104 protein-coding genes and 10 pseudogenes (2 of these 114 running past the window's edge) are annotated in these 113,094 nt (G+C 56.7%); 58 read left to right on the forward strand and 56 right to left on the reverse strand.

Annotated features, from left to right (window positions below):
- The 3 genes in view from ACVBAU_RS18145 to ACVBAU_RS18155 are tightly spaced (at most 34 nt apart) and all read right to left on the reverse strand, a layout consistent with a single transcriptional unit that may run on beyond the window.
- A protein-coding gene (locus ACVBAU_RS18145; RefSeq protein WP_448329756.1) for a phosphocholine cytidylyltransferase family protein crosses the window boundary here: on the reverse strand, nt 1-393 show its 5' end (the start). It extends 429 nt beyond the left edge of the window; the window shows 393 of its 822 coding nt (coding positions 1-393); it begins with the start codon at nt 391-393; its stop codon lies beyond the left edge, outside the window.
- A 34-nt stretch (nt 394-427) separates the two neighbouring features.
- Entirely contained in the window at nt 428-1,195 is a 768-nt protein-coding gene (locus ACVBAU_RS18150) for a CDP-alcohol phosphatidyltransferase family protein (protein WP_448329757.1), read from the reverse strand.
- The gene (locus ACVBAU_RS18155) at nt 1,192-2,382 is read right to left on the reverse strand and encodes a pyridoxal-phosphate-dependent aminotransferase family protein (RefSeq protein ID WP_448329758.1); all 1,191 of its coding nucleotides are present in this window, start codon (nt 2,380-2,382) and stop codon (nt 1,192-1,194) included. Before ACVBAU_RS18155 ends, ACVBAU_RS18150 begins: the two co-directional genes overlap by 4 nt.
- 626 nt (nt 2,383-3,008) lie before the next feature.
- On the opposite strand from ACVBAU_RS18155, the gene ACVBAU_RS18160 reads away from it, so the two are divergent.
- A complete protein-coding gene (locus tag ACVBAU_RS18160) occupies nt 3,009-3,845 on the forward strand; it encodes a TIGR01459 family HAD-type hydrolase (RefSeq protein WP_448329759.1) in 837 nt (278 codons plus the stop codon).
- 631 nt (nt 3,846-4,476) lie between these two features.
- The gene (locus tag ACVBAU_RS18165; protein ID WP_448329760.1) at nt 4,477-5,811 is read left to right on the forward strand and encodes a hypothetical protein; all 1,335 of its coding nucleotides are present in this window, start codon (nt 4,477-4,479) and stop codon (nt 5,809-5,811) included.
- Nucleotides 5,812-5,913: 102 nt separating this feature from the next.
- Here the strand turns inward: ACVBAU_RS18165 and tnpC (ACVBAU_RS18170) are convergent, their stop codons facing one another.
- Genes tnpC (ACVBAU_RS18170) through tnpA form a run of 3 tightly spaced genes read right to left on the reverse strand, consistent with a single transcriptional unit; the run spans nt 5,914 to nt 8,309 of the window.
- A complete protein-coding gene (gene tnpC, locus ACVBAU_RS18170; protein ID WP_237271760.1) occupies nt 5,914-7,473 on the reverse strand; it encodes an IS66 family transposase in 1,560 nt (519 codons plus the stop codon).
- A gap of 54 nt (nt 7,474-7,527) precedes the next feature.
- Nucleotides 7,528-7,881 (reverse strand): IS66 family insertion sequence element accessory protein TnpB, encoded by a 354-nt coding sequence (gene tnpB, locus ACVBAU_RS18175; protein ID WP_067629907.1) that lies wholly within the window; start codon nt 7,879-7,881, stop codon nt 7,528-7,530.
- Nucleotides 7,878-8,309 carry an IS66-like element accessory protein TnpA gene (gene tnpA / locus ACVBAU_RS18180; protein WP_067629910.1) on the reverse strand — a complete coding sequence of 144 codons (432 nt, stop codon included), beginning with the start codon at nt 8,307-8,309 and terminating at the stop codon, nt 7,878-7,880. The genes tnpB and tnpA overlap by 4 nt, the downstream gene beginning before the upstream one ends.
- A gap of 153 nt (nt 8,310-8,462) precedes the next feature.
- Between tnpA and ACVBAU_RS18185 the strand changes: the two genes are divergently transcribed.
- A protein-coding gene (locus tag ACVBAU_RS18185) for an IS3 family transposase (protein WP_448329761.1) occupies nt 8,463-9,814 on the forward strand; the annotation gives its coding sequence in 2 pieces (ribosomal slippage) (nt 8,463-8,799 and nt 8,799-9,814; 1,353 coding nt in all).
- Nucleotides 9,815-10,110: 296 nt separating this feature from the next.
- Here ACVBAU_RS18185 and tnpC (ACVBAU_RS18190) read toward each other — a convergent pair.
- A pseudogene (gene tnpC / locus ACVBAU_RS18190) lies at nt 10,111-10,907 on the reverse strand (IS66 family transposase); the annotation flags it as partial.
- Nucleotides 10,908-12,199: 1,292 nt separating this feature from the next.
- Between tnpC (ACVBAU_RS18190) and ACVBAU_RS18195 the strand changes: the two are divergent.
- Complete coding sequence (locus ACVBAU_RS18195; protein ID WP_448329762.1) at nt 12,200-12,808, forward strand: hypothetical protein; 609 nt, start codon at nt 12,200-12,202, stop codon at nt 12,806-12,808.
- Nucleotides 12,809-12,969: 161 nt separating this feature from the next.
- Here ACVBAU_RS18195 and ACVBAU_RS18200 read toward each other — a convergent pair whose 3' ends face one another.
- From ACVBAU_RS18200 to ACVBAU_RS18220, 5 genes are all read right to left on the reverse strand, one after another.
- Nucleotides 12,970-15,246, reverse strand: a complete 2,277-nt coding sequence (locus tag ACVBAU_RS18200) for an AAA family ATPase (RefSeq protein WP_448329763.1) — start codon at nt 15,244-15,246, stop codon at nt 12,970-12,972.
- Between the two features lie 14 nt (nt 15,247-15,260).
- A complete protein-coding gene (locus ACVBAU_RS18205) occupies nt 15,261-15,818 on the reverse strand; it encodes a group I intron-associated PD-(D/E)XK endonuclease (protein WP_448329764.1) in 558 nt (185 codons plus the stop codon).
- Nucleotides 15,819-15,905: 87 nt separating this feature from the next.
- Complete coding sequence (locus ACVBAU_RS18210; protein ID WP_448329765.1) at nt 15,906-16,379, reverse strand: hypothetical protein; 474 nt, start codon at nt 16,377-16,379, stop codon at nt 15,906-15,908.
- A gap of 425 nt (nt 16,380-16,804) precedes the next feature.
- The gene (locus tag ACVBAU_RS18215; protein WP_448329766.1) at nt 16,805-17,686 is read right to left on the reverse strand and encodes a relaxase/mobilization nuclease domain-containing protein; all 882 of its coding nucleotides are present in this window, start codon (nt 17,684-17,686) and stop codon (nt 16,805-16,807) included.
- 138 nt (nt 17,687-17,824) lie between these two features.
- Nucleotides 17,825-18,151 (reverse strand): plasmid mobilization protein, encoded by a 327-nt coding sequence (locus ACVBAU_RS18220; RefSeq protein WP_273055241.1) that lies wholly within the window; start codon nt 18,149-18,151, stop codon nt 17,825-17,827.
- Nucleotides 18,152-18,518: 367 nt separating this feature from the next.
- On the opposite strand from ACVBAU_RS18220, the pseudogene ACVBAU_RS18225 reads away from it, so the two are divergent.
- Nucleotides 18,519-19,742 (forward strand): annotated as a pseudogene (locus ACVBAU_RS18225) (IS256 family transposase).
- A 51-nt stretch (nt 19,743-19,793) separates the two neighbouring features.
- Nucleotides 19,794-20,600 (forward strand): annotated as a pseudogene (locus ACVBAU_RS18230) (IS3 family transposase); the annotation flags it as partial.
- 24 nt (nt 20,601-20,624) lie between these two features.
- Here the strand turns inward: ACVBAU_RS18230 and ACVBAU_RS18235 are convergent.
- Nucleotides 20,625-20,957 (reverse strand): annotated as a pseudogene (locus ACVBAU_RS18235) (transposase); the annotation flags it as partial.
- Between the two features lie 212 nt (nt 20,958-21,169).
- Between ACVBAU_RS18235 and ACVBAU_RS18240 the strand changes: the two are divergent.
- The 13 genes and pseudogenes from ACVBAU_RS18240 to ACVBAU_RS18300 form a co-directional block, all read left to right on the forward strand.
- A pseudogene (locus ACVBAU_RS18240) lies at nt 21,170-21,391 on the forward strand (transposase); the annotation flags it as partial.
- 124 nt (nt 21,392-21,515) lie between these two features.
- A complete protein-coding gene (locus ACVBAU_RS18245) occupies nt 21,516-22,196 on the forward strand; it encodes a gluconate 2-dehydrogenase subunit 3 family protein (RefSeq protein ID WP_448329767.1) in 681 nt (226 codons plus the stop codon).
- Nucleotides 22,197-22,199: 3 nt separating this feature from the next.
- Entirely contained in the window at nt 22,200-23,981 is a 1,782-nt protein-coding gene (locus ACVBAU_RS18250) for a GMC family oxidoreductase (RefSeq protein ID WP_448329768.1), read from the forward strand.
- Nucleotides 23,982-23,998: 17 nt separating this feature from the next.
- Nucleotides 23,999-24,745 carry a c-type cytochrome gene (locus ACVBAU_RS18255; RefSeq protein WP_448329769.1) on the forward strand — a complete coding sequence of 249 codons (747 nt, stop codon included), beginning with the start codon at nt 23,999-24,001 and terminating at the stop codon, nt 24,743-24,745.
- A 42-nt stretch (nt 24,746-24,787) separates the two neighbouring features.
- A complete protein-coding gene (locus ACVBAU_RS18260; protein ID WP_448329770.1) occupies nt 24,788-25,405 on the forward strand; it encodes a DedA family protein in 618 nt (205 codons plus the stop codon).
- A gap of 77 nt (nt 25,406-25,482) precedes the next feature.
- Nucleotides 25,483-26,886, forward strand: coding sequence for an APC family permease (locus ACVBAU_RS18265; protein WP_448329771.1), 1,404 nt, complete (start codon nt 25,483-25,485; stop codon nt 26,884-26,886).
- The gene (gene coxB / locus ACVBAU_RS18270; protein WP_448329772.1) at nt 26,883-27,884 is read left to right on the forward strand and encodes a cytochrome c oxidase subunit II; all 1,002 of its coding nucleotides are present in this window, start codon (nt 26,883-26,885) and stop codon (nt 27,882-27,884) included. The genes ACVBAU_RS18265 and coxB overlap by 4 nt, the downstream gene beginning before the upstream one ends.
- A complete protein-coding gene (gene ctaD, locus ACVBAU_RS18275) occupies nt 27,881-30,448 on the forward strand; it encodes a cytochrome c oxidase subunit I (RefSeq protein WP_448329773.1) in 2,568 nt (855 codons plus the stop codon). Before coxB ends, ctaD begins: the two co-directional genes overlap by 4 nt.
- The gene (locus tag ACVBAU_RS18280; RefSeq protein WP_448329774.1) at nt 30,445-30,852 is read left to right on the forward strand and encodes a hypothetical protein; all 408 of its coding nucleotides are present in this window, start codon (nt 30,445-30,447) and stop codon (nt 30,850-30,852) included. The genes ctaD and ACVBAU_RS18280 overlap by 4 nt, the downstream gene beginning before the upstream one ends.
- Entirely contained in the window at nt 30,849-31,427 is a 579-nt protein-coding gene (locus ACVBAU_RS18285; RefSeq protein ID WP_448329775.1) for a cytochrome c oxidase assembly protein, read from the forward strand. Before ACVBAU_RS18280 ends, ACVBAU_RS18285 begins: the two co-directional genes overlap by 4 nt.
- A gap of 19 nt (nt 31,428-31,446) precedes the next feature.
- Nucleotides 31,447-32,511, forward strand: coding sequence for a c-type cytochrome (locus ACVBAU_RS18290; protein ID WP_448329776.1), 1,065 nt, complete (start codon nt 31,447-31,449; stop codon nt 32,509-32,511).
- 148 nt (nt 32,512-32,659) lie between these two features.
- Nucleotides 32,660-33,965 (forward strand): annotated as a pseudogene (locus ACVBAU_RS18295) (IS3 family transposase); the annotation flags it as partial.
- Nucleotides 33,966-34,106: 141 nt separating this feature from the next.
- Nucleotides 34,107-35,129: an IS1595 family transposase gene (locus tag ACVBAU_RS18300; protein WP_448329777.1), complete on the forward strand. Its 1,023-nt coding sequence runs from the start codon at nt 34,107-34,109 to the stop codon at nt 35,127-35,129.
- Nucleotides 35,130-35,241: 112 nt separating this feature from the next.
- Here the strand turns inward: ACVBAU_RS18300 and ACVBAU_RS18305 are convergent, their stop codons facing one another.
- Nucleotides 35,242-35,364 (reverse strand): hypothetical protein, encoded by a 123-nt coding sequence (locus ACVBAU_RS18305; RefSeq protein WP_272903349.1) that lies wholly within the window; start codon nt 35,362-35,364, stop codon nt 35,242-35,244.
- Nucleotides 35,365-35,551: 187 nt separating this feature from the next.
- Between ACVBAU_RS18305 and ACVBAU_RS18310 the strand changes: the two are divergent.
- Nucleotides 35,552-35,710: pseudogene (locus tag ACVBAU_RS18310) on the forward strand (IS3 family transposase); the annotation flags it as partial.
- Nucleotides 35,711-35,841: 131 nt separating this feature from the next.
- On the opposite strand, the gene ACVBAU_RS18315 reads toward ACVBAU_RS18310, so the two are convergent.
- The 3 genes from ACVBAU_RS18315 to ACVBAU_RS18325 all read right to left on the reverse strand — a co-directional run bounded on the left by ACVBAU_RS18315 (nt 35,842) and on the right by ACVBAU_RS18325 (nt 37,780).
- Nucleotides 35,842-36,543 (reverse strand): haloacid dehalogenase type II, encoded by a 702-nt coding sequence (locus ACVBAU_RS18315; protein ID WP_448329778.1) that lies wholly within the window; start codon nt 36,541-36,543, stop codon nt 35,842-35,844.
- A gap of 21 nt (nt 36,544-36,564) precedes the next feature.
- A complete protein-coding gene (locus ACVBAU_RS18320) occupies nt 36,565-36,927 on the reverse strand; it encodes a tautomerase family protein (RefSeq protein ID WP_448329779.1) in 363 nt (120 codons plus the stop codon).
- Nucleotides 36,928-37,207: 280 nt separating this feature from the next.
- A complete protein-coding gene (locus ACVBAU_RS18325; RefSeq protein ID WP_448329780.1) occupies nt 37,208-37,780 on the reverse strand; it encodes a TetR/AcrR family transcriptional regulator in 573 nt (190 codons plus the stop codon).
- A 102-nt stretch (nt 37,781-37,882) separates the two neighbouring features.
- On the opposite strand from ACVBAU_RS18325, the gene ACVBAU_RS18330 reads away from it, so the two are divergent.
- The 3 genes from ACVBAU_RS18330 to ACVBAU_RS18340 all read left to right on the forward strand — a co-directional run bounded on the left by ACVBAU_RS18330 (nt 37,883) and on the right by ACVBAU_RS18340 (nt 40,478).
- Entirely contained in the window at nt 37,883-38,449 is a 567-nt protein-coding gene (locus ACVBAU_RS18330) for a carboxymuconolactone decarboxylase family protein (RefSeq protein ID WP_448329781.1), read from the forward strand.
- 176 nt (nt 38,450-38,625) lie between these two features.
- Nucleotides 38,626-39,084 carry a hypothetical protein gene (locus tag ACVBAU_RS18335; protein ID WP_448329782.1) on the forward strand — a complete coding sequence of 153 codons (459 nt, stop codon included), beginning with the start codon at nt 38,626-38,628 and terminating at the stop codon, nt 39,082-39,084.
- A gap of 566 nt (nt 39,085-39,650) precedes the next feature.
- A complete protein-coding gene (locus ACVBAU_RS18340; protein ID WP_448329783.1) occupies nt 39,651-40,478 on the forward strand; it encodes an alpha/beta fold hydrolase in 828 nt (275 codons plus the stop codon).
- A gap of 319 nt (nt 40,479-40,797) precedes the next feature.
- Here the strand turns inward: ACVBAU_RS18340 and ACVBAU_RS18345 are convergent.
- Nucleotides 40,798-40,941, reverse strand: a pseudogene (locus ACVBAU_RS18345) (IS5/IS1182 family transposase); the annotation flags it as partial.
- A 62-nt stretch (nt 40,942-41,003) separates the two neighbouring features.
- On the opposite strand from ACVBAU_RS18345, the pseudogene ACVBAU_RS18350 reads away from it, so the two are divergent.
- The 3 genes and pseudogenes from ACVBAU_RS18350 to ACVBAU_RS18360 form a co-directional block, all read left to right on the forward strand.
- Nucleotides 41,004-41,156 (forward strand): annotated as a pseudogene (locus ACVBAU_RS18350) (ISNCY family transposase); the annotation flags it as partial.
- Nucleotides 41,132-41,326, forward strand: a pseudogene (locus ACVBAU_RS18355) (IS30 family transposase); the annotation flags it as partial. The pseudogenes ACVBAU_RS18350 and ACVBAU_RS18355, both read left to right, overlap by 25 nt.
- Nucleotides 41,327-41,500: 174 nt before the next feature.
- Nucleotides 41,501-42,145, forward strand: a complete 645-nt coding sequence (locus tag ACVBAU_RS18360) for a hypothetical protein (protein ID WP_448329784.1) — start codon at nt 41,501-41,503, stop codon at nt 42,143-42,145.
- Nucleotides 42,146-42,616: 471 nt separating this feature from the next.
- On the opposite strand, the gene ACVBAU_RS18365 is transcribed toward ACVBAU_RS18360, so the two are convergent.
- The 3 genes from ACVBAU_RS18365 to ACVBAU_RS18375 form a co-directional block, all read right to left on the reverse strand.
- Nucleotides 42,617-44,335, reverse strand: a complete 1,719-nt coding sequence (locus ACVBAU_RS18365; protein WP_448329785.1) for a hypothetical protein — start codon at nt 44,333-44,335, stop codon at nt 42,617-42,619.
- The gene (locus ACVBAU_RS18370) at nt 44,328-45,659 is read right to left on the reverse strand and encodes a hypothetical protein (protein ID WP_448329786.1); all 1,332 of its coding nucleotides are present in this window, start codon (nt 45,657-45,659) and stop codon (nt 44,328-44,330) included. The genes ACVBAU_RS18365 and ACVBAU_RS18370 overlap by 8 nt, the downstream gene beginning before the upstream one ends.
- A 694-nt stretch (nt 45,660-46,353) precedes the next feature.
- Nucleotides 46,354-46,824: a helix-turn-helix transcriptional regulator gene (locus ACVBAU_RS18375; protein ID WP_448329787.1), complete on the reverse strand. Its 471-nt coding sequence runs from the start codon at nt 46,822-46,824 to the stop codon at nt 46,354-46,356.
- Between the two features lie 65 nt (nt 46,825-46,889).
- Here ACVBAU_RS18375 and ACVBAU_RS18380 point away from each other — a divergent pair, with 65 nt between their 5' ends.
- Entirely contained in the window at nt 46,890-47,102 is a 213-nt protein-coding gene (locus tag ACVBAU_RS18380; RefSeq protein ID WP_448329788.1) for a hypothetical protein, read from the forward strand.
- A 170-nt stretch (nt 47,103-47,272) separates the two neighbouring features.
- On the opposite strand, the gene ACVBAU_RS18385 is transcribed toward ACVBAU_RS18380, so the two are convergent.
- The 4 genes from ACVBAU_RS18385 to ACVBAU_RS18400 all read right to left on the reverse strand — a co-directional run bounded on the left by ACVBAU_RS18385 (nt 47,273) and on the right by ACVBAU_RS18400 (nt 52,026).
- Entirely contained in the window at nt 47,273-47,653 is a 381-nt protein-coding gene (locus tag ACVBAU_RS18385) for a hypothetical protein (RefSeq protein ID WP_448329789.1), read from the reverse strand.
- A gap of 458 nt (nt 47,654-48,111) precedes the next feature.
- Nucleotides 48,112-48,621: a 3'-5' exonuclease gene (locus ACVBAU_RS18390; protein WP_448329790.1), complete on the reverse strand. Its 510-nt coding sequence runs from the start codon at nt 48,619-48,621 to the stop codon at nt 48,112-48,114.
- A gap of 142 nt (nt 48,622-48,763) precedes the next feature.
- Nucleotides 48,764-49,252: a hypothetical protein gene (locus tag ACVBAU_RS18395; RefSeq protein ID WP_448329791.1), complete on the reverse strand. Its 489-nt coding sequence runs from the start codon at nt 49,250-49,252 to the stop codon at nt 48,764-48,766.
- A 473-nt stretch (nt 49,253-49,725) separates the two neighbouring features.
- Nucleotides 49,726-52,026, reverse strand: a complete 2,301-nt coding sequence (locus tag ACVBAU_RS18400; protein WP_448329792.1) for a hypothetical protein — start codon at nt 52,024-52,026, stop codon at nt 49,726-49,728.
- A gap of 431 nt (nt 52,027-52,457) precedes the next feature.
- On the opposite strand from ACVBAU_RS18400, the gene ACVBAU_RS18405 reads away from it, so the two are divergent.
- Nucleotides 52,458-54,686, forward strand: coding sequence for a hypothetical protein (locus tag ACVBAU_RS18405; protein WP_448329793.1), 2,229 nt, complete (start codon nt 52,458-52,460; stop codon nt 54,684-54,686).
- A 60-nt stretch (nt 54,687-54,746) separates the two neighbouring features.
- Here ACVBAU_RS18405 and ACVBAU_RS18410 read toward each other — a convergent pair whose 3' ends face one another.
- Nucleotides 54,747-55,133, reverse strand: coding sequence for a hypothetical protein (locus ACVBAU_RS18410; RefSeq protein ID WP_448329794.1), 387 nt, complete (start codon nt 55,131-55,133; stop codon nt 54,747-54,749).
- Between the two features lie 799 nt (nt 55,134-55,932).
- On the opposite strand from ACVBAU_RS18410, the gene ACVBAU_RS18415 reads away from it, so the two are divergent.
- A complete protein-coding gene (locus ACVBAU_RS18415) occupies nt 55,933-56,307 on the forward strand; it encodes a hypothetical protein (RefSeq protein ID WP_448329795.1) in 375 nt (124 codons plus the stop codon).
- A gap of 244 nt (nt 56,308-56,551) precedes the next feature.
- Here the strand turns inward: ACVBAU_RS18415 and ACVBAU_RS18420 are convergent, their stop codons facing one another.
- Nucleotides 56,552-56,845, reverse strand: a complete 294-nt coding sequence (locus ACVBAU_RS18420; RefSeq protein WP_448329796.1) for a transposase — start codon at nt 56,843-56,845, stop codon at nt 56,552-56,554.
- A 138-nt stretch (nt 56,846-56,983) separates the two neighbouring features.
- Here ACVBAU_RS18420 and ACVBAU_RS18425 point away from each other — a divergent pair, with 138 nt between their 5' ends.
- On the forward strand, nt 56,984-57,364 hold the full coding sequence (locus ACVBAU_RS18425) for a hypothetical protein (RefSeq protein ID WP_448329797.1): 381 nt from the start codon (nt 56,984-56,986) through the stop codon (nt 57,362-57,364).
- On the opposite strand, the gene ACVBAU_RS18430 is transcribed toward ACVBAU_RS18425, so the two are convergent.
- The 11 genes from ACVBAU_RS18430 to ACVBAU_RS18480 all read right to left on the reverse strand — a co-directional run bounded on the left by ACVBAU_RS18430 (nt 57,361) and on the right by ACVBAU_RS18480 (nt 72,229).
- Nucleotides 57,361-58,029, reverse strand: a complete 669-nt coding sequence (locus ACVBAU_RS18430; RefSeq protein WP_448329798.1) for a hypothetical protein — start codon at nt 58,027-58,029, stop codon at nt 57,361-57,363. The genes ACVBAU_RS18425 and ACVBAU_RS18430 overlap by 4 nt on opposite strands.
- A 214-nt stretch (nt 58,030-58,243) precedes the next feature.
- Nucleotides 58,244-59,743 carry a siroheme synthase CysG gene (gene cysG, locus ACVBAU_RS18435; protein ID WP_448329799.1) on the reverse strand — a complete coding sequence of 500 codons (1,500 nt, stop codon included), beginning with the start codon at nt 59,741-59,743 and terminating at the stop codon, nt 58,244-58,246.
- The gene (locus ACVBAU_RS18440; protein ID WP_448329800.1) at nt 59,740-60,675 is read right to left on the reverse strand and encodes a glycosyl transferase family protein; all 936 of its coding nucleotides are present in this window, start codon (nt 60,673-60,675) and stop codon (nt 59,740-59,742) included. The genes cysG and ACVBAU_RS18440 overlap by 4 nt, the downstream gene beginning before the upstream one ends.
- On the reverse strand, nt 60,672-63,248 hold the full coding sequence (locus tag ACVBAU_RS18445; protein WP_448329801.1) for a nitrate reductase: 2,577 nt from the start codon (nt 63,246-63,248) through the stop codon (nt 60,672-60,674). The genes ACVBAU_RS18440 and ACVBAU_RS18445 overlap by 4 nt, the downstream gene beginning before the upstream one ends.
- Complete coding sequence (gene nirD, locus ACVBAU_RS18450) at nt 63,245-63,580, reverse strand: nitrite reductase small subunit NirD (protein WP_273054484.1); 336 nt, start codon at nt 63,578-63,580, stop codon at nt 63,245-63,247. Before nirD ends, ACVBAU_RS18445 begins: the two co-directional genes overlap by 4 nt.
- A complete protein-coding gene (gene nirB, locus ACVBAU_RS18455) occupies nt 63,577-66,003 on the reverse strand; it encodes a nitrite reductase large subunit NirB (protein WP_448329802.1) in 2,427 nt (808 codons plus the stop codon). The genes nirD and nirB overlap by 4 nt, the downstream gene beginning before the upstream one ends.
- Nucleotides 66,004-66,007: 4 nt before the next feature.
- Entirely contained in the window at nt 66,008-67,693 is a 1,686-nt protein-coding gene (locus ACVBAU_RS18460) for an ABC transporter ATP-binding protein (RefSeq protein WP_448329803.1), read from the reverse strand.
- A 43-nt stretch (nt 67,694-67,736) separates the two neighbouring features.
- Nucleotides 67,737-68,810: an ABC transporter permease gene (locus tag ACVBAU_RS18465; protein ID WP_448329804.1), complete on the reverse strand. Its 1,074-nt coding sequence runs from the start codon at nt 68,808-68,810 to the stop codon at nt 67,737-67,739.
- 70 nt (nt 68,811-68,880) lie between these two features.
- A complete protein-coding gene (locus ACVBAU_RS18470) occupies nt 68,881-70,251 on the reverse strand; it encodes a CmpA/NrtA family ABC transporter substrate-binding protein (RefSeq protein ID WP_448329805.1) in 1,371 nt (456 codons plus the stop codon).
- 251 nt (nt 70,252-70,502) lie between these two features.
- Entirely contained in the window at nt 70,503-71,648 is a 1,146-nt protein-coding gene (locus ACVBAU_RS18475) for a CmpA/NrtA family ABC transporter substrate-binding protein (protein WP_448329806.1), read from the reverse strand.
- Nucleotides 71,645-72,229 (reverse strand): ANTAR domain-containing response regulator, encoded by a 585-nt coding sequence (locus ACVBAU_RS18480; protein ID WP_237272869.1) that lies wholly within the window; start codon nt 72,227-72,229, stop codon nt 71,645-71,647. Before ACVBAU_RS18480 ends, ACVBAU_RS18475 begins: the two co-directional genes overlap by 4 nt.
- Nucleotides 72,230-72,748: 519 nt before the next feature.
- Here ACVBAU_RS18480 and ACVBAU_RS18485 point away from each other — a divergent pair.
- Nucleotides 72,749-73,339 (forward strand): helix-turn-helix domain-containing protein, encoded by a 591-nt coding sequence (locus tag ACVBAU_RS18485; protein ID WP_448329807.1) that lies wholly within the window; start codon nt 72,749-72,751, stop codon nt 73,337-73,339.
- Complete coding sequence (locus ACVBAU_RS18490) at nt 73,332-74,564, forward strand: type II toxin-antitoxin system HipA family toxin (RefSeq protein ID WP_448329808.1); 1,233 nt, start codon at nt 73,332-73,334, stop codon at nt 74,562-74,564. Before ACVBAU_RS18485 ends, ACVBAU_RS18490 begins: the two co-directional genes overlap by 8 nt.
- 17 nt (nt 74,565-74,581) lie before the next feature.
- On the opposite strand, the gene ACVBAU_RS18495 is transcribed toward ACVBAU_RS18490, so the two are convergent.
- Both ACVBAU_RS18495 and ACVBAU_RS18500 read right to left on the reverse strand, forming a co-directional pair.
- On the reverse strand, nt 74,582-75,877 hold the full coding sequence (locus tag ACVBAU_RS18495; RefSeq protein ID WP_448329809.1) for a TrkH family potassium uptake protein: 1,296 nt from the start codon (nt 75,875-75,877) through the stop codon (nt 74,582-74,584).
- 50 nt (nt 75,878-75,927) lie between these two features.
- A complete protein-coding gene (locus ACVBAU_RS18500; RefSeq protein ID WP_448329810.1) occupies nt 75,928-76,605 on the reverse strand; it encodes a potassium channel family protein in 678 nt (225 codons plus the stop codon).
- 359 nt (nt 76,606-76,964) lie between these two features.
- Here ACVBAU_RS18500 and ACVBAU_RS18505 point away from each other — a divergent pair, with 359 nt between their 5' ends.
- From ACVBAU_RS18505 to ACVBAU_RS18545, 9 genes are all read left to right on the forward strand, one after another.
- Nucleotides 76,965-77,696, forward strand: a complete 732-nt coding sequence (locus ACVBAU_RS18505) for a universal stress protein (RefSeq protein ID WP_448329611.1) — start codon at nt 76,965-76,967, stop codon at nt 77,694-77,696.
- A gap of 126 nt (nt 77,697-77,822) precedes the next feature.
- Nucleotides 77,823-78,005 (forward strand): hypothetical protein, encoded by a 183-nt coding sequence (locus ACVBAU_RS18510; RefSeq protein WP_448329613.1) that lies wholly within the window; start codon nt 77,823-77,825, stop codon nt 78,003-78,005.
- A gap of 328 nt (nt 78,006-78,333) precedes the next feature.
- Complete coding sequence (locus tag ACVBAU_RS18515) at nt 78,334-79,170, forward strand: LysR family transcriptional regulator (protein WP_237272876.1); 837 nt, start codon at nt 78,334-78,336, stop codon at nt 79,168-79,170.
- Between the two features lie 185 nt (nt 79,171-79,355).
- Nucleotides 79,356-80,024 carry a DUF4286 family protein gene (locus ACVBAU_RS18520; protein WP_237272877.1) on the forward strand — a complete coding sequence of 223 codons (669 nt, stop codon included), beginning with the start codon at nt 79,356-79,358 and terminating at the stop codon, nt 80,022-80,024.
- 69 nt (nt 80,025-80,093) lie between these two features.
- Nucleotides 80,094-81,053, forward strand: a complete 960-nt coding sequence (locus tag ACVBAU_RS18525; RefSeq protein WP_448329615.1) for a TRAP transporter substrate-binding protein — start codon at nt 80,094-80,096, stop codon at nt 81,051-81,053.
- A 97-nt stretch (nt 81,054-81,150) separates the two neighbouring features.
- Nucleotides 81,151-81,660, forward strand: a complete 510-nt coding sequence (locus tag ACVBAU_RS18530) for a TRAP transporter small permease (RefSeq protein ID WP_237272879.1) — start codon at nt 81,151-81,153, stop codon at nt 81,658-81,660.
- 2 nt (nt 81,661-81,662) lie between these two features.
- Nucleotides 81,663-82,961, forward strand: coding sequence for a TRAP transporter large permease (locus ACVBAU_RS18535; RefSeq protein WP_448329617.1), 1,299 nt, complete (start codon nt 81,663-81,665; stop codon nt 82,959-82,961).
- Between the two features lie 11 nt (nt 82,962-82,972).
- Nucleotides 82,973-84,178 (forward strand): amidase family protein, encoded by a 1,206-nt coding sequence (locus tag ACVBAU_RS18540; RefSeq protein ID WP_448329619.1) that lies wholly within the window; start codon nt 82,973-82,975, stop codon nt 84,176-84,178.
- Complete coding sequence (locus ACVBAU_RS18545) at nt 84,175-85,029, forward strand: hypothetical protein (protein WP_448329621.1); 855 nt, start codon at nt 84,175-84,177, stop codon at nt 85,027-85,029. Before ACVBAU_RS18540 ends, ACVBAU_RS18545 begins: the two co-directional genes overlap by 4 nt.
- Nucleotides 85,030-85,067: 38 nt before the next feature.
- Here the strand turns inward: ACVBAU_RS18545 and ACVBAU_RS18550 are convergent, their stop codons facing one another.
- Nucleotides 85,068-85,274, reverse strand: a complete 207-nt coding sequence (locus tag ACVBAU_RS18550; protein ID WP_335755029.1) for a hypothetical protein — start codon at nt 85,272-85,274, stop codon at nt 85,068-85,070.
- A gap of 203 nt (nt 85,275-85,477) precedes the next feature.
- On the opposite strand from ACVBAU_RS18550, the gene ACVBAU_RS18555 reads away from it, so the two are divergent.
- Nucleotides 85,478-85,657 carry a hypothetical protein gene (locus ACVBAU_RS18555; RefSeq protein ID WP_448329623.1) on the forward strand — a complete coding sequence of 60 codons (180 nt, stop codon included), beginning with the start codon at nt 85,478-85,480 and terminating at the stop codon, nt 85,655-85,657.
- A gap of 23 nt (nt 85,658-85,680) precedes the next feature.
- On the opposite strand, the gene ACVBAU_RS18560 is transcribed toward ACVBAU_RS18555, so the two are convergent.
- From ACVBAU_RS18560 to ACVBAU_RS18575, 4 genes are all read right to left on the reverse strand, one after another.
- Nucleotides 85,681-86,091, reverse strand: a complete 411-nt coding sequence (locus ACVBAU_RS18560; protein WP_448329625.1) for an ACT domain-containing protein — start codon at nt 86,089-86,091, stop codon at nt 85,681-85,683.
- Nucleotides 86,092-86,319: 228 nt separating this feature from the next.
- Entirely contained in the window at nt 86,320-86,976 is a 657-nt protein-coding gene (locus ACVBAU_RS18565; protein ID WP_448329627.1) for a transmembrane anchor protein, read from the reverse strand.
- A gap of 17 nt (nt 86,977-86,993) precedes the next feature.
- Nucleotides 86,994-87,722, reverse strand: a complete 729-nt coding sequence (locus ACVBAU_RS18570; protein ID WP_237273824.1) for a HupE/UreJ family protein — start codon at nt 87,720-87,722, stop codon at nt 86,994-86,996.
- Nucleotides 87,723-87,782: 60 nt separating this feature from the next.
- Nucleotides 87,783-88,139 (reverse strand): hypothetical protein, encoded by a 357-nt coding sequence (locus tag ACVBAU_RS18575; RefSeq protein WP_448329629.1) that lies wholly within the window; start codon nt 88,137-88,139, stop codon nt 87,783-87,785.
- Nucleotides 88,140-88,220: 81 nt separating this feature from the next.
- Here ACVBAU_RS18575 and ACVBAU_RS18580 point away from each other — a divergent pair, with 81 nt between their 5' ends.
- The gene (locus ACVBAU_RS18580; RefSeq protein WP_237272889.1) at nt 88,221-88,481 is read left to right on the forward strand and encodes a metal-sensing transcriptional repressor; all 261 of its coding nucleotides are present in this window, start codon (nt 88,221-88,223) and stop codon (nt 88,479-88,481) included.
- Nucleotides 88,482-88,488: 7 nt separating this feature from the next.
- The gene (locus ACVBAU_RS18585) at nt 88,489-89,811 is read left to right on the forward strand and encodes an MFS transporter (RefSeq protein ID WP_448329631.1); all 1,323 of its coding nucleotides are present in this window, start codon (nt 88,489-88,491) and stop codon (nt 89,809-89,811) included.
- Nucleotides 89,812-90,039: 228 nt separating this feature from the next.
- Here the strand turns inward: ACVBAU_RS18585 and ACVBAU_RS18590 are convergent, their stop codons facing one another.
- Together ACVBAU_RS18590 and ACVBAU_RS18595 are read right to left on the reverse strand one after the other, a co-directional pair.
- The gene (locus ACVBAU_RS18590; RefSeq protein ID WP_448329633.1) at nt 90,040-90,759 is read right to left on the reverse strand and encodes a class II aldolase/adducin family protein; all 720 of its coding nucleotides are present in this window, start codon (nt 90,757-90,759) and stop codon (nt 90,040-90,042) included.
- The gene (locus ACVBAU_RS18595; protein WP_448329635.1) at nt 90,756-91,895 is read right to left on the reverse strand and encodes a TauD/TfdA family dioxygenase; all 1,140 of its coding nucleotides are present in this window, start codon (nt 91,893-91,895) and stop codon (nt 90,756-90,758) included. The genes ACVBAU_RS18590 and ACVBAU_RS18595 overlap by 4 nt, the downstream gene beginning before the upstream one ends.
- Before the next feature lie 105 nt (nt 91,896-92,000).
- Here ACVBAU_RS18595 and ACVBAU_RS18600 point away from each other — a divergent pair, with 105 nt between their 5' ends.
- Nucleotides 92,001-92,888, forward strand: a complete 888-nt coding sequence (locus ACVBAU_RS18600; protein ID WP_237272893.1) for a LysR family transcriptional regulator — start codon at nt 92,001-92,003, stop codon at nt 92,886-92,888.
- A gap of 100 nt (nt 92,889-92,988) precedes the next feature.
- On the opposite strand, the gene ACVBAU_RS18605 is transcribed toward ACVBAU_RS18600, so the two are convergent.
- From ACVBAU_RS18605 to ACVBAU_RS18625, 5 genes are read right to left on the reverse strand one after another with little or no spacing between them, the layout of a single operon-like run.
- Nucleotides 92,989-93,771: a carnitinyl-CoA dehydratase gene (locus ACVBAU_RS18605; RefSeq protein ID WP_448329637.1), complete on the reverse strand. Its 783-nt coding sequence runs from the start codon at nt 93,769-93,771 to the stop codon at nt 92,989-92,991.
- On the reverse strand, nt 93,768-95,792 hold the full coding sequence (locus tag ACVBAU_RS18610) for an acetate--CoA ligase family protein (protein ID WP_448329639.1): 2,025 nt from the start codon (nt 95,790-95,792) through the stop codon (nt 93,768-93,770). The genes ACVBAU_RS18605 and ACVBAU_RS18610 overlap by 4 nt, the downstream gene beginning before the upstream one ends.
- 10 nt (nt 95,793-95,802) lie before the next feature.
- Complete coding sequence (locus ACVBAU_RS18615) at nt 95,803-96,963, reverse strand: acyl-CoA dehydrogenase family protein (protein WP_448329641.1); 1,161 nt, start codon at nt 96,961-96,963, stop codon at nt 95,803-95,805.
- On the reverse strand, nt 96,963-98,381 hold the full coding sequence (locus tag ACVBAU_RS18620) for a carnitine 3-dehydrogenase (protein ID WP_448329643.1): 1,419 nt from the start codon (nt 98,379-98,381) through the stop codon (nt 96,963-96,965). The genes ACVBAU_RS18615 and ACVBAU_RS18620 overlap by 1 nt, the downstream gene beginning before the upstream one ends.
- Nucleotides 98,378-99,286, reverse strand: a complete 909-nt coding sequence (locus ACVBAU_RS18625; RefSeq protein ID WP_448329644.1) for a 3-keto-5-aminohexanoate cleavage protein — start codon at nt 99,284-99,286, stop codon at nt 98,378-98,380. The genes ACVBAU_RS18620 and ACVBAU_RS18625 overlap by 4 nt, the downstream gene beginning before the upstream one ends.
- A gap of 73 nt (nt 99,287-99,359) precedes the next feature.
- Here ACVBAU_RS18625 and ACVBAU_RS18630 point away from each other — a divergent pair, with 73 nt between their 5' ends.
- Entirely contained in the window at nt 99,360-100,307 is a 948-nt protein-coding gene (locus tag ACVBAU_RS18630; protein WP_448329646.1) for a GlxA family transcriptional regulator, read from the forward strand.
- 114 nt (nt 100,308-100,421) lie between these two features.
- On the opposite strand, the gene ACVBAU_RS18635 is transcribed toward ACVBAU_RS18630, so the two are convergent.
- The 4 genes from ACVBAU_RS18635 to ACVBAU_RS18650 form a co-directional block, all read right to left on the reverse strand.
- Nucleotides 100,422-103,577: an efflux RND transporter permease subunit gene (locus tag ACVBAU_RS18635; RefSeq protein WP_237273836.1), complete on the reverse strand. Its 3,156-nt coding sequence runs from the start codon at nt 103,575-103,577 to the stop codon at nt 100,422-100,424.
- Entirely contained in the window at nt 103,574-105,004 is a 1,431-nt protein-coding gene (locus ACVBAU_RS18640; RefSeq protein ID WP_448329648.1) for an efflux RND transporter periplasmic adaptor subunit, read from the reverse strand. Before ACVBAU_RS18640 ends, ACVBAU_RS18635 begins: the two co-directional genes overlap by 4 nt.
- Nucleotides 105,001-105,399, reverse strand: coding sequence for a FixH family protein (locus tag ACVBAU_RS18645; protein ID WP_448329650.1), 399 nt, complete (start codon nt 105,397-105,399; stop codon nt 105,001-105,003). The genes ACVBAU_RS18640 and ACVBAU_RS18645 overlap by 4 nt, the downstream gene beginning before the upstream one ends.
- 105 nt (nt 105,400-105,504) lie before the next feature.
- Complete coding sequence (locus tag ACVBAU_RS18650; RefSeq protein WP_323804320.1) at nt 105,505-105,846, reverse strand: hypothetical protein; 342 nt, start codon at nt 105,844-105,846, stop codon at nt 105,505-105,507.
- Nucleotides 105,847-106,240: 394 nt separating this feature from the next.
- Between ACVBAU_RS18650 and ACVBAU_RS18655 the strand changes: the two genes are divergently transcribed.
- The 12 genes from ACVBAU_RS18655 to ACVBAU_RS18710 form a co-directional block, all read left to right on the forward strand.
- A complete protein-coding gene (locus tag ACVBAU_RS18655; protein ID WP_448329652.1) occupies nt 106,241-106,588 on the forward strand; it encodes a hypothetical protein in 348 nt (115 codons plus the stop codon).
- 97 nt (nt 106,589-106,685) lie between these two features.
- A complete protein-coding gene (locus tag ACVBAU_RS18660) occupies nt 106,686-107,618 on the forward strand; it encodes an exo-alpha-sialidase (RefSeq protein ID WP_448329654.1) in 933 nt (310 codons plus the stop codon).
- Between the two features lie 11 nt (nt 107,619-107,629).
- Complete coding sequence (locus ACVBAU_RS18665) at nt 107,630-108,127, forward strand: DUF411 domain-containing protein (protein WP_448329656.1); 498 nt, start codon at nt 107,630-107,632, stop codon at nt 108,125-108,127.
- 7 nt (nt 108,128-108,134) lie between these two features.
- Entirely contained in the window at nt 108,135-108,281 is a 147-nt protein-coding gene (locus tag ACVBAU_RS18670) for a hypothetical protein (protein ID WP_237272907.1), read from the forward strand.
- On the forward strand, nt 108,278-108,754 hold the full coding sequence (locus ACVBAU_RS18675) for a c-type cytochrome (protein WP_448329658.1): 477 nt from the start codon (nt 108,278-108,280) through the stop codon (nt 108,752-108,754). Before ACVBAU_RS18670 ends, ACVBAU_RS18675 begins: the two co-directional genes overlap by 4 nt.
- Nucleotides 108,751-109,026 (forward strand): hypothetical protein, encoded by a 276-nt coding sequence (locus ACVBAU_RS18680; protein WP_323804314.1) that lies wholly within the window; start codon nt 108,751-108,753, stop codon nt 109,024-109,026. Before ACVBAU_RS18675 ends, ACVBAU_RS18680 begins: the two co-directional genes overlap by 4 nt.
- Nucleotides 109,023-109,550 carry a TlpA family protein disulfide reductase gene (locus ACVBAU_RS18685; RefSeq protein ID WP_448329659.1) on the forward strand — a complete coding sequence of 176 codons (528 nt, stop codon included), beginning with the start codon at nt 109,023-109,025 and terminating at the stop codon, nt 109,548-109,550. Before ACVBAU_RS18680 ends, ACVBAU_RS18685 begins: the two co-directional genes overlap by 4 nt.
- Nucleotides 109,547-109,831, forward strand: a complete 285-nt coding sequence (locus ACVBAU_RS18690) for a hypothetical protein (protein WP_448329660.1) — start codon at nt 109,547-109,549, stop codon at nt 109,829-109,831. Before ACVBAU_RS18685 ends, ACVBAU_RS18690 begins: the two co-directional genes overlap by 4 nt.
- Nucleotides 109,832-109,860: 29 nt before the next feature.
- Nucleotides 109,861-110,544 carry an SCO family protein gene (locus tag ACVBAU_RS18695; protein ID WP_448329661.1) on the forward strand — a complete coding sequence of 228 codons (684 nt, stop codon included), beginning with the start codon at nt 109,861-109,863 and terminating at the stop codon, nt 110,542-110,544.
- A complete protein-coding gene (locus tag ACVBAU_RS18700) occupies nt 110,541-111,179 on the forward strand; it encodes a hypothetical protein (protein WP_448329662.1) in 639 nt (212 codons plus the stop codon). Before ACVBAU_RS18695 ends, ACVBAU_RS18700 begins: the two co-directional genes overlap by 4 nt.
- Nucleotides 111,167-111,667 (forward strand): hypothetical protein, encoded by a 501-nt coding sequence (locus ACVBAU_RS18705; RefSeq protein ID WP_443069497.1) that lies wholly within the window; start codon nt 111,167-111,169, stop codon nt 111,665-111,667. The genes ACVBAU_RS18700 and ACVBAU_RS18705 overlap by 13 nt, the downstream gene beginning before the upstream one ends.
- Nucleotides 111,668-111,860: 193 nt before the next feature.
- A protein-coding gene (locus tag ACVBAU_RS18710) for a GMC family oxidoreductase (RefSeq protein ID WP_448329663.1) crosses the window boundary here: on the forward strand, nt 111,861-113,094 show its 5' portion. Its footprint extends 494 nt past the window's final position; only the first 1,234 of its 1,728 coding nucleotides appear in the window; the start codon lies at nt 111,861-111,863; the stop codon falls past the right edge of the window.

The raw sequence follows: 113,094 nt of genomic DNA on the forward strand, positions 1-113,094 counted from the left end.
TTCACTATCAATAAGTTGGCGTAAAATTTTCACATCAAACACCACGTCCGCGTCGAACTTGATAAAGTCGGCAGTGCCAATAGCTTTCGAGGCCAACATAAGGGAATAGCCTGTGTTGGTCTCGCGGTAACGCTCGTTGATTACATAGGTGACGCGAATGCCTCGGAATGTCTTGTCGACGAACTGCTTGATCTCGTCCGAGCGATGCCCCAGCACCAATACGAACTGTGATATGCCGCAACTCAGACAATTTCGGAGCATCCGTTCCAGAATAACGGAACCGCCGACGGACAACAGGCTTTTCGGGCAGTTGTCGGTTAAAGGGCTGAGCCGCGAGCCGATGCCTGCGGCCAGAATGACTGCCATAGGCGGGCGATTGATTTCATTTTTCATTTCTGATGTCCTTTATAAGGCGAGATGTGGGGTGCTATTTTTGAAGGGCCAATTTCAGGTTTTCCCCGATGTTCTTGCCTCTTTGCCATGACTTGAAGATGCCCCAGAACAGCTGGCTGGCCGCAAAAACCCAAAGCACTGGGACGATTTGATCAAAAATCAGCGCTGCTGAGAGCATGAAGATGAACACACCTTCATCGAATGCGAGAACTTTGCGTTGTTCGCGCAGAAACCACTCAAAGTTGGCACGTGGGCCAAAGCCCAAACCCGCCAATTTTTCCACCTTTTTCGAACTCGCCATGTTCATCGGATAATCTGAGTCACAGGCCGTTTCGATTTCGAGTGCCACGTATTTGGCATATCCACGCAACCCGTAGAACGCGATGCCGATCATAGCGAGGAATACAGGTACAACGCTCTCGGTCTGAGCATAAGCGGCGTATCCGACGGCCCCGAACCACAACCCAACCTGCACCTGATCGGTCAGGCGATCATAATAACTACCTTGCGGTGAGGACACGCGTCGGTAGCGTGCCATTTGTCCGTCCATGCAATCGAGGATGTGGCTGAGATGGATCAAGAGTGCAGCGGCAATGAAACAAGCAGTACCACCGACAAGAATCCCAACGGTCGCCAACACTGCCACCACAAAAGAGGCCGCCGTGATCCGGTTCGGGGTGATCCAACGCGCTTCCACAGCCCCATAATTGGCGAGAATGGCCAGCGGTGACGTAACAAACGACGACCACCATTCATCATCGCGGGTTTTTGTGGCCCAAAGTTGTGTCAACTTGCCTGTCATGACACCACCTTTTCTTGTAAACGTTTTGGCATCGGCAGCATAACTAAAGTTGCGCCTGTAGGCCTTACAGGTGCGACGAGTTCAGCCGCTTCGGCTTGCAACGCCAGCAATACGTCTTTGAGCGCGGCCAAAAAGAAGCGAATGTCGTAGTCGGACAACTCTCCGATGTTGCCGACCTGAAAGACCTTGCCCGCAAAGCACCCTTTGCCTTCGTAGATGATGATGGATTTCTCACGCAATCTGTCGCGGAGATCGCGCACAGAAATCGACGGCGGCACCCGTACAGTGGTCAGGATCGAACACATGTCCGCCTCCTCGATTAGGAAATCGAGGTTCAGCCTGCGCATGCCGACACGAAGCAGGTTAGCTCGGGCCTTGATGCGTGCATAGCGTTTCATGACGCCTTCGCGCAGGATGTCCGTGAGTGCTTGCTCCAGTGCAAAGAACAGTGGAACAGCGGGGGTATTAGGTGTCTGAGTGTGGTGTTTCAGGAAGGCATAGAATGTAGCCAAGTTCAGGTAGGTCGTCTTTGCCGCATGGCGCTTCAGCCTTTTGAAATGTTTTTTCCGTCCAACGACAAAGGACAGACCGGGATAAGAGCCGATGGCCTTGGAACTGGAGCTGGACACAAAAGCGATATTGCACGCCTCCATATCAATCACTTCAGCGCCGACGGAACTGACACCGTCGACCACGAACAACGCGCCGGCCTCTTTGCAGATGGCACCGACCTCGGCCAACGGGTTCAGCATCCCTGAACAGGTCTCATGATGGACCATCGCAACAACGTCGATCCTGTGCGTCGACAGATAGGCGGCAACTTGGGCTGGATCGAATTCCGTGCCCCAGGGCATCTCAATCAGATGGGTGTGTTTGTTGTGGATCCGCGATGTTTTATGCAGGCGCCCCCCAAATTCACCGTTCGATAGGATCAGAATAGCACCCTTGCCCACGACAGAAGACAAGATTGCCTCGTTGGCCGCCGTGCCGGAACCCGTAATCACCACTGCTCGATACCGGGCTCGGTTTCTGATCTGAAACAGCGAGATTAGTTTATGTTCGATGCTACTCAGAAGGGCATCGAAATCAGGTTCGCGATGGCAGATATCTTCTTTACAGATCGCCGCGCGCAATGTTTCGGCCACATTCACGGGGCCAGGTGTGAACAGTAGATACTTGTCTAACATTAGTCATACTCCAACAGCACCAAGACAGGATCTTGGAGCCGTCACACCCATGATACGTCCGCGCGCGAGGGTCAGGCGGGGACATCGAGAGGGCATAAATCGAGTTCGAAGGCGCAGCCCAAAAGAGAGCTATCGTTGTGTTGTCCAAAAATTGAACGCTTATAGAAAAAATTCCAAAACGCCTGATCCCGGCAATAAGTGCGGATCAAGCATGTCCAACGTGCTGAAAATCAGCGTCAGAACAGTATCGAAGCAATGTCGAAGGTCCCCAACGCGACCCTGATGGGATGGTGTTGGAATTTGACCGGAAACATCCGGTAGCAATTTTCAGGCATCCTGGTCTGCTTAGGTTGACCTTAGAGAAAAAGATCGCGCGCGTTGATGGAGCGCCTGAGGAATAAGCCGTATGGAGAAATCGGAAAGATAGCAAGGAGTAGATGCGACCGTGCGCTTCCGCATATCGCGCCCCCTACCAAAGAACACCTATTTCGGAGACATGCGTTTTGTCAGGTCCCATGAAGGTGGTGCTTGACCCTGGGTGCCATGAAACTTACCCCATCTTACTCATGGTACACAACCGTCACCCTTTGGACTCATCAGTCAGACTTACGCCGCTCAGTGAACTTGTGGATCACTACGACGGCCTTTTGTGTGACATCTGGGGCGTTATTCACAACGGCGGGGCTGCCTTCAATGATGCCGTCGATGCGCTCTGCAGAACACGTGCGGGTGGTCGTTTTGTCATTTTGATCACCAATGCGCCGCGACTATCCAAAGACATCTATCCGCAATTGGCGCGTTTTGGCGTTCCGCGTGAAGCGTTTGATACCATCATTACATCAGGCGACGTCACCGCACATTTGGTTGCAAACCAACCAGACCTTCCGCTGTTTCACTTTGGTCCGGCACGGGATCAGTCCATTTTGGAGGGTTTGGCGAACCCTATTGTAGGCATATCAGACGCCAAACTGTGCCTGCTAACCGGGCCATTAGATGACACGATCGAAACTGTCGATATTTACCACAGTCTTCTTAAAGAGATGCGCGACAACGCTGTCGAGATGATTTGCGCAAATCCCGACTTGGTAGTTCGAAGTGGCAAACGCATGGTCATCTGTGCTGGTTCCATTGCGCAATACTACAGGCAACTGGGCGGCACTGTTGCCTTTGCCGGAAAACCGAAGCCGGCAATCTATCGCGAGTCGCTGAAAAGAGCCGCTACTCTGATGGGGCGAGATGCCCTAAAGGGCAGATTGCTGGCCATAGGTGATGGGTTGCCAACTGATATCAAAGGTGCCGCTGACAACGGCTTTGATGCATATTTCGTTGCGGGTGGCATTCATGCAAAAGAGTTTGGCCCGTTGAACGTCGCGGACAATGCGGTGAAAGCTGTGAGTAACATCAAGAACAGATTTATCGGACTTAACCTTGTCGGGGTTTGCGACCAGTTGGTTTGGAACTGAACAAACTGGATGCTACTCACCAAAACTTCATTCGTATCTTTGGTAACCGTGTTTCGTTTCCGAGCATGAGAAAGATCCTATCGTGACGCAGAAAGTTTAAGCCGCCAAAATGCCGCAGGATCCCCGAATTACATCACTGCAAAAGCTGCAGCACAGCGTTGAAGACGTTGGCGAATGGCCGGTTTGGGCGGCGATCTCAACCGGTCGACACAATGGGCGGAAACCGGACTTTCATTGCGCCCGCAAACAAAAATGATCCACCTGAATAAAGCAGACTCTCGGGGTTGCGACGCGACATTTTTCGGGTGCAGGCGCGGCGAAGGACTGGTTCGAGCCGATGCTCATCAGTGACGATCTGCACAGCGAACTTGCGCCTTGGGTCTACAAAGCCAGTATGCAGCTTGTCAGCAGATTCATGAACTCACTCCGCGAAAGACTAAGCGCTGCCTGCCACCACGCGGAATGCGTCAGAGTGATCGGCGGGGGGTGGTGCGTTTGATGCCAGTCCCCGACGAGGCCCCCCGCGTGTCGGGAACCGACGCACCCCAGGGGTTCGGAACCTCCACCCGCCTGACGCGTTGCAGCCCTATACAGTTTTAAGAAATCGGCTCGGCCGGAGGGGGATTTTCGCGTGGCGGAGAACAAAAGCTCAACTTGGGATGTAAAGACAATCGGGGTCGCCGCGGCGGCTGTCGTGGGGTGGAGCGCCGCCATATACGCATTCACCGACAATGCAGAACTCCAGAAGCAGACCGACCGCACCATCTCGCGCCTGCAAAGCGACATCATCACGCAGCAGGAAGCAGCCGGAAGCGTCGAGGAGTTGCAGGCGGAGCTCGCATCGCTGGAACCGGAGATCCAGTCCCTGCAGGAACAGCACGACGGCATCCAGTCAGACATCGATACATTGCAGCCGAAGCTCGACGAATTGAACGTGCAGCAGACCTCCATCGAGGAAACGGTGGCGGAGAAGCAGCAGCAAAATAATGAGCTGGAGCAGCAGATTTCGTCGACGCGCGAAGAAATGGCCAGCTTTGAATCCCGCAAGGTCGACATCCAAAGTGAAATCGACTCCCAGACGCAGGAGTTGACCGACATAAATGCCCGGGTCGAGGAAGCTCGGGCGCGTGAGGCCGAAGTTCAGGAAAGCCTCGCAACACTTAGCGAGGACAACGCGCGGCTCGCCGAAGAAGTCTCCACCGCCGAAAGCGAGCTCCAGTCTCTGACGGCGCTGGAAACGAATTTGAGAGACGAGGTCGCAACGCTGGAAAGCAGTCTGAACGACATGCAGGCCCGGCAGACGGAGCTTGAGCAGAGTGTCGCCAGCCTAACCGAGCGGAAGACCGCCCTGGAAACCGATGTCGCTGACGCCCAAGAGCAGCGAAACGAAATCCAGAAAATTGTAACGGACCTTACCAGCAATGTAGAAGAACGCTCCAACAAGCTGTTGGAGATTGAAGAGCGAATCTCAGCCGCGGGAAACGATCAGAGTTCTTCTGCGGGCGGCAACGACAGCAAAGGGTCAGAAGATAGTCATTCGGGGGCCGAACCATCCGCCACGCGCGAGATACAAGGCACGCAGGAGAATACTGGCAACGGCGAGGATCTGGACGCTTCCAAAGCGGAATCTTCAAATTCAAACTCCTCCCGGCCGTCCGCCGCGGAGAACGAAGGAGAGGGCACGTCGTCCGACGCCGAAGGTGAGGAAGGTGAGGACGTATCCGAGACCGACAGCGACATTAACGACAGCGCCGACTTGGTAGATTCGTTACAGGAATCCGGCGGCGACCCATCCGACGACCCGTCAGAGGCGGATAGTCAAAATGCAGAATCCTCCGGACCATCATCGAAAGATAGGGCGCAGAGAGCGACATCGAGCAGCGATCAGCAGACTGACGCAGCGACCGATGGCGCGTCGAGTGATACGTCCGTGATCGAGGGCAACGCGTCTGACACGTCATCGTAGACGGAGGCGGAAAACCAGAACGCCGAAGGCGAATCTGCTGGTTCTGATTGTCTGACGTCAGCGCCTATGGGTCGTAAGCGTTCTCAGGAGGGCACTGTCGGGTCAGCTTGACGTCTTGAAGTTCCACGGGAGCAGATCGTCGATGCCGCTTTGTGGGTGACCATTGGCGATCGCTGTGAGGGTTGCCTTGAGATAGGCGAAGGGCTCGATGCCGTTGATCTTGCAGGTCTCGATCAGTGAGGCGATGCGGCCCCAGGCGATACCACCCTCGTCATGCCCAGCGAAGAGGGCGTTTTTCCGATTGAGGGTGATGGGGCGGATCAGGTTTTCGACGCGGTTGTTGTCGATCTCGACGCGCCCATCGGCCAAGAAGGTCTGCAGTCCGTCCCAGTGATTGTGGATGTAAGTCAGCTTTTCACCCAGCCGGGATTTGGTGGAGATCTTGCGGCGCTCAGCCTCCAGCCATTCACCGAATGCTGCGACCAGCGGGGCACTGCGGGCCTGACGGGCAGACAATCGCTGGCCGGAGGAGATGCCACGAATGTCAGCTTCGACGGTATAGATTTCGGCGATGCGGCGCAGGCCTTCGGCGGCGATCTCTGAGCCATCTCGGTCAAAGACTTCCTTCAGCTTGCGGCGCGCATGCGCCCAGCAATGGGCCACCCGAATGGGGGCACCGCCCTTGCGCGTGGGTTTGGTCAGCCGATTATAGCCCTGATAGCCGTCGATCTGCAGGATGCCGTCGAAGCCTGTCAGGAAGGTTTCGGCATTCGCGCCCGCCCGACCGGGGGCATAGAAGTAAACCACACCGGGCGGATCTTCACCGCCCCATGGTCGGTCATCGCGGGCCAGTGCCCAGAGATAGCCAGTTTTGGTTTTACCGCGCCCCGGATCCAGCACCGGGGCCGTGGTTTCGTCCATGAACAGTTTGTCGGATCGTTTCAGGTGTTCGGCCAGCCGGTCGACGACGGGCTTGAGGTGGAAGGCCGCCTTGCCGACCCAGTCCGCCAGCACAGCGCGGTGCAGATCAAGACCCGCACGCGCCAGGATCTGGCTTTGGCGGTATAATGGCAGATGATCCGCATACTTGCTGACCAGCACATGGGCGATGGTGGCCTCGGTCGGCAGGGCACCTATGATCAGATGCGATGGTGCGGGAGCCTGGGTCACGCCGTCGGTGCAGGTCCGGCAGGCGTATTTCGGGCGGACGGTGACAATGACGCGCAACTGCGCCGGCACGATGTCCAGCCGCTCACTGCGGTCTTCCCCGATCTTGTGCATAACGCCGCAGCCGCAAGGGCAGCTCAGGCTGTCAGGTTCGATGACTTCTTGGATGCGCGGCAGTGCGGCCGGTAGATTGCCGATGGTGCGCTTTGGCGCAGATTTGGTTGTCGTCTTGTCACCTGTCTGAGCGGCCAGTTGGTCCTTCTGCACCTCGACCTCAGCCAGGGCGATGGACAGATCCTCGAACGCCAGCTGCCGCTCATCCTCGGTCAGCTTTTCCGACCGTTTGCCATGTAGGGCATGGTTCAGCTCCGCAATCAGGTGCTCTTGCCGTTGGGTGATTTCCGTAAGCGCCGCTACCTTTTCCATCAACGCCAAAACCGCCGCACGCTGCGCAGCAGGGATGGTGGATAGGTCAATGGCGGGTGTCGTGATCATGCCATCAGGATACGATAAAACCCCATTAAAAACACACAAAAGACAGCGGTTGATTCACTCTGCCGCAGCAGGTGGGCGCATCTCCAGAGCCTTGACCTTGCGCCAGTCCAGACCGGCAAACAGGGCCTCGAACTGGGCGTGGTTCAGCGCCATCATCCCGTCCTTGATCGCCGGCCAGGTGAAGGTCGCTTCTTCCAGCCGCTTATAAGCCATCACCAATCCGGTGCCGTCCCAATACAAAAGCTTCAGCCGATCCGCCCGGCGCGAGCGGAACACAAAAACCGTGCCGGTGAACGGATCCTTGCGCAGCACCGACGACACGATCGACGCCAGACCATCATGACCTTTCCTGAAGTCCACAGGCTGCGTCGAGACCAGAACCCGCACACGGTTTGATGGGAACATCATGGCTGACCCTCGATTGCCCGCACGATCTCGGCAACCCGGGACGAACTGGTCGTGCCATCGAGCCGGACTGTCACACGACCAATCCCAATCTCGATGGAGGTATGGGATGACTCGTCAGGCTTCGCGGACCGCCCCGCAACGGCCGACATATGCGCACCGCCGCCACCATCCGAGACTACGAGTGGCGCAAAACTAAAGGCGTCGTCATCGCCCGCAGGTAAAACCAACCGGCCATCGCGTGCTTGACTCCGCCATTCCGATAAATGGTTCGCCCGAAGCCCATACCGCGCCGCAACTGCATTCACGCTCACGCCCGGCTGCAAACTCTCAGCCACGATCCGTGCTTTGACCTCATTGGGCCACCGCTTCTGGCCATTGGCCCGTATCTCCACCCCGTAGTCCCTGAGAAACTCTACCGTAGTCGCCATCGCGAAACTCCCGCCCAATATCCGTCAGAAACGGAGTCGCAGCTCAGGCGAAAACTGGGAAGGTGCTGTCCAGGCAACGCTTACTATGGGTCCAAATAGCGGTATTTGATAAGAGAGTGCTCTTTGCTCATCGTAACCACTGAGGAGTGGAAGATGAGACAGACAACTGGAACAGGTAAAAGCCCTGGCGAGAAGATCGTCAAAGATATCAAACGGGCCACCCGCAAGCATTATTCATCAGAAGAGAAGATCAGGATTGTGCTGGATGGCTTGCGTGGCGAGGACAGCATAGCTGAACTTTGCCGCCGTGAAGGAATATCTCAAGGCATCTACTACAAATGGTCCAAGGACTTCATGGAAGCTGGCAAACGGCGTCTGGCGGGCGATACGGCACGTGTGGCAAACACTGATGAGGTGAAGGAACTGCGCCGTGAAGCGCGTGATTTGAAAGAGGTCGTGGCGGAGCAAACGCTCGAACTGCGGCTTCTCAAAAAAAGCATCTTCGACGGTGGGGGCGACCCCGAATGAGATACCCTGCATCTGAGAAGTTAGAGATCATCCGTCTGGTCGAAGAAAGCCACCTGTCGGCGCGTCGAACGCTGGCCAAATTGGGCATCCCCCGCACCACATTCTATCACTGGTATGACCGGTATCTACAGCGTGGTGAGGCTGGACTGCAGGATCAATCTCCCAAGCCAAAGCATGTCTGGAACCGCATTCCTGACGAAGTGCGGCGCAAGGTCGTCAAGCTGGCGCTGAAAGAGACGGAGTTGTCGCCACGAGAACTGGCCGTAACGTTCACAGATACAGAAAGCTACTTTGTATCAGAGGCTTCGACGTATCGGATCTTGAAGGCGCACGATCTGATCACCAGTCCCGCCTTCATCGTGATTAACGCGGCCAGCGAGTTCAAAGACAAGACGACGGCCATCAACCAGCTTTGGCAGACCGACTTCACCTATCTGAAGATCATCGGCTGGGGCTGGTTCTATCTCAGCACAATCCTCGATGATTACAGCCGCTATATCATCTCGTGGAAGCTTTGCACGAACATGCGGGCTGAGGATGTCACCGACACGTTGGACTTGGCTTTGGCGGCGTCGGGATGTGACCAGGTTCACGTCCTCCACAAGCCACGACTGCTGAGCGACAACGGATCCAGCTATGTCTCTGGCGAGCTGGCTGAATGGTTGCAGGACAAGGGGATGAAGCACTCGCGCGGTGCGCCGTATCATCCGCAAACCCAAGGTAAGATCGAACGTTGGCATCAAACACTGAAGAACCGCATCTTGTTGGAGAATTACTTCCTGCCAGGTGATCTCGAAGCCCAGATCGAAGCCTTCGTCGATCACTACAACCACCGGCGCTACCATGAGAGCTTGAACAACGTAACGCCGTCCGACGTTTACTTCGGAAGTGACAAAGCCATTCTAAAACAAAGGGAAAGGATCAAACGAAAGACACTCGAAGCACGGCGCTTGCATCACAGACAACGCGCCGCATAATCAAACCAACCAGATGAGCTGAACTCTCTCTTAGGTTAAGTTGCCATTGGTTCCAAAAACCCTGACGACGGACACATGCTTTAACTAGTTGTGTGTATGGTTATCGAGGTAAGGCGGCCGAATAGGCAGCCAAGTTTCCCGCCGAATAGGCGGCTTAACTCACTATGTCGACCGCCGAATAGGCGGAAGAAGCCCGGCCCCTGATGGGGCCGGGTTTTTTGATTTTAGAGATATGATGGGACGCATATAAGCGATCCCTAGAGGCCACTGTCGGGTCAGCTTGACGTCTTGCAGTTTCATGGAAACAGGTCGTCGATGCCGCTTTGTGGGTGATCATTGGTAATCGCTGTGAGGGTTGCCTTGACATAGGCGAAGGGCTCGACGCCGTTGATCTTGCAGGTTTCGATCAGTGAGGCGATGCGGCCCCATGCGATGCCGCCTTCGTCATGACCGGCGAAGATCGCATTTTTCCAATTGAGGGTGATGGGGCGGATCAGGTTTTCGACGCGGTTGTTATCGATCTCGACACGCGCATCGGCCAGGAAGGCCTGCAGCCCGTCCCAGTGATTATGGATGTAGTTCAGCTTTTCACCCAGCCGAGACTTGGCGGAGATCTTGAGGCGTCCAGCCTGGAGCCAATCGCCGAAGGCCGCGACCAGTGGAGCACCGCGGGTCTGGCGGGCCGACAGACGTTGGCCGGGGGAGATGCCACGGATATCGGCTTCGACGGCATAGAGCTCGGCAATGCGGCGCAGGCCTTAGGCGGCGATTCCTGAGCCATGCGGTCAAAGACTTCCTTCAGCTTGCGGCGGGCATGGGCCCAGCAATGGGCCACCCGAATGGGGGCACCGCCCTTGCGCGTGGGTTTGGTCAGCCGGTTATAGCCCTGATAGCCGTCGCCCTGCAGGATGCCGTCGAAGCCTGTCAGGAAGGTTTTGGCATTCGCGCGCGCCCGTCCAGGGGCATAGAAGTAAACCACACCGGGCGGATCTTCACCGCCCCATGGTCGGTCATCGCGGGCCAGCGCCCAGAGATAGCCAGTTTTGGTTTTACCGCGCCCCGGATCCAGCACCGGGGCGGTGGTTTCGTCGAGTACCCGGCAGGCGATTGTGCAGCAGAGATGACAAGATTGCCTCCAGACCATCATGACCTTTCCCGAAGTCCACAAGCTGTGTCGAGGCCAGTACCCGCAAAACGTAATTTTTTATGAAACCTTTTAGTACTATAACAATTTGAGCAATTCGAAAATAAATTCGCATTGCTCAAATTCGTTTTTAATATAAGAGATTTTCATGAACGAAACTATAAACCAATTAATTAATACAACGGCCTTAAGTCTGGCATATTCCTCCCGCGAGATCACCGCCGCGATGGAATTCCATCTCCGTAAAACACGTAGGTCTAACCCCCCTGGCACTTGGGATAGCGCCGGTAGATTTTACGCTGCGGAGCGCACTGATGCGGTCGAAATGTGTCGTGCCCCATCCAGGGCCTATCCGTATTCACAAATGACTGCGGCACGCACGGCAGCCCACTGTGCGGAGCTCCAAGATGCTGATTGCGTAACGTATGTTCGCCGCATTGCACTAGCTATTGGGAGGCTGGAGAAGGGAGAAAGCGAAGAATCTATTCGCAAACTACTTCTACCAGGTGTTAAGAGTCGAAAGGCGAGATGTTGCCTTGAAAGCGAACTTTCTGAGTAAATTTGATAATACCCCAGCATTTATTGCAAGTACTGGGGTATTTACGACCGAATGCACTTTTTCACGTTCGTCTGTCTCAAGCCAAAAATTGTCAGACAAAGCATCTACAAATCTAGGATGCCTCAGATGCCAGTGCATGGCTAAACGTCTGCAGCTGAATACAGCCCGTAACCATGCACTCAGCGGCCGATCCGCTGCCGTCGCCTTACCCCGTTGACGGCTACGCTTATAGGCTATTCGTCAAACACACGCATGGCGGGGGTCAGAGTGAGCGTCAGACGTGTCGCCACAACGAGCCCCTCACAATAGCGCACAGCGGTTTGGTACAATATACGGCCGAAGGCGCACCCAAGACGATCTCGCGCATTAAGAAATCCAGGTCGGCTCATAGCATCATCGATACCAGTCCACCCGTCAGTCTGCACCATCTCTCTTCAAGCTAGCACTTGGTTCGCGCGTTGAAGTTGACCAAACCCATTTATCGATAGCACCCCTTTAGCCGGTGGATATATCTCTCAAGCTGAATTTATGAGAATTAAATATAAATATTAACCGCTGCATCTATTCCAAAATACTTTCATCATGTTTTAAACATCTTCGTGTATATCATTTTTGAGAAAGCCAGAGATATACAATATATTTTCTGGAATTCCAAGTTAATGCTATTATAGGAGAAAAGCATATGAAAAAGTCGACGATTATTACAAGCTCTAAAGTAAATAACCAAAAGATCAAATTAGACTTGCAAATACAATCGATCACAATGGGTATTAAAAGGGCCGAACAATCCAGCCGCTGGCTGGAAAACTGGCAGTCTGAGAAACTAGCGGGTCTTAATGCTGAGTTGAGGACTAAGGAGCTTGAGAAGGCCCAGCTCGAACAATCAATTCTGTCAGGATTGATCTCGGTGCTCGCTTTGGTGAACGGAAGAGCGCAAGCATACACTATATGCGCCGAAATGCTCATTGACCTGGCCCACGAGTTTGAAGGCACAATGGAAGACCGCGGCATTCCCGTCAAAAACAGAGCTGGGGCTGAAGCGCGCTATCGTCCGGCTGGAAAATCGGTAGCGCATTCGCCGATGGGTCGAAGTATCACGACCTATGTCGTCATGCGCCGGGTACACGACGGCTGGCGGCTCATTCGCGCAGAACGCGACTATTGCTATGACAATCAACGTGAGTTCATGCAGGTCGTCGTACGACCTTGTGCGCATGAAAATATGATCCGGCACGCCACACGTAACTTCAGCGTCTGGGATGAAACCCCGACTGATGAGTTGATGGCATGATGCATACACGCATGCCGCTGCAGAACCTCAGCCTGGAAGCGCCCTATTCGGCACGACCAAATAGGCTTTCCGAGAATACTGTCGAAGCAACAGTAATTGCGGCGTCACGTGTTTGGCAGGGGCCGTCTGGGTCCCTGCCAATAGCGAGGTGTCGGAAGCATTCATGAGCTGGCTATGAGGAATTCCGAGGGCATCCCGTTATCATCGGTCGGCGCGTTAAAAGACACGATTTTTGAGAGGCTTAGAAGATCCATCCGGGTCAGCTCTTTCCGTTGCACAAGTTCAGCAGCGATGTTTTTAAGCATATCTATGTTATCTTTGAGCAAGGCCCGTACTGCCGTTTCTGCTTCTTGCAAATGTGCCTCAATCCGCTGCTGCGTCTTGAGTGGTAGCTTTCGAAAATCCATTTGGCTTACATCCTGCCAGGCCAAGCCGGACTCGCCGAACGACCAGTTAAGTTCCATCTGAGCGGCAAGAACCGTTGCTTGCGCGAGGTCGCTTGCGGGGCCCACGCCCGCGCCGTTGCTCACCTCACCCAAGACCAGCCTTTCAGCTGCGCGGCCAGCAAGGCACATTCTGAGTTTTGCCTTTGCTAGCCGAGACGTCATTGTGGCCAGAGGAGCTGGCTCGACCCGCCCTCCCGTTGCCGTCACCCAAACTCCCAAAGGGGTGGGTAAGGGTGACAACAGAGCTGATAGAAGATGCCCTGCTTCGTGGATCGCAACACGGTGCAACAGCGCTGTGTCCAGTGCCGGCGCAATTTGATCGGTCGCCGCGTCTAAATGGCGTTGCGCCAAGAGCAGATGATCCATCCGCGCTCTGCTGAGCGCATCGCGAACAAGTGCTTCTGCGGTGGCACCAGGCTCGCCGAGGATGCGCTCTGCAATTGCGCTCAGGTTCAGAGCCGCATTGTTTGCGGATCCCAATTTGCGCGCAAGAATTGCCTCGAGCCCAGAACGGTCAGGTAACGGAATCTCCACTTTCAGATCAAACCGCCCGCTGCGAAGAACTGCAGGGTCGACAATGTCTAAATGGTTGGTTGCACCTAACAGAATGAGGCCTGCGACCTCCGCGGCATGATTAATCTGTTCAAGCAGACCGTTGACCACCCCCCGCAGATAGCCGTCATTTAGCCTTTTTGAGGAGCGATCGGAAAAGCTGTCGATTTCGTCAATGAACAAAACCGCCGGCGCTTGTTGGGCGGCGCGCTCGAATGCCGCCCCAAGGGCAGCAAGCATGTCACCTTGATGCCCATGCCTTTGGCAATCAGAATACGACGTAGTGATCAAAGGAATCCCGGCGCTTCCGGCGAAGGCGTTCGCTAGCATCGTCTTTCCCGTGCCCGGTGGGCCATAAAAGATTGCACTTCTGGTTACATCCGACCAAGCCGCCCTGCCCTCCCGCCAGGCATCCATATCGCCAAGCATCCGTTTCAGCGGTGGCATTGCGTCGCCAAGTCCTTCCACATCACCCAGAGTAATGCGCGGCCCACTGTTCTGAACCGCCACAATCTGTGAAATACGGTCAGCGACACGGAGTGTCGTCATTTCTTCGAAAGCGGCAGCGATTTGTATTGGCTCAAATCGTCTAAGTGCGTCGGCATCTGGCAGTCGTTTCAGTAACTCGTCTTCGGCAAGCTGACCGGTATTACTATGTGTGAACCGCAATGTCTCAATTATTGCGTTCGCTGAGATGTCAGGACAGCGAAAGCTCTGATACACTAGGCTTTCTTGCTCCGCGTATAGCTGACGTTTCGTATTACACACCGCCACAACAGGCGCTCGGCGCATCAGACTTTTCTCGATCGCCTGTCGGAACTTGGAAAGCGAGCGCTTATGCTCACTCGCTACAATATCGGAGCCGCTATTATAGATATGACAAGCTACCTTCTGCCCTGTCGGACAGGGTTGATCTTCCTGCCAATGTGCCAGCACCTCTGCAGAAACGCTTTCAAGCTGAGCCCGCATCTGAGGGGATGGGCAGAGCATCAGAGTAAGTCCCCCCGGGCGGGAAACCTGCTCAAGCGCATGTTGATCCTTAATCGTGGCGCACACTAGAATGATGGCGAGAACAGCTGCAGGACGTGGCCGGATCTCCCAGAGCGGTGAGATCTCTAAGTCAGTGCATGCAAAAGGGTCATTACCATCAGCAAAACACCGCTCGATTTCACTGGGCGTCATGGTTCCCGCGACAGAAGCCCCTTCATTACCGTCGGGTTTGCGCCGTACGTCATGTTCAAAAACCCGGCGGACCGGCGGTTTTAGCAAATCGATAGATGCTTCGCCGTCGGCTTCACGATCGTCATAATCACAAAAACGCTCGGCATTCGATCTCCACTCAGAAAGTGCGCTCTCGCAGAGCGCTGCGACAGTAGTCCGCGCCAGATCCGCAGAAAATGCGGTCGGAAACAGCGGTGATTTTTGTAGGAATTCGCTCATACTATTCGCCCCCCTCAATAGCAAAACGGCATTAGGCCGGCGGGAGCTGGGGGCATCTGATCAACGCCTAAATCTGAGAGCGCAGTTTCAAAACTCGCGCCCGGACGTTGCCTTAGGGCCGCAACTTCTTCGACACCAATGGACTGTGAACGGCGGCGATCCGCGGTGAATTTAACCACGTTTTCTGACAAGCAAACGAGCGCTAGCAGATCAAAGTCATTCTCGGAATACCGCCGAACACCAGCGGGTGATCGGTGGTACCCACGGGAAACGTTGAAATTGAAGCAACCGCCCCGTGGACGCGTTACTGTTTTGACTTGAACGCGAAGGACGCCTTGTTCAAGAAATACAACGCAATCGAAAGGTGAATGCTCTGCAACTCCAACACTTTGCAGTCCCAGACTTAAGAATACGCTTTCAACAAGCAATTCACCTGCACGCCCGAACTGTTTGCCATGATATCGACGCGTATCGGTATCAACGTCGGGGAACTTCAGTAGGTCTTGATGAGGGGTGGTCAAAGGGCGGTTAAACACCTCTTCGAGCCCGACCAAGGTCGGTTGATGTGTCATTTTTATATCCTTGAATAGCAATAGATAGCCCTGCCAGCCGCCTATGCGGTACTGGCCAAGGGCAAAAATTATGGAAAGGTTCGAGGCTTATGCGTCGGGCGTGAAGCCGAGATTGTTTCCCGGCTCATCGGCCTCTGCGCGCTCGGCCATCTGCTCTAGACAGAGCTCTGCTTCTTCAAGCATGAAATAAATCCGAGCCGAGGCTGCAGATTGCATGATTTGCGCGAGTTTAACCTGCGCCGCTTCCAACTCGATCAGGGATCGGGACCGAATAGCGCGGTGGATCACCCCCGCCGCCCGACACAGTAGTTTATCAGCCGGCTTGCGGGTGCGGAATGTGGCTAGCATAGTCGCGTCTTCCGCCAAACCTTCCCAAACGGTGTGGGACTCGCAGTGCCAGTCGAACCCATCTGGCCAGTCAGTATCGTCAAAGAAAACTTCTTCATCGAGCGTCGATTGCATATTGCTGACGAGGCGTTCGAACATAAGAGATTGTGGCGAGACCGCAAAATTTTGGCCTGTCGCTTGGTCAATTGGATCGTTAAAATAGTCTTTAGGCATAATGATCTCCTGTTTAGATCGTTGTGTTAGAGCGAGGTGAGGGTTGCCGCCCTTGCCTCGCTTGCATTATTATGATACCATTATATCAATATGTCAACCTATTATTAAAGGAACTATTGCAAAATGGTTAAAAAAGGACGCCCTCCTGTCGATTCATCTGGGATTATGCTCAGGCTCCATAACGATATCATAAAAAAAATAGACGGGTTTCGGAAAGAAGAAGACGATCTGCCAACACGGCCTGAAATGATCCGTCGAATGATACGGGATTGGATCGACGATAAGGAAAATATGAAATAATAATATGATTATGGAAAATATGAAATTATATCTCTGCTGGGTTCGACAGCAGGGGCTTGATACGCGATGAATAATTAGGTGGCGGGTTTTTCTGGCAAATAGAGCATAAAGTCAGGCTCCGTGAACTAGGTCACATCCGGTGGTTCATCATCTGGTAGCTGCTCGGCGTTGTAGCGATCAGAACTTGGCGGCGCGTTTTTCGTGCGTTTAGCAATTCGAAAGCGTTTGATGACCTCATGAGCCTCGTGACCGACACCTCTTAAGCGCCGAACCGCCTCTTCATGTTTGCCAGAACGCCGTGGTTGGTCGGCTTCCGCTGTGACGTCGAGCGCCCATGGTGGTACCGGTATTTGAGCGGAAGAGTTCTGGGGGCCGCTGATCTGCAAGCCTTTTTGCACTAAATTGGTCAGACTATACCCCTGCCCTAAACTACGCGGCCCGTGTCGATGGCCATGATAACCAAACAGAACATAGTCAGTACCGTCTGCTGCCAATTCAATCGTCATGTCGATGCCAGCCTCGGCCAGAGCCGCTCTCATACGCGTCTCATCGGGTACACTGGCCAGCGCCTCCTCAATCGCTGCGCGTATGAAATCCTTGTGGGAATGCCCGTCTTTTTCGACAGCGTGCAATTCCTTCAGCGAACGAGCACGCCGATGTGAAGACCGGCGAGACCTATCAACAAGATGGGAAGATGGGGTTCGTTCTAGGTTAAACTCAGCTTCAATTTTACGGAGAAGGAGTTCGCTACGGCGATAGTCGTTTCTGTCAGAGGCTGCCGTACCATCAAATCGGATCCGAGAGCCAAGGATATGGATATGGGCATCGTGAAGGACGATCATATAATTCTCGATACCCATACCCGCGCACCACATTCGACCTATTCCCGCCCAATCTTTTGGCGATAGTTCACGGTCGGTTTGGGGCCCGGAGATAGACACGTGATAGAGATGGCTTTTCAGACGAGGACGCAGTTTGGCAACATGGTTTAGAAACTTGACTGCCATGTCGGGCTCTCTGCCAATCGTGCTTGCAACCACAGAAACGATCTCTCGCGGATTCCCCGCATGGTCAACAGGACCAAGGAGGTAACGAACCGTCGATCCCGCCCGCTGCGGGCGTGATATCATAGCAATTGCCATGGCCTAAGCCGTTTTGAGGATGGAAAACCGGACTGAATGCAGCTCGTTTTCCAGGTGCCCCAGAAAGTCTAAAATGTCTTTTCGCTTGAGTGTTTGATGTGTCTCTACATGTTGCGAATAGTCCGTGACTAAATCGCTGACCTGGCCCAAGCGTCCGATGGTTTCTCTCTCTAAAAGCTGCAACGGTGCACGCGTTTGCTTGCTCAATACCCGCCCCCGAATATAATCAGAAAGCGATCGTCCCGCTGCTCGCTTTGTCAGTTCGTCACGTTCATGTTGTGTAACACGAAGTGTTACATGCCTTAATCTATTACTTTTTGGTCTGCTCATATTTAGCCCCTTATTAAGAGGCGCGATCAGAGCGAACGTGTTACGTTTACATTGCTTGCCCGCCAAAATCGGCCTCAAAAAGCAAGTGGTCGGGAATTCTTAAAATCGCGGAAAAGACCTCAAAAATTAAATGTGTTGAACAGAACGAAATCCGCAATGAGCATTGGGTTGGAAAAGCCCGGTCGCTTTCGCACGAAAGGTGGCTTAAAGCGAGCACTTGGGGCAGCACTAAAGCGTGACAGGTCCAGTTGTGGTCAATTTGGCCTAGGATCGAAAAGGGGATTGTGCAGACGCGATAGTCAGCCTTGGAGAGTGTCCGATCTTCTGTGTATGAGTAATTTGGCCCATGCTTCATTAACGAAGGAGCATGACGACAATAACGATATCCAAGGAAGTTTTAGACGAGCTGCTGAGCGGCGTTGAGAACGCGGACGATTTACTGGGCGATCAGGGCTTGATGAAAGAGCTAAAGGTGCGCCTGATGGAACGGATGCTTGGCGCTGAACTGACCGAGCATTTAGGCTATGAGCCTGACACCCAGCCCACAAACCTACAGAGCAACCGCCGCAATGGCACGTCGCGCAAGACGTTGAAGGGCAATGATGGGGCGCTGCCGATTGATGTCCCGCGCGACCGTGAGGGGAGTTTTGAACCGGAACTGATCAAGAAGGGTCAAACCCGGATCGACGGTATGGATGACAAAATCATCGGCTTATATGCAGCGGGGTTATCGACCCGCGACATCCGCGCCCATCTCGAAGAGGTCTACGGGCTGAAGGTGTCTGCCGATCTTGTCAGCCGCGTCACAGATGCCGTTCTGGAGGAAGTATCAGACTGGCAGAACCGGGCTCTGGAACCGATGTATCCCATTGTGTTCCTTGATGCTCTTCGGGTCAAAATCCGCGATGCGGAAAGCCGTCAAGTCAAGAACAAAGCCGTTTACGTGGCTCTGGGTGTCAACGCCGAGGGCGAACGCGAGGTTCTCGGCCTGTGGATTGCCAACAACGAAGGGGCCAAGTTCTGGCTCTCGGTAATGAACAACCTGCGCAATCGCGGCGTCGAAGACATCCTGATCGCCGTTGTGGACGGCCTCAAGGGCTTTCCAGATGCCATCAATGCCGCCTTCCCTGAGACCACAGTCCAAACCTGCATCGTCCACCTCGTGCGCCATTCCCTGAACTTCTGCGGATGGAAAGATCGCAAGAACGTCGCAAAAGACCTCAAGCGGATTTATCAGGCCACGGATGACATCGAGGCGGAGAAAGCCCTTGCTGATTTTGAGGCCGAATGGGGCCAAAAGTATCCGTCAATCGCTCCAAGCTGACGACGCGCGTGGCAAGAAGTCATCCCGTTCTTCGCCTTCCCACCAGCAGTGCGCAAAATCATCTACACGACAAATGCGATTGAAAGCCTGAACTGCGTCATCCGAAAAACCACCAAAACGCGCGGTAGCTTTCCCACTGATGATGCTGCGACAAAGCTGATCTATCTGGCCATCCGCAGTTTTGAGAAAACAGGCAGGGCCGTCAGAGAATGGGTTGCTGCCCGCAATCAGTTCGCTATCCTATACCCAGAACGGTTCAACAAATGACCTGTCAAACTCGCATGGGCTGAGCCTCATACACAGAGTTTCGGATACTCCCATTTCAGCGGCTTCTATGCATGGGTTAAAGAACCGTTAAGCCAGCGAGCGCTTGAAGATGCGCGCCAAACAGAGCTGATCCATCAAGCTTGGACCGACAGTGGCAAAGTCTATGGATATCGCAAGCTAACAGATGATCTGCGCGATCAAGGCGAGACATGTTCCGAGAACCGCGTGGCGCGTCTGGCCGGCATTGCAGGTATCGCCGCACAGATTGGATATAAACGCCGCCCAGGTCGCTACGGCGGCAAACCAGCCATCGTCGCTAATAATACGTTGGACAGGCAATTTGAGGTCGATGCGCCTGACACAGTTTGGGTGACCGATATTACCTACATAAGGACCCACGAAGGATGGTCATATTTGGCTCTCGTAATCGATCTGTTCTCAAGACGGGTCGTCGGATGGTCAATGCAATCTCGGATGACGACTGATTTAGCTTTGCAAGCACTGTTGAGCGCTGTTTGGCGGCGCAAACCAAGGCGCAGGGTCATGATTCACTCTGATCAAGGCTCACAGTTCACTGGCAAAGAGTGGCAATCTTTCCTCAATAAACACAATCTGGATGCAAGCATGAGCCGCCGTGGAAATTGTCATGACAACGCGGTCGCCGAAAGCTTCTTCCATCTATTGAAACGCGAGCGGATCAGGCGGCAGACCTACCTCACACGCGACGAGGCCAGGCAGGACGTGTTCGACTACATCGAGATGTTCTATAACCCGACACGCAAGCACACCAACAACGGTATGCTGTCACCGGTTGACTATGAAATGAAACAGCAGAAAATGAACAAGGCAGGTGTCTAGGAAACTAGGGGCACCTCAATCACCACGACGCGACAGATACCGCACCGATGACCGATCAACTTGCAGCACATCGCACGCCCGTCGCTGACTGACCTGATGAACTTCCATCAAGTGAACCACAGCTTTCCGCTTCGCTACGGGCGTCACCACTTTTTTGAATTGATGTCTCGCAGCATGGCGTTGTCCAACATCTGTTCGGCCAGTAGCTTCTTCAGCTTACCGTTCTCGTCTTCCAACGCTCGCAGCCGCTTCGCGTCAGACGGCTCCATGCCGCCGACATACATCGGCAGTCTTCTCGCCAGATTCCTGTTCCTTGATCATCGCTATGATCTGTTCGTCCGTAAATCTCGCCTTCATTTGTCCGTCCTTTTGTTGGGCGGAATCTACACAAATTTGTAGGAGCTTTAGGGGCTCAGGTCAAAAGAAACATCAAGTTCAATATACCGACACATGGTTAATCTCCATCCAATGGTTTGACCGAACCATTTCACAAGTTCGATACTCACTCATATCGGCAGGTACCTCATTCCCAAACATCCATGCCTAAGTGCGAAGCGTCCCACGATTACCCCATGTTCTGCGATCCCTCGTCACCTTGCCAAAAAGGAACGGTTGAAAACACGAATAGACGAGCACGCAGATGGCTCCCACGCGAAATCGACCCCAAGACGATCTCACATCATCATTTGGAATTGATCTGTGCCCGCCTCAACGCAACACCGCGCAAATGTCTGGGTTGGAAAACGCCCGCTGAAATCTTCAAAGAAAAGGTCTTGGATCAAGCCGCATAAAAACCCAAACTGAACCCAGCTCAAAAGTCGCAGTTCACGTATCGCTCACACTTTTCACGCGACACGGGAACCAGTTCTCACGTTTGCGTGTTAGGCTAAATAACTCGAAACCTATGAGCACCGTATGAACACTGGGTATTCCAGACGATCCGTACTTTTTGGACTTGGCGCTGTGATGGTCGGGGCAGGCTTGCCGCGTCATGCGTTTGCGGCCCTCGATAGCACCCCGTTCAGCTTTCTCTCAGAAACCGAGGCCCGCAGCCTCGCATTGCTTTGCGACACGTTGATCCCGCAGGATGACTTCCCTTCGGCCAGTCAAGCCGGTGTGGTCGATTTTATCGACCTACAGCTTGCGGGTGGGTATGGTCGAGGCGAACATCTTTATTTGAATGGCCCCCACCCCGAGGGCACACCGGAGCAAGGCTACCAATCGCCAATGCCCCCCGCCAAACTTTGGCGCGAGGGTCTCGCAGCGATGCAGACTGTGATCGGTCCGCTGGAGGGGCAGCCGCAATCCGCGCTCGACCAGCTGATGACCGATCTTTCGGAGGACAAGCCAGAGCTGGCAGGCCGGGTCGGAGGCAAATCATTTTTTACCGAACTGATCGCGCTGACGAACCAAGGCTATTTCGCCGACCCTATCTATGGCGGCAACAAGGGCTATGCAGGTTGGCATATGGTCGGGTTCCCCGGTGCTTACGGCTATTACACCGACACGATCGACGACCACAATCGCCCCTACCGTCAGCCCCCTATGGGCATCGGTCACGAACCGGGCAAAACCGACTTCTCCATAAAAGGATAGATCATGGCACGGCGGCTGGCGAAAACAGATGTGGTCATCATCGGGGCCGGATGGACAGGTTTGACAGCAGCTTATGAACTGTCCCATGCAGGAAAACGCTGTATCGTGCTTGAACGCGGGTCCTACCGCCATGACGCCGATGATTTTGCCGCTCCCAAGGAACATGACGAACTGAAATATGCGGTTCACCACGCCCATATGGTCAACACCCGCAAGGAAACCCTGACCTTCAGAAATAACAGCAACCAGCGTGCCCTGCCGATGCGCAGGCTCGGATCGTTTCTGCCCGGTGTCGGTCTGGGCGGTGCGGGCATCCACTGGAACGGACAGCTTTGGCGGCCTCTACCCTCTGACCTCGAAATGCGTAGCCACTATGAAAGCCGCTATGGCGCGGATTTCATCCCTGATGATCTGAACGTGCAGGATTGGGGCGTCACCTATGACGAGCTTGAGCCCCATTTAGACTTTTACGAGAAAATCTGCGGCACCTCCGGTACGTCAGGTCAAATGGCGGATGGCCCTCGCGAGGGCGGCAACCCTTTTGAAGGGCCGCGCAGCACCGACTACCCCAACCCGCCCATGCGCCAACCCATCGGCCCTACCAAGTTCGGCGAAGCCGCACAAAAGCTGGGCTATCATCCCTTCCCCATGCCCGCCGCGAACGCCACCAAGGAATATACCAATCCTTACGGGGCCAAACTTCATCCCTGCACCTATTGCGGATTTTGCGAACGCTTCGGTTGTGGATATTACGCCAAGGCCGACCCGATCATCTGTGTCTACGACCAGATCAAAAGCCATGAAAACTTCGAGATCCGATTTAAAGCACAGGTGCTGCGGGTCGAGAAATCAGACGATGGCAAGACCGCGACCGGCGTTACCTATCTGACCGACGCGGGAGAGGAGGTGTTCCAGCCCGCCGATATCGTTTGCATGAACGCCTATGGCCTTTGGAATACGCATCTGATGCTGGTGTCCGGACTGGGCAAACCTTATGACCCGAAGACACGTTCAGGGACAGTAGGCCGGAACTATGCCTACCAGACAATGGCGGGTGTGAATGTCTTTTTCGATGATCAGGTGGTGACGAACCCCTTCATGGGTGCCGGCGCGCTTGGCACCGTAATCGACGATTTTAACGGCGATAATTTTGATCACAGCAATCTTGGGTTTCTAGGCGGCGGCTATATTGCCTGCACCCAGACCAATGGCCGCCCGATCAACTACCAGCCCACGCCCGACGGCACACCTGCTTGGGGCGCGGACTGGAAGCGCGCGGTGCGCGAAAACTACCTGCATCATGCCAGCCTGACCGTACACGGATCATCTATGGCGACGCCCGTTAACTACCTTGATCTCGATCCCACGTGGAAAGACGCCTACGGCCGCCCCCTATTGCGGATGACGTTCAATTTCCCCGAAAATGATCGGCGTATGGCCGCTTATGTGATGGGCAAGGCACATGAGATTGCGCGTAATATGGAGAATGTGAAATCTACCTCCGCCAGCAACCGCGCCGCAGAGGGGAGCGATTATTCAATCGTCCCCTATCAGACGACGCATAACACAGGCGGCACGGTGATGGGCACGGACCCGGCCACCAGCGTGGTGAACCGCTTTGGTCAGATGTGGGATCATCACAACGTTTTTGTCTTCGGGGCGGGGCTGTTTCCGCAGAACCTCGGCTATAACCCGACGGGGCCGTTGATGGGCGTCGCCTATTGGACACTGGAGCATATGAAGAACGACTATATCGCCAATCCGCGCCCGCTGATGGACGCCTGAAAAATAGAGGAGCCGCCATGAACACCCGTCACCGCCTCCTAGTCTGCTTTGCGCTCGCAGCGTTTCTTCCCGGGCATGTCACGGGGCAGGCCATCCCCGTAGACCAATCCTATGACACGGCGCGCGATCTGTTCAACATGACGGTCGATAGCCCACCTGACCCTGCAATGCTGGCGCGGGGGCAAGCGATTGCGACCCATGGTGCTGGCGATGTGCAATCTTGCATCACCTGCCACAGTGTTGGCGGCCAAGGAGATGGGTCGGGCAGCTTTCCACGGCTTACTGGCCAGCCGGCGTGGTATCTCGACAAGCAATTGGATGACTACACTTCTGGCGCACGGCCCGATGACCTGATGACTACCGTCGCGCAATCCCTGTCCGAAGATGACCGCGCCGCGGTCAGCGCTTACTACGCCTCTCTCGCGGCACCGCTGCGTGTCGCCCGTGGCCAGCTGCCCGTGGATGAAATTCAGAAAGGAGCCGCAATCGCGCGTGCCGGCTCACCAGAAAAGGGCCTGCCCGCTTGCACCAACTGTCACGGCCCCGACGGTACCGGCAACCCGCCATCGGTGCCCTACCTCGCCGGTCAATACGCCAACTATATGGTTCTGCAGCTGGACCGATGGAGGCGCGGCAAAAGGGGCAACGACTTTGGCGGCATGATGTCGGCCATCGCGCGCAAAATGACTCCCGAAGATATGCGCGCCATCAGTGAATACTATGAACGCGTGGCAAACCCATTGACGACGAAAGATCCCGAATGACCTATTTTCCCAGCCGCGCACCTCGGCAGAACTGGACGCCCCATGTTTGACTGGATCACCAGCCTGCTGGACGCCGCAGGCTACCTGGGCGTCGCGTTCCTGATGTTCGCCGAAAACGTCTTCCCTCCCATCCCGTCCGAGCTGATTATGCCGCTCGCCGGTTTTCTGGCCTATCAAGACCAGATGAACTTCGTCGGAGTGGTGATCGCAGGTAGCATCGGGTCGCTGGCGGGGACATATCTTTATTATATAATTGCCCGAAAGATCGGGCACGACCGTGTGCGGCAATTGCTGGAAAAGCATGGCCGCTGGCTGACCATGTCACCCCAAGACCTTGACCGCGCGTCGGACTGGTTCGACCGCCATGGTAATTTGGCGGTGCTGATGGGCCGGATGGTGCCCGCGATCCGTACGTTGATTTCGGCGCCTGCGGGGCTGACGCCGATGCATCACTTGCCGTTTCTGGCGTTCTCGCTAGCGGGGACCGTGATCTGGAACACGCTGCTGACTTGGCTCGGTTATGCGCTCGGGTCGCAATACGATCTGGTGTCGACCTACGTGAACCCCGTGTCAAACGTCGTCGTCGCTGTTTTGGTACTGACCTACATCTACCGCGTGATCCGCAAGAAAGGCGGCAGCGCACGAGACGCCACGGGCTAGCCGTTGCCACGGGTGTGATCTGGAGACGGCTGTAATGTCGGGGCCAAGACTGCGACAAGTGAGGAAGGGAGTCTCTCATGACCAAGGATGTTTCAACGGCGCCGGATCAAGACGGCGAAAAGACCGAACTTAAACGGGTAATGGGACCCGGCCTACTGCTGCTTTTTGTGGTGGGCGATGTTCTGGGCACGGGGATCTATGCGCTCACGGGCGAGGTCGCGGCAGAAGTCGGCGGCATTGTCTGGCTCCCGTTCCTCGTGGCCTTCATTCTGGCCGCAGTGACCGCGTGTAGCTATCTTGAATTGGTCACGAAATACCCCAAAGCCGCCGGTGCCGCTCTTTATACGCAAAAGGCGTTTGGGGTTCATTTCCTCACCTTCCTTGTCGCTTTTGCAGTGATGTCGAGCGGAATTACGTCTGCCTCAACCGCATCGCAAGCCTTTGCTCAGAATTTCGGGGAAAGTTTTGGATTTGGTGACGGCGCTATCGGGATCACCGCAATCAGTATCGCGTTCATGGTCCTGCTGGGGCTGGTGAACTTGCGCGGCGTCGGCGAAAGCGTGAAGGCTAATGTAGTGCTGACGTGTATCGAGCTCACAGGCCTTCTGATCATCATCATGATTGGCGCAGTGGCATTGATGGGTGGCCAAGGCGACTTTGGCCGTGCCTTTGATTTCAGCAGCGCGGGGGAACAAGGGCTGTTCTGGCCCGTGATCGCCGCGACCACGCTGGCCTTTTTTGCGATGGTGGGCTTCGAAGACTCGGTGAACATGGCCGAAGAGGCCAAAAACCCCTCGAGGATCTTTCCTAAAGTCTTGTTAGGCGGGCTGCTTATTACCGGCGTGATCTATTTGCTGGTGTCGATCACCGCCATCGCACTTGTCGATGCAGAGGCTTTGGGCGAAGGGGCCACCCCCCTGCTCAAGGTCGTCGAAGCGGGTGCGCCGTGGTTCCCGCTTAGCGTTTTTGGCATCATCACTATGTGCGCCGTAGCGAACTCCGCGCTGATCAACATGCTGATGGCCAGTCGTCTGCTCTATGGAATGGCACAGGAAAAAGTGCTGCCCGCCATTCTGGGCAAAGTCCTTCCCAAGCGGCGCACCCCCTATACGGCCATCGTCTTTACCACCGGGCTGGCCATCGTGCTGATCACCTTTGTCGGTGCGGTTCCCGATCTGGGAGGTACAACGGCACTGCTGCTGCTGCTGGCGGTGTTCACGCTGGTCAATATCGCCGTGTTGGTGCTTCGCAGTGACACTGTAGACCACGACCATTTCATCAGCCCCCTTGGCTTGCCCTATATCGGTGCGGTGACTTGTGCGTTTTTCGTGGGACCTTGGACCGGACGAGACAGCGTGCAATACCTGATCGCCGCAGTGCTGATCGGGCTGGGTGTGGTGCTTTGGGGTGCAACCATATTCTACATGAAATCAAAGGGCCAAGACCCGCTTGCCTCCGACATGGATAAATTGTCAGAATGATGGGAGTCGCCTTGCAGCACCTCAGGCGCAACTGTGCTATCGCCCCCGCCGCGCTGCTTCTGGCGGCTTGCGAGGGGCGTCAATCGGTGCTAGCCCCCGCCGGTCAGGACGCATCGGATGTGCTGAACCTCTTTTGGGTGATGTTGATCGGCGCGGTGATCCTGTGGCTGCTCGTCGCGGCGCTGTTTATCTATGTCACGCGCATCAACCCTGGTGCCATGCGCCGCCGCACCGCCGAGATGCTGATCGTGGGGGGCGGCATCCTCTTTCCCGTGGTCTTGCTGGGGGGGCTGCTGATGTATTCGCTGCCGCTGATGGGACCGACCCGCGCCGAAGGGGACGGGCTGGTCGTGCGGGTCACCGCCGAACAATGGTGGTGGCGCGTCGAATACCAACAGCAGGGGGAGACCAGAACAATCGTGTCGGCCAATGAGCTCCGCTTGCCTGCCGGTGCCCGGACCGAGCTTGTGCTGAACGCCCATCGGGTCATCCACTCCTTCTGGGTACCGGCCCTTGGCGGCAAGACCGATATGTTCCCGGGGCGCGAAACCCGCATGACCCTCGCGCCCACTGATCCCGGCAACTACCGTGGCCAATGCGCCGAATTCTGCGGTGCCTCCCATGCGTTGATGGCCTTTGAAACCGTGGTGATGCCGCCCGATGAATTCGACCAATGGCTCGCCGCAGAGGCGCGCGATGCCAAGCCGCCCCAAGGCGCGCTGGCCCAGGCGGGCGCGACCCTGTTCCTAGATGAAGGCTGCGGGGCCTGCCACACCATTCGTGGCACCAAGGCCATCGGCAAGACCGGCCCCGACCTGACCCATCTGGCAAACCGCCACTCGCTGGCCGCAGGCACCCTGCCCCTGAACGCGCAGGCCATCGCCACATGGATCGGCCACACCGACACGATCAAACCCGAGGTCAATATGCCCACCTATGACTTCCTGTCCGACGACGACCTCGCGGCGCTCGCCGCCTATCTGGGGGGGCTGGAATGACCCGCAGATATCCCGATGTGCTGGACCCCGAAGGCACCTACCCCCCAACCGAGGATATGCTTGCCGAACCCGTCCCGCAAGAGGTGCAAGAGGCGCAGAAAAAGCGTCTGCGCGAGGTCTGGAAAACGCCCCAAGGCTGGCGCTACTGGTCGGCGGTCAACAACACCGAGGTCGGCGTCTGGTACACGATGACGGCGTTTTTTTTCATGCTCTGCGCCGGTATTCTGGCGGTGCTGATGCGCACCCAGCTTGCCGTACCCGAGAATGATTTCCTCGACGCCGACCGCTATAACCAGTTCTTCACCATGCACGGCTCGGCGATGATGTTCCTCTTTGCCGTGCCAATGTTCGAGGCGATCTCGATCCTGCTGCTGCCCGGTATGCTGGGGGCGCGCGACATGCCGTTCCCGCGGCTCAGCGCCTATGGCTACTGGTGTTTCCTCATCGGCGGTATCTTTGTCTTCGGGTCCATCCTGTTCGATTCTGGCCCCAAGGCGGGCTGGTTCATGTATCCACCACTGGCCACCAAGGAAGAAGGCATCGGCCCCGATATCTGGCTTTTGGGCCTCTCGTTTATCGAAGTCGCCTCTATCGCTGCAGCAGTCGAGCTTATCGTCGGTGCGCTCAAATGCCGTCCGCCCGGGATGCGCGTGAACATCATGCCGCTTTACGCATGGTATGTGATGGTCGTGGGCGGGATGATCCTCTTTGCCTTCCCGCCGCTGATCGCGGGGGATTTCCTGTTCGAACTCGAACGTTCCTTCGACTGGCCGTTTTTCGATCCCGAACGGGGTGGCGACCCGATGCTCTGGCAGCATCTGTTCTGGATTTTCGGCCATCCGGAGGTCTACATCATCTTCCTGCCTTCTATCGCCATCGCTGCAATGATCGTGCCCACCGTTGCGCGCACGCCCATCGTAGGATATTCGTGGATCGTGCTCAGCGCGGTTGGCACCGGGTTCCTGTCCTTCGGGCTGTGGGTGCATCACATGTTCACCACCGGCCTGCCCCAGATCAGTTTGGGTTTCTTCTCTGCCGCGTCCGAGGCCGTGGTGATCCCCACCGGCATCCAGCTTTTCGCCTTTGTCGCGACGCTGATGGTGGGACGGGTCAAGATGACCCTGCCGATGCTCTGGATCGCGGGGGCTCTGGCGATCTTTGTAGCGGGCGGCCTGACAGGGGTGATGCTCGCCATCGTGCCCTTCAACTGGCAGGCGCATGACAGCTACTTCGTGGTGGCCCACCTGCATTACACGCTGTTCGGTGGCATGGTCTTTCCGGTCATGGCGGGGGTCTATTATTTCTTTCCGTTCTTCCGCAAAAAGCTGCTGTCCGAAACCCTTGGCCGTTGGGCCTTCTGGTTGATCTTTGTGGGCTTCAACGTCACCTTCCTGCCGATGCACCTGACGGGGCTGAAGGGGATGCCGCGCCGGATCTTCACCTACCCGGACAGCGCGGGCTGGGACTGGCTGAATATGATGTCCACCGTCGGGGCCTATATCACTGCCGCAGGCTTTGCCGTCTTCGTCTACGATCTACTGCGGCCCAAAGCGTATCAAGGCCAGATCAAGCGCAACCCTTGGGGCGGCGGCACTCTGGAATGGGCCCATGACTTGCCCGAAGAGGCATGGGGAAACCGCTCCGTGCCCTATATCACCTCGCGCTATCCGTTGTGGGATCAGCCCAAACTCGTCGAACGTATGGACGCGGGACGCTACTATCTGCCCGACGCCCCCGAGGGCAAACGCGAGACGCTGATCACATCGGTCATCGACGCGAAACCGCTGATGGTCCAGCGCGTCACCGGCCCCGCGTGGATCACCATGCTCGCCGCCTTTTTCACCGGCGGGGCGTTCATCTTCCCCACCTTCCACATCTATGAACCCGCGATTGTCTGCGGTGCCTTTGCTATCGTTTGCGTGCTCTACTGGCTCTGGACCAGCACAGCGCAAGTGCCGGATCAGGAACGTAAAGACGTGGGCCTCGGCCTCAGCCTGCCGACCTACGCCTCAGGGCCGACCTCTGTCGGGTGGTGGGCGGTCTGGATCACGATGCTGGGCGACAGCACCGCCTTCGCCAGCCTCGTCTTCGGGTTCTTCTTCTACTGGACCGCGCGCCCGGACTTTATCACCATCGGGGCGGACCACGCGACGGGCACCGCCGTGGCGCTTGGGGTCACGCTGTTTGTCGTCTCATGGGCCGCGACCGTGCTTGCGCGCGAGGTCAATAAACGCAGCCATATCACGCTGGCACGCATCGCATTGGCACTGGCGGCAAGCTGCACTGTCGGCGGGGCGGGGCTGATCATCCTGTCGGTCGTCGAGCTTGAGCCCACAACCCATGTCTACCCCGCGACCATGTGGGCGCTGATGGTCTGGTTGGTTGCCCATTCGGTGCTGGGGGTTATCATGCAGCTTTACGCGCTGGCAGGGTCGATCTTTGGCAAGGTGACCCCGCAATACGATGCTGACCTGTGCAATGTGACGCTGTTCTGGCACTTCATGGTGCTGACCGCACTGGTCACCGGCTTTATTCTGGGCGTGGCCCCAAGGTTGCTGGCATGAACCAGATCTCCACCGAAGAAGAGCAAGAGGAATTCCTCGAGGAACAAGACAGCCTCTGGCGGCTCGCGCTCAGCCCCACGCTTTGGGCGCTGCATTTCGCGATCTCCTACGGTGTGACGACGGTGTTTTGCGCGGATCATATCCTTGGCGTGGACTATATTACCACCCTGCGACTTGGCATTGGGCTGCTGACCGTGGGCGTTATGGCAGCGATCATCTGGCTGGGCTGGGGCGCATGGCGGCAATGGGATGTCGTGCGCGACCGCGAATGGGAAAACGACGCCGGAAATAAAGAAGATCGCCACCAATTCATGGGCCACGCGGCCTTCCTGCTGTCTCTGATATCAGCCATCGGAGTGATCTATGTCTCACTCCCCATTCTGCTGATCGCCAGCTGCTCGTGACACGCAGTGCCACATATCTCGGGTTCGCCCTACTTTGTATCCTCTGGCTGCTGCCGCTGGAACGACTGACCGGCGCTGCGTTCCCCATTCATATGCTGCGCCACATGGGGCTGGTGGCCGTGATCGCCCCGCTGCTGGCATTCGGGCTGGCGGACCGGCTGCGCTGGCTAAGGATATCACCTCTGATTGCAACGGTACTTGAATTCATGGTGGTCTGGGCGTGGCACCTGCCACAACTGCATGGAATGGCTTATCTGCTGCCCGCGGGCTTTGCGTTGGAACAGGGCAGCTTTCTGCTGGTAGGGTTGTTGGTTTGGGTCAGCGCTCTGCGCGCGGATCGCGGACTGGCGGGAGCTGGATCGCTACTGCTGACCTCCATGCATATGACCTTGATGGGCGCGCTACTGATCCTCGCCCCCCGCGATGTCTTTGCCGAAATTTGTGGCCGCGCCGCCGATTTGGGCGGGCAACAACTGGGCGGGCTGCTGATGTTAGGCATCGGCACGCCTGTCTACTTGATCGCCGGCCTATGGCTGGTGGGCCGCGACCTGCGCACCACCGACCCCGCGATCTAAACGCAACGGAGCAAACGCAATGAGAACAGTGATTAAAACCCTGATCGTTCTGGCCCTTCTGGGGGCAATCGGCGCGGTAACTATCGTGGGGCTAGGACTGTTCAATGTCTCTGCCCGCGCGGGCCACCTTCCTGGCGTGTCTTGGGTGCTGCACACCGCCTACCGCCAGTCGGTGAAACTGCGCGCCCCCGCTGCCGACATGGTGCCGGACCTGTCCGACCGCGATCTCGTCGGCTTGGGGGCCGGTCATTTCGACAGCGCTTGCAGCTTTTGTCACGCCGCCCCCGATCGCATCCATTCCGCTACCGCCGGCGCCATGTCGCCCGAACCGCCCCATATCACCGACGCCGTCGCCGACTGGCAGCCGCAACATCTGTTCACCATCGTCAAGGATGGCGTCAAGATGAGCGGCATGCCCTTTTGGCCTGCCGAAAACCGCGACGATGAAATCTGGGCGGTGGTGGCTTTCCTTACCCAAGTTCGCGAGATGGAGGGCGCGGTTTTTGACGCGCAGCTCGCCTCGAACACTTCATCCCAAGATACCGCGCTGACCTATTGCGCGTCCTGTCACGGTGCAAATGGCGACAGCAATGGCAACGACCATATCCCCCGTCTCGATATCCTTGACGAAGGTTATATGCAGAGCGCGCTCGCCGCCTATCGCACGGGTGCGCGTGATAGCGGTTTTATGTCTCACGCCGCCACACAACTACCCCTCAATGAATTGATCCGCGTGATCCGCCACTATGCCTCGGCCAGGCCCGAAGCACCCCGCCCAGCAGATACGCTGACTGCCGACCAGCTTGAGCTGATGGAACGCGGCGCTGGGATCGCTTCGATCGGCACAACCGATGCGCCGTCCTGTGCGTCCTGTCATGGGCCGGGGCTAGAACAGATGAAACCCGGCTTTCCCCGTATAAATGGTCAGCCGAACCCATATATAGCACGACAGTTGCAGCTATGGCGCGACGGCACACGTGGCGGCGGCCCTCGGAAAGAGTTGATGGAGAAAGCGGCGCGCAACCTAACGGACGAAGATATTACCGCATTGGCGCTGTACTATTCGCAGCTGCCTGCTGATTAACCGACTTGATTGTTCAAATTCTGGCATGTGTTCTGACTGCCAGAACACATTAGTCTCGCTAATGATCGTCGTGGGAGTGTTGAGTGCAAATTAGCTTAGTTTCGCTAGGGGGTGCGGACGAAAAGTTGGACTATCCTGGAGATAGTTCATGTACAGCTACGAAGAGCGAATGCGCGCTGTTAAACTTTATATCAAGCTCGGAAAGCGCTTGGGGGCCACGATCCGTGAGTTGGGGTATCCAACGAAGAACGCCCTGATAGGGTGGTTTCGAGAATACGAGCTTATGCAGGACTTGCCGATAAGATCGGCACCGCGCCCGCCTAAATTCTCGGCAGCACAGAAGCAGGTAGCGTTAGAGCATTATGCAAGCCATGGGCGCTGCATTTCATGGACGCTGCGTGCTTTAGGCTATCCAGGCTGAGCCACCCTGACGGCCTGGGTGCGCGTGGCCTTTCCTGGCACGAAGACGGTCTCCACCACAGCATATGGACCAGGCAATCACTCTGACGCCGCGAAGCAGGCTGCTGTGGTCGGGCTCTATAATCGCCAAGAAAGTGCTCAGGCCTTAGCCGAAAAGTTCGGAGTTAGTCGGCCGACACTCTATGCTTGGAAGACTCAGATCCTTGGCCCGGAGGCTCCTGCCATGATGAAGCGCAAGAAGAGCGCCCTTTATCCAGAGCTTGAAGAATTGGAACGTCAGCGTGAAGCCCTGCAGCGCGACATCCGCGAGCTCCAGATTGAGCATGACCTGCTCAAGACTGCGAGTGAAATGATTAAAAAGGAACTTGGCGGCGATCTGCAGGGCCTGAGCAACCGGGAAAAGACCATGCTGATCGTCGCCCTAAAAAAGCGGTATAAGACACCAGCGCTGTTGGCTCGGCTGGGTCTCGCGCGGAGCTCTTACTTTTACCACCGCGCTCGCATGAAACTGGAAGATAAGTATCTTCCTATGCGACACGCCATGGGGGAGGCCTTCGAAAGCAACCATCGCTGCTACGGCTACCGTCGCCTCAAAACCTATATGGCGCGGGAATTCATCTCGATCTCCGAGAAAGTGGTGCGCTGCCTGATGAAACAGAATGCTTTGATCGTCCCAAAGCCTAAGCTGCGGCGTTACAGCTCATATCTGGGAGAAATTAGCCCTGCGCCGGAGAATATCATCAATTGCTTCGACGGCCTCGTCATAAGTTGGACCATAGGGACCAGACCGGATGCCGATCTCGTAAACACCATGCTTGATGCACCGGTAGAAACCATCGCTGACAGCGAACCGCGGCCTGTAGTCCACAGCGATCGCGGAGGCCACTATCGCTGGCCTGGCTGGCTGGCTGGAACGAATAGACGCAGCAAAGCTCATTCGTTCGATGTCGCGAAGGGCGAGTTCGCAAGACAATGCCGCATGTGAAGGCTTCTTCGGACGCCTGAAGACGGAATTCTTTCCCCATTATCCACGAAAAGAAGCGCGGGCAGAGCCATAGCTATGAAAACCATAGAAAAACCTCGAACCTGTCGCCGTTTCGCGCGAAATGAACTGTTCCCTTCGGGAAACAGGTAGTTGGCCAATATTGTCGGCTCCCAGTCATTGGAGTGCCGACATGATCACGGAACTAAAATCCGTCAGGGACATCTGGAAGAAGATGCCGAGCGAAAATCACGGGCGCGTCTTCCTCGAAGAAATGATCTGGCCCACCGGCCGGTTTTGTCCACACTGCGGCAGTGTGCGGTCTGTGGCACTTCGCTGTCAATCTGCGCGTGCCGGACTGTATCAATGTTCCGAGCACGAATGTCGTCGTCAATTCACCGTCACCACAAGAACGCCAATGCACTCGACCAAACTGGATCTTCGAGTGTGGATTGCCGCGATTTTTCTCGTGCTGACATCAAGCAAGGGGATCTCCTCGGTCGTCATGTCACGAATCCTGGGCGTGAATCAGAAAACTGCTTGGAAACTCGGTCATGCAATCCGTGAACTGATGGACGACAGAGAGGTGATCGCCAGTCCGTTGAGCGGAACAGTTGAGGTCGATGAAGCCTTTGTCGGAGGGGCCCCCAAGTTCAAGAAAGGGGTCAAAAACAAGAGAGGGCGTGGCACCAAGAAACCTATCGTGCTTGTTGCCGCTGACCGCAACGGTCAAGCCAAGGCGACCTTGGTTCCGAATGCCCAAGGCGCAACGCTCGGCCCGATCATGACAGAATGGATGGACCCACAGTCTATTCTGATAACTGATGGCAATAGGGCTTATCGCAAAATCGGCAAAACATTTGCTGCACATCATAGGGTCAATCACGGTGCCCGACAGTATTCCCGCCCCAGCCTCGGGGCGCACATCAATACGGTGGAAGCCGTCAATTCTCAAGTCCAGCGCGCCCTTGTCGGGGTCTATCATCGCCTTGGACGAAAGCACCTTCAGCGATATCTCGACGAGATCCTCTGGCGCTGGAACCATCGTCAGCCAGTTGTGAAGGTCCGGCAGAAATCAACGAAATCAGGCACCAGGACCGTCACGGCCACGACCTGGAAGCCGATACCTGTCGTCGAACAGATGCGCGGGCTTCTCTGCTGCGCGATTGGGCGGCAAATGCGCCGCACGCCTGAATGGGGATTGATCTGGCCATGAAATAGGCTGATGCCTTAACGGCAGCAACGAGCCCATTTGGGCTGTCACTGCTTAGTGCGCCAAAGACCCATAAGCCCCTGCCGGCCAGCACATTGTGCTGGATCATGGCTAATCACGATTTCAAATAAATCCAGTAGCAGAACATTGCCACAAGCACCAAAATGACCTGCAATACCATTGCACGGATTAGGAATTTAGAACGCTTTAGGTCGGCATCGACATCGATCTTTTTCATGGGGAATCCTTTTATGAAGAGCTGTCGCTTACTTTGCATTGCACAGGCGGCAACAACTGAAGTAGCGGGTAACACCTATCACAAAACACTGAGGATGGCACTTCCGATTTCGACGATTGGCAACAACGTCCGCTGAGCCGCCATACGAGTAAGGGGCCGGCCCCGGCTTCTTTTTGTGGATAATAGGGAATTCTTTTATCCTCGTGATTGGCGGGCCTTCACCTCGGCCCAGTTTATTGACGAGGTTTACGCCTACATCCGTTGGTACAACGAAACACGCATCAAAATGCCCCTTGGTGGCAGAAGCCCAATCGAATACCGTAAAAGCCTCGGCCTTATGCCGTGAAAACAGTCCAAGTTTTTGTCCGCATCCCCGCTTTGAACATTGAATCGTGAAATCAGCACCTTTGAGGAGCATTGGTTGTGGCAAGAACTAATTACAGAGCGACGACCGCCAAACGAAAGCCGTTTCGTCTATTACTCGGTGATCATTTGCGCTCGGACGATTTGGTCTGCAAGCTCGGCTAGTTCCTGTGAGACGAAGTCAGGTTCCGGCACGCCCGGGACGTGGAGGACGTTGTTGTGGGGCCGCGCGATAAAAGCTCCTTGGCACCCGACAGACTGCGCGCCGATGGTATCCCAGATGTGACATGCGACCATGCAAAGGCTTGAGGTGTCCACGCCCAAACGGTCCGCGACCATTTGATATGTCGACGGATGAGGCTTGAAATTGCCAACCTCGGCCACGCTGAAGTGGTCATCGAAAAGCGCTGCAATCCCGGCCTTTTCAAGGGGCGTCGGCGCACGAGATGGTGCTGAGTTCGTGAGGGTCACAAGCGTGAACCCCGCGTCGCGCAATCTGGTCAATGCGGGCACCACATCGCCGTAGGCGGGCATCGACCCGATAAGTGACTTCAGCTCGGACACGTCGGTTTCCTGCACGGTGATCTGCTTATTCTCCCCCACCATGCGCAGAACGCCGCCCGCAAGATCGCCGAACGGGACATAGAGCCCGGACAAGGTTACCGTTTGCGAATACAAGATCAGCTCTGCAAACCATTCGCGCAAAACGGTCGCGTTCCCGAACACCCGATCGAAGAACGGCTCAAGCGTAGTGATGTCCAGCAGGGTTTCGTTTACGTCGAAAACAATGGTCGAAAGAGGTGTGCGGTCTGACATAGGGGGTGCCTTTTTAGCTTTTCATTGATCGGCCGGAACCCACGCAGGCAGAGGCGACCCACCGGTATAGTGGTTTTCTGCGGGGGTCTCACGAAACAGAACATAAAGATCGACAGGGTCAACGCCAAGCTCGGCAAGAAGGATCGCGGCGATGGCATCGACCAGTGCTTTCTTGCGTTCCGCCTCGCGACCCGGGCGAAGATCGACTGTGACCAGGGGCAGCCCATCGCCAATTTTACCGAAAGCTTCGCGGACCGCAACGTAATCGTATTTGATTTCCTTTGGCGCGAGTGTGTCGATCACCGCCTGTTTTACACCTGTGCGGATGCGGCGTTTGATAGACATGTCAGTTCCTTCGGGCACTTCGACGCGGATTACGGGCATTTCGATCCTTTCGTAATGGTCAGGTTGTAGACTGTATTGTTCTAAGTCCCAGAAACCGATCGCAGGCATGACGCACCCTTGCATCTGCGCCGATGGTTCATCAACCCCGTCTCTCGTCCCGTCGTCATTGCCTTGGGGTTATGCCACAGCCCTATTCAAGCGGACGTCTCTTGGCGGCCCAGAACAAGGGACATCGAGTTAACATCTTTGTTCAATGCACAACGACGTAACGAACCTCCCCGCCTGTTCACCCTCAAGGCGCAATGATCACAGGAAACCGTCAATGACGAACCAAACTGTCTGCGATCTCGCGTGCAATCGCCTGAGCGTCTACGCCGCTGCGTTCTGCCGAAACTCTAAGACCCAAAAGATCGGACTGGTACCGGCGGGCGAGCGCCTTCGGATCATGTCCAATGTCAATGTCGCCAGCGGATTGAGCCTGTCGGAACAATTCCGCAAACTGCGCCTCCATCTTCAGCAGATGAATGTTTGCTTTGCTCGCCAGAGGGTGGTTGTGCGCGTGAAGTTCGAGAAGCGTCTTGGACAACATGCAGGCCTTTGCCGGTGCAGTATCGCTTTTGATTGCCATCTCTGGAAAGCGCTGAAGCGCGTTGATCGGACCGTATTCCTGCGCCAGTTCCTCTAATCTTTTTGCTCCATCTGCCGCGTATTTATCCATCGCAAGTTCAAACAGGGCATCCTTTGATCCGAAGGCTGCATAAAAGCTGCCCGGTTTGATCTGCAAGGCTGCTTCGAGATCCTTCAGGGACGTACCCGCCCAACCGCGCCGCCAGAACAGGTCGCGGGCAAGGTCGATCAGTTCGTCACGGTTGTGGTTCGGCTTGCGGGGCATGAAATCACCAATAGTTGAATGATCACTCAACTATATACTTGAGTGATCGCTCAATAAAGCCTAAAGCGACAGGTAATGACAATTTAGCAAAGGATATCTGACATGACATTCCCCTCCCACGACCTTGATACCGCGCCCGAAGCTTCCAAGCCGCTTCTTGAAAAATCACAAAAGGCCTTTGGTCGCCTGCCCGGTCTGCACAAAGTGCTGGCTGAAAGCCCTCAGGCCTATGAGGCGTATCAAACCCTTCACAAGCTGTTCACCGAAACCGATTTCGACGCCGAAGAGTTGACGGTTGTCTGGCAGTCGATCAATGTTGAGAATAAATGCCACTACTGCGTTCCGGCCCACACGGGCATCGCCAAAATGATGAAAGTGTCCGACGACATTTCTGACGCCCTGCGCAACGAGACGCCGTTGCCCACGGACAAGCTTGAGGCGCTTCGGACCTTTACTGTCCAGATGGTTCGCGAACGTGGAAATCTATCCGAAGAGCAGATGAAAACGTTCTTTGACGCAGGTTATGGCCACCGCGCTGTTCTGGACGTGATCCTCGGTCTCGCGCAGAAAACCATGTCGAATTACGTGAACCACGTCGCGGAAACGCAGGTTGATGAGGTGTTCCGTCCCTTGGCATGGCAGCGCAGCGACACTCCTTTGAAGGTGTGAATAAGAAGGGCGCGCTTTAGATATATAGCGCGCCCCACGCGTCTTGCGGCAGCGGCCTGCGCACTCGTATGGCCGGTTGCCTCTTGATCCGACCTCATATGGTCAAGTCTTCAGAGCATTGAAATTGTATGGAAAGTAGCCAGAGTTTCTCCGCCGAAATTGAAAGATCAACAGATATGTCCCCTTACCTGACAGTAAGAAACCTTCTGCTTGCCGGGCTGGCGGGCGAGGTTTCCTTTGAAATCTATGCCTGGCTTATCTCGCCAATTCTGTTCGACGTTGCCCTGGCACCGGCGAACCTCGTCATCGCTTTGACAAAAATCGCAACGGGTGTCACCCTGCCCTACTGGGCGGCTTTCATCCTTCACTTTGCGGTTGGCGTCGTCGGTTTTTCAGCGTTTGTACTGCTCACGCACCTGGTGGTCCGGACCAAGCTCATCCTCTCCGGTGCAATCGCGGGCGTTCTTTTGTGGTTTGTAGCTCAGGGCCTGCTCGCGCCGGTCGTGGGGCGCACATTCATGATGGGTTTTGGCGCATATACGCAGTCTTCCTTTATCGGGCATGTCGGCATGGCAGTGATTATCGGATACGTTTTGGCTCTACTGCAAAGCAGGCAGACGCGCGCTGCAGTTTGAGTTCGGCTTGTGACTGCGCCTGTGCATATCGCCCTGTAAGGTTCCACGCTGACTGGTTGGTAACTGACGCAAAGCCTGTCCGTCAAAAACTGGTCGGTGCCGGAAGTTGCTCAAGGTGGTATTGGCCTAATGGCTCAGTGATGGGTTTGCAAAGTGTCGTGTGGCAGTTGAAGACGGCGATACGGACATGGCTGTCCGCGACCTGCCTTATGCAGTCCCTCGCCCTCAGCGGTTGGCTGTGCGAAATCTATAGATCTGAACTGCAGTACGCACCTACCACCTCTGCAATTGGCCAGACGGCGTTAAGTCGCGGTGGCTTCGGTGTCAGCCTCAGATGGCCCAGAGCCGACCCTGGCTAAAGTTTACGATGCGGCAGTGCAACCTGCCAGCAGCAAAACCTCTCCAAAGGCGCAGCAATTCGGTCTGATAGATGGCAGCTCTGCGAGTTCTTTATCTTTAGGTCGGATGTTCTCTTTCCCAGTTCTTTGACGAAAAGGTTTGTTCAGGAACGAACTCGGACAGCGCGTGTTGATAAAAGAACCTAGCCTATAAAAAAGGACAATGCCATGCAAAGCCACACAGCAACTGTAGATGGGATCAACATGCGTTGGGAGGAAACGGGATCGGGCGATCCTGTCATCCTCATTCACGGCATCCCGACCTGCCCGGCCCTCTGGCGCGATGTTGCACCGCTCATCATGGGGCACCGCGTTCTCGCATGGGAAATGCCAGGCTACGGCGCATCTATCCCCGAAGGAAAGGATCGCGATATTTCGGTCTCCAAGCAGGCCGATTACCTTGTGGCCTGGATGCGCAGCCAAGGTATCGGCCGCGCGGTTCTGGCCGCACATGACCTCGGTGGTGGCGTAGCACAAATCGCGGCTGTGCGGTATCCGGAAATGGTCAGCGGTCTACTTCTGACCAATGCGATCAGCTATGATTCCTGGCCAATTCCAATGGTGGATATTATCGCGAAAACCGGATCCATCGCGAAGCACGCCCCGGACAGTTCCTTCCATCAGCTTCTCAAACTTATGTTCTCAAAGGGTCATGAGACCGACGCGGCAGCCGATGCGGCATTTGAAGCGCACGCGCCCCACTATGACCGCCACGGTGAAACCGAAGCCTTCGTACGTCAGGCCCAGTCACTGGATGTGGAAGATACCAAGTCTATCGCCGGCCAATTGTCGGCGCTCAACATTCCAGCCCGCATTGTCTGGGGCGACGCCGATGAATTTCAGAAATTTGAGTATGGAGAGCGGCTTGCGAAAGACCTCGGTGCACCGCTCCGGCGCATCGAAGGCGGATTGCATTTCACGCCCGAGGACCATCCGCAGATTATTGCCGAGGAAATCAACGCGTTGCTTCAAGCCGTCAACGTGGATCAAACTTGATAGCCGTACGTTGACGACCAGATCGCGGTATTGGCCGTTGGTGCGCCGTTTGTTTTAGCGTTTTGCGACAGCCTGATGTTTGTGCCGAACTTCAGGCTGTCTGAAGGGGCAGCAATCACCGCCAATTGGATCACGCGAACAGGTTGCGCGCGCCAGCCCGATGCTCAGGCATCCTTAGCTAGGCGTAACCCTATCATCTGCCAACGCTGATGAGGATAAAAGAAGGTGCGGTAGCTTGCCCGCATTTGCTATTGGGCTGTCGCACGACTCTGTTGCGTAATTCAGCTGACGAACGGATCTCCCCTTTCCCCAGACGGATTTATCCCACGGCTGTCGTGACAGGGATGCCCAGGGCGGTGTAACCGTTCAGGATCGCAACGCGCACCTGAACCTCAGCGACTTGACGGTCAAAGTCGCGCGCCATCAGCCGCTGGCCCAGCAGTTTCATGCAATGCATCTTCGTCTACCTGTACGAGAGATAGCGGCGGAGATCAGCAGGTATGTTTCGACGATTTATCTTGACAGAAAGCGCGCGGCCGCAGATCGAACAACCGGATCGCCTCTGCGGTGCTTAAGTTCGCGGTGACGTTGGTCAGAGAGAACTATATCGACTTTGGGCCGACCTTCGCAGCTGAGAAGCTGGCAGAAGATCATGGCAGAAAGGCACAATCAAGAACTCAAACCGCCGCCTTCGAAGGTGGCTGCCCCGCAAACGCGACATCCGGCAATGCACAGATCACGATATGAAGGTGATCTGTGATCGCCTCAACAATACGCCGCGCAAGTGCCTTGGATGGAAGACGCCAGCCGAGGTCTTCCGCGAAAAGATATTGGAGGAAATGCGATGACACCCCTACCCTGAGCTCGAGAAGAGGCACGGTTCAGGTATCGCTCACAGTACTTTCGCCACAATTTATTTTGCGTAAGACGTTGCTGCGCCAGTCCAGACGTTCCTACTTCCTTCTCAGGGTCAGGAATGTTTCCGCGCTTCACAATAACCGAACGATAGAAAGCATGACAACATGAAGGACGATGTCAAAGAAGACCTGAAGGCCGTCTTACGTCCCTATTACGCCAAACAATCAGTGCCAATCGCATTCCCTATCTGGACCGGAGAGCCGACCACATCAACCAGCGCTATCTGTCCGATCTGCAATAACGCCGGTCATGTTGCCTTTGTCATTGAGGACGTGGTTGAAGCTAAATGGGGACTGATTTCCGGTTGCTCTTGCGAATTTGGTTCAGGTGGCCTCATCAGTCTCAGGGGCGTTTCACCACAAGTCCGGCCGGGTTCCCTGCGCCCGTCGTTTCGGCACGCGCAGGGTGCGTTGGACCGACGCTGGGACCGCGGGATGCTTCTCTATAAGACTTTTAGTGAGGGGTTTTCCGCTGTCGAGGATGAACTAATGGCAGAGTTGGAGGGGTCAGATGTTCCCTTCGACGAATGGCTGGGGGGAGGCCTGTCTCATTATTCAGACAATCTGTTTGATCTGCCTGAGTTCGACTGGTGGCAGATCGGGAAATGCTGGGAGACCCTCTGCGTGCTGGATAGAGAGCGCGTCTCCGAATTTCTCGACGCTAACGCAGAGTTTGACACATTACTCGCTGCAGTGGACCGGACGACAGGGACAGGTATCTGGGTGCATGACGGCTTTTGGTTCGGTTGAGTGGGCATCTCAGGTTGCCAGTCTGATATTCCCGGACGTCCGAAAAGGTTCGAGATATCACGCGCAGGCATGTGTGCCGTTTGATAGGGAACGCCAAACGGCTCCTCGCCGAAAAGCACGTGCACCGGTCAACTGTTTCTGAATCACTGCAGAGAGCTTCACGGTGGTCTCCTTTAGCTTTACCAGTCTGTGGGCTTGATTTCGGCTGGCAATTGCGAGCGGCAAGGGCGAGGCGCGCCGTCTGTCTCTGAGGTAGCCGCGGGTACACCTCTGGCCAACAGGTGTTTGCATCGCCCTTTTCACCGCTGCGAGACGGCGACGACGACGCCCGATATCAAATTGTCCATGTCATCGGCAATACATGCGTCCCTCCGTTCTGGGCTAGATCAAAGAGATCGACAGCCAACGTACCAGACAAATTTGGGCCCAATATGTCCGAGCGAGACCCTGCGCCGGAATGTTAAAGTGTTATCAGGCGTTAACTCCTTTGTGGTCAAAAGCCTCGGCAAGCAGCCCGTCCATCATTTCTTGGCCCCTTGCCCTTTGCGCCCTCGCGACCTGTGTCGCTTGATACTCCAGACTGGTCCGTGCGTCCCTCTGCGCGGCAAGTGCCAACGCCATGTCGACGCCTTCAGGCCCAAGCTGTCCGAGCTCGGTGTGGACCCGCGTTCGCGCGATGTGCGCTCCCGTCCCCATATGTTTGCGCCAGACGGTCGAGGGATACTCCCGACTGAGACCTTTGCCGCTTACATTACGCAACACAGTGATCTGGTCCGCAAGTGATTGATCTCGCAGATGCCCGAGGTGATCTGGATCCATGCCGCGCAGAACAATGCCATCGAGGAAGGGTTGTAAACGCATGTGCAGCCGACCCCGGAGAGGTTCGTCTTCCTTTGTCGTTTCTATATCGATCCGGTAGCGATCCCCGTCAAATTCCACGCCCTCGCCCCACACCAGCTGCCCGTCGCCAAGTCGCAGCGGTATCAACGTCCAAAACGCGATGCAGAACGCTTCGTTCAGAAGCCGTATCTTGGTTTGCCGACGCGGGGTCTGAGCACTCTGATCGAGCAAGGCATGAGCCAGCCTCCACGTTTCTTTCAAACCGGGGAGCTCTTCAAAGCGGCCAAATTTCAGCGGCACTACGGATGTTAACGCTGCCCGCAGAACATTCTCGTGTGCGCGGATTGCTTCTAGTGTCAATCGGTCGATCCCGAGCGCTTCGCCAAATTGGCGCAGCCGCATGACGGCCGTGTGCCGCGTCGCGGGGCGGTCCCCTTGCTGAGCGTATGTAGGGTCTTTGCGTGCTTTGGCATGGGCAGTGCGCGAGGCTTCCATCCGCCGGATTCCCTCGATTGTAATCTCGACCTGCGCGCCCGCGTCAATCTGGACCCTGGCATATTCGCGCAGAACCTCTTCCATACTGTCGATCACAGATTCAGCCGGGAGCCGCTCGTGCACCGCCACAATACCTGTCCGCCACTGATCCAATTTGGCGCGCCAACACTTCGGTAGCGCAACGCGCGGCACACGTCGGGCCGCCACGGGCCGCGGCACGGTGCCGGCACGCGAGAGCCGCGGCGGGCTTTTTCGGACAATTGCCTCGGCGAGGATCACATGCGCCGCAGGGTTGCCTGGCATCAGGGTATCTATCGCAATTTTGAGCGCGCGTAGGCGACGGCTCGACGTCACATCAGCACTGAACGCGAGGTAGTCATCGACAGACGGCGCCGAAAGCCCGCGGGCCGCGGCAAACTCCAAGAACCGCGCGAACACCCGCAACTCCTCAAGGTTCAGCTCGCTAAAACCGGCAAGCTCACGGTAGGGGACCATCAATGGATCCGCTGCAAGCACGTCCCTACCCCGCCCATCACAGACTCGGCTGCGGCCCCTTTTTGCGCGGATTGCATCTCGAACTGTGTGCAACACAGGCGTGCCTGCCGGCAACAGGCGGTCGAACGCCGTCCGCAGGTTCTCAAGTTGCCGTGTCGATGTGTCGTCAGCTGCAAAGGCCAGGAAATCCGCGAGGTCGGGCACCGAGATGCGACCTGCGCCAGCATACACGAAAAACCGGTCCAAAGTGCGCAGTTCACGCAGGCCAATCTCATCAAGGCGTGGCGCAGACCGGTAGGGTGCGAAATGCGCCGCGCAGAGGATTTCTGCGCGGCTGCGGGTATCGTATGTTTTAGTCATCCATCAGTCCGATCATCATGTCTTGGCCGCGCTCAACAAGCTTGAGGGAGTTGAGCCAGCCGTAGAACTGGCGCAGGGTACCGACAGTATCGTCGATGCGTTTCGCAATCACTTCGATCTCAGTTGGGTACCGGTCGAGCAGCAGTGAGGTTTGGCCGTGGCGCATCTGATGCGGCGTCATCGGAAAATCGGTAACCGTGCGCATGAGCTGCGCAAATTTTGCTGCAAAGTAATCCGCATTAAGATGCGGCCCTGGTGTGTTAATTGCGGGAAAGAGATACGGACTGGTACCTGCGTGCGCAAACAGCGGCCGGATGGTCTCGACATACCACCGTATCGTATCGTAGGTGCCGTATTTGTTGCATTTGATCGGAAATTCGATCTCGACCTTGTTCTTTGTGACTGCGGCCGGCAGAAAAACTTTGATCGGCTTGCTGCCTTTCGTCGGAATGCGGATCTGGGCGTCTTCACCAACGCATGTGAGCGCCATGACGTTGGTGCGCCGGATCGGCGCGCCGCCAATCTCGATGGCTGCAAAACAGGCGCAGACCCCAAGCATTCTGGCGCGCGAGGTCTCCCGCTTTGTAAGCCTACGACCCTCCACTGTGGCTTGTGCAAGAATATCCTCTGCAGCAGTCCGCAGGGTTACGAAAGAGGTCAAAAAGCGGCGGCGCAGATGTGGCTTTTCCACAAGTCGTTCACAAAATTTGCGATTGACCTTTGTCATCGACTTTTCGGCCGCTCCACCAGCACGCGCGGTTTTATTATTCGTCAGAACCTGACGCATACCGGTACCGTCAATGCCAAGATGCTCTCGCACTTGGTTGATCGCCTTGAGGTATTTGCGCGCGCTGCGGGGCTCGAGATGTCCCTTGGATTTCGGCTCTTGTTGGCGGCGAAACAGCTCGCCGGCGATCGCATACATCTTCTCGTCGCTCGCGAGAAGGGCCGCGAGGTCCTCGTCCTCGACACAAATCACGCCAAGATCAAGCCCCGCCCTCAAAGCCGTACGAAACGCGGACTTCATCACATCGGCATGCCGATCATGCACATCACTGAACGTTTGTGTAACAGGATCCCAAGCGTTGTTCGTGACTTTATCGACCCAAGCGGCACACTGATTTTCCCAAGCTTGAGGGATTTCTGTTCTGACCGGTGCCCGGCAGAGGTCCACGAAGTTGATCGCGCGATCGGGCAGAAGCGGCAGAATTTCGGGGAAGGCGCGCAACTCATCCAAGCGCGCGAGGGACCGGGCATGAGACTCCCTGACATTGCCGCTGAAGTCGCCATCGATCTGTTGCGCCCGCTCCATTGTCAGGTCCAAAGGCTGCCACCCGTAAGACCGCGCTGTCAGTGCAAAACTTGTCAGCATCGCAAGTTTCATCGGATGCCAGTCCGCTGTCCCCACGCGCGCTTCCGTGCGTGGTTTGATTGCCGCCAGCAGTACGGTCCACTCGTCCTGCGCTGCGCGCAAACGCGCTTTTTGGGCATGCACGCCGAGGAATGACTTTTGCGCGGCCAATACACGACGCCGAAACGTCTGATACGCGCTTTCGGTTGGCCAATGGTCGAGATCAAACCCGTTAAGGGGGAACCGTGCAGCGACGCTCGCAAGATCGGCGTCGATAGCCGCAAGGGGGCGATTTTGGATGTCAGCCACGCGGTCTACCGCGTTCACGTATCTGGTTCGGGTACTTGCCGTTAGATCCGTGCGGGCCGCGGTGTAAACACGAAGTTCTGCAAAGCTGGGCTTGCCACCCGATACGGGCGTTCCAACGAATGTCGGGGAGGTGGATTTGACGGATGGCTTACCGAAGAGATCAAGCATGGGGATTATCCTTTTGAAGTTGGTGTTGGTCACTAAAGTGGGGTTTTGTTCACTTAAATGCGGTTGGGACACAGACGCCCTCAAGGTTACCGCCGGTGAAACCTTGAGGGTGTTTGTGTCCCGGTCACTTGCGTGTAGGTTCGGTCGCTTGGAGGAAATCGGCGTGTCCGCAGGGGTGAACTGACATCTATTAAGGGTTCATTTTTTTTGGGATCAGGGAGCCGAAGCCGGGAGCGGTACGCGCATAGACGGGGAGGGTTTCGTGGCTGTGCCAGGCCAAAACCTCGGCACGGCGCCAGCGCAGACCGCGCGCGTTTTCGCGACCATTTGAAAGATCGATGGCCTTTGGGAAAACTGGCATCCGTGCGGGCACGTTGCCTTTCGACCAGCGGTAGATGATCGAAGGTGTCACGCCGATGAGAGCCGCTGCCGCTTTTGCGTCGAGCAGGGGTTCCCTCAGCTCCGCCGCGCGCTGCAGGTCTTGTTCCGTCGCCAGCCCCAGAGCCGACCACACCACCGTCCAGCGTGTCGTGCCGCCGACTAAGCGGATGCCGAGCGTCCTTAGGACGCGCGAAAGCGCCCTGTAATCGCCGTTGTTGACAGGCTTCAGGCAGAAAAACGTGACCAAGTCATCTTTGGAAAGGGGGGTGTCATGCGTCATGGGAGGGACATAGGTCCCGGACATGCGCCCCAAAAAACACGACATGCGTTGAGACACGCAGTGCTTTGAAACCGACCACAGCGACGGCGCGGTCAGTTTGCAGTGTCGATGCGGCCTACGCGGGCCGCCAAGCTACCGGCTTTGGCGTCGGGCGCGATGCCAACGGCAACCTCGCCGAAACGAAGGACAACCCCGCCGCATGCGGCCAAGTCCTGTTCTGTTTTTCGGCCCTGATAGATGCCGTACCAGAAGGGTCATCCCAAAATTTGAAAGGCTAAGCCTAATCTGCCAACAACTTGGCCTTAGAAACAACGTCATCTGAATCCGGTATGTTTCGGATTCAGAATTTCGAGGATCAATACGGGATAGTGCTAAGGTCCTGTGATGTTGAACACCACGATAGCCTCCCTGCCCTATTGAGCGTGCCCGCGCCTATTTTACAGGATCCCTAGAGGTCCCGGTGGGTTTCGGCTTGTGCATAGACGCTATGCTCTGTGTGAAAGATATCAATGCTGTCATTCGCCAGGTCCCATTTCAGTACGCCCTCATTGCCATAGGAATCCTTGCACCCCAAATTAACAGAATAGGTGTACGCCAACCCAAACATCGCAATGCGATGGATCACGTCCGCCGCAAGGTCCATGGATGGGATCGCACTAAAGCTCTCTATCTGCGCAGTGTCATCCTCGCCTTCATAGGTCAGTTCAATTTTTTCAAGTTTCAGTCTCCGCAAATCGGCCAGAAGGAGCCGTCGGATTTCAATGAGGTCGTCCTGTGTTGGATTGTTCGGGTCAAGCAAGTCGAACTCTGGCTGAAGCATCTGTGTCATTCTTTAGTTTCCATTTCTTGGGCGATCCGCATTTTTCTGTTGCAGAGATTGGCGTTAAAACAAGGTTTTGTGACGGCGCGGGAATCCACTGCTTCCCGCGTTAGTGCGCCTTGTCAGCGGACAAGACGTTCGGAGCATCGGCTGATGGGCCGACCTCCTCCGAGCGGACAGTCAAAGAACCTTTCACCGTTTGACCCCTGAGTTCTGTTTGCCGCGATAGGGATTGATCAGATCCCAAGCAACGCGTTGCCATGTTCAGCGACAATACAGTCTCCTTCCGACGTGCGTTTCCTTCCTTTCATGAGACGCCGGTGACGTAGTCAAACGACGAAAACACAATGTCCGTCCGTCGTATCAAGAATATGGGTCGAGCGATTATGCAGCGGAAACGCCACTGCGAAATTTTATGCAAATGCCGGGCGTTCGGTTTGGGGATTCCGAGTAGGCCCGCCTTATCTTCAAAACCTCGACGCCTTGAGCCAGCTTTTTGCAAGTCGTGCGCTATCCGGGCCCGCACGGTGTGGTGCCGCACGCCGCTCGAGCGTTTCGTAAAGCATATCCAAAGCATAACCAGAGTAGAGGGCGAACGATATGTGCTCGAAACTCTCAATTGAGGGTACTTCGTCATATCCACCGGCGTGCAGCAAGCGGGTGAGCCAATGTGTTTCGAACTCGGGAGCATCTGAAACAAGTTGCCGCCCGGCAAGGGTTTTCAGAAAGGCCTGTGACACAACCTGCACCGAAGGTGCGCCCGCCAGACTCGAGAACGCAATCTTATGGACCGCGGCACTAAGATGCGACCAGTCATCGATATCCCATGTTGCGGCGGGGCTGATCAGCGAGCTCCACGTCTGCACGGCACCCTTGTCGATCCACGAAAGACCGATCTCGATCGGCCAGCTTTCGAGCGAAAGGCTTGACGCTTCAAAGTCCAGAATGGCGAAGTTTTCAATTTTATCTCGCGTCATTGCACGCGATCCCTTTGCGAGGGGAGCAGGTCGATCACTATCATATAGGCTCCAGCTATTTGAACCATTTGCATCAAAAATTTGAGAGTCGCAAAAACCTCCCTTCCGACTTTCTCAAAGCCGGAAGGGAGACCTAAGCTGTCTAGAGGCAGTCGGACAATTCTTCGAGGCTAACATCGGCATCCAAGGGGCCCGAATGCGCGATGACGACCGCCGTGATCACCCATGTTCCAAACGCTGTTGCGATCCTTGGGCTCATGTCAGCGGTTTGCTGCAATGTCTCCAGAACCCTGATCATCTGAGATGCGCCTTTTGCCATCTTATATCCTTTGACCTGAGGCGCAGTGCTCGTTTGCATCAAAAACGTCTCCCATTCTGCCTCACTGCGGCACCCCCTCAAGACCTCCAAAGCTTGGGGCCAAGCCAGCGGGAACTCTGTCGCAAGACACAGGCCTTGGTTGCGCGCGAAACTGCGCAGACCGGTGGTTAAAGCAAAGATCAGATCATTGGCATTGACCAGACCTGCGCGGTGCAATTGCTGGGAAACGTCTGCAGCAACAGTTGGTGCGAGACGGCGGAAGAGAACCTCTGCTGAAAGAACTGGGCGAGTGTTGGGGTTGAGTTCGGTCATCGTAGTATCCTTGGAAAAGTCGAAAATGGAAAAGCGCCTGCGAACACAGAGGCTCCGGGATAAAGGACGACGCACCAACGCAGCCTGCGCGTTAAAGCTTGTGCTATGTGTGATTGACAGGTGTCGCTGGGAATGGGCGTCGACCTCCCTATTATTCAGCAAGGGGGATCTTCGTCCTGCGCGTCCGCAAGAAGACGCGCAGGGTCGAAGGAACCCTGCCCCTTAAAATTCCGCTTGTTTGCAACAAACAGGGTATTGCGTTTTTCCAATATCGACATCCTTTAGGCGCCTAATGCGGGGATCAGGCATAATAGTGCTCCAATACTGGCTGTGGCGACGCGCCGATGCGGTGGCATGCGCCAGGCTGCGGCGGACACGGACAGGGCTCACAAGAGGCATTGGACCAGTGAGCGATGTCTGTTTACCCGCATTGAAAAATATTCCCGAGCATCGCAACAAATCGGTCCGAGCCATTACAGAATACTCCGCATATTTTGCCGACTTGGCCCCGGCCCCGTGCCAGTGATGTGGCCTTTCAGACCAGCTTGGATTGGCACCTCTGCACAGGTGCACGTTGAAAGCGGCCCCCAAATTTCCTCTGCACGCTGAAGCGCGTCGAGCGCACTGTCAGCCTTGATCAGCGCCGTGCAAGAACGCGCATAGGGGCGCGCTTGCTGTAGCTCAATTATGTGAAGTTGGTCACGTATTTGCGCAGGCAAGCTGGACAACATATCTGCCGCCTTGATCCCACACCGTTTTCGGTAAGCCTTTACTGCATCAAGTGATGTAAACAAAGCCGGGGCATCTTCGACGAGACCTGAGCCAGAGAGACGAAGCCCTCCTTTGTCGGTCAAACCATCAATCAAAGCCGCCGCGAGCCGCGTCGGCCGAAACTCTTGCCAGCTCACGAGCTCATCAACCGGCAGACCCGGTATCGGAATGTTGCACCCCAAAATAACGCGCTTGCGCGTTTCCGAGCGGGCAAGACGCAGGCGCTCGACAAGCTGGCGCGTGGCAAGCTCTCGCGTCTGAAGTTGCACGCGCCGGATTAACGGATCTGGATGGCAGGGGATTTGCACCGCAACGGCACTGCCATCTGACATCTCATAGGGAACTTCGACCTCCGGCAGCCGCAGTTGGCCGCTTGCATCCGGTCGAATAAACTCCAGATCCGAGTCCTCACGATCCCCCCACAGGGCGCGGCCGTAGTCTTCAAGTGCTTCAACAGGCAACTCTTCGCGACCGATCGCGATCACGGTCGAGCAGTCGCGATATCGATTGGTGCCAAGGGCGCGCCCACCATACCAGAGCCAGTGCGCCCCATGTAGCGGTGTGCGCAGCATCCGTTGGGACACCTCCTCATCCCGAAGTCCTGAAAAATTGTGGCCCGCGTCTTCGAAGAAGCGCGGCGCCACCTTTCTGCTGCATCCGACTAGAACCCCGCCACCTTGTTCCATCTGATCCGCCAATACCTCGCGACGGATCACTCGGCGCCAGTCCTCGCGCAGTTCGGGACCTTTGATCAAACTTCCGAGTGTCATGCGCCGATCATGAATTTGGACAACGTCCGCATGGGGGCGCAACACCATGTTGGTGCTGCGATGTGCTTCAATACCCAGAGCATCAAGTATCTCAAGGTCTGCATCGGCATCGAGAATGAGCATGGGTTGTTTATGACGCTGTGGGCGTACGCGGCAGACACTAAGTGCGTAGCTCGAGGGGCCGTTCACAAGACGCAGCCGTTCTGTCGTTGTTCTCATCCTTTGCTTCGCATCGGCGAGGCCCGTCCAGACTGCGGCGTACCAGGACGCATTTCTTAGGAGATCTTCGCCGCGCGCAAGCAACCTGGATTGCTGCGCGTCGGTCTGATCCGGTTCAGGTGCGGGAACATCTGCTTGAGCCGAATATTCGAGGCGCGCAAACGCGCGATACTCCTCTTCTGTATAGGACAACTCTAAGGGGGATTGGCCCAGCATCATTGTCTCGATCAGATTGTGAGCGGCGGTCAGAAGTTCTGCATGTGCTTCAACGCGCCAGTCCTCTTTTCGGCCACGCTGGGTGTAGTGCCGTAAAAAAGTTCGAGGCAAGCGAAACGCATCGATGCTGATGGTGACGAATGAGAGTTGTTGTGCCCAGAACGTTTCATCAACCACGCGCAAGATACCGCCGTATTTGTCGGTGTCGGGAAAGCCGAGGTAGCTCGTCGCCATATAGCGATGCCCTACAGTATTGGAGTCAGCGAATTGGTTCAGATAAGCACAGCTGTCGGCATGTGGACAGCGCGCGTCGCCCTGCTCGCAAAAGCTTTCGCGGATATTCAATCCCAGCCGGATTGCGCGCTCAACCAGCTGATACTTTCGGCACATCTTTTCGCCCGAAGTAGTTGGGTCAGGTGCGGAGCGTCCGCGAATGATATGGGCTTTCCCGTCAAGTTCTTGGGCGTGCTCGGCTGCTTCCTCGGAAAGCGCCAGTGTGGGTGCATGAAACATAATGCGTTTGTTGCCAGCCAAATGCCCAAGTAGCTCGCGCGCGACGCGACTTTTGCCAGCCCCGGGACTGGCCGCAACAACCATCGCATGAACAGGAGCGCCTTCCGGCGCGTCCCCGATCTCGACAAGATGCTCGATGGCTGACGTGAGTGCCAGCCTGAGATTGGGCTCTGCGCGGGACAATTTTGTAAACATCGTTGTCGGTGCCGGGGTTTTGGCCTGAAACGCGCCAAAGCCTCCAAAGCGGCCGGCAAGATCTCGGGGTAGTAGGGTAGTGTTCGTCATGACCGATCCTCTGATTATCATATCAAGGAAATCGGTCGAACCTTGCTGGCAGAGAAATTCCGCAGATCAAAAAAGTGTCACACCGGTAATGAATACCTATGTCCGGCATGACACCAAATGTTCGACGGTTACATTCGACTCTGGCGGCTTTTGACCGATAGGTCACGTCCGAAACCCACCGCGCTGACGCTTGGCAGATAAAACACAACGCGCCACGAGATGGTCAAATTTTCGACCAATTTCTGCGCCAATCCGCTGGCAACGCTGGTGCAGAAGTTAGTCCGCATTGCGCGCCCCGGTTTCACAGATGACGGGTCTAGGGGCCGACAATATCAAACCCAAATTTCAACGCCTTTTCTAAGCGTTGGTAAATCAAAAATTCTGACAGCCGTGCTCCACGATGTCTGTTGCTATAGCGAAAAGCGCGCAAAATGCTTGATAACACTTCCGACCCTCAACGCGTACCTCCACATGATAATTGGCTCGACCTCCAGACGGCCCGAGAGCAACTCACGGAACATATTTCGCGGTTTTTAACGACCAGTTCTGGTCAGAATGCATGGGATGAGCACAACGCCCCTCCGGTCCTTGGCCTCAAAGTCTCGGCCGGTCTTGGCAAGACGCGTACAGCGCTAGCGTGCATTGCAAAGCATGGGCATGAATTCCTAAAAAGGGGTCATATCCTGTTCTATGTGCCAACGCTTGATTTGGCCGTTGAAGCAGAGAAAACCTTCAGAGAGTTGAATTCCGATCATCCAAGTTTCGTGCTGCGCGGCAGGAGCGCATTAAACCCGGGTACGGCCACCGCTATGTGCGCGCGCTCCGATGTCGCTAAGGAAATCGCGAAAAACGTTTCATCGGTCACGCGGGCCCTATGTCGAGAGGAAACCCGAGCAGGCAAGATCGTCGAAGCGGCCTGCGCCAAGGGATGCCCCTATCTTGCGCAAGAGGCCATCACGAAGCCACACGTCGTGTTTCTGGCTCATTCATATCTGAACTCAAAACCACCTTTGTCGTGCCCTGTTGCGCTGCGGATCATTGACGAAAAATTCTGGAAAGAGATGATCGATATTGAGTCGTTGCCTCATGATGACTGGATGTTCACACCAGATCACCTGAAGGACGACGCCTTAAAACATAACTATGAAAAAACACAAAAGACGGTTTCAGCTGCCTTGCGGGATAAGAAACCGGTGCATCTCGCGCTGCGCGACAAAAAGATAACAGCAAAATCATTGCGCGACCTTGGCACAGCAGAGCGGCTAGCTATGCCGGTCTTGGAACTCGATCCGGGACTCCCAGAGAAGTTCGTCCGATTGCAAATAGCCTCGTTCGATCACGCGAAAGCTAACAGCATTAAGGTCCGGTCGCTGGTTTTTAACCTGTTGGCAAGAACTATAGGTCGGGGCGGTACAGAGCGCCTCAGCCTGGCAAAACCAACAGAACAATCGGGCAACCGCGCGCTGATAAAAGTGCATCAATTAGATGAAATTCCTGTTGATGCGCCAATTCTTCTCTTGGATGCAGATCTCGACGAAACCATCGTCAGTCGCTTTTGCGCAAATGCAAAGTTTGAACGTTTACTCACACGACCAAAAGCACATGTTATCCAGGTGAGCGACAAGACCCTTGCGTACTCAACACTCAAGGGCGAGGAGCACAAAGAACGGCGAGATGACATTGTCAGGATCATCAAGCGCGAAGTAGAACGCGCTCGTAAAAAAGATGTGCTTGTCGTGGCGCCTAAGGCTGTTCTGCATAAGTTATATGAAGACAACGGGGAAACCTTCAATGACAAGTCAAGCCAGCCTCAGATGCTTCATGGCGCTACTGTCAGGTGGTTCGGGCCGAGATTACTGGGCATAAACACCTATAGTGACTTCGCCACAATCATACTGGTGGGTCGTTTGCAACTTCCTGTCGTTGCTCTCGAAGATCAGTTGCGTGCGCTTTTTGGAGATAGTGACATGCCGCTTAGCTTTACCGACGGAGAAAGATTGATGGCTTCCAAGACCAGCCTTCTGCGCGCAGACGATACGCGCGTGGATGTGAAGGTCCGAAGCCATCCGGACCCACGCGGGGCGGCCCTGCTTCGTCAAAGTCGCGAGGCGCAGTCTGAGCAGGCAATTGCACGGCTGAGGCTGCTGAGCACCGACACACCTAAGCGGGTCCTTGTTCTTAGTAACGTCCCGTTGCCTGGTCTTCCCGTAAATGATTGGCTCAAATTCGACGCTGTCGTTCAGGACAAGTCTGATGTGCAGGTTTCCAAAAAATATCAAAAGTTGGAACGTGCGATTGATGGAGCGAACGGACCTGTGCTGCGTGGGATTCGGTTGTCTCCAAGCGGGTTGACTAAAGACGCCAAGGACGTGTTTCCCAGTTTCGAGTCAGCAAAGGAATTCAGAAAAAAACTCCCTTCGGAAGTCATGTTGCAGTGGGTGAAAAGCATTGCAACTGACAGGGGTCTGTCTGCAACTTCCATGCTGCTCTCGAAGAGCATGCGTGGTGGTCACAAGACTCACGCGGTTGTATTCACCACCTCGAAAGGTGCACAGCAATTATCTCAACATCTCTGGCCAGAATTCGACAAACACTTCGTGAGTGAGAAACCTGGGGTCATCAAGAATGATGAAACTGCGGTTCTCGAACCGTTATCATGAACGCCGCAGATCGCGTTATCTGTTGGCCGAGCCCTATTTTAGGCTCGGCCGTGCGCTTAATTAGATCCAGGGTGCCGGCATTTTCATCATGAAAATTCCCTGAAAACCACCCGTGCCGTATCCTGCGACCATCAACGTGTCGCCTTCGACGACAAATGGCAGCTTCTTGGATCCGCTGAGGATGCGGCACAAGGTTTCTGCTCCGGCCAAAAATGCCTCTTTTTTGGATGGGTAGATTTTCGCGGGGCTGCCTGCTGATCCACCTTTGAATGTGATCGTTGCTGCCCAACCTCCAGGACGGGCAGCAAGATGGAAGCTTGCCACATCTTGGCCGTGCGGATTGCGGCCTACCGCGGGGAGGCGGTCTTTGGCGAACAGTGCGGTCTCTACAATGGCAAGCATATTGGATGCATGGGCGGATCGCGAATGTGTTTGAGTGTCTGTCATAACTTTTCCTTTGTTTATTTACAGAAAGGCCGGGGGATCGATTGAGGTTTTTGAAAAACGCCTTTCATAAAAAAAGGCGCTTTTCTGAAAATCACATCGAGATCAGGCAACCTTTGGCCCTGCGTTCTGGATTGGCAAAACCCCAACGCCTTCGTTTGGTACCCGCCAGTGCACATGCTTAAAAAGCTGTGCTCCCTCGGGATGACAGGGCCATCATCAGACATTCTAACGAACGGGTGCGGCCATCAGGCCGCTGAGGTCTGTTCATCTGGCTCTCATTAGTACCCGATGGAGCGAAGGCGATTTTGGCCAGCAAGGGTGCCTGGTGCCCTGCATCAGCGGCCAGCTAAGCCCCTCTGACCAAGAGGGGGAAACCTCTATAAGTATACTAATAGAAGAAACCCCCCTTTGCCTCGGACGCGCGCGTTCTGGATTGAGGGGCTTTCACGAGTGGGCGGCAGGTGGCTGAAGGTCCACACAGGAACGCGGCCCCTGATTGCTTTTGGCACGCCCCTTCCGGCAGTCCCTGAAACCTAAGAGACGGAAAATCTGCCCGCTTTGCGCACGAAGGCTCAGAGTCTCGCTGCCAAACTGCTCGATCTATGGTGACAGCTCACCAAGCAGCGCACCTAAAAAATCCAAAATAAAGAAGACTCTATTCGCGGCATCGCCGCGTCACCCCTGCCCTGCTGGCGAGGCAGGGGATGACGAGCCGGTTGCCACTCAAAACCAGTACAAACCCCAACCTCAAAAACCCTCTTCGCCAATGAAACTGGCGTACATCCAAAAGGAACTCCAAATGAACATTGATCGCTTCACTCAGATCGAAATCGCTAAAGGCGAAGTCCGACTAACTGCAATACTTGACGTACTTAAGAGAAACGGCCTAACCGGCCAGCCGCCCTTCGGTGCGCGGCTAGACATGATAGCGCATCACCTAACCCCGCAAAACTTTCGAGCCTTCATCGTTACTCGACGCGATGGCGGATGGGTTGCTGATCTTCTACTGCACTCACCGCTGCCACAATCTTTGGTCCGCTTTGGGTCTCCGGATGTCTTGGGCACCCCGGACGCCTCGCCTCATCCCACCTATGAGGAAGCCTGTCGGGCAGGAATAGAGATGATAGCCCAGCTCCTCGCGTATGCGCAGACACCCGCAGCGCTGCGTACCTAAAGCCACCCTTCCCTCACATCGCTTCAGCTATGCCCCTCATTTGCTTGAGCGATGTGAGCAAACCAAGAACTCAAGGAAAATACTCTGTGACCGCACCTGTATATACTGATCAGCAGCATCAGATCGAGGTTCCTCTCCGGCTCGCCCTTGGGCTCATAGTAAAACGACGACCGCGAGATCGATAGCAACGCACACTGCTTGCTGACTGAAAGACCTGATAGGTTCGGCTCAATCATCCTGCGCCTCACCTGCCGGTCCAAGGTTTGAGCTTTCTGGCCAAGAAATCGTTGGCGACGGCCAACTCCCCGATCTTGGCATGTAGATCTTTGACCTGCTCTTCATCGACTTCCGGTGCTTTCCGGCTGCCCCGCTTGAAGACCCCTGATGCGCCTTCAAGCAGTGCCCGCTTCCATTGATGGATCATCGTCGGATGAACCCCAAACCGGCTGGCAAGCTCGCTCACCGTCTCTTCACCCTTCAGCGCCTCTAACGCCACCTTGGCCTTAAACTCTGGATGATGTTGTTTCCGTTTCGACATATCTGATCTCCTTCGTGTTGAAGATCAGCAGACTACAAATCGCAGCTTACGTCAGTGTCCGATTTTCGGGGGGGTAGCCCAACGATCACCCTTGCAGGCGGGTTCATCGACCTACTGTATAGCCCTCTTGAGAACCGTGTGAGCGCCCTGAACCGTGTTGCCGCGTTGCTGGGCGGCCGGGCTGCGGAAGAGTTGCTTTTGGGTGAGAACTCCAACGGGGCCGGGCTTGGGAAAGGTTCTGATCTTGAAATCGCAACCCAACTGGTGGGCCGCATGCTGTTCGAATGGGGCCTTGGCGACCAGCTCATGCATGCGGCTCACTCCGCCCTGCCCGCCGGTGCAACCGACAAGATTGAGCCTTTGCTTCAAGCAGCGCACATCAGAGCCGCCGAGATTATTGAAATGCAGCGCCCTCTCGTCATCAAACTGGCTGAGGATCTGCTGTCTGAACGGGAATTGCCCTCGGAGCGTCTTCAAGAACTCTTGCAGGACAATCAACCTACCCGCCCGCCAAGCTAAGATGCCAGCTTCAGCGCGGGCACCAGACGAGCGGAGGCGTGCTTTACCGGAAACTTCTGCGCGGGCTTAAGCTTGGACATATCATCAAAAAATCGAGTGAGATCGACGCCCGTGTTTTCCAATGCTGGAAAGACCCACCCAAAAACGCGGTGGGCGCGCGGAAAGCTCTGAAACAAGGCATAGGGTTCGTCGAACGACATAAGCCCGATGAGCTTTTTGGAATACTTGTCGGCAGCCATCAGCAACGACATCATGATCAACCGCGCGCTTGGCATATCGAGGATCGCAAGTCGCTTGGACATCTGCGCCTCTTCCAGCGTCTTAAGATTTGCACCCCGTGAAATCGCGCGCCGCGTCCAGAAATGTCGCGGGTCGTTGAGGCTGCGAGTATTCAGGGTAGTAAATTGCGCAGTGGTCGCCTCAATGGACTTGATCAACCTGTGGCCACTTGCCATGCCACGGCTAACCTGTGGGCCCTGCGGCGCGCGGTAATAATCCAGAACGTCAGACCCGAACGCAAACAAAGGATCGCTTACGCCCGACAACATATTAGAGACCCTCATCCGTTCACTAGATGGCATTACCCGAGACCACAGCGCATGGCCGACATAAATGGCTGGATTGGCGTTCACGTGATGTACCACGTGTTTGAAGGTCGTGTGCATGAGGGGCTCCTGTTCTACCCATCACTTTAAGCCATCAACATGAAACCACATATACGTCAGCCGTCGATAACTGTGGATAACCGAACCAAGTACAGCATTATCGCTGGCAAACATACATCGGGCTTAACCTACCATGTTGACCTGCCACCGCAGTAGAAATGCACCGTCGAGTTGGGTAGGTGGAACATCTGGCTAACCTCGGCCAAAACTCGTGTTACGCCCTTTTCTGACGTCGCCCGATAGACGCCTCGGCATTATCAAAATAAACGGGCTTTTGGTCCCGCAATCTGGACGTCAGATTATCATGCATTCCAGGTCTGCCATGCATGGATTGCGCCGAGCAGATAATATCCACCTGGTGCGCTTCCCGCGACCAACGGATGAACACCATTGCCTCGCCTGCGACCTTATTGGCGACTAGCGTTGGCTCAAGATCACCAAGCGAACAACTGAGGATTTTCTGATCCTTGCGCTGCGCTTTCGCGACGATTTGAGTATCAAAATGAACACCCGGATGCGCTGTCTCAAGGTGCTTTACAATCTGCGGTGCAGCACCCACGGCCATGTAAAGTGCTACACATGTGCCGGCCTTGATGTCCCTGACCGGTTCAGGCACCGTGTAGCCATCTTGGCGGTGGCCGGTCGTCAACACCAAGGTATCGATTTTCCCCCTATCTGTAAGGCTTGCACCGCTACTCGCGGCTGCGGCACAGGCGGCTGTAACACCGGGGACAATCTCGAAGTCGATACCGTTGGCTTTGAGCGCATCAATTTCTTCTGTGCTGCGTCCGAACACCCCCGGATCACCGCATTTAAGGCGCACGACACGCTGGCCGCGTTTGGCGGACATCACCAAGGTCTGCGTGATTTTTTCCTGCGGCCAGCTATGACAACCCGGTGCCTTCCCAACGTAAATACGCTCGGCATCGCGTCGCGCCAGCTCGAGGATTTCGGGATCAAGTAGACGGTCATAATAGATCACATCCGCTTCTTGCAGGCGCTGCACACCGCGCAGGGTGATCAGATCCTTGGCACCGGGTCCTGCGCCGACAAGGCTGACGCTGCCGCCCTTCGCTGCTCCGAATTCGCCCGTCTCGATAGCCGACTTGATCAGCTTAGCTGCCTCGCGTTCAGCACCACTGGTGAACATCCAGCGCGGGCTGTCGTTAAAGACCCAGCGCCACAGATCGCGCCGTGCGCGTGGACCAAGGCGCGCAGATGCCCTGGTCCGCAACCGGCCTGCAAGGGAGGCAAGATCACCTAACCCTGGCTCCAGCATTTCTTCGAGTTTTGTCTTGATTTGACGCGCCAGCACCGGTGCTGTTCCCTCAGTACCGATGGCCACAACCACCGGATCACGGTCAACGATCGACGGGGTGATTGCATCGCAAAGCTGGGGTTGATCGACGACGTTGACGGTCGCACCACCTTCTTTGGCCAGCGCGTGCAGTGCCATGTCCGCACCGGGACAACCGGTAGCGATGAAGGCTAGCGCGGTCCCTGAAAAGCTTTCGGGTGTGATGGTACCGGAATGAAGCGCCACGCGGCCTGATGCGGCAAGGGCCGACAGTTCAGCATCAACCGCGGGTGCCCATATCTCGACCGTTGCCTCAGTTTTCAGAATCAGACGCGTTTTCTGGGCGGCTTGCTCTCCCCCACCCATGATAACGACGCGGCGACCCGCCATTTGCAGGAACATTGGAAATGTCTTCATGCGGATTGATCCTTTGGCTGGTGTCGCTGATCCCAAAGGCTGCGGGCCATTTGGTCTGCTTGGCTAAGTGTCGGGACCGCTTTGAGCGTCCAAAGCGCAAGTGCTGCTGTGCCCGTAACCGTGGCCACGGCAAAGGGATTGTCCGCCCGCCCGTGCCAAAGGGCATGCAGGTCGATTGTGTCACCTGCTTCGTGCAGGCGGCGTGTGTCGTCCAAGATCGGCGCCGCGGCCTGTTGAATATGTGCACCCTCTCGCAGACCGAACAAAGCGATGTCCTTGGAAGGATGGCGCTCGAATTCCCCACCTCCCCCTTTGATAATGCTCAGTTCCTTCTGGCCCAAAAGCTGCGCGGCTTGGGCTTGAAGGCTGCGGTACGAAGGGTGAAACACGCCTTGCACCGTCGCCTGTGCCCCCGACGGGTTCCACATCCGCAAAACGGTGTTGAAACATGATCGCAGACCGAGCGTATCGCGCAGGGTCAGCACGTCAAACGCAGGCGGGCTCAGCGTCTCCAGCCGCGTATAGGTGACGTCAGGCCCCGCAAGCTCAATCGCTTCGCGCACCGAAGCAGTGGCCGATTGGTGTGAATTCCATCCGTGCATCGAAATGCTGTAGCCCGCCTGCCCCACCAGCCGAGCCGCCAGCAGGAACAAGGGCACACCGCGACTGCGGCCTGCGGCATAGGACGGCCAGTCAAGATCGGCTTTCGGCAATTTGTTCTTCACATGCGCGCGCAATGCAGCGGTGAAGCCTGCGATCTCTTCCGGTGTTTCCCCGCGCAAACGCATAACCATCAACAGGGCACCCACTGCTTCGGGGGCCGCATCGCCCTGCAACACCACCGTCATGGCCTCTTGCGCCTCGTTCATGGTCATTGCGCGCGCACGTCCCTTGCCGCGCGCGACGATCCGGACATAGGGGGCGAGGCTCATTCTGCGGCCATCCGTTGCGGGGTCTGTTCCAGCAGCGCTGCGAGCTCGGGCTTGCACGACCCGCAGTTTGTGCCCGCGCATGTGACCTCTCCTAATGCTGCGACTGTGGATGCGCCGCCTGTAACTGCCGCCAGCAAAGTATTTCGACCCACATTAAAGCACGCGCACACCGTAGCGCCCGGATCGGGCTGGTCAGATGCGCTTCGACCTGCAAGGGCAGCCAGCGGGGATGTATTGGAACCGATCAAGCCAATGCTCGCCGTACGAGACAGAACGACAGGGGTTGAGGCGGCAAAGAACAGCGCAGTGATCAGACCGCCCTGCACAATGGCGATGCGGATGCTACCCGTAGCCGGGTCCGACTGAAACGAGACATCCCCGCCGAAGTGGCCTGAGAGACGACGGGCTTCGGCTTCCCAGTCATCGGGCACCTTGCTGCCCGCCAATTCCGCTTGCCAGCCGGTCTGCGTGCGCGCAACGGCGGCGTATGGGGTCAGCGGTTTTGGTTCACGGTTGCTTGCAATAAACCCGTACCACTTGGCCTTGAACACTTCGGCAGAGACTGCGCCAAATTTTGACGCAGGCTGGCCCGAGAACGGATCCGTAATAGGTGCGACGACACTGTTGATGGTACCGGCAGAGGAGCGTTGGCGCGTCCAGTGGATCGGCGCGAAAAGCTGGCCCTTGGCCACGCGCGGCGTGATCAGAGCACGCAAGACGGTGCGCCCATAGGTGTTTTGAACGGCAATCAACGCACCGGGCTCCGCCCCCAGCGTCGCAGCGTCAGCAGGATGGATTTCGACATAAGGCTCGGCCAGATGCGCCCCAAGACGCGGCGATTTTCCGGTCCGCATCATCGTGTGCCACTGGTCGCGATTGCGGCCCGTGTTGAGGGTAAAGCGCGACGTGATCTGCGCGGGTGCCTTGACAGGGAACATCTGCGCTTTGCCGTCGGGGTGATAGAACTGCCCGTCCGCAAAGAACCGCGCGCCGTTGTGCGGCCACTGGGTCGGGATCAGCTTGGCATAATCCGCGTCAGCAAAGATGCTCAGATCAAGGTCGCGGGGAAACTGTGAGGTTGCGGCATCAAGCGCCACGTATTCCGCGAAAACTTCGGCAGGCGATTGAAAGGCAAAGGCCTCAGCGAACCCCATACGCGCGGCCACGTCGCTGATGATTTTCCAGTCGGGGCGCGCACTGCCCGGTGCCGGGAGAAAGGCGCGCTGGCGCGAAACCCGCCGCTCGGAATTGGTTACGGTGCCGTCTTTTTCGCCCCATCCCGTTGCAGGTAAAAGGACATCGGCCAGATCATTGGTATCGGTCTGTTCCATGATGTCCGAGGTGACGACAAAAGGGACATTCGCAATCGCCGCCGCGACCCCGTCCGCGTCAGGCAAGGACACGGCAGGGTTGGTCGATATGACCCACAGCGCCTTGATCCGCCCATCGGCGCAGGCCTGAAACATATCAACAGCCTTTAGCCCCGGCCTTGTGCAGATCGTGGGGCTCTCCCAGAAATGGCGCACGGCATCGCGATGTGCGGCATTTCCAAGCTCAAGATGATTGGCCAACATGTTGGCCAGCCCGCCGACCTCGCGCCCTCCCATGGCGTTCGGCTGCCCGGTGAGCGAGAAAGGCCCCGTGCCCCGCTTGCCGATCCGGCCCGTCGCAAGATGGCAATTCAGGATCGCATTCACTTTGTCGGTGCCGCAGACGGATTGATTGACCCCTTGGGAATAGGCGGTGACGACTTTGGGCGTATTTGCCCAAAGTGAATAGAATTCAGCCAGCTCTTGCGCGTTTAGTCCGCTGTCGGCAGGATCGCAGACCTGCGCGGCCGCAAGCGCCGCTTCAAGCCCGTTAACGTGGTTTTCAGAATAAGCCGTGTCAACCTTTCCCGCCTCTGCGAGATAGGCCAACAACCCGTTGAACAAGGCAACATCGCCATCGGGCCTGATTTGCAAATGCACATCCGCCAGATCGGTCGTCGCCGTCCGACGTGGATCGATATTGACGATGCGCATATCCGGCCGCGCTTCTTTCGCGGCGGCAATCCGTTGGTGCAAAACTGGATGACACCACGCGAGGTTGGACCCAACGAGTACGATCAGATCGGCTTCTTCCAGATCCTCATAGGTACCAGGCACCGTATCTGTGCCAAAAGCGCGCTTGTGACCTGCGACCGAAGACGCCATGCATAAACGTGAATTCGTGTCGATATTTGCGGCGCCGATGAACCCCTTCATCAACTTATTGGCGACGTAGTAATCTTCGGTCAATATTTGACCCGAGGCGTAGATGGCCACGCTGTCGGGGCCGTGTTCGGCAATCGCTTCGCTGAACTTTCGCGCCACCAGATCAAGCGCCGTTTCCCAATCAGCTTGGGCGCCGCCGATCTTGGGGTGTAAAAGGCGGCCGTCCAAATCGATGGTTTCGCCTAAAGCGGCACCTTTGGAACACAACCGCCCGAAGTTGGCCGGATGATCCGGATCGCCCTTGATCGTGCCGTCGGCGCCCGCGAGCACACCACACCCGACACCGCAATAGGGGCACACGGTGCGCGTCAGGGTCATGCCGCCACCCGTGCACGCAGCACGGCGCTGTCCAGCAGAATGCGGCCTTGTTCTACCCGCGCCGGATAGGTCGCCACACGGCCCTCATCTGCGCCTTGTGCCACGCCTGTATCCAGCGCGATCACCCAGTTGTGCAACGGACAGGTCACCGATTTGCCGTGAACGATACCTTCGGCCAGCGGACCCGCCTTGTGCGGGCAAGCATTATCGAGGGCAAAAACTTCGTCCTCGGCAGTGCGAAACACCGCCACACAGCCCAGAGCCGTCTTTACCATCCGCGCGCCGCGTTGTGGGACATCTTCAAGCGCGGCAATATCAATCCAGTTGGTCATTCTGCCGCCTCCAGTGCAAGTCGCGTCAAAGGACGATAGCGATCCGCCTTGGTTTGAACATGCTCTGCCCATGGGTCTTTGCGGTAGATCGTTTGGCTCAATTCAAAGCGTTCGACCAAGGCATTACGGTCGCATTCAACGGTCTCCTTAATCCAGTCGATGCCCACTTTTCCCATCCATTTGTAAATCCGGTCGAGGTATTTGGCGTTCTCGCGGTAAAGCTGGGTAATCGCTTTGATGACGTTGATGGCCTCATGCTCGGTTGCGACTTGCATCAGCAATTCGGTCTCTCTGACATCCATACCTGCGGCCCCGCCGATGCTGATCTGATAACCGCTGTCGACACAGATAACGCCAATGTCCTTGCAGGTCGCCTCGGCGCAGTTGCGGGGGCAGCCCGACACACCCAGTTTCAACTTATGCGGGGTCCATGCGCCCCACAGCTCTTTTTCAAGCTGGATGCCCAGACCGGTACTGTCTTGGGTGCCAAAGCGGCAATGATCTGTGCCGACGCAGGTTTTGACAGTACGCAGCCCCTTTGAATAGGCATGCCCCGAAACCATGCCCGCAGCATTCAGATCGGCCCAGATGTCCGGCAGATCCTCGCCCTTTACACCCAGCAAATCGATCCGCTGGCCACCTGTGACCTTGACGGTCGGGACCATGTATTTATCGGCAGCATCCGCAATGGCACGCAGTTCTTTCGGGGTTGTGATCCCGCCCCACATACGCGGCACAACGCTATAGGTGCCGTCCTTCTGAATATTGGCGTGCTTGCGTTCGTTGATAAAGCGCGACTGCGGATCGTCGCGATATTCCAGCGGCCAGTCGGCCAGCAGATAGAAGTTAAGCGCAGGCCGGCAGACGTGGCACCCATCGGGCGTCTTCCAGCCGCATTCTTGCCAGACCGCAGGCATTGACGTCAGCCGCTGCGATTTGATCATGCGCCGGACGTCCTCGTGGGTCATATCAGTACAGCCACAGACCGAAGCCGCGGCGGGGAGGACAAATTCATCCCCCAAGGTGACGGCCAACACCTGTTCGACCAGTCCGGTGCACGTCCCGCAAGACGCGCTGGCCTTTGTCGCGGCTTTGATCGCGCCCAGATCAGAGGCACCCGCCGCGATGGCGTCTTCGATTTGTCCTTTACAGATTCCGTTGCAGCCACAGATCTCCGCGTCACGCGGTAAGGCTGCAACAGCCGCTAAAGGGTCCAGGGGGGTCCCCCCCTGGTAGGCGGGTCCGAAGATCAGTGTATCGCGCATATCCGAAATATCGGTCTTGTCGCGGATAAGGCCAAAGAACCAGTTGCTGTCAGCGGTGTCGCCGTACATCACGGCGCCGATGACCACGTTGTCCTTAATCACCAGCCGACGGTAGACACCCCGCGCCGGGTCGCGAAAGACGATATCTTCGCGCCCTTCGCCATCGCCGAAATCGCCGGCACTGAACAGATCGCAGCCGGTCACCTTCAGCTTGGTTGACAGTTCTTTTTTTACAAAGGTCGATTGCTGGCCCAACAGGGTCTGCGCAGCGACTTTTGCTTGATCGTATAGCGGGGCAACCAGCCCAAAGATCGCGCCCTGGTGTTCCACACATTCTCCGACGGCCAGCACATCGGCATCAGAAGTGACCATCTGGTCATCCACATGAATGCCTTTGCCAACGGCCAATCCCGCAGCCTGCCCAAGAGCGACGTTAGGGCGAATGCCCACTGCCATGACCACCAGATCGCAGGGCAGCTCGGTGCCGTCATCCAGCAGTAGCGCCCGGACTTTTCCGTTCTCGCCCAGAATTTCTTTCGAATTTGCGGCGCATCTGACAGTGATGCCCTTGTCTATAAGGGCGCGGCGCAACAGATACCCTGCCGCCTCGTCCAATTGCCGTTCCATCAGGTGCCCCATGATGTGAACCACGGTGACGTCCACAGCCCGTGCGGCCATGCCTGCAGCGGCTTCGAGCCCCAACAGCCCGCCACCAATCACGACGCATTTGCTGCCTTCCCCCAAGCCCATCATCCGCTCGGTATCTTCCAGATCGCGATAGGCGATGACGCCTTCCAGATCGTGGCCTGGCAAAGGTATCATAAAGGGGTTCGACCCTGTGCCGAGAACCAGCTTGTCATAGGCCACCGTACCGTTCTCGCCCGTCACGGTTTTCGCCGCACGGTCGATCGCCACCACCTGTTCGCCAAAGCGGCAGTTGATGTCATTGTCCCCATACCATCCGTCATCATGGGTCACGATGTCTGTATAGGTCTTTTCCCCGGACAGGACAGGTGACAGCATGATGCGGTTGTAGTTACCGCGCGCCTCTGCGTTGAAAAGGGTGATATCATAGGCATCTCGGTCCTGCTCCAGAAGGTGCTCTAGCACCCTCCCGGAGGCCATTCCGGCACCGATAACGACAAGTTTCTGTTTCATGGTCTCACTCCGCCGCGATTGCTTTGGGTTTCGGTTTCCCGCCAGAGGCAGGCGATTTGGGCGCATTGCCGTGTTCGTATTCCTCAAGAAAATCGAGCACTTCCTGGCGATAGGCATAATAGTCGGGGTGTTCGAGAAGGGCCTTGCGGGTACGCGGACGCGGCAGCTTCACATCCGTGATCTTGCCGATGGTGGCCTGTGGTCCGTTGGTCATCATCACCACGCGGTCGGCCAGCAAAATTGCTTCGTCTACATCATGCGTGACGCAGATCGCCGTCACTTTGGTACGCGACCAGACTTCCATCAGTACTTCTTGCAATTCCCAGCGGGTGAGACTGTCGAGCATGCCAAAAGGTTCATCCAACAAGAGAAGTTTGGGCGACAGCGCAAAGGCCCTCGCAATGCCCACGCGCTGCTTCATCCCGTTCGACAGGCTGGCGGCATTCTTGTTCATGCTGTCAGCCAGCCCGACGCGTTCAAGGTAGTATTCCACCACATCCTGACGCTCCGCCAGACTTGCCCGCGGATAGACTTTGTCGACACCGATTGCGACGTTTTCCTTGGCTGAAAGCCATGGGAAGAGGTTGGGCGACTGGAAAACCACGGCGCGCTCAGGGTCTGCGCCTTCGACGTTCCACCCATCCAGTCGGATCGCACCTTTCGAGATCGGGTTCAGCCCCGCGGCCATCGTCAGCACAGTGGACTTGCCGCATCCCGAATGCCCAATCAACGAGATGAATTCACCCCTGTTGATCTTTAGATCAAAGTTCTCGACCACGGTCAGCGGCCCTTTCGGGGTCGAGTAAACCTTGTCGAGCTGCGAGAAATTCAGGAATTTTTCCTGGATCGCGCCATTCTGCGCCTTGGCAACCGCTGCAGGCACGGAATGGATCGGCGTGACATTGGGCAGTCGGCGCGTCTCTTCGACTTTGGCGGCAATGCCGATATCCATCAGATAGGTCGTAACCCGTCCCCGCAGCGCCTTGAAGGCGGCGTTGTTGTTCATCACCACCCGATCACGAGGGCGCGCGATGTCGACTTTGAATTCATCCCCCAATGTACCGTCTGGATTAAGCGCGATGATCCGGTCGGCCAGAATGATCGCTTCGTCGACATCATTGGTGATCAGCACGCAGGTCTTCTTGTCCTTGTCCCAGATCGCCTCGATCTCGTCCGCCAGATTAGCACGGGTCAGGGCATCCAGCGCCGACAGCGGCTCGTCTAACAGCAGCATTTCGGGGTCCATCGCCAGCGCACGCGCCACATTGACCCGCTGGCGCATGCCACCGGACAGTTCCGCGGGGCGGCGCGTGGCGGCATGGGACAGGCCCACCATGTTGACATAGTGATCGACCTTGGCCGCCCGCTCTTCCTTGGACAGATCGGGGAACATCGTATCAGCGGCAAGCCCGACATTCCCCTGCACAGTCAGCCATGGCATCAGCGAATAGTTCTGAAAGATCACACCGCGTTCACGGCCCGGTTCGGTGATGGGCTCTCCCTTGTAGGCCACGGTACCCGAGGTCGGCTGCTCCAAGCCGGCCATCAGGTTGATCAGCGTGGTCTTGCCAGTGCCCGAGAACCCGAGGATGACGACAAACTCACCCTCTGCGACGCTCAGGTTGATGTCCTTGAGGACCGGCGTTTCGCCATAGCTTTTCGAGACGTTCTTGAATGTCAGGATGCTCATATTTCTTTCCTTTTACGCTATCGCTTCGCTACCAGAGCGCGGATCACCGGTTATTCGAAAAGGTGAACATGGACTGAAGCGCATACATCACACGGTCCAGCAGAAATCCGATGATGCCGATGGTCAGCACCGCGACCATGATCCGCGCGAGGCTTTGCGAAGATCCGTTCTGGAATTCGTCCCAGACGAATTTTCCAAGGCCGGGGTTCTGCGCCAGCATTTCAGCCGCAATCAGCACCATCCAGCCCACGCCGAGCGACAGCCGCAAGCCGGTAAAGATCAGCGGCAGTGCCGAAGGCAGCACCAGTTTGGTGATTTTGGTATAGGTGTTCATCTTCAACACGCGGCTGACGCTAACAAGGTCCTTGTCGATGCTGGCGACACCAAGGGACGTGTTGATGAGCGTGGGCCAAAGCGAGCAGAGCGTGACCGTAATGGCCGAGATCAGGAACGACTTTGAGAACATACCGTCATTGGTGCTATAAACTGCCGAGACGATCATGGTCACGATCGGCAGCCATGCCAGCGGCGAAACCGGTTTAAAGATCTGGATCAGCGGGTTCAGCGCCGCATTCGCCGTTACCGACAGGCCCGCTGCGATGCCCAGGGGGATCGCTACGGCCGAAGCAATGAGGAAACCGAATAATACTGTTTTGATCGAGGTCCAGATCTGGTCGTAGTAGGTAGGCTTGCCGGTGTAGGCGCGATCACGGACGCGGTCTTCGTTACCGCTTGCGATATGCTCGGCGTTGCGCGCATCCTGCCGATCGTAAAAGGCAGCTTCACGCTCGCCCTCGCGGACAGCATCTTGGTGCAGTTCGCCGACCTGTTCCCAGACTTGCGCGGGTCCGGGTACCGCCCCGAGCGACGTTTGAACCTTGGGGGCGAAGGTTGCCCAAAGTGTCAGAAAGATCGCAATTGCCAGGAGCGGCACGCCCAGAAGCCGCCAGATTTCGCCCGCCTGCGTGCGGGGATTGTCGCCCGCTGCAGCCTTCAAGATCGGTGTCATCCAAGACAAGCCGAATACATTTAACCATGCGTCGGCCTTGTTGATGCGGGCAAAGCGCCGCGCGCGGCGGGCCTCAATGTCGAGTGTGTTCGTGTCAATCGCGGTCATATCGGGTGTCCAACTGCTGCTTTTGAGGAAAGTGGCGTCATTCCCTTGCCGCAAAGCAAGGGGGGAGGGCTTAGCCTTCGACCTTGCTGTCAACGACCGTTTGGCCGGACTTCAGCCCGATAGGCAGGCTGTCGATGTAGGCGTTAGGTGCGCGCCCGTCATAGCTGACGCCGTCGATGATATCAGTTTCCGGTGTCGGCGCTTTGAAACCGTCGCTATCCCAAGGAAACGCCGCTTCATCCGCCATGCCCTCATCAACCAGCAACCGTGCGGCATTTAGGTAGATGTCGGGGCGATACACGTCTGCGGCAGTATCGAAATACCATTCATCGGGCTTTGTTTCGTCGATCTGGCCCCAGCGGCGCATCTGGGTCAAATACCAGATAGCGTCAGAGTAGAATGGATAGGTCGCATTGTAGCGGAAGAAGACGTTGAAGTCGGGCGCAGGGCGCACATCGCCTTTCTCGAACTCGAAAAAGCCGGTCATGGAATTGGCGATCACTTCGGCATCGGCACCCACATACTCAGAGCGCGACAGCATCTGAACAGCTTCCTCGCGATTGGCGTTGTCGTTCGCGTCCAGCCACATCGCCGCCCGGATCAGCGCCTTGGTCAGGGCCAGCGTGGTGTTAGGATTTTCTTCGGCAAACTCTGCGGTAATGCCAAAGACCTTCTCGGGGTTGTTCTTCCACATGTCGTAGTCGGTGATCACCGGCACGCCGATCCCCTTGAAAACCGCCTGCTGGTTCCACGGCTCACCCACGGCGTAGCCGGAAATCGTGCCTGCTTCCATCGTTGCAGGCATCTGTGGCGGTGGCGTCACAGACAGCAGCACATCCGCATCAATCTGGCCGGAGATATCCTGCGGGCTGTAATAGCCGGGCTTCAGCCCGCCCGCCGCGAGCCAATACCGGATCTCGTAGTTATGGGTCGAAACAGGAAAAACCATGCCCATGTTGAACGGCTCGCCCCGGTCCTTGTACCCTTCGACCACCGGCACAAGTGCGCTGGCGCTGATCGGATGCTGCGGACGGCCATCGTCCATCGTGGGCACGTTCGGCTTCATGTCTTCCCAGATGTCATTAGAAACGGTGATGGCGTTGCCGTTAAGGTCCATCGAAAAGGGCGTGATGATATGTGCCTTCGTGCCATAGCCGATTGTTGCGGCCAGCGGCTGACCGGCCAGCATATGCGCGCCGTCCAACTGGCCGCCGATCACACCGTCCAGAAGCACTTTCCAGTTGGCCTGCGCTTGAAGTGTGACAAACAGCCCTTCGTCCTCGAAATATCCCAGCTCATAGGCCACGGCCAAAGGTGCCATATCGGTCAGCTTGATAAAGCCGAACGTCAACTCCTCTTTCTCGAGCGCCAGCATATCGGCCGAAGCCGCCGTCGCCAGCAGGCTTGTCGAGGCGAGCAGGAGTGCGGGTGTATTTTTCATGGGTCATGTCCTTTCATGGCCCCGAAGGGCAGAAACAAAAAAAGCCGCACGTATGGTTCACGGGGAAGAAAATCCGTGTTCCGTACGAGCGGCATTGCTCTTGAGAGATGTGCGACCAGCATTGGTCAGCGGTGTAGGTCGGACAACGTTGTCCCTTGGTATAAAGGGTGGCGCAGACGCGAGGCTTTGCGCAATGAATTTTCTGCATCGCGGCGCATATTCAAACGCCTATGCAGAACTCGCTTAATAATTCAGCGTGCAGCTGCAGCGAAATCAAACGTTTTGCCGTCGAAGAAGGCATCGGGAGAAAGAATCATCTGCCCCCGGATGGACGCAACAGCGGTCGAAGATATCAGCGCGCCCTCTTCTTTCTCGGACGCTTCGGGCATATCGACCCCGATGTCGGATAGATTCTGACGGTAGAGGTCTGAGCGGAAGCAGGCTTTGGCTTTCTCAATGCCTTCGGCGTTTGCGCCCAACTGATGCGCGATCCATGCGGCCTGACTGCGCCACGGGAAAGACGCGGCATGGCGGTTGAACTGCAAGAACCGGTCTACAATAATCGGTGGGGCGTCCGTCTTCGGCACAATATGCCCCGTCAGGGCCGGATCAATCAGATCGGGCGACATACTTAGGTGTTCACTGCGGCCCAGTATCTCTACGGCCAGCGGTTTGTTTCCCGGCGCATCAAGCCAAGCAGAGGCCTGGTATACCGCCCGCATCAGGCGACGCACACTGTCTGCGTTCTGCGACGCCCAGTCATGGCGCGCGGCAAGCACCTTCTCCGGCGCGAATTGCCAAACATCGCGGCCTGCCATCATCAGCTGGGCAACGTTATTCTGCACGGCCACGCCGCCCCACGGCTCGCCGACCCAAAAGGCATCGACAAACCCATCCGACACGGCGTCCGCCATTCGCATTGGCGGCACGGTGACTTCCTCGATCTGCAGGTCGGGCGCTTGGGCTGCCCAATAGGATAGCAGCAGCCGGTGCATCGAATAGTGGAAGGGGATACCCACGCGCAACGGCTTGCCGCCGCGCGCGCTCAGGCCCGCCAGCAACGCGGTGGTGTCCCCAAATCGCACATCACCCAACTCGGAAGCGACGGCGTTCGACACGCCAAAGACGGTGCCGTTTACAGACAATACCATCAGGGCATCCACGCGCGCGGGCAATCCGCCCATCCCGATGGACATGGCCACGGGCATCGGTGACAGCATCTGCGCCGCGTCCAGATGTCCCAAGGCCAGCATATCGCGCAGCGCAGACCATGAAGGCTGGCGCAGGAGATTGAGCGCGAGCCCCTGCTCGGCGGCAAATCCCAGTTCTTCGGCAATCACCAGCGGCGCGCAGTCAACTAGCGGAACATAGCCGCAGTTCAGAACAAGCTCGCTCATGACAATAGATCCGCTGCCGTCACCAATGCATGCGCCACGTCGATGACCTTGCGGTTCTGGCTCATCGCGGTCGTGCGCAATAGTTTATAGGCCTCATCCTCGGGCATGCCACGCTGGCGCATCAGGATCCCCTTAGCGCGGTCAATCGTCTTGCGATCCTCCAGCGCCTGCTTGGCCGCACTCAGTTCCGAGTGGATCTGACGCATCATTTTGAAGCGCGCGATCGCGGTTTGCAGCACGGGCTTGATCCGATCCATCTGGAGGCCATCCACCACATAGGCGCTCACCCCTGCATTCAACGCGGCCTGGGTCAGGTTTTCATCTGTCTGATCCACAAACAGCGCGACCGCCCGCTTCGTCGTCTCGGTCGCGTAGGAGATATGTTCAAGCGTATCGCGGTCGGGGTTGGCAAGATCTATGAGGACAATATCAGGTGCAAATTCCCTGACCGTCCGGTTCAACTCCGAAATCTGCGACAGGGCTTTCACGTCGGACCAGCCCGCCTCACGCAACGCATCCACGATATCACGAACGCGGTCGGGGTTTGGTTCTACTACCAGAATGCGCAGGTTTTCATTCATCCGCTTTGATCCGCGATGAACGGTATAAGATCAATCTCGCCCATCTTATGAGGCCGGGGCAGCCGGCCCAGTCAGCGCAAAAACTAAGCGTAAGAGACGCAGGTGCCCATCTGTTGTGCAGATTAAATATAACTTCGACTTATTGCATCGAAGAACGGCCTTTCGGGGGGCAGCCAACCGTTACCTTAAAATTGGTCAGACCGTTGCTAACGTCCGAAGACGAGATGAAATATAAGGTGCCCCAAAAGTCCCACGGCAGGCCACGCGTCGATGATCGGCGCGCTTTGAGTGCCCAGACAAGACGCTGTACAACCGGTGGAAGCGCTGGAACGACAAGGGTATCTTTGCTCAGACGCACTCAGGGTGCCTCTTGGCTTGGCTAGTCGCATACTGATGTGACAAAATATATCATGGCCGTATATGTATACACTTTAATAGATCATAACTTGATGATCCGTGCCTCACATGATACATCAAAGCAGATCAACAGGTTTGTTTGATGTCTAGGAATATATCAAGATGAGCTATGAGAGCGAGAAGTTAGCGGCGACACTGAAGGCTGCGCGCGAGAATAAAGGGCTTAGCCAGCGCGCGTTGGGTGCCCGTGCAGGCGTGCCGCAGTCGCACATCTCCAAGATCGAGAGCGGCGCGGTCAATCTCACCATCTCGAGCCTGACCGCCATCGCCAACGCACTCGATCTGGAACTGGCGCTTGTGCCGCACAAAGCAGCGCCCGCCGTCAGAACGATCACCCGGAGCGTAAGCGACGCGCCGAAGGTCACGCCGGAAGTGCACAAAGAGATTGCACGGCTTGCCAAGCAGCTTGAGCATATCCAGTCGCTCAAGATCGATAGTCCCGCCGTCGAAAACCTGCAGCGGCAGTTTCGAGAGATCCGACAGTTTGGAAATCTGATCCGGAATACTGACACATTGCGCAGCATCCATGAGGCCCTCAAGGCCGTAGATGGCGCGGGTGGCGTGGCAGCACTGCAGGAGGCAGAAAGGCACATGAATAGTTTGCGCAACACGCTGGCTCAGGGGGTGGCTCACGAGGATCGAGCGCGCGCGCCGCGTCCGGCCTATCGCCTTGATAAAGATAGCGATGAATAGTCTCTCCGTTCTCGATGTGAACCTGTATGGCAAGCCGATCGGCACGCTCACCAATGTCGGCGGCGATCGCACCTTCTTCGCCTTCACTGACGCGTACATCGAAAACCCTGACAGGCCGACCCTCGGCCTCGCCTTCAAGGAAGAATTCGGGGAGCTTTATACGGACTTCAGGCCCTATCAAAAGCGCGTCATGCCTTTTTTCTCTAATCTTCTACCCGAAGGTCATCTGCGCAAATATCTGGCTGAACAAGCGGGCGTAAATCCCGAACGTGAATTCTATCTACTTTGGGCACTTGGCCGTGACTTGCCCGGCGCAATCACAATAACCCCTTCCGATGGTGAAGCCTGGCCGCCGGATGCTGACGGGGGTGCCGGCAACCATGGCGATAATCACCGCGAAAACGCGCTGCGCTTCTCGCTGGCAGGTGTTCAGCTGAAGTTTTCCGCCGTGATGGAAGCAAGCGGCGGACTGACCATCCCCGCCTCTGGCGTCGGGGGCTCTTGGATCGTCAAGCTTCCCTCTCGCGAATTCTCAGGTGTCCCTGAAAATGAATTCTCGATGATGAAGCTGGCTAGCCTTATCGGGATGAACGTGCCTGCAATTGATCTGGTCAGTGTAGATGCAATCAAGAACCTGCCCGAAGGCATCGATAAGATCGGCAAACATGCCTTTGTGATTGAGCGCTTTGACCGGCTCTCCGACGGATCGCGCGTGCATATCGAGGATTTCGCACAGGTCTATGGGCTCTATCCCGAGGACAAGTACGGCAATGGCACATTCCGGAACATCGCTCAGGTGATCGCCGCTGAAGGGAATGATGCGGACATCATCGAATATGTCCGGCGTCTGACCTTTAACATGCTGATCGGCAACGCTGATATGCACATGAAGAACTGGTCGTTGATCTATCCGGACAGGCGGCATGTATCGCTGGCACCGGCTTACGACTTTGTGGCGACCGTTCCCTACATTCCGGGCGATGCGACCAACATGAAGATCAGCCGCGCAAAAGTTTTCTCGGCGTTCTCGTTGGATGAGCTGTCACATCTCGCGGTGAAAGCGGCCATACCGAAAAAGATGGCGATTGATGCGGCTAAAGAGACCGTTCAGCTTTTTCGGGAGCATTGGGATGCAGAAGCGCCAAACTTGCCGATGAGCGATGAAGTCAGATCAGCCGTAGAGACCCACATGAAGACAGTGCCAATCTTGGAAGAGCTTTCATAGATCAAGCGGTTCCTGACTCACCCCAGATAGATCTGTCCCGCCGGATACTTCACCTTCGGAACGCTCCTTGTGGCGAAGAAGAAGCCGATCGCCAGTGGCCCGACCCGGCCCACAAACATGATCGTCATGATGATGCCGCGCCCGATGCCATCCAACTCGCTGGTAATTCCCCGCGACAGGCCGACCGTTCCAAAAGCGGATGTAACCTCAAAGGCAATGTCAGTGAACTGACCGTCATGGTTGATCGTCATCACGAAAACCCCTGTCAGGATGAGCAGCATCGAAATGGTGGTGAGTGCCAAGACCTTCATAACTTCGTCCAGCCCCAAGGACCGACCGAAAGCATGCAAGGTGGTTTGACGCCGGAAGAATGCGATCGTCGCAAGCAGCAGGACGAAGAGCGTCGTAACCTTGATACCACCCGCAGTGGAGGTACTGCCGCCGCCCACCAGCATCAGCGTCATGGTCAACAAAGACGTGCTATCATGCATCCCGCCGGTATTGATCGTGTTAAAGCCGGCGGTGCGCGGCGTGGTGCCTTGAAACCAACTTGCCCACAGTTTTTCAACAACATTTAGGGGGCCGAGCGTCTCGGGGTTTTGCCATTCCAGCAGGCCGAACATGAAACTGCCCCAAGTGATCAGAAGTGCGGTGCCCACAAGCATCAGCTTAGAATGCAGGGTCAGTTTGCGCCAATTCCGCGTACGGTACACGTCGCCGACCACGATAAACCCAAGCCCGCCGAGAATGAAAAGCGCAGGGATCACCAAATTGACAATCGGGTTTCCGACCCATTGCGAAAGACTGTCGGGATGCAGGGCAAATCCGGCATTGTTAAAGGCTGAGATCGAGTGGAAAACCGCTTGCCACAGCCCTGCCCAGCCAAATTCGGGGACAAAGACCAAGGCCAGGAGGGCAGCACCCACAGCCTCACAGGCAACGGCAATAATCAGGATCATCCGGGCGATGTAAGACAGGTTCGACAGCGATGTCTGGTTCAGGTCCTCGCGCAGGATCAGCCGTTGCGGCATGCCAATGGGGATGCCAAGCGCGCCCAGCAACAGTACCGCAAAGGTCATGAGGCCGAGACCGCCAAGCTGGATCAGCGTCGCAATGACTGCTTGACCAAAGCCCGTGAAAGTCGCCCCGGTATCAAAGAGCACCAGCCCTGTGACGGTTACCGCAGACGTCGAGGTGAATAGCGCTTCGCCCAGACCTATGTCACCGTGATGCGAGATCGGCATCCACAGCAGGACCGCGCCCAGAATGATAAACGCCATGTAATAAAGCGACAAAAGCGCTGGCGGCGGCATCCCCAGGGTCTTTTTCCGCCTGAAGAGCACCCGAAACGACGTCGCCATTGTCAAAGGCTGGCCGCAAAGCTGTGCAGGTCTTTCCGCTGGCCCAACAGTAAAAGAAGATCATCGCGTTGCAATTGACATTCGTCACCATCCTGACCGATGAACTCGCTCCCCCGCATGACGCCGATGCAGCGCAGATTATAGGTTTTCCCATGCGGCAATTCGGTCAGGCGCCGGCCCTCAAGGCCCTCGGGGATGCGAAAATTCACTACATGGTAACCGTTCCCAAGGCTGACATAATCCCGCAAAAGCGGATTGTGCAGAATTTGCGCGATATGCTGACCGATCTCGACCTCTGGATGCACGATTCTGTCCACACCGAGCTTTTTTAAGATCCGGTGATGGGTTCTGGTCGTGGCCTTGGCCCACACAACCTGAACGCCCACGAGCTTGAGGTTCATCGCCGACAGGATACTGGCCTCCAGATCCGAGCCCATCGCAACCACGGCGGTATCACAGTCGCCAAAGCCCGCATCGCGCAGTGCAGCATCATCGCGCGCATCTACGATCATGGCTTGCGACAGGGCATCTGCAAGGCTGGCAACGCGCGTTTCGGAGATGTCGATGCCGATGACGTGGTTGCCAAAACGTTGCAATTCCTTCGCAACAGAGCTTCCGAAGTTGCCCAAACCAACGACACCAAAGGTGCGTTTTTTGATCTTCGTCACGTTACTGTCCATTCAAACTGACTGCCTCGGAACATTGCCGCAACGTAGAATGAAGTCAATATGGGCTAGAAGCTGTCAGTCGTTGGACCTGCACGTTTTGCTGAGCGTGCTCAGTCACGCATTCAGTTCGGAATCGAGAGGCAGACCCGTGCTATTTGCCACTGACATTGATTTTTCCCTTTGTTTCTTGTATGAATAAACAGACGGACTGAGAAAACCTGCATGAAACTGGGTTTGAAGCGAGTGCTGGAACATGATGTCCAAGCCGCCCGCAGGGTCCAAATAGACTAACCCGAACAGGGTGGTCGCAACCCACATCATTCAGTCACTTATTGCCGATTGCTTTTCAATCGCAGTAAAGAAAGTGCACCATGACCAGTTATGCGAAAGTAAGAGTATCAAACCCCTCGCGCTACTTTGAAACTCCGGATCATGTCCTAAGCGACGTAAGGCTCGGCCACGATGACAAGGTGAAAATTCTAAAGGCGATGGCTGACGATGCCGGTCAAAAGCGGGAAGCGACGTCTGAAGGCATGGCCAGATCAACGCCATCCTGCAACGCGGCGGATTTACAGTCTGCACTTGTTCATCTCGAAAACGTCAAAGATGTCGAAGGCGTAGAGACCACAAACGTCCAAGCAGCGCGCTTCCAACGCATCATGGTCGTCACTACAGTTGATCAGAATCTCAACTACGAAATTGCCGGCGTCGCCTTTGATATGGCCGAGAGTATGGGCGGCAAGGTCGCCTTGCTCAATGTTGTCCCGTCCGCGTTCGACGGGGCGGGACTGGCGGCGGCAGGACCAATGGTCACCGCAGTTCCCTTTTCCGCGAGTGACGATGCGCAAATCATCGAAGATCGCCGCGATCAGCTCGAAGAGCTAAAGATCGCCTGCGGATCAAGTGTCGAAACCGATATCGAGGTACGTAGCGGCCAGATCGAGGAGGTCATCGTCGCTTATGCCGATGAGTTTGACGCCGATCTGATCGTTGTCGGTTCCCCAAACCGATCTTGGCTCGAAACATTTCTCGACACCTCGGTCGCCCGCAAGGTTACGAGATCGGCACTTTGTCCGGTTCTGGTCGTACCTGAACCAGCATAACCTTTCATCCCACTTCATCTGTCAAAAGCACTTCGCCGCAAAGCCGTCCGGTTCTGCGGCCAGAGCGATGACCGGCCGGTTGGCTACGTCACGACATCGCTACATAAATATTCAAGGAGACCCCTCATGGCCAAACTGCTTAAAACGACCGTCTTTAGCTCCGACACTTCCCCGAAAGAAACGTCACTGGATAAGACCACGCGCATTATGCGGCGTATTACTCAGGACGAGGCAGAAGTACGTCATCAGAAGACAGCCCGACTTCGCAAAGCCCGGTTTAAAAGCGAAGCCAACTCGTCGGACAGTTAATTCAAAAGCTGACATTCGTAGACTGCACAGTATTTGGAACGATAGGCTCACAGCCTTCATTTGCTGCGTCTGCGCGACTAAAAGAACGGGTCGATGGCCAAGCGGCCGCTTTCTGCGAAATGCCAAATTTGGCCCGATCGCGCTGTATGAAAGTGTTTTCAACACATCCGCCATTGGTGCCAAGCAACACGCAGTTTATGCCACTGCTACTTGCGGACAGGTGACTTTAACGTTGGTTTGCCCTACCCTCGTCCTTCGCGACCATACAATATAATCGAGGGTCTTAGTGAACACGCGCTTTTTAGAAACTTTTGTCACGGTCGCCAACTTGGGAAGTTTCCGGGCGGCAGCTGAGCAGTTGAATGTCAGCCAAGCAACGGTGTCCAGCCGGATTTCGTCTCTGGAGACGGACCTTCAGGTAGATCTGTTTGACCGTGAATTCCACGCGACACGGATCACGGTGGCTGGGGCAATGATCCTCGACAAAGCGCAGGACATGCTGGCGACGGAACGTAATTTGCGTAACACCCTGTCCGATCCTACCACCGCTGCGGGGCGGGTGCGTCTGGGGCTGGTGTCTTCGGTCGTGCATACCTGGCTGTGTGACCTGATCGAAGAGGTGGCGCGCAGCTATCCCCGACTGGAGCTAGAACTGACGGTCGAGCCCACACCAAACATCGCCACTGCCTTTGAACGCGGTGCTTTGGATATGTTGCTGACGACAGAGGATCGTCACGATGAAACCTGTGTCAGCGCGGATTTGCCGCCGCTGGCTATGGGCTGGTTCGGCCCTGAGGGGATGCGCCACGAAAAACTGTCCCTCGCCGATGTTGTCACCAGCCCGCTGATCACATTTACCCGCAATTCGCGGCCTCACGCCAATGTTCTTGCGCTTTTTAGCGACCGCGGTCTGCGCCCTTCGATTGTGCATTGTATCACCTCGATGGCAGCGATTGCCCGGCTGACACAGCGCGGACTTGGGATTGCGACCTTGCCACTGGCCTGCGATTTGGCGGGGCCGGGCATTTACGAGCTTGATGTTGATGCGAAACTACCGCCTCTGCCCTTGTATTGCATCTGGCGGCGAAGCTCCGATGTGGCAACTTACAAGGCAATCGCCGATCTGGCGCGGGCCTGCGCAGAGCGCCATCAACAACAAACTTGATGCAGCCAGAAATGGTATGATCGGAAAACCCTATCACCCCCCCCTGAATAATCCCGTTTGCCCATAGACCCAATCTTGGCGACTGTGGCGCAACAACAATCGACAGAGCTTGACCGCAGATCAACGGAGGTAGGCCGTGCCCCGCCACGTGACGAGATGGCTTTGTCCAGGGATTAGGATGCATAATGAGCAATATCCGTACGACAGATCAGGCACAGCTTTTCGTCTGGAGCGATATCGACCCCGATCACGAGGCCGATTTCAATCAGTGGTATGACCGTGAACATATGGAAGAGCGCGTTCGCATTCCCGGCTTCACCGGTGCACGGCGCTATCGTGCGGTATCGGGCTCTGCACGCCGCTACCTTGCGCTATACCGCGCCACCAGCCTCGCCGACTTTACCTCTGATGTTTACCGTAAGGCCTTTACCAAACAGACCCAGTGGTCGATCACCAACTTCGGGCGGATGTCCAACACGCGCCGTCGGGTGATGCATGTCGCCCAAGAGGGCGGCTTTGGCTGGGGCGGTGCGCTGGTTCTGATTGAACTGGTGCCGGATGCAATGGATACCACTGCCGTTGGCGAAGTGCTGAGCGAGTTGATGGCCGAAGAAGGCGTGCTGCGTGTGCACCACATGATCCCCGACGAAACCCTTTCTACCCCGCTGCCGTCTGAGACCACCGAGGGGCGCGTGCTGGCACCCTGCATCGCCGTGGATGTAACGTCGGAGCCGATTGCCGAAGCGACCCTGCGCCAATTGACCGAAAAGCTCGGTGGTGCAGTGCGCGAGGCCGAAACCTTCCGCCTGATGTGGTCACTGGACGAAAATGACCTGCCCGCACTCGAAGACTGAGACATCTACCCTGTTCTGCGAACACGACAGGACAGGGACAACAAACCACCCAACAAGGAGATACCTCATATGAAACACCTTCTCATCGGTACTGCGATCGCAGCCCTCACAGCCGGTCTGGCACATGCCGAAACCTGGAAGATGTCAGCTGACGCGCCAGATGGAAATTATCTGACCAAGAACATCCGCGCCTTCGCCGATGATGTGGCCCGCCTGTCGGATGGCGCACTGGAAATTGACGTTGTGTCAAATTCGGTACTGCTCAAGCGCCCCGAACTAAAGCGCGGCGTCCAGCGCGGTATCGTTCCCATTGGCGAAGTCCTGATTTCGGCGCTTGGCAACGAAGACGCTGTTTACTCTGCTGACGCTGTACCGCTTCTAGCGACGACATTCGACGAGGCCCGCACCCTTTGGGAGGCGTCCCGTCCTATATACGAAGAAAAGCTGGCAGAAGACGGGCTCGTCTTGTTGTTCGCCGCACCTTGGCCGCCACAGGGCGTTTACATGAACCAACAGGTGACCGACGCATCCTCCTTCGAGGGTGTCAAATTCCGCGCCTATAACCCGTCGACCGCGCGTCTGGCCGAGCTTTTGGGCGCCGTTCCGGCCACCATTGCCACCGCTGAAATCAGCCAAGCTTTCTCGACCGGTGTCATCAACGGCATGATCACGTCGCCTTCGACGGGTGTAGACAGCCAAGCGTGGGATTTCGTGTCGCATTACTATGACGTTCAGGCCTTCCTGCCCAAGAACATGGTGATCGTGAACAAAGGTGCCTACGACGGCTTGTCGGAAGAAGTGAAAACCGCGCTGCAGGAAGCGGCTGAACTCGCGGAAACCCGTGGCTTTGAAATGGCCGAAGTGGCCACCGGCGAAGCAACCGACACAATGGCAGACAATGGTATGAACGTCCTGCCGACGCCCGAAGGGCTGGCCAGCGACTTTGAAACTATTGCCGCGACAATGCGTGCGGAATGGCTGGAACAAGCGGGCGAAGACGGTCAGAAGATCGTCGATGCTTTGAACTGATCCTAGCAGGCCCGGGCAGTCAAACGCCCGGGCCTATTTTGCAAACAGGTAGGGGTGTCCGCACCCTGCCCCCTCTCTTTATCCGGAGCCCGCCGCCATGATGCTGACCCGCCATCTTTTCAATTTTTGCGGAGCCTTGGCCGCGCTGTCCCTGCTGGGGATCGCGGTCTTGATCTTGTCGCAGATTGGCCTTCGATTGATGGGAAGCCAAATCCCGTCGGCCGATGATTTCGCGGCATGGGGGCTCAGTGCGTCGATCTTCCTTGCCCTACCTGCCACGTTGATACGGGGTGATCATATTCGCGTCACATCACTGCGGCAGCTGATGCCGGATGGACTGGGTCATATCGCTGACATTCTGGCGGCAGCCTTTGCCACCGCGATGATGGGCTGGGTCGCTTGGGCGATCTTTGGCTACGTCCAAGAAAGCTGGACCTATAACGAAGTCAGCCAAGGCGTAGTCGCTGTCCCGCTTTGGTTGCCACAATCTGCAATGGTGCTGGGTTCGGTGCTTTTTGCACTGGCTTTTGCCGAACGTACGCTGCGCCTGATCCTTGGGTTGCCAGTTGAAAGCGATGATACCAACGAACAAGGTCGGGGCGAGTAATCATGGATATTTTTCTGCAATCGGCCGTTCTGGTCGTTACCTTGCTTTTGCTTTTGGGGCTGGGGGTTTGGGTTGGCGTAGCGCTCATGGCGTCGGGCGTGGTCATCTTCATGATGTTCACCTCAACGCCGGTCGATGCGATCCTCGGTACCACCATGTGGGCCCATTCCGCCAGCTGGACGCTGACAGCGTTGCCGCTGTTCATCTGGATGGGTGAAATTCTCTATCGTACACGTCTGGCCGAAGACCTGTTTTCCGGCCTCGCCCCTTGGGTCGGTCGACTGCCCGGCGGTTTGGCGCATGTGAACGTTGTGGGCTGCGGGATATTTGCCGCTGTGTCGGGATCATCGGCGGCCACCACCGCTACCGTGGGCCGCATTTCCCTGCCCGAGCTAAAATCGCGCGGCTATGCCGACCGGCTGGCCATTGGCTCCTTGGCCGGATCGGGTACGCTTGGCCTCTTGATCCCGCCGTCCATCGTGATGATCGTCTATGGTGTCGCGGCCCAAGTGTCCGTGAACCGCCTGTTTATCGCGGGCGTGATCCCGGGGCTCATGCTCATGGCGCTGTTTTCGGGCTATATCGCAATCTGGGCAAAGATGAACCCCGACGGCGTTCCTGCCCCCGAACCACGCATGCCGTTGGCTGAACGTCTGCGCCGCCTGCGGATGTTGTTGCCGGTGGTCGGGTTAATTTTCGGGGTCATCGGGTCGATCTATGCTGGCGTGGCCACCGCAACCGAAGCGGCCGCCATCGGCGTCGCCGGCGCACTGATTATCGCGGCTTTTGGGCGTTCACTGAACGCCGAGACCTTCATATCCTCATTGCTGGGTGCCACCCGGACCTCTGCCATGATCGGGTTGATCCTGCTTGGCGCAGCCTTCCTGACTTCGGCGATGAGCTTTTCCGGTCTGCCCGGGCAACTGGCGGAAATTATCTCTGCCAGCGGGTTGGGCGCACCGGGGTTGATTGCGGTGCTCACCGTATTCTTCATTCTCCTTGGTTGTTTTCTTGACGGGATTTCTATCGTGGTGCTGACGACCTCGGTTGTCATGCCCGCCGTGGCCGCCGTGGGGATCGATCCTGTTTGGTTTGGTATCTATCTGATCATCGTTGTCGAGATGGCGCAGATCACGCCGCCACTGGGGTTCAACCTGTTCGTGATTCAGAACCTGACCGGCAAGTCGATCTTTGAAATTACCCGCATGATCGTCCCCTATTTTATGATCTTGGTGCTGGCCGTGATCCTGCTGACGGCATTCCCCGGCATCGCGACATGGCTTGTAGAGCAAACGATTTAAAGGACGATTTGATGACACATACTTCCCAATCCCTACTCGACGCAGCCCGCGCGCTCGCAGCCGCGCCCGATTTCACTCGTACCTTCGATGATCCGGTCGATGGCGAAGGACCGCTGTCAGGGCTGAATGTGGCGGTCAAAGACCTGTTCGACGTGCGCGGCCAAGTCGCCCATGCAGGATCATTGGTACGTAAGGGCATCGCGCCCGCCGCCAAGGACGCCGTCGCGGTCTCTCGGTTACGCAACGCCGGGGCGGGGCTCATCGGTCACGCCAATATGACCGAGTTTGCCTACTCCGGCCTCGGTCTGAACCCACACTACGGCACCCCCCTCACCCCGTTGCGGGAAGGCTGTATCGCGGGCGGGTCGACCTCGGGCGGTGCCTCTGCCGTGGCACGGGGTGTGGCAGATATCGCGCTTGGGACAGATACGGGCGGCTCCGCACGTATTCCGGCCGCTTTTTGCGGGCTATTCGGGTTTAAAGCAACGGCGCAGACGATCTCCCGCGAGGGGGCTGTGCCGCTATCGCATTCGCTTGATAGCGTAGGCGTGCTGACGCGAGACGTGGGGCTGCTTCGTCCCGTGCTGAACGTACTGCGCGACCGTCCTATTTCTCCCTCTGCCACACCGCGCGCTGTCATCGTGCCGGAAAACTTCGGTATGGACGATTTGGACGCCGAGGTTGCAGACGCCTTCGAGGCCGCTCTTGATGCGCTTCAGGTATCCGGAGTCAGCGTACGTCGACAGACACTGGATTTCTTCGATGACTATCGTGCCCTGCCCGTTTGGCATTTTTCAGCAGTGGAATCCCGCGCCCATCACGGAGCCCATTTCGACACGGCCCGCGAAACGCTTGATCCGCGTGTGGCCTCGCGTATGGCACGCGCCGATGGTGTCACCGCTATCGATTTTGCCCGCACAATAGCCGCGCGCGAAGCCCTGATCGCACGGGCCGCGCGCCTGTTCAGTGACACGCCAGTAGCCCTGCCAAGCGTGGCCATCATGCCACCAAAGCTTGATGATCTGCGCGACGATGCCACCTATGACCGCATCAATCTGCTCGCGCTCCGCAACACCAGCCTTGCGAATGTTATCGACGGCTGTTCGGTCAGTATGCCGATCGCCAGCCATCCCGGTGCCGGCCTGATGTTAACCGCCGCTGCGGGTCGGGATGCTATGTTGCTCAATATGGCTGAAACGTTACAGGGTGCGCCATGAGCGAAACGGCCGAGCGGCCCTCTGCCTATGTGGCCTTAGGTCCGCAGCGCTACCGCGTGACCCATGTCAGCAGTCCAATGCTGTCAGGTATCTCTGATGTCGCGGCGTTGGGCGACAGGATCGTGGTCCTCAGACGGCAAGCGCCCGAACTGGTCATGCTTGGATTGGACGGCACCTTACTTGGCGAAAGCGCAGACCTACCCCATTTCGTATGCGGTCACGGCCTGCGGGCGATTGGCATAGGGCAATTAGCTGCGACGGATATGGACGGCCACAAGATCGTGCTGTTTGACGAGCGTATGCAGGAAACGGCCCGAATGGACTGCGGCGAGCATCCCGGCTTGGCCCGGCCTTTCAATCATCCCTGTGATTGCACGCGTGGTCCGAATGGGCGCTATTATGTCGCTGACGGATATGGAAACAGCACGGTTCATATCTTTGATCCAGACATGCGCCACCTCAAGACCTTTGGACGCCCCGGGACTGAGGCAGGCGCATTCTCGACGCCGCATAGTCTATTGTTCGACAGTCAAGGCAGGCTGTGCGTGGCAGACCGTGAAAACAACCGTGTACAACTGTTTGACCCCGAGGGCACATGGCTGGGTCAAATCGAAGGCCTTTACAAACCAATGGCGCTCGCTTTGTCTCCCAATGGCCTCCTGCTCGTCACTGACCAGACCCCCCGGCTGTCTGCCTATGCCCCAGATGGCCAGTTGGTTGGACGCTGTCGCACCTTTTCGACCTATGGGCATGGTTTAGCTGTTCAAAACGATGGAACCATCGTGATCGCAGAAATGAATCCGGATCGTGTGACCCTTCTCGTCCCGGTGCCCAATGCAGGCGCATGTTAAGCGTCCTGCGGGGTTCAACCGAAGCCTGATGAGTGAACCTACGTTATTCCGAGGCAGGCAAAATGGTAGAGGGTGTCCACGCTGTCCACTTCGAGCCAACCAACGCGAATGTTCACATCAAAACCATCGTTGATAGGGTCTATCTTTTGATCCGAGAAGGCCAACGACAGGGCGACCTGCGGATGAAGGTGTGCGAACTTGGCGATGACCGTCGATAGCGATGAGGACGACATGAACGCAGGCATCGACACCCTCAGGCACCCACCGGTTCCAGTGACAGCGCGTTGAGTTCAATCAATCCGCTTTCAGCACGTCGGTTACACACGCATAGAAACTGCGCCCTTCATTGCTGAGCGCGATCTTGCGGGTCGTGCGATAAAGCAGCGTCGCGCCGAGGAAAACTTCGATTTCTTAAGCGGTTTCGCTCTCCCGCGAAGGCACCCCACCTATGGCTTTCGCCGCTGCACGAAGTGAGCTTTCGTCGACTACCCGCGCGAAGATGGCCAAAGCGGGCGAGATCCACCCAGTGGTCGCCGAAACCTATCCGCTGCGCGATCTGCACGCGGCGCAATTGGCATTCCTGGAAAAGTCGCACATGGGTAAGATCGGAGTGGCGATCTCGGGCTGACCGTGGCAGGCGAAGCAGTGGCGTTATTTGGCTTGAGATTGAAGGCGCGCCAAGACGTCCATCGCCTTCGATGCCTTGTCCGACGGTACAAACACATGGTCGTGATGGTACGCGGCGATCATGTTGCAGGGAATGCCGGCCTCCCCCAATGCGTTTGATACGGCGGCCGTAAGCCCGACCCCTTGCAGAGAGGAATACACATTAAGTGTTATGCACCGCATGGGGTGCGCCGCATCGAAACCGGCTTCTTCAGCTACGTCGGCAGGAACAAGCAACGACATCCCTTCGGCTTCCTTGAACGTCGATATCGCTTGGGATGAGAGTGCATTGAAGCATGCGGGGTCATCCGTTGTGATAAACACGAAAACGCCCGGTGTCAGTGTTGGGGTCATACCTGCGATCATATCGTGGGCTGTATGGGCAACTTCGGGCATTTTGCTCTTTCCATCGAGTGTCATTCGGGCTGTATCTGACGTCCTCAGCCGCAGTAAGTCGAGGCAATCTTTTTGAAGGCTGCACGTTTGCTTTGGCGTTTGGCCGACGGGTTTCGATGCGTCGCTTCGTTGATTTTTTATTTGGCTGCCGCTCACGGTGATGCAAAAGGGCGTCGGCTTAGATACGACTGCCAGCGCATGATCTTCTTGCGCTGGCAGTCAGAGGCTTTAGCTGGCGTCTTTGAACTCGGCATACTCACCGCGAACGCGCACGGTCACCGTGACGGCAGTCTTGTCACGATTGCGCCAGAACCAACCGTGCTGACCCGCAAATCCGGCAGTGATTTCGCCCTCTTCACCGGTCGAGCCGCGGCCTTTTTCGTAGGTCTCGGATTGGCCCGACCCATGACCGTGCAGGTCAAAGTTCACCCGGCCACCCTCGACCAGCATGACGAATTCAGCGGTCTGGCCTTCCTCCATCACCAACTTCCACTCGGCAGACTCGCCGGAAGCCAGCGTAAAGGTGATTTCATCGCGCCATTCTTGCACGGGTTCAGACGGCACCTCTTCGGCATGGGCGGCCCCGACGAAGACGCTGAAGATGTCGTTCATCAGGCTGGATTGCTCTTGGGTCACAAGCGCGCCCTGCTCTTCCAGTGCCTTGATACGGTCCGCTTCGGCCTCTGCGGCAAGCTGGCTCTTGATCTCGCCCATTTCGGCCAGACCGAGCATGCCGCCGATTCCGGTGGGGTCGATGTCGTATTCCGCGGGCAACACCACGGTCACAAGGATCGCGAGAGCACTGACCGCAGCAATGGCGGTGGAGCGGATGAGCTGCGCGGAGGTAGGCAATTCATTGAGGCTTGGTTTTTCTGCGTTGAACATTTGGTTCTCCTATTTACTTACGCGGCTACGAAATAGCCGGTGATTTGAAGGCCCATGAGGATGAACCCCATAGCCATCATGATGACGTTTGCTGTGTAGGCTTGGCGGAAGAAGTTGGGTGATTTCCGCCAAAAGCCCATGACAATAAGGATGACGGCAAGCGCCATCAGCTGGCCCAACTCAACGCCCACATTGAACGCCAGAAGGTTGGCCAAAAGGCCGTCGGGGGCGATCTCGTAATCGAGGAGTTTGGTGGCCAGACCGGTGCCGTGGAAGAAGCCAAAGATCAGCGTTGCGATCTTGGTATTGGGCTGCACACCAAACCAGCGCTGATAGGCACCAAGGTTGTCGAGCGCCTTGTAGACGACCGACAGACCAATGATGGCATCAACGATATAGGCATTGATGCCCCAGCCGAACCAGACACCGGCCAGCATCGTGGTCGAATGCCCGAACGCAAAGATACTGACATAGATGCCAACGTCTTTCATCTTGTAGAGGAAGAAGACGACGCCGAACAAAAACAGGATGTGGTCGTAGCCCGTCACCATGTGTTTCGCACCGAGATACATGAAGGGAATGATGTTCACCCCCCAGATCTCCTGAATATAGCCCGCATCCCCGGGCGTGACGTTATGCGCCAAGGCATAGCTTGCGCTCTGGATGAGCAAGGTAATTGTGACAAGAGACAGGATCGCGATCCGGCGTGCGCCAAAATCGGTCCAGCCCCGTGGGACTGTGTTCATGGATTGAACTCCGCGTATGTGGTTTGTGATAAAAGGGAGCGCCTGTAGGGGCGCGGCCAATCACACGCGCGGCGGACGTTCGATCAGGTAGACCCTTGAGGTATTTGCAGATGTGGCACTGAGCCGCCATGCAGCCCTGTAGACGTCGACGGGTTGCGCGGCCAAGGCGCGGCCAAGCACGACGGCTTGGCTATGATCATGGTCCGCACGGTCGTGGCTGTGCCCGTGCATGGCCCACGCAAGGTCTTCTTCCATCCCGTGAGAATGCCCGTGGTCCGCAATCAACTGCTCATGTTCTTGAAGAACATCCAGCACCGCAGGAACATGGGAGGACGTCGGCACCACGGACCAGACAAGCACGGCCATACAGAGAAGCATCGCAAACGCGGCTTGCCCAGTTGTCCGTAAAAAAATCATCAGCCCTGTCCGCCCTCTCGTCCAAAATGCGGCGCTCTTTGCCGTCTTGCTCTATCCCCCCTAGGGGGATACGGTCCTAGTATGTCAGACACCCACACTCATGCAAGTCATCCCGCCCTCATCGCCCGGCTGAAACGTGCCGATGGGCATCTGCGTGCGGTGATCGCGATGTTGGAAGCGGGCAAACCCTGCGTTGACGTGGCGCAGCAGCTGCAGGCCGTTGAAAAGGCCGTGACCAACGCCAAGCGCGTGTTGATCCATGACCACATTGACCACTGTCTTGAAGTCGATGGCTCCGAAAGTGACCGCGCAGAGCTCAAGACCATCACCCGTTACCTCTGAGGGCATTATGCTGGCTGTTCTATCGGATCGGACCTACAGACACCTCTACCTCGCCCAAGTTGTCGCTCTTTTAGGCACTGGCTTGGCGACAATGGCACTTGGCCTTATGGCCTACGATCTGGCCGGGGATCGGGCGGCAATGGTGCTTGGTACCGTCTTTACGATCAAAATGGTGGCATATGTCTGTATCGCGCCCATTGCCGGAGCCTATGCAGAACGTTTACCACGCCGCGCTTTGCTGGTGACATTGGACCTTGTTCGGGCGGCGGTGGCCTTGGCACTCCCCTTCGTGACCGAGGTTTGGCAGATCTATATCCTGATCTTCTTCCTGCAATTGGCCTCTGCCGCGTTCACGCCGACCTTTCAGGCGACAATCCCTGACGTGCTCCCAGACGAAGCACGTTATACCCGAGCGCTGTCATTGTCCCGTTTGGCCTATGATCTTGAGAACATCATCTCGCCCGCGCTGGCCGCTGTGCTGCTGACGGTGATGAGCTACAACACCCTGTTTCTTGGGACTGCTATAGGTTTCGCGGCCTCAGCGTTGCTGGTGGTGACGGTCGTTCTGCCCGACCCCAAAGCGACAAAACCGCGCGGAGTTTATGACCGCACGACGCGCGGCCTCCGGATCTACCTCGCAACGCCGCGGCTGCGCGGGCTGCTGGGGCTAAACCTCGCGGTGTCGTCGGCGGGCGCGATGGTTCTGGTGAACTCGGTCGTGCTGGTGCGGGGGCAGCTGGGGCTTGATAATACGGCACTGGCTTGGTCGATGTTCGCCTTCGGGGCTGGCAGCATGATCGCGGCGCTGGTTCTGCCCAGAGTGTTGGACCGGTTTCCAGACAGACCCGTGATGCTGACCGGTGCTTGGCTGATGGTGCTGGCGCTGTTTGGGATCGCATCGGGCATCATAGGCTTCGGACTATCTTGGCCCCTGCTGCTGGCGGTCTGGCTGGTCATCGGGCTGGGCAATTCTGCGGTTTTGACCCCATCGGGCCGTCTCTTGAGCCGCTCGGCCCATCCAGAAGATCGGCCCGCGGTATTTGCAGCGCAATTTGCACTTTCTCATGCCTGCTGGCTGCTGACGTATCCGCTGGCAGGTTGGCTCATGACCGCATTCGGGACTGTTCCAGCGCTGCTGGTGCTGGGTGTTTTAGCTGCGTTCGGCATCGTAGCTGCCTTGCAGTTTTGGCCAACTGCTGCGCCAGATAACCTCATTCATAGGCACCCTGATCTGCCTCCCGATCATCCTCATTTGCGACGCTATGGTGCCGAGAACCACCAGCACGACGTTCATATAGACGATCTTCACCGCCAGTGGCCTGAGAGTTAATCTGTTGCAACCCCCGCGGCCTGGAAACGATGCTGGCGACATCCTAACCCTCCTTGCAATTGGGCTAACATTGGGCTCCTCTCACGCCCAAGAGGCAATGTTGCTCCAGCCATTTGTGCCGGAATGCGCAACCCTCACCGAGAGGACCGCGATGATATCCACAGACCACGTCATGTTCGTCGCGTCCGGCACGTCTCGCGATCGCTTGGCACCTTGGCGAGAAGATCATCAAAGCGTTGATTTAAGATATTCGAAATGACGTTGGGCCATACCACGATAGGCTTTCCAGCCTTGCGCAGTAGCTTCTGCGACAGTATCGCTCAGCACCGCCAAAGGTTCCCCAGATGAGAGAGCGAGTATCTGGGTTTGGGCGGCTTTCTCGAAAAAATAGAGGTCCTCGAACGCCTCCGCGACTGTGGGGCCGGTCACTGTGATGCCGTGATTTCGCATGACCAGAACAGTGTTGTTCCCCATCGCTTGCGCTAGGTGGGCTCCTTCCTCTGCGCTGTCAGAGATACCGCCAAATTCCAGATCATACCCGACCCTGCCCCAAAATCGCGCAGTGTTGTTATCAATCGGTAGCAATGTGGGATCCTTCAGGCTGGCCAAGGCCGTCGCATAGGGCGAATGGCAATGCAGGATGACGCGCACGGCGGGGATCTCGCGGTGTAGCGTCCCGTGCACGGCCCATGCGGATGGGTCCGGTGCATTGTCGCCCAACATCGTCTGGTCATCATCCACATCCAGCAACAGTAGGTCATCAGGATCAATCGTTGCGAAATGCTGCCAGCATGGGTTCAGTAGAAATTGACGCCCGTCATCGGACACAGCCGCGCTGAAATGGTTGCCGACGGATTCGCTCCATCCCATTTGGTGGCATAGACGAAATGCAGCGGCGAGGTCTGCACGTAGGGCCGCTGTTGTATCAATTTCTGACTGCACATTCATGATTTAAACCGCCCTTCGGCGACCAGTGACCGGTACGTTGACCGCATTTCTGCCCTGTCTGTATATGTTCCGCGTAGATAGCGTTCACCGCTTGTCGCGGAATAGGCAGCACGTCCATGCACAATACGGTGGTTGTCAAATACGATACACTCCGTCGCTTGGAGCGTAAATTTCATGATGTATTTATCATCCTGTAACAGCTTCCCGAACCGACAGAAAGCGGGATAATAGGTGTCCAAAACCTCCTGCGGTAGGTCTATCAAATCCAGCATATGCTGGCTGATCGTCAAGCCGGACACCGCGCCATTCTGGTCAAGTTCAATAACGCGCTGATGACTGCGCATGTCATAGTCATCATGCTCGCAGTAAAACGGGACATCAATTTCCGACAGAAGCTTGAAGCCCTCCGGGTCGATGTTACGAAAATCATTGGCCGCTGCAACCCCGTCGCCAAACAGGTTCAAACCACCTTTTACACTGTTGGCGCGCATGTGCAGATATTGAATGCCGGGCGCGGCCTCTTCTGCGGGAACATCGGTGTGCAATTCGAGGGCCGCGGCAGTATAGGCGGTATTGGTCGGATTGATATGCGTGCGCACATCGAAATAATCCCCAAAGAAAGTCGGTCGCACAGTTCCTGCCAAGTTCGCAAGATCCGTAAGCGCTGCATCTGTGTCGGGCATCTGGGTCACGATTGAAATGCCTTCAACGATCATCGCCTCAAGCCACGCCGTCCGCTTGGTTCGATCTGTCATTAGTTCATCAAGCGTGAAACGTGTCACATCCGTGAGGTGATCCCCAAACCACGGCTTGCGTGGCAGATCGGCGGGATCGGGCCGTCCTGTGCCATTTGCATATGTCTCCAGCGTTGTCAGCGGCATGCGCGTAACGTGGTCTTCGTCAGCCCATGTGATCACCAAATTCTCGTTTTCGACCTGTGCCGCACGCGCCCGAGGAGGGAGGTTCAGATGAAAGATATCAAAAGTGCGTTCGCGTGTGACGCTGCTGAAGGATGCGGGGCAATTATCGCGCAGCCAATAGTAGTTGAAATAGGCCATCTCAGCGTTTGACAGTGCGATACGCAGGCCGTTTTCTTTTAATGAAACATGCGTTTTAGGTGAGGTTTGAATGTTCATGGTGTGATCCTTCAGTAAGGTGACATGTTCCATAGACCTTCGCCCAAACGGATCGCTTGAAAAAGCCGCAAAAATCGGAATATAAGTTAACGCAGGAGTTAACTTATGGCTGATCGATCGTTTTTCCATGCGCTTGAAACCCTTGAACTGGTGTGCCGCTTGGGCTCCATGCATAAGGCGGCGGCGCGTTTGAATGTTTCCCCCCCCGCAATTACGCGCGCAATTCGTTTGTTGGAAGACGACGTCGGGGCCGCCCTTATGGATCGCAGCACAAAACCTGCGCGGCCCACCGAAGCCGGCGAAAGGCTGGCCCGCGCCACGCGAAACGGCTTGGCCTTGATCGAAGACACCATCGCCGACATCCGCGCCGAAAACAGCAGCAACGACCGCCACGTCACGTTAGCTTGCACGATCGGTATGGCGACCTACTGGCTCATGCCCCGCCTGCCGGATTTCTATGCCAAGCATCCGTCGATCACAGTTAATGTTCAGGCCCCGCCCCTTGACCGCCCTGTGCTTTCGCGCGGCATCGATATCGCGCTGCGCTACGGCACCGGGGATTGGCAGGAGGGCGAGACCATCAAGCTTTTTGACGAACGGATTTGTCCGGTGGGCCGGCCGGATGTGATTGAACGGGCGCTGAAAGAGGGTGGGCTGTCGGAAGCGTGGCTCATTGATGTGCGCTCAACGGCGCAGCACTGGCTTGGATGGTCGGACTACCTCAGGGCGTCGGGTGAAACATTCAAGCCCGAGGGAGAGGTGTTCGACAATTACATTCAGGCCGTGCAGGCAACGCTGGATGGCCGCGGGTTAATGCTGGGTTGGAAGTCCATCACGTCAGAGCATGTGAGTGACGGCACATTTGCGTCGTGGCCCGGTGGCGACAAAGATTTCGGAACGGCCTATTTTATTTCTTCGTCCAAAACCGGGGCGATGAAAGAGGCAGCTCGATCGTTTGTCGCGTGGGCCGTCGACGTGGCGCGGGAGCACTAGCCCCCCGCACCTTTCGGTCACAGCTTGTCCCGAAGGCTCAGTGGATCCTGATCCGGCTCAAACGGCGCTGGTGTCAGCCAACGCCATTTGAGCCGCTAAATCAGCGACCTTTCCAAATCGGATCCCGCTTTTCTGCGAAGGCGCGCGCGCCCTCGGCGTTATCCTCGGACCCGTAAAGGACATCGACAGTCTTGAGCTGGCGCTTGGTGATCCGGTTCATGGCGTCCTGAAATTTGCTATCCTCGGCATCGCGCACGATTTCTTTGATCGCGGCATAGACCAGCGGCGGACCCGACGCGAGAATGCGTGCCATATCCCACGCCTGCGTCATCAGATCATCCGCCGCGTGGATGTGGTTTACAAACCCCCAGCGGTGAGCTTCTTCGGCATCCAGCCAGCGGCCCGTAAACAGCATCTCCATTGCGATGTGGTATGGAATGCGCTTTGGCAATTTTATCGATGCAGCATCAGCCACCGTGCCTGACGTGATTTCGGGCAAGGCAAAACTTGCGTGATCAGCCGCCAGAATAATGTCAGCTGACAGGGCTAATTCGAGCCCGCCACCACAACAAATACCGTTCACCGCAGCGATCACCGGCTTGTTCATGTCGCGCAATTCCTGCAGGCCACCAAAGCCGCCAACACCGTAATCGCCATCAACCGCGTCCCCATCAGCGGCGGCTTTCAAATCCCAACCCGGGCAGAAAAATTTCGGACCTTCCCCTGTGATAATCGCAACGCGCAAATCAGGGTCATCGCGAAACGCAGCAAAGGTTTCACCCAGAACACGGCTGGTTTGCAGATCAATGGCATTGGCCTTTGGGCGATCCAGAGTGATTTCGAGTACGGCACCCTCGCGGCGCGTTTTAACGGGACTTGTCATGTTGTTCCTTTCACCAAAAGCGTATCGGCGATGATCGCACGGTCTTTTGTACAGATGAGTGGATTGATTTCGATTTCGGCAATCTCGTCGGCGTGGTCAGTGACAAAGTTTTGCAGCTTTAGGACCGCGTCAACAATGACATCTATGTTGGCCGGCTCACCACCTCGAAAACCGATCAATAGGGGATTTATTCTTAACTGCCCCAGAGCGTGGCGAATATCGGCATCCGTCGTGGGCAGCAGCAAGGATTGACCGTCCTCCAGAATTTCCGTCAGCGTACCGCCCGCGGCCAAGGTCAGGACAAACCCGTGGGCGGGGTCCGCGACGATGCCAATCAATAGCTCTGCGACTGTGCCGGTAATCATCTCTTCGACAAGGAAGGTGGAGGTCTGCATTTCCTGCGCTGCCGCCCTGACCTGCGCTGCGTCCGCGAGGTTCAGCTTAACCGCGCCGGCCTCCGTTTTATGGGCGACACCTTCGCCCTTTAGGACCACGGGGAAACCGATCTTTTCGGCGCGATCGACCACATCCGCGCGCCCTACGCCTGCATTGCTTTTAGGGACGTCCATGCCGTAGGCTGCAAGGGCCAATTTGGCATCGCCTTCGGTGACGGTGGTGGTGGTGGTGGTTGCTAAGCTCGGCGCGGGCAGCAGGGGCTGATGATCTTGGCTATTTGGTATGCGCGCTGCGCTGATTGCTTCACACGTCGTGCCAAAGTCGCACAGCGGCACAATCCCCGCGCCAAGCAGGCGTTTTGCAATCGCTTCGGGAAGGTTCTCGACGATGGACCCGACCACGCCAAATGGGCGACCCGTTTGACGGGCCGCGTCCTCGATCGCCTCGATTGCGATCATCCAGTCATCAGCGGTGCAGCTGTCCAAGCGTGGGAAATCAAGCACCACAAGCGTCAGATCGATATCATCGCCTGTCATGGCCGCAAATACTGCCGTCATGGCCGCCTTATCGCGCCAGATTTGCGTGTGGTAATCCAGAGGGTTTGCCAGATTGACCAGTGAACTGAGGTGCTGCGAAAGTGTATCTGCTTGCTCGGATGTCAGCGGTGGAAACGTCAGGCCATATTGCGCGGCGGTATCCGCCATAACGCTCGCCTCGCCACCTGAACAACTTAACGACGCAATTCGCGCTCCGGACAGGCGTCCATGGCAGTGAAACAGCTTCAACGTTTCAAGCAGTGCGGCGGGGGAGCCGACCCGCGCAATGCCAAGCCGCGCCAATACCGCATCCGAACCGGCGCTGCTTCCGGCGAGCGAGGCCGTGTGCGAAATGGTCGCCAGTTGCGATTCCTGCGAACGCCCCACCTTCAACGCCACAATCGGTTTGCCTAACGCGCGCGAGAGCCTTGCCAATTCCTCAAACGCCGCGATGTCACCAAAGCTTTCGATATAAAGGCCAAGTGCGGTCACGCGGTCGTCACGGATGATGGTTTGGGCGATACTGGCAAGCCCTTGTTGGGCCTGATTGCCCGCGGTGATGGTATAGGCAATCGGCAGTCCGCGTTGCTGCATCGTGAGATTAATCGCGATATTGGACGACTGCGCAAGGATCGCCACGCCGCGTTCAACGGGCACGAGCCCATGTTGATCCGGCCAAAGCGCCACCTGATCCACGGCATTCAGAACCCCGTAGCAATTTGGCCCCAGAATGGGCATTCCCCCTGCTGCGGCCAGCAATTGGTCGTGCAAATCCGCACCGTCGGCGGTTTCTTTGAAGCCACTGGCAAAACACACAGCGCCACCGGCACCCATCTGGTTCAATTCGCTGACCAGACCGATGGTTGCGGTGCGGTTCACACCGATAAATGTCGCATCTGGCGCGTCCGGCAAATCAGCAAGCGACTTGAACGCAGGCAAACCACCGACAATGTCTTTGTTGGGATGAACGGGCCAAATATCGCCCTTGAAACCAATTTTCTGGTTCTGCTCGATGACGGAATCACACCACGCCCCGCCCCCGACCACGGCAATGGATCGCGGGCGCAGGAGACGTTCAAGATCACTCATACCCGTGGTCCTATGCGCCAAGGGGGCGCAAGAGATCGCGGCTGATGATGTGGCGCTGAATTTCAGATGTCCCGTCCCAAATCCGTTCGACCCGCGCATCACGCCAGAAGCGTTCAATGGGGAAATCGTCCATCAATCCCATGCCGCCGAATATCTGCAGCGTGGCATCCGTAACCCGTGCCAGCATTTCAGACGCATAAAGTTTTGCACTGGCGATTTCGCGGTTTGCAGGCAGGCCTTGATCCAACCGCCACGCCGCTGCCAATGTCAGGTGCTCTGCCGCATCGATTTCGGTGATCATGTCGGCAAGCTGAAAGCTGATGCCCTGATATTTACCGATCTGTTGCCCGAACTGTTTGCGTTCGGCCGCGTAATTCAACGCCATGTCAAAACAACGACGGGCGCGCCCTACAGACATCGTGGCGACCGTGATCCGCGTGGCGTAAAGCCATTCGTTCATCACTGCAAAGCCACCATCAACCTCGCCAAGAACCTGTGCATCCGGCAGGCGGCAGTTGTCAAATTCGAGGATCATGTTCTTGTAGCCACGGTGCGAGACCGATTTGTAGCCATCGCGAATGGTGAAACCGGGCGTGCCACGGTCGACCAGAAAGGTGGTGATGCGCTTTTTGGGGCCGCGCGGCGTGTCGTCTTCGCCTGTTGCGACAAAGACGATCACGAAATCCGCATGATCCGCGCCAGAGATAAAGTGCTTGGTCCCGTTCAAAACCCAATCACCGCCATCGCGTTTGGCCGAACATTTCATGCCCCGCACATCAGACCCGGCATCGGGTTCGGTCATGGCCAGCGCATCCATCTTTTCGCCGCGAATGGCGGGGGTGAGATAGCGTTCGATCTGATCCTCTTTGCAGGCCATCAGGATATTCTGCGGCCGCCCGAAAAAGTGGTTCAGCGCCATAGAGCCGCGCCCCAGCTCGCGTTCAACCAGTGCGAATTCAAGATGCGACAAACCGGCGCCCCCAACGCTTTCGGGGAAGTTGCAGGCATAAAACCCAAGATCGATCGTCTTTTGTTTGATCGCCTGCGCGACGTCATGGGGGACTTCGCCTGTGCGCTCTACCTCGGCCTCGTGGGGGTAGATTTCGTTTTCGACAAAGGACCGCACGGTGGAAACGATCATGTCTTGTTCTTCGGTCAATCCAAAATGCATCAGGTAAGCTCCGGCTTTGGCAGGGCGGTCTGGGCCGCAATGATTGATGTTAGCTTGTCACTGACGTGCGGCGCAGGGTCGCAGGACTTGCGGGTCTCCAAACTAACGTGCAGCAGGAACTGATTGCAGGTCGCCACGACATCGCCATCGGTGTTTTTCAATTCATGGAACAGCCGCAGCTTTTTACCCGCACCCTCAAGAATGGTTGTGACAACTGTTACGTTGTCGCCTGCATGGCATTCATTGCGAAACTTGGTGTGAGTATCGGCGGTGAAATAACTGAGGCCCGATTCAATGTAGGCCGCATCGGCCCCGATCATTTTCATCACAGCGTCGGCTGCATCCGACCACAGCTGCCCATAGCGGCTTTCGTTCATGTGCCCATTGTAATCCGTCCAATCAATCGGAATGGCGCGGGCGACACTGATGATGGGTTTGCTAAAGTCGGGTTCGGCTTTGGCCTCCAGGCGGGCGTCATGCGCATTCAACAACGCACCTGCACCCCAATCGCGGCCTTTCAGGGATCGCATCATCGACACCAGATTGTCGTCGCGAATGCGTTCAAGTTCGCGGATCGTATGTGCGCCTGATTGTTCATCCGATTGGCTGGCGATCATCTGTACCAACTCGTCCGTAAGCTCAGGCACATCCATCAATTTGGTCCAGGGCCATTGCAGGCAGGGCCCGAACTGTTCGATGAAGTGGGCCATCCCGGCCTCGCCGCCCGCAACGCGGTAGGTTTCGAACAAACCCATCTGCCCCCAACGCAAGCCAAAGCCAAACCGGATCGCGTCATCAATTTCTTCGGTTGTGGCGATCCCGTCTTTGATCAGCCAAAGCGCCTCGCGCCAGACCGCTTCGAGAAAGCGATCGGCAACATGTGCGTCGATTTCCTTGCGCACCTTCAGTGGTTTCATGCCGATTTCAGCGAGCACCGTATGCGCGCGCGTAGTCGTGGCATCGTCACCGACCAGTTCGATAAGCGGCAACAGATAGACAGGATTGAACGGGTGCGCGACGAAAATCTGGTTTGGGCGCAACGCCCCCTGCTGAAGCTCGGACGGTTTGAACCCTGACGTCGAAGACCCAATAAGCGCGTCTTTGTGGCAATAGGTCTGGATATCGTTGAAGATCTTGTGCTTCATCTCCAGGCGTTCCGGCGCGCTTTCTTGAATCCAGTCTGCGCCTGCAACGGCTTCGGCAATTGTGGGGACGATTTTAACCTGCCCCTCGGGCGGCAACGCGACCTCGGACAAGGCCGGCAAGGATCGTCGCGCGTTCGCCATGACTTCACTGATTTTGCGTTCGGCTTCGGCATCAGGGTCGAAAATCGCGACGTCCCATCCAGACAATGCAAACCGCGCGGCCCAACCGCCGCCAATGACTCCACCGCCGATGATTGCTGCTGTTTTGGTCATCGTGGTGCCTGCTTTGTCAGGCCAAGTTTTTGGCGCACGGCATCGGGGCCCATGATGGTTGTCCCCATGTTTTCGATGATCGACACGGCACGCGAAACAAGCGCTTCGTTCGTGGCGAGCTCGCCTTTTCCAAGCCACAGGTTATCCTCTAGCCCGACGCGCACATGCCCGCCTGCCAAAACAGATGCGGCCACATAGGGCATCTCATCCCGGCCAATCGAAAACGCGGACCAGTTCCAGTCGGCGGGGACATTGTTGACCATTGCCATGAAGGTGTTCAGGTCATTGGGCGCGCCCCACGGAATGCCCATGCACAGCTGCACCAAGGCGGGCGAGGACAATACGCCATCTTTAACCAGTTGTTTCGCATACCAAAGGTGCCCCGTATCAAAGGCCTCAATCTCCGGCTTCACGCCAAGCTCTTCCATGCGCGCGCCCATCGTCGTCAGCATGCCAGGCGTGTTTGTCATCACATAATCGGCTTCAGCAAAGTTCATCGTACCGCAATCGAGGGTGCAAATTTCGGGAAGGCAGTCTTCGATATGCGCCAGCCGTTCCTCCGCGCTGACCATGTCGGTGGCGTCATTCAGCGGCAGTGGTGCGGACGGCGGGCCAAATACCATGTCACCGCCCATGCCTGCGGTGAGGTTCAAGACCACATCGACATCTGCATCGCGGATGCGGTCAGTCACTTCGCGGTAGAGCTTCGGATCGCGTGAGGGAGCACCGGTTTCAGGATCGCGTACGTGGCAATGCACAATCGCTGCTCCGGCCTTGGCGGCGGCGATGGCCGAATTGGCAATCTGTTCCGGGCTGCGTGGAACATGGGGCGAGCGATCCTGGCTGCTGCCAGATCCGGTCACGGCGCAGGTGATAAAAACATCACGGGTCATGTGCAGGGGCATCTTAATTTCCTCTCAGATTTTATCCGAAACTACACGGATTGATCAGTCGGGGTGTGCAGTGCTAGACATAAACATGCATGAAAAGACAAAATCGCCCTTCGATACTGTAACAATCGACGTGCTGCTTTTTGATGGGTTCTCCAATCATTGTCTGGCCAACACGTTGGAGCCGTTTCGCGCCACAAACACCATTACCGGTCAGATGCCCTATCAATGGCGCCTGCTTTCGCTTGAAGGAGGCCTTGTGCGGTCTTCGAGTGGGATGTTGGTTCAAACCGAAATGGCCACAGCAACCAGACCGCCGTGTGATTATCTTATGGTGACAGCCAGCTATGGCCACCTCGCACTCTGTAGCAGTCAGGTCCTGACCGCGCTGAGGGCCCTTTTCACAAACGCCAAATGTCTGGTTGGGCTCGATATGGGGTCGTGGCTGCTGGCGGCGGCGGGGCAACTGAACGGCAGGCCGGCGACAATCCATGGGCATCTTTTTGAAAGCTTTTCAGAGACGTTTACGCAGGTAGATGCACGGCAAGAGCGGTTTGTGATAGATGGCAACCGGATCACCTGCGGGGGTGCCATGGCGTCCTTTGACCTGGTCCTTACCCTGATTGGGCAGCACTGCGGCGAAATCATACGTCTCGATGTCGCAAGCCTTTTTCTGCATCAAACCAATCAGCCGTTCGGGAACGCAGACAACATACCCGTGCGCTCAAAACTCGTGTCTCGTGCTCTTGTCCTGATGGACCAGAATATTGAGACGCCTGTGCCTATCCCGCTTATCGCGCGTCACCTTGGGTGTTCGCTGAAAAGCTTGCAAAGACGGTTCGCACGCAGTTTGAATGCAACGCCCGGTCAGGTCTACAGACATAGGCGCCTGATCGCTGTCAGAAGCTTGGTCGAAAGCACCAATCTGTCCATCGTTGAAATTGCCGCGCGGTGCGGTTACGAAAACGCAAGTTCCATGACACGCGCCTTTAAGAACCAGTTTGGCACGACGCCAATGGATATGAGAACAGACTGATCGGAACCTCTCCGTCTTATTCAGATGCGGTTAAAAGCTATCCAATCTCGGACGCCGCTCTAGGGCGGCGCCGTCCAAAATCCCCAAGCAAAAGCCCTACAAATCTAAGGCGCGTCATGACGACATCGCGCGCCCTTCATTGCCCTGCTCGACCGGGCCCTTTTTTCGCTCAAGCCCCCACCCCTTGATGACCCCGTAAACCGCAGGGATCACGATCAGCGTGAGCAAGGTCGATGACACCATGCCACCAATCATCGGCACGGCGATCCGCTGCATGATCTCGGAGCCGGTTCCATGCGCCCACAAAATGGGCATCAAGCCTGCCATGATCGCCACGACGGTCATCATCTTGGGGCGTACGCGGTCAACGGCGCCGACCATAATCGCGGCATATAGCTCCTCTTGTGTAAGCGGGCGGCCCTTGGCGCGGTCCTTGGCCTCGGAGAGGGCTTGATCGAGATAGATCAGCATGATGACACCCGTCTCTGCCGCGACGCCCGCAAGCGCAATGAACCCCACGGCAACTGCGACGGACATGTTGAACCCCATGAACCACATCAGCCAGATCCCCCCGACGAGCGCGAAGGGCAGTGACAGCATGACGATCAAAGTCTCGGTCAGGCGGCGGAAGTTGAGGTAAAGCAGCAAAAAGATCAACGCCAAGGTCAACGGCACCACGATAGCAAGTCGCTGTTTGGCGCGTTCCAGATATTCGAACTGACCGCTCCATCCCAAAGAATAGCCCTGCGGCAGGGTGATCGAAGCCGCCACTGCCGCCTGCGCATCGGCCACGTAACCGCCCAGATCGCGCCCGGCTATGTCAACGAAGATATAGACGGCCAGCTGCCCGTTCTCGGTGCGGATCGACGTGGCCCCACGCTTGCGCTCAATCGTGGCGACATCGCCCAAGGGGATGGTGCCGCCACCTGGCAAGGCAACCTGCACCTCGCGCCCGATTGCGTCGGGGTCAGAGCGCAGTGCCGCAGGGTAGCGCACCGCGACGTTGTAGCGCTCGCGCCCTTCAACGGTCTGAGTGATCGCTTTCGCCCCCAACGCCATGCCGATCACCTCCTGAACGTCTTGAACGGACAGGCCGTAACGGCCCAAGGCGGCACGGTTGGGGGTAATATCAAGGTAATACCCGCCAATGACTCGCTCCGCATAGGCGCTGGTGGTTCCGGGGACCGCGCGCACGACTGCTTCAACCTCTCGGGCTACTTTCGCCATTTCTGTCAGGTTGTCGCCATAGACCTTGATCCCCACCGGCGTGCGAATGCCCGTCGACAGCATATCAATCCGCGCACGGATCGGCATGGTCCAAGCATTCGAGACACCGGGAAACTGAAGCGCTGCGTCCATTTCCTGACGCAAGCTTTCTGTCGTGACGCCCGGTCGCCAATCCTCTTCGGGCCGCAGCTGTATGATGGTTTCAAACATCGATGTCGGCGCAGGGTCAGTCGCGGTGAGCGCGCGCCCGGCTTTGCCGAAAACTGTCAGAACCTCGGGAAAGGATTTGATAATCCGGTCTTGCGTCTGCATCAGCTCCGCGGCTTTTGTCACTGACAGGCCGGGCAGGGTGGTCGGCATATACATCAAAGTACCCTCGTTCAGCGTCGGCATAAATTCAGACCCCAACTGTCGCGCGGGCCAAATGGTGACGACAAGTGCGGCCAGCGCTATGACAATGGTCAGGGTCTTGGCCTTCAGCACCCATGTGATAACCGGGCGATAGACCGTAATCAAAAAACGGTTCACTGGGTTCTTGTGCTCTGGAATAATCCTCCCTCGCACGAAAACAACCATCAGCGCGGGCACCAAAGTGACCGATAGAAACGCAGCTGCGGCCATTGCAAATGTCTTGGTATAGGCCAACGGGCCGAACATCCTGCCTTCTTGCCCCTCCAGCGAGAATATTGGCAGGAAGGATACGGTAATGATCAGCAGGCTGAAGAACAGCGCAGGGCCAACTTCGGTCGCGGCATCGATCAACACCTCGACACGCGGCTTATCAGGGGCGGCGCGTTCAAGGTGCTTGTGCGCATTCTCGATCATCACGATGGCCGCGTCGATCATCGCGCCGATGGCAATGGCAATGCCGCCAAGGCTCATGATATTGGCCCCAATCCCGAGCGCTTTCATCGCGGTAAAGGCCATCAACAGCCCCACCGGCAACATCACAATGGCCACCAAAGCGGAACGGAAATGCAGCAAAAACAGGATCGTCACCGCCGCCACTACGATGCTTTCCTCCAGCAAGGTCGTTTTGAGGGTCTTGATCGCGGAAAGGATCAGGTTCGAACGGTCATAGACCGGTACGATTTCGGCCCCTTCAGGCAAACTCTGGGCAATCACCTCGAGCTCTGATTTTGCGTTCTCGATGACATCAAGCGCGTTGGCACCGACGCGTTGCAGTACAATCCCGCTGGCGACCTCGCCTTCACCGTTCAGCTCTGTAATGCCGCGCCGCCCATCTGGGACGATCTCTACTCGCGCGACATCGCTGAGCAAGATCGGCACGCCCGCAACGCTGCGTAAAGCGATGTTGCCGATGTCTTCGGTCCCTGACAAATAGCCGCGACCGCGGACCATGAATTCGAATTCTGAAAGCTCCACGGTGCGGCCGCCGGTGTCCATGTTACTGGAGGCGACCGCTTTGCCGACGTCTGACAGGGTAATGCCTTGGGCGCGCATTCGAACCGGATCGACCGTGACCGAGTATTGCTTGACGAAGCCGCCGACACTGGCGACTTCAGACACGCCCTCGGCACGGCTGACGCCATAGCGTACCACCCAATCTTGCAGGGTGCGCAATTCGGCCAGCGACAGGTTTTCGCCGGTTACAGCGTATTGATAGACCCAGCCCACCCCGGTGGCGTCGGGGCCAAGGGCAGGTGTGACACCAGCAGGCAAATTGGCGGCGGCGGCGTTCAGGTATTCCAGCACCCGCGAACGGGCCCAGTACGGGTCTACGCCGTCTTCGAATATGATGTAGACAAACGAAATGCCAAAGAAGGAAAAGCCCCGCACCACCCGCGACCGCGGCACCGTCAGCATCGCGGAGGTCAGTGGGTAGGTAACCTGATCCTCGACCACCTGCGGGGCCTGACCGGGATAATTGGTCATTACGATAACCTGCACATCAGACAGGTCTGGGATCGCATCAATCGGCAGTGTTCTCAACGACCAAACGCCAGCACCCACGATCATCGCCGTGGCAAAAAACACGAGCATCAGGTTGCGCGCTGACCATGCGATGATACGCCCTATCATTGCGTCGCCTCCGGCGCGACCAAAGCTGCTAGCGCTGCGTTCAGGTTGCTTTCAGCATCTATCAGGAAGGTCGACGTGGTGACGATACTGTCGCCGCTTGCAATGCCCTCGCGGATTTCGATCATCCCGTCGCCCTGTCGTCCGATCACCACATCTTGCGGTGCGAACGTGCCCTCCCCCATATCGCGGATCACCACCTGACGGTCGCCCGTATCGATAACAGCGCTCTGGGGCACCTGCACTACGGGCGTCGCATCGCCTGCCGCCAGTGTGACCTCGGCGAACATATTGACCAGCAGGCGTCCGTCCTGATTGGGCAGTTCGATCCGCACACGTGCGGTTCTGGTTTGCATATCGACTGCGGGGTAGATCTCGTCGATTGTGCCTTTAAACGTCTCTGCGGGCAGTGCGGGAAATGTGATCGAGGCTGGCGTGCCGCGCGCCAATCCCGCGAGCGAGGATTCAGGTACCTCTGCCATAACCCACACCACTGACGTATCAGCAATGCGGAACAGTGGAGCGCCAGCAGGCGACATCATGCCCTGCACAGCCATCCTTTCCAAGACCACCCCAGACAACGGCGCCATAAGCGGTGTGTTCACGGGCGGTGTCTTTTCAGCGCTTATCTGTTCAATCACCGCCTGTGGCACTCCGAGGTTGGCCAATCTTTGTCGGCTGCCCTTGGCACGCGCTTCGCCACTGCGCAGGTCCGAGACATAAAGCGCGGCCGCCGCTGCAATCTCGGGCGAATAAAGCATCGCCAAAGGGGCTCCGGCGGTGACAACCGTACCAACTGTAACGTCCTCTACCTGTTCGACAAAGGCATCGGCGCGCAGCGAGATGACACTAACCTTGCGCGTGTCCAGCTCGACGATACCGGGCGCTCGCACGGGCATCACCATCGGGGCCAAGACCGCCACCGAAGTACGGACGCCTGTTCTTTGCAGCTTGCCGGGGGAGACGGTTACGGAGCCTGCGTCCGTGGCCTCATCCGCATAGACTGGCAGATAATCCATATTCATCGAGTCTTGTTTGGGTACTGGCGAGGTGTCAGGAAGCCCCATCGGATGTCGGTAATAGAGGATCGTGCGTTCGCCGTCGGTGGCGGCAGGCGCAGCTTCCTCTACTGGTTCGAAAGAGACATCTTCGCTGGCCAGCACGGCGATGAAGTCGCGACCGTCCTTTGTCTGCGTGGACTGGGCCGACCATTCGGCAAGCCCGTCAGGGTGGCGGTAATAGATCACCGGTCCGGTGGCTGCGGGGGCTGGCATGGCCTCGGCTTTCCGCCCGATCAGGGCTGTGAACGCCATCTGGGCTTCGCCGCTTAGACGCGCGGGGGTCCAGCCCTTGCCGCCTGCCGACAGACCGATCCACCCTGCGGTGCCACTGACGATGGTGATCAGGGCCAATTTTCCGAACACGCTCATTCCTGCACCTCGATAACGATGCGCGCCTGAACCGTCTCGGCCTCGCCTTGCACCTTGGCCGCGACCGAAATCTGCCAGTTGCCTTCCATCGAAAGATCGGTGGCAAAGCGGTACTCGCCCGGCGTTTCAACAGGCAACGCTGTGATCTGTGATGTCATCATCGCCATACCGTCAGGCTCCATGTCGACCCGCGTGGCAAAGATAATGGCACCCTCAACGGGCTGCTGGCTGCGCAAATTCGTTAGGCGCAGGGTCAGCACAGCATTGTCACTGACGGAGTAAACAGTCTCGACGAGCTCGAACGCATAGTCGGCTTCACCTGCCTGAACGGCGGAGACAGTCAAAAGGCTGGCGGCAGCAAAGGCCGCGCAGAAACGCGAGATAATATGGGGCATAGCGGGCCTGAAATTTTATAAATGTATTGGGCGCGCGCGCGACATCGCACCTGTCAGGGGCGTGCTGCGATCGCGGAGATCAAGGTGCGCAAGGCACCTGAGTTTTCAGGCTTCCGGGGGTCTTTGCAGATCATTGCCGGAGCGTTGCGCCGTGTGCGCAATAACCGCGGTGGAAAGCGGTACAGCGTCGACAAGAATGCGGCTCGGAACCGGCACCCAATCAGGGCCTACTAGGCCAACCGCGCCGCGACACTGGGACGATAGGTGGCAAGGGGCGTCGCAACCGGGGATATCTGCGCAGTCTTCCATTGCAACATTGGGCGCGACTTCGGCTTGCATCATTTCCATCGTGGCCGCTTGGGCCGAAGACACCAAAGCAGTGCCCGTCTGCGCAAGAATTGCACCGACCAGCAGAGACATCAGGAAAAGGCGGAATTTTACCCACATAAGATTGCCTATGTCGCTTTATCTCAGGCGCAACAATACACTTTTTGTTGAAGCGCGCAGGGCTGCTCTGCTCAAGGCGTTCATCACCTTAAGGGGTGCTAGAAAGGGTTAGGTTTCACCCCATCAGTGGGCCGATCCCGACCAAAAGAAAGATCAGTATGATGGGATTTAACAAGACTATCAGCAGTGCTGTCTCGGCAGGAAATCCGGCAAATTCAATCATATAAGATATAGCTACAACGATCGCGCCGAACACGGGCACGCCTCAGCGGAACGACATTTGGCTCAATTGCGCTCCGGAACGGACCCGTGAAAGTTGCAGGTCCGTTGGTCATTCCCAGATATTTCAGAGCTAGGGATCGACAGAACTGCACGGGGTTCCTATATCAGGACCATGCGCATTCTGCTTCGCCTCGCCACCTTCTGCCTCTCGCTCGCTCTGTTGAGCGGCGTGCTCGCGCATGATCTGGCGGCTGCGAATATGTCGATGGAGATGTCCGGCCTGACCACGTCCGCGCATATCGAACAGGACGACGATTGCACTGCGTGCCTACAAGATGACCAAGGCGCAATTGTTTGCGACATTGATTGCACGGCTCCCGTCTTTTTGATCGCTCAGTTGCTCCAGCCTCAGCCGGAAACTTTGCACCGCTTTGCTGTGCCTATGCCGAAAGACCTTGGTCTTAGCGGCACCGATCCCGCGTCTGACCCATTCCCTCCGCGAACCATCTCCCTGATTTGATCGGCCGCACCCTCGGGTGACGGCCAGGTTCCGCGATTTTGCCGCTAATAGGCAGTTTCACGGTCGATCCTATCTTTCACTTTTGGGAACTACTTTCATGTCACAAAATCTACCGCGCGCCCTGTCGCGCAGGTGCTTGTTGTCTGGCGGCGTCGCTGCATTCGGGGCAGTGCTACTCCTGCCCCATACTTCTCTTGCCGCCACGACGGTGGTTTCGAGCGGCAGCCTTACATACGCCGACGGCGCGATACTTGCGGCGTCCAAGCGCACCCTTTGGCGCGTTGACGCTGCGGGCAAAATTGAACATCGCCCCCTCGACCGTTCAATCACCGCCTTCGCCAGCCACCCCGAAACCCCGGGCACGCTTTTCGCGGCAGTTGCCCCATCCGGCCTTCTTCGCAGCCGTGATGGTGGACGCACATGGGCCTATATCAGCGCGGGCCTGCAGGCCACCCGCATCACGGCACTCGCGCAGGCGGCGCTAGAACCGGACATGCTGTATGCAGCACTGGAAGGGGACGGGCTTTGGCGCAGCAAGGATGCTGGGATAAGTTGGGAATTTGTCATGGATCGGCCCTATCTCGACGGTACCGAGCGTGACGTGCTCACCCTCGTGTCCGTCGGCAATCCGACCGGCATGGGTGGAATCTGGCTTTATGCCGGAACCGAAGCCGGATTAACCCGCGTGCCCGATTGCTTTTGCCGCTGGCAAGATGTGACCGCTGGGGACGCCATGGACGCCTTGGTCGCGGGTAAGACCCCACCGCCAACCAAGCCATTGCCCGAGAGGGAGCAGGTCAACCATCTCGCCCTCTCTCCCGAGGAGCTCGGACGTATTTACGCTGTGCTGAAAAGCGGGATTTGGACGTCGACGGATGCGGGCATGAATTGGACCATGACGGCTTCTGGCACTTTCGACGCGCTGGCCGTCAATCCTGAAAACCCCCGACACCTTGCGGCCCTCCGCAATGAAACCCTTTCGGTCAGTCGCGATGGCGGCATGACCTTTGACCCCCTCAACCTCTCTTAAGGAGACTCGGAATGACCAATAAATTCACCCTTGGTGCAACCGTGGCGCTTACCGTCGCCGGTATCGCCAGTTTCGCGGCCTTTGGCATCGCTGAAAGCGACAGCACGCCCGTGTCGGACACCCTCACGGCCGCCACCATTCCAGCAGACCAGCAGATGACGATTTGGCGCGACCCCTCTTGTGGTTGCTGCGATGCCTATGCCGACTATGCCGAAGAAAACGGGTATCACGTCACCCGCATCGACGACCGAGGCTTCGACCAACGGTCGGTCGAGGCCGGCGTGCCTGAACAAGGTCTGGGCTGCCACCTCGCTGAGGTCGACGGGTACTATGTCAGCGGGCTGGTGCCTGTTGAAATCATCCAGCGCCTCACGTCTGAACGCCCCGATGTCACCGGCATCACGCTGCCAGGTATGCCCAGCAACGCGCCCGGCATGGCTGGTAAAAGTGGTACGCTCAAGACCTACGCCTTCAGCGAAGATGGCGTAAATGTGTATTCCAATGAATGAGGATAGAATGATGGAAATGATGAACGGTTCAATGATGAGCGGCCCGATGTCGGCCTGGATGATGATCGGATGCGGCGTGCTGTTCCTGCTGGTGCTGGCCTTGCTCGTGCTAGGTGCCGTCGCCCTAATCAAATATCTGAGGCAGCCAAGATGAAGCGCGTGGCCATAGCTGCCGTGATTGGCTTCACGGGTGCGGCGGCAATCGCTGTCTGGGCCGGTGGAAAGGGCGAAAGCCCCCCGGCGCTAACCGTCCTTGGCAGCCCTGTCGACGCAACGATGGTCGATCTGGGTGCAGGACTGTATGCCGACAACTGCGCCTCGTGCCACGGTGCCGAGCTTGAAGGCCAGCCTGATTGGCGCAGGCGGCTCGAAAATGGCCGCATGCCTGCGCCGCCGCATGACGAAACCGGCCATACGTGGCACCACGCGGACCAGCAGATTTTTAACATTACAAAGAACGGGGTGGGGTCCGTCGTACCTGGCTATGAAAGCGACATGCCGGTGTTCAACGGCATCCTGAGTGACGCGGAAATCACGGCGGTCCTTGGCTATATCAAAAGCACTTGGCCTGAACGGGAACGCGACTTTCAAGCCGAGATTACCGCCAATAATAAGGAGGGATCATGAGCCGTCTGGACCAGTTTGCGCGAAAGTCACGGTGGTCCTTCTTGACCGCCGCACGCAGGTCAATCGCTGAACTTGGCGACCCTTATAAACGTGGCAGCGCAGATACTTCTGGTCGGACCTCTAGAGGTAGGCGCGTTCGCGCGGTGCTGAAAAGCTTTGCCATCAAAACAAAGAGCCGCGGTGTTTTCACGCGTGTCGGTACTTTTCAGCAATCTCTCGACGACTGCATCCTTGCAATGGAGCGGCATTTGCAGTCGGGGAAGGTCGCGTGAAGCGGCGCGGTTTTCTTGGCGGTGCGCTTGCCCTCGGGGCCTCTCCGGCAGCAGCACGAGAGGTTATGGCAGAACATAAGGTGCCCCTACCGATGCTCTCGCCGCCCATCACTGACGGGAGAGGCCGGAATCTGACGTTGGCGGCTTTTCGGGGCCGGACGGTGTTGCTAAATATCTGGGCGACATGGTGCCCACCGTGCCGTGCCGAAATGCCAACACTCGATAGATTGCAGGCCAAGCTTGGCGGGCCAGAGTTCCATGTGGTTGCCCTGTCGATCGACCGAGGCGGCCTTGAAACCGTGCGGGCATTCTATGCTGACATCGGTATCAAGCACCTCGATCTATACGTTTCCGAACAGTTGAGAGCGATGACCGCCCTCGGCGTTGCCGGACTTCCCACGACGCTCCTCGTCAGCGCCCAAGGCCGTGAAGTCGCACGCAAGCTGGGCCCGGCCGAGTGGGACAGCCCGTCGGCAATTTCTCAGATCAAACGCGTCATCCTAGAAGGACGATCCCAGAAATGACCCAAACTTCGAATGATATCAGGCCAGCAAGCGCGATCTCCAGGCCCTCACGTCGACAGATGCTGATGATCACCGGTCTTGCCGCGATTGGCGGTGGTGCTGCGTTCAACTGGGACTGGCTTACCGCTGTTGGTGCCGCGCCCTTGATCCTCAGCCTCGCGCCTTGTGCTGCCATGTGCGCTTTGGGGCTTTGCATGCGCGGCGGATCCTCCGGCTGCGCCAAAAACGATGCGGTGGAAAACGCGAACGCCGCGACCGACAGAAACTCCATTCCAAATTAGCACGGGGTAACCCGTCGCTCCGCGGGTCTATGGGGCCGGCGGAGCATCCTGTTGAAAGCAATATCATGACTAGAATTACCCTTACCCACCGTCGAATTCGCATTGCACTGTGGACGGGCGCGATTGCTATTGCCGTGCTCGTTGCTGGGTTTGCCGTGTTACGCTCGGACCAAAATCATGCCGCACAGACGGTGTATCACGGTGAAGCCAACATTCGGTCAGAGTTTTCACTCGTTGATCACCATGGTCAGGCCGTCACACAAGAGGATTTTGCAGGCCGCTGGCAGCTTGTCTTTTTCGGCTTTACCCATTGTCCGGATATTTGCCCGACCTCTCTGGCTTATATGGACAATGTGCTGGAGTTATTGGGCCCCGATGCAGATCAAATCGCCCCTCTCTTTGTGACCGTAGATCCGGAACGCGACACGCCTGAAGTTCTCAAGGACTATGTCGCGAACTTTCACCCGCAGCTGATCGGGCTAACGGGAAGCCAAGATCAGATCGCAAAGGCAACCGATGCCTTCAAGGTCTATAACGAAAAGCTTCCGGCAAAGACGGGGCCCCACCGATACACGGTGGCCCACGCCGGTCATTTTTATCTGATGAACCGAGACGGTGGTTTCGAGGCGGTTTTTCTGGAAAGCGAGCAACCCGCCGCGGAAATGGCCGAACAGATCTCAATGCGTATCGAGAACGAGAGAGAAACCCGATGATTACGATCTTTTCACTGTCCGCACGGTTTGGTGCTTTTCTACTAAGCGCGAGCCAAATAGCGGCAGTACCGGCTTTTGCCGATCATCCCGGCGAAAACCTCAATCAGGTTATGGCCGCTAAAGAAGCGTCATTCGAGCCGATCACGCCGCGAGATGCGCCAGAGCTCGTATGGCAAGGGGCGTCAGGCGATCTCGTTTCGCTAAGCACCTTGAAAGGGAAGGTCGTGGTTCTGAGCGTCTTGCCCAACGGTTGCGGCAGTCCCTGTGAAGCGCAACAAGAGAAACTTGGCCAAACGATCTCCGCGCTCAATTCCAGTGCGATGCGCGAAATGGTGGTCTTTGTCACGCTGAGCGATGATCCGCAGACCGACCCACGAGAGCAGAATTGGGTGTCTGCTCAGGTGCCCGACGCCGAAAGCCTTGTCGATGCAAGCATCGCTCTTGCCGCTCCGAGCGACCGGCCCAGCACATCCCCTCAGGTGCATCTGCTTAACCGCAAAGGCCAGCAGGTCGGCATATTTCACGGTGCCGACTTTGAGCCGTTGAACCTTCTGCTTTATATTAACGGGCTGACCAATGCGCATCCACATGAGGAACCCAGCATTTTGCAACGATTGATCGGATGGTTTTCATGACAAATCTTCACCCTATCGCCGAACTACTTTGGCTGTCCGCGTTGCGCCGCTTCGCTGTGATTACCCTGTTGGCGCACCTTCTTTGGGAGATCGCGCATATCCCCCTTTACACAATTTGGGTCGACGGGACGTGGGGAGAAATCGTTTTTGCTGTCGTCCATTGCACCGGAGGCGACCTGCTGATCGCCATGAGCAGCCTGTTCATCGCATTGTTGGTCTTTGGCACGGGCACGTGGCCGCACGCGCGGGTTTATCCCGTTCTGGGCGCGATGATCGCAATTGGACTTGGCTATACGATCTTCAGCGAATGGCTGAACATCGAAGTCCGCGAAGCCTGGGCCTACCGCGAGATTATGCCGGTCATTCCGATCATTGGTGCGGGTCTCACTCCGGTTCTGCAATGGCTCGTCATCCCCATCGTTGCCTATTTCGGTGCGCTGCGGCAGGACACACGCACAGCTCGGCTTGATAAAGATCCACTTGCATAGAAGCGCGAGAGGGCGGTCAACCCTCGATTAAATCCGGGTAACCATCGGTTTTTATTATCTAATATATGACCCGTAATATAAATTTTAAAATACTGGACAACTGCCCAGTTCATCTGTTCAGATACCAATCAGTATCAGGGATCGCCAGTGGAGGGGTGGACCTTGATGAAAAATGACTTGGGAGGAGTCGATCATGAACAGCGAAAAGAACCGGACAAAATACGCAGCCGTTGCACAGGAATTTGACGCAGGCCGCATCTCGCGGCGAGACTTTATGCGTAAAAGCGCAGCACTCGGGGTGGCCGCCGCGGCGCCGCTTGCATTCGGGGCCAGCCATGCCAAAGCGCAAGCGGCCGAACGGTATGATTACGTCATTATCGGTGCCGGCTCTGCGGGTTGTGCCCTTGCGGCGCGCCTGTCGGAAGACCCGGACAAGAACGTGCTCGTGCTTGAGGCAGGGCCTGCGGATGAAAACCCGTTCATCCATATCCCCGCCGCTTTCCCAAATCTATTCCAGAGCCCGCTGGACTGGGCCTACCGCAGCACGCCCCAAAAGCATTCCGCCGATATCCAACTGTATATGCCCCGAGGTAAAGTCTTCGGCGGCTCAAGCTCGATTAACGCGATGATCTACAAGCGTGGCAATCCGGTCTGCTATGATGCTTGGGGGGCCGAAAACCCCGGCTGGAGCCACGCAGATGTCCTGCCTCTGTTCAAACGGTCGGAAAATAATGAACGCGGCGCTGATGATCATCACGGCACAGGTGGCCCGCTGAATGTAGCTGACCTGCGCGACCCCAACCCTGTGACGCTAGCGATGGTCGATGCCGCTGTAGAGGCGGGCTATCCAGCGCAGCCCGATTTCAATGCGGGCACGGATCAAGAAGGGTTCGGCCTGTATCAGGTCACGCAAAAAGACGGGATGCGCAATTCGACCGCCGTTGCCTTCCTGCACCCTGCCCTGACGCGCGACAATCTCGCGATTCAGGCCGAGGCCCATGTGCACAAGCTCCTCGTCGAAAATGGCCGCTGCGTCGGTGTGCGGTTTAAAGCAGGTGACGAGATGCACGAGGTCATGGCGGATGCAGAGGTCATCCTGTCCGCCGGGGCCATCGGTTCGCCGCAGATCCTGATGCTCTCGGGCATCGGATCACGCAGCGCCCTAGAGGGGCTGGGGATCGCGCTGGTCCATGACCTCCCCGGCGTTGGGCAGAACCTTCAGGAACATCTCATGGCACCGGTTGCCCATGTCTGCACGCAACCTGTAACCCTCGCCCATGCGAATGAGCCGGAGCAGGCGGAACTGCTGGCCAAAGGCATGGGGCTGCTCACCTCAAATATTGGCGAAGCGGGCGGCTATCTGACGGTCATGCCAGACGCCCCGGCCCCTGATCTACAGTTTCATTTTGCGCCGACCTGGTTCATCT

It is taken from the genome of Sulfitobacter sp. M13, from assembly GCF_053474885.1.

What these genes read in the sequence shown, in the direction of transcription:
- ACVBAU_RS18150 (WP_448329757.1), bottom strand. Translation starts at nt 1,195, where the DNA reads ATGACAGGCAAGTTGACACAACTTTGGGCCACAAAAACCCGCGATGAT.
- ACVBAU_RS18155 (WP_448329758.1), bottom strand. Translation starts at nt 2,382, where the DNA reads ATGTTAGACAAGTATCTACTGTTCACACCTGGCCCCGTGAATGTGGCC.
- tnpC (WP_237271760.1), bottom strand. Translation starts at nt 7,473, where the DNA reads ATGATCACGACACCCGCCATTGACCTATCCACCATCCCTGCTGCGCAG.
- tnpB (WP_067629907.1), bottom strand. Translation starts at nt 7,881, where the DNA reads ATGATGTTCCCATCAAACCGTGTGCGGGTTCTGGTCTCGACGCAGCCT.
- tnpA (WP_067629910.1), bottom strand. Translation starts at nt 8,309, where the DNA reads ATGGCGACTACGGTAGAGTTTCTCAGGGACTACGGGGTGGAGATACGG.
- ACVBAU_RS18195 (WP_448329762.1), top strand. Translation starts at nt 12,200, where the DNA reads ATGAAAAAGTCGACGATTATTACAAGCTCTAAAGTAAATAACCAAAAG.
- ACVBAU_RS18200 (WP_448329763.1), bottom strand. Translation starts at nt 15,246, where the DNA reads ATGAGCGAATTCCTACAAAAATCACCGCTGTTTCCGACCGCATTTTCT.
- ACVBAU_RS18205 (WP_448329764.1), bottom strand. Translation starts at nt 15,818, where the DNA reads ATGACACATCAACCGACCTTGGTCGGGCTCGAAGAGGTGTTTAACCGC.
- ACVBAU_RS18210 (WP_448329765.1), bottom strand. Translation starts at nt 16,379, where the DNA reads ATGCCTAAAGACTATTTTAACGATCCAATTGACCAAGCGACAGGCCAA.
- ACVBAU_RS18215 (WP_448329766.1), bottom strand. Translation starts at nt 17,686, where the DNA reads ATGGCAGTCAAGTTTCTAAACCATGTTGCCAAACTGCGTCCTCGTCTG.
- ACVBAU_RS18220 (WP_273055241.1), bottom strand. Translation starts at nt 18,151, where the DNA reads ATGAGCAGACCAAAAAGTAATAGATTAAGGCATGTAACACTTCGTGTT.
- ACVBAU_RS18245 (WP_448329767.1), top strand. Translation starts at nt 21,516, where the DNA reads ATGAACACTGGGTATTCCAGACGATCCGTACTTTTTGGACTTGGCGCT.
- ACVBAU_RS18250 (WP_448329768.1), top strand. Translation starts at nt 22,200, where the DNA reads ATGGCACGGCGGCTGGCGAAAACAGATGTGGTCATCATCGGGGCCGGA.
- ACVBAU_RS18255 (WP_448329769.1), top strand. Translation starts at nt 23,999, where the DNA reads ATGAACACCCGTCACCGCCTCCTAGTCTGCTTTGCGCTCGCAGCGTTT.
- ACVBAU_RS18260 (WP_448329770.1), top strand. Translation starts at nt 24,788, where the DNA reads ATGTTTGACTGGATCACCAGCCTGCTGGACGCCGCAGGCTACCTGGGC.
- ACVBAU_RS18265 (WP_448329771.1), top strand. Translation starts at nt 25,483, where the DNA reads ATGACCAAGGATGTTTCAACGGCGCCGGATCAAGACGGCGAAAAGACC.
- coxB (WP_448329772.1), top strand. Translation starts at nt 26,883, where the DNA reads ATGATGGGAGTCGCCTTGCAGCACCTCAGGCGCAACTGTGCTATCGCC.
- ctaD (WP_448329773.1), top strand. Translation starts at nt 27,881, where the DNA reads ATGACCCGCAGATATCCCGATGTGCTGGACCCCGAAGGCACCTACCCC.
- ACVBAU_RS18280 (WP_448329774.1), top strand. Translation starts at nt 30,445, where the DNA reads ATGAACCAGATCTCCACCGAAGAAGAGCAAGAGGAATTCCTCGAGGAA.
- ACVBAU_RS18290 (WP_448329776.1), top strand. Translation starts at nt 31,447, where the DNA reads ATGAGAACAGTGATTAAAACCCTGATCGTTCTGGCCCTTCTGGGGGCA.
- ACVBAU_RS18300 (WP_448329777.1), top strand. Translation starts at nt 34,107, where the DNA reads ATGATCACGGAACTAAAATCCGTCAGGGACATCTGGAAGAAGATGCCG.
- ACVBAU_RS18305 (WP_272903349.1), bottom strand. Translation starts at nt 35,364, where the DNA reads ATGAAAAAGATCGATGTCGATGCCGACCTAAAGCGTTCTAAATTCCTA.
- ACVBAU_RS18315 (WP_448329778.1), bottom strand. Translation starts at nt 36,543, where the DNA reads ATGTCAGACCGCACACCTCTTTCGACCATTGTTTTCGACGTAAACGAA.
- ACVBAU_RS18320 (WP_448329779.1), bottom strand. Translation starts at nt 36,927, where the DNA reads ATGCCCGTAATCCGCGTCGAAGTGCCCGAAGGAACTGACATGTCTATC.
- ACVBAU_RS18325 (WP_448329780.1), bottom strand. Translation starts at nt 37,780, where the DNA reads ATGCCCCGCAAGCCGAACCACAACCGTGACGAACTGATCGACCTTGCC.
- ACVBAU_RS18330 (WP_448329781.1), top strand. Translation starts at nt 37,883, where the DNA reads ATGACATTCCCCTCCCACGACCTTGATACCGCGCCCGAAGCTTCCAAG.
- ACVBAU_RS18335 (WP_448329782.1), top strand. Translation starts at nt 38,626, where the DNA reads ATGTCCCCTTACCTGACAGTAAGAAACCTTCTGCTTGCCGGGCTGGCG.
- ACVBAU_RS18340 (WP_448329783.1), top strand. Translation starts at nt 39,651, where the DNA reads ATGCAAAGCCACACAGCAACTGTAGATGGGATCAACATGCGTTGGGAG.
- ACVBAU_RS18360 (WP_448329784.1), top strand. Translation starts at nt 41,501, where the DNA reads ATGAAGGACGATGTCAAAGAAGACCTGAAGGCCGTCTTACGTCCCTAT.
- ACVBAU_RS18365 (WP_448329785.1), bottom strand. Translation starts at nt 44,335, where the DNA reads ATGACTAAAACATACGATACCCGCAGCCGCGCAGAAATCCTCTGCGCG.
- ACVBAU_RS18375 (WP_448329787.1), bottom strand. Translation starts at nt 46,824, where the DNA reads ATGACGCATGACACCCCCCTTTCCAAAGATGACTTGGTCACGTTTTTC.
- ACVBAU_RS18385 (WP_448329789.1), bottom strand. Translation starts at nt 47,653, where the DNA reads ATGACACAGATGCTTCAGCCAGAGTTCGACTTGCTTGACCCGAACAAT.
- ACVBAU_RS18390 (WP_448329790.1), bottom strand. Translation starts at nt 48,621, where the DNA reads ATGACGCGAGATAAAATTGAAAACTTCGCCATTCTGGACTTTGAAGCG.
- ACVBAU_RS18395 (WP_448329791.1), bottom strand. Translation starts at nt 49,252, where the DNA reads ATGACCGAACTCAACCCCAACACTCGCCCAGTTCTTTCAGCAGAGGTT.
- ACVBAU_RS18400 (WP_448329792.1), bottom strand. Translation starts at nt 52,026, where the DNA reads ATGACGAACACTACCCTACTACCCCGAGATCTTGCCGGCCGCTTTGGA.
- ACVBAU_RS18405 (WP_448329793.1), top strand. Translation starts at nt 52,458, where the DNA reads ATGCTTGATAACACTTCCGACCCTCAACGCGTACCTCCACATGATAAT.
- ACVBAU_RS18410 (WP_448329794.1), bottom strand. Translation starts at nt 55,133, where the DNA reads ATGACAGACACTCAAACACATTCGCGATCCGCCCATGCATCCAATATG.
- ACVBAU_RS18415 (WP_448329795.1), top strand. Translation starts at nt 55,933, where the DNA reads ATGAACATTGATCGCTTCACTCAGATCGAAATCGCTAAAGGCGAAGTC.
- ACVBAU_RS18420 (WP_448329796.1), bottom strand. Translation starts at nt 56,845, where the DNA reads ATGTCGAAACGGAAACAACATCATCCAGAGTTTAAGGCCAAGGTGGCG.
- ACVBAU_RS18430 (WP_448329798.1), bottom strand. Translation starts at nt 58,029, where the DNA reads ATGCACACGACCTTCAAACACGTGGTACATCACGTGAACGCCAATCCA.
- cysG (WP_448329799.1), bottom strand. Translation starts at nt 59,743, where the DNA reads ATGAAGACATTTCCAATGTTCCTGCAAATGGCGGGTCGCCGCGTCGTT.
- ACVBAU_RS18440 (WP_448329800.1), bottom strand. Translation starts at nt 60,675, where the DNA reads ATGAGCCTCGCCCCCTATGTCCGGATCGTCGCGCGCGGCAAGGGACGT.
- ACVBAU_RS18445 (WP_448329801.1), bottom strand. Translation starts at nt 63,248, where the DNA reads ATGACCCTGACGCGCACCGTGTGCCCCTATTGCGGTGTCGGGTGTGGT.
- nirD (WP_273054484.1), bottom strand. Translation starts at nt 63,580, where the DNA reads ATGACCAACTGGATTGATATTGCCGCGCTTGAAGATGTCCCACAACGC.
- nirB (WP_448329802.1), bottom strand. Translation starts at nt 66,003, where the DNA reads ATGAAACAGAAACTTGTCGTTATCGGTGCCGGAATGGCCTCCGGGAGG.
- ACVBAU_RS18460 (WP_448329803.1), bottom strand. Translation starts at nt 67,693, where the DNA reads ATGAGCATCCTGACATTCAAGAACGTCTCGAAAAGCTATGGCGAAACG.
- ACVBAU_RS18465 (WP_448329804.1), bottom strand. Translation starts at nt 68,810, where the DNA reads ATGACCGCGATTGACACGAACACACTCGACATTGAGGCCCGCCGCGCG.
- ACVBAU_RS18470 (WP_448329805.1), bottom strand. Translation starts at nt 70,251, where the DNA reads ATGAAAAATACACCCGCACTCCTGCTCGCCTCGACAAGCCTGCTGGCG.
- ACVBAU_RS18475 (WP_448329806.1), bottom strand. Translation starts at nt 71,648, where the DNA reads ATGAGCGAGCTTGTTCTGAACTGCGGCTATGTTCCGCTAGTTGACTGC.
- ACVBAU_RS18480 (WP_237272869.1), bottom strand. Translation starts at nt 72,229, where the DNA reads ATGAATGAAAACCTGCGCATTCTGGTAGTAGAACCAAACCCCGACCGC.
- ACVBAU_RS18485 (WP_448329807.1), top strand. Translation starts at nt 72,749, where the DNA reads ATGAGCTATGAGAGCGAGAAGTTAGCGGCGACACTGAAGGCTGCGCGC.
- ACVBAU_RS18490 (WP_448329808.1), top strand. Translation starts at nt 73,332, where the DNA reads ATGAATAGTCTCTCCGTTCTCGATGTGAACCTGTATGGCAAGCCGATC.
- ACVBAU_RS18495 (WP_448329809.1), bottom strand. Translation starts at nt 75,877, where the DNA reads ATGCCGCCGCCAGCGCTTTTGTCGCTTTATTACATGGCGTTTATCATT.
- ACVBAU_RS18500 (WP_448329810.1), bottom strand. Translation starts at nt 76,605, where the DNA reads ATGGACAGTAACGTGACGAAGATCAAAAAACGCACCTTTGGTGTCGTT.
- ACVBAU_RS18505 (WP_448329611.1), top strand. Translation starts at nt 76,965, where the DNA reads ATGACCAGTTATGCGAAAGTAAGAGTATCAAACCCCTCGCGCTACTTT.
- ACVBAU_RS18510 (WP_448329613.1), top strand. Translation starts at nt 77,823, where the DNA reads ATGGCCAAACTGCTTAAAACGACCGTCTTTAGCTCCGACACTTCCCCG.
- ACVBAU_RS18520 (WP_237272877.1), top strand. Translation starts at nt 79,356, where the DNA reads ATGAGCAATATCCGTACGACAGATCAGGCACAGCTTTTCGTCTGGAGC.
- ACVBAU_RS18525 (WP_448329615.1), top strand. Translation starts at nt 80,094, where the DNA reads ATGAAACACCTTCTCATCGGTACTGCGATCGCAGCCCTCACAGCCGGT.
- ACVBAU_RS18530 (WP_237272879.1), top strand. Translation starts at nt 81,151, where the DNA reads ATGATGCTGACCCGCCATCTTTTCAATTTTTGCGGAGCCTTGGCCGCG.
- ACVBAU_RS18535 (WP_448329617.1), top strand. Translation starts at nt 81,663, where the DNA reads ATGGATATTTTTCTGCAATCGGCCGTTCTGGTCGTTACCTTGCTTTTG.
- ACVBAU_RS18540 (WP_448329619.1), top strand. Translation starts at nt 82,973, where the DNA reads ATGACACATACTTCCCAATCCCTACTCGACGCAGCCCGCGCGCTCGCA.
- ACVBAU_RS18545 (WP_448329621.1), top strand. Translation starts at nt 84,175, where the DNA reads ATGAGCGAAACGGCCGAGCGGCCCTCTGCCTATGTGGCCTTAGGTCCG.
- ACVBAU_RS18550 (WP_335755029.1), bottom strand. Translation starts at nt 85,274, where the DNA reads ATGCCTGCGTTCATGTCGTCCTCATCGCTATCGACGGTCATCGCCAAG.
- ACVBAU_RS18555 (WP_448329623.1), top strand. Translation starts at nt 85,478, where the DNA reads ATGGCTTTCGCCGCTGCACGAAGTGAGCTTTCGTCGACTACCCGCGCG.
- ACVBAU_RS18560 (WP_448329625.1), bottom strand. Translation starts at nt 86,091, where the DNA reads ATGCCCGAAGTTGCCCATACAGCCCACGATATGATCGCAGGTATGACC.
- ACVBAU_RS18565 (WP_448329627.1), bottom strand. Translation starts at nt 86,976, where the DNA reads ATGTTCAACGCAGAAAAACCAAGCCTCAATGAATTGCCTACCTCCGCG.
- ACVBAU_RS18570 (WP_237273824.1), bottom strand. Translation starts at nt 87,722, where the DNA reads ATGAACACAGTCCCACGGGGCTGGACCGATTTTGGCGCACGCCGGATC.
- ACVBAU_RS18575 (WP_448329629.1), bottom strand. Translation starts at nt 88,139, where the DNA reads ATGATTTTTTTACGGACAACTGGGCAAGCCGCGTTTGCGATGCTTCTC.
- ACVBAU_RS18580 (WP_237272889.1), top strand. Translation starts at nt 88,221, where the DNA reads ATGTCAGACACCCACACTCATGCAAGTCATCCCGCCCTCATCGCCCGG.
- ACVBAU_RS18585 (WP_448329631.1), top strand. Translation starts at nt 88,489, where the DNA reads ATGCTGGCTGTTCTATCGGATCGGACCTACAGACACCTCTACCTCGCC.
- ACVBAU_RS18590 (WP_448329633.1), bottom strand. Translation starts at nt 90,759, where the DNA reads ATGAATGTGCAGTCAGAAATTGATACAACAGCGGCCCTACGTGCAGAC.
- ACVBAU_RS18595 (WP_448329635.1), bottom strand. Translation starts at nt 91,895, where the DNA reads ATGAACATTCAAACCTCACCTAAAACGCATGTTTCATTAAAAGAAAAC.
- ACVBAU_RS18600 (WP_237272893.1), top strand. Translation starts at nt 92,001, where the DNA reads ATGGCTGATCGATCGTTTTTCCATGCGCTTGAAACCCTTGAACTGGTG.
- ACVBAU_RS18605 (WP_448329637.1), bottom strand. Translation starts at nt 93,771, where the DNA reads ATGACAAGTCCCGTTAAAACGCGCCGCGAGGGTGCCGTACTCGAAATC.
- ACVBAU_RS18610 (WP_448329639.1), bottom strand. Translation starts at nt 95,792, where the DNA reads ATGAGTGATCTTGAACGTCTCCTGCGCCCGCGATCCATTGCCGTGGTC.
- ACVBAU_RS18615 (WP_448329641.1), bottom strand. Translation starts at nt 96,963, where the DNA reads ATGCATTTTGGATTGACCGAAGAACAAGACATGATCGTTTCCACCGTG.
- ACVBAU_RS18620 (WP_448329643.1), bottom strand. Translation starts at nt 98,381, where the DNA reads ATGACCAAAACAGCAGCAATCATCGGCGGTGGAGTCATTGGCGGCGGT.
- ACVBAU_RS18625 (WP_448329644.1), bottom strand. Translation starts at nt 99,286, where the DNA reads ATGCCCCTGCACATGACCCGTGATGTTTTTATCACCTGCGCCGTGACC.
- ACVBAU_RS18630 (WP_448329646.1), top strand. Translation starts at nt 99,360, where the DNA reads ATGCATGAAAAGACAAAATCGCCCTTCGATACTGTAACAATCGACGTG.
- ACVBAU_RS18635 (WP_237273836.1), bottom strand. Translation starts at nt 103,577, where the DNA reads ATGATAGGGCGTATCATCGCATGGTCAGCGCGCAACCTGATGCTCGTG.
- ACVBAU_RS18640 (WP_448329648.1), bottom strand. Translation starts at nt 105,004, where the DNA reads ATGAGCGTGTTCGGAAAATTGGCCCTGATCACCATCGTCAGTGGCACC.
- ACVBAU_RS18645 (WP_448329650.1), bottom strand. Translation starts at nt 105,399, where the DNA reads ATGCCCCATATTATCTCGCGTTTCTGCGCGGCCTTTGCTGCCGCCAGC.
- ACVBAU_RS18650 (WP_323804320.1), bottom strand. Translation starts at nt 105,846, where the DNA reads ATGTGGGTAAAATTCCGCCTTTTCCTGATGTCTCTGCTGGTCGGTGCA.
- ACVBAU_RS18655 (WP_448329652.1), top strand. Translation starts at nt 106,241, where the DNA reads ATGCGCATTCTGCTTCGCCTCGCCACCTTCTGCCTCTCGCTCGCTCTG.
- ACVBAU_RS18660 (WP_448329654.1), top strand. Translation starts at nt 106,686, where the DNA reads ATGTCACAAAATCTACCGCGCGCCCTGTCGCGCAGGTGCTTGTTGTCT.
- ACVBAU_RS18665 (WP_448329656.1), top strand. Translation starts at nt 107,630, where the DNA reads ATGACCAATAAATTCACCCTTGGTGCAACCGTGGCGCTTACCGTCGCC.
- ACVBAU_RS18670 (WP_237272907.1), top strand. Translation starts at nt 108,135, where the DNA reads ATGATGGAAATGATGAACGGTTCAATGATGAGCGGCCCGATGTCGGCC.
- ACVBAU_RS18675 (WP_448329658.1), top strand. Translation starts at nt 108,278, where the DNA reads ATGAAGCGCGTGGCCATAGCTGCCGTGATTGGCTTCACGGGTGCGGCG.
- ACVBAU_RS18680 (WP_323804314.1), top strand. Translation starts at nt 108,751, where the DNA reads ATGAGCCGTCTGGACCAGTTTGCGCGAAAGTCACGGTGGTCCTTCTTG.
- ACVBAU_RS18690 (WP_448329660.1), top strand. Translation starts at nt 109,547, where the DNA reads ATGACCCAAACTTCGAATGATATCAGGCCAGCAAGCGCGATCTCCAGG.
- ACVBAU_RS18695 (WP_448329661.1), top strand. Translation starts at nt 109,861, where the DNA reads ATGGGGCCGGCGGAGCATCCTGTTGAAAGCAATATCATGACTAGAATT.
- ACVBAU_RS18700 (WP_448329662.1), top strand. Translation starts at nt 110,541, where the DNA reads ATGATTACGATCTTTTCACTGTCCGCACGGTTTGGTGCTTTTCTACTA.
- ACVBAU_RS18705 (WP_443069497.1), top strand. Translation starts at nt 111,167, where the DNA reads ATGGTTTTCATGACAAATCTTCACCCTATCGCCGAACTACTTTGGCTG.